At 38.7% G+C, this 115,343-nt stretch carries 104 protein-coding genes, 2 tRNA genes and 1 other annotated feature; of the genes, 50 read left to right on the forward strand and 56 right to left on the reverse strand.

The window, feature by feature from the left end; genetic code table 11:
• On the forward strand, positions 1-1,362 hold a 1,362-nt coding region (locus H6F62_RS04145; RefSeq protein WP_347238696.1), incomplete at its 5' end, for a type ISP restriction/modification enzyme.
• On the opposite strand, the gene gshB is transcribed toward H6F62_RS04145, so the two are convergent.
• From gshB to pgeF, 8 genes are all read right to left on the reverse strand, one after another.
• Positions 1,344-2,321, reverse strand: coding sequence for a glutathione synthase (gshB, locus tag H6F62_RS04150; protein WP_190371413.1), 978 nt, complete (start codon positions 2,319-2,321; stop codon positions 1,344-1,346). The two genes, H6F62_RS04145 and gshB, sit on opposite strands and share 19 nt — an antisense overlap.
• Before the next feature lie 149 nt (positions 2,322-2,470).
• The gene (gene grxC / locus H6F62_RS04155) at positions 2,471-2,731 is read right to left on the reverse strand and encodes a glutaredoxin 3 (RefSeq protein WP_190371414.1); all 261 of its coding nucleotides are present in this window, start codon (positions 2,729-2,731) and stop codon (positions 2,471-2,473) included.
• Between the two features lie 113 nt (positions 2,732-2,844).
• On the reverse strand, positions 2,845-4,467 hold the full coding sequence (guaA, locus tag H6F62_RS04160; RefSeq protein ID WP_137908099.1) for a glutamine-hydrolyzing GMP synthase: 1,623 nt from the start codon (positions 4,465-4,467) through the stop codon (positions 2,845-2,847).
• Positions 4,468-4,765: 298 nt separating this feature from the next.
• Positions 4,766-5,881 carry a cobalt-precorrin-5B (C(1))-methyltransferase CbiD gene (gene cbiD, locus H6F62_RS04165; RefSeq protein WP_190371415.1) on the reverse strand — a complete coding sequence of 372 codons (1,116 nt, stop codon included), beginning with the start codon at positions 5,879-5,881 and terminating at the stop codon, positions 4,766-4,768.
• A gap of 35 nt (positions 5,882-5,916) precedes the next feature.
• Entirely contained in the window at positions 5,917-6,216 is a 300-nt protein-coding gene (locus H6F62_RS04170) for a hypothetical protein (protein WP_137908098.1), read from the reverse strand.
• A 45-nt stretch (positions 6,217-6,261) separates the two neighbouring features.
• Complete coding sequence (locus H6F62_RS04175) at positions 6,262-6,852, reverse strand: DUF3177 family protein (RefSeq protein ID WP_190371416.1); 591 nt, start codon at positions 6,850-6,852, stop codon at positions 6,262-6,264.
• Positions 6,853-7,037: 185 nt separating this feature from the next.
• The gene (locus H6F62_RS04180) at positions 7,038-7,277 is read right to left on the reverse strand and encodes a Calvin cycle protein CP12 (protein WP_137908092.1); all 240 of its coding nucleotides are present in this window, start codon (positions 7,275-7,277) and stop codon (positions 7,038-7,040) included.
• Between the two features lie 90 nt (positions 7,278-7,367).
• A complete protein-coding gene (gene pgeF, locus H6F62_RS04185; RefSeq protein WP_137908091.1) occupies positions 7,368-8,168 on the reverse strand; it encodes a peptidoglycan editing factor PgeF in 801 nt (266 codons plus the stop codon).
• 123 nt (positions 8,169-8,291) lie between these two features.
• On the opposite strand from pgeF, the gene H6F62_RS04190 reads away from it, so the two are divergent.
• The gene (locus tag H6F62_RS04190; protein WP_137908097.1) at positions 8,292-9,098 is read left to right on the forward strand and encodes a biotin--[acetyl-CoA-carboxylase] ligase; all 807 of its coding nucleotides are present in this window, start codon (positions 8,292-8,294) and stop codon (positions 9,096-9,098) included.
• Between the two features lie 86 nt (positions 9,099-9,184).
• Positions 9,185-10,717, forward strand: a complete 1,533-nt coding sequence (locus H6F62_RS04195; protein ID WP_137908090.1) for a M23 family metallopeptidase — start codon at positions 9,185-9,187, stop codon at positions 10,715-10,717.
• A gap of 28 nt (positions 10,718-10,745) precedes the next feature.
• Here the strand turns inward: H6F62_RS04195 and H6F62_RS04200 are convergent, their stop codons facing one another.
• Positions 10,746-11,405: a riboflavin synthase gene (locus H6F62_RS04200; RefSeq protein WP_190371417.1), complete on the reverse strand. Its 660-nt coding sequence runs from the start codon at positions 11,403-11,405 to the stop codon at positions 10,746-10,748.
• A gap of 348 nt (positions 11,406-11,753) precedes the next feature.
• Between H6F62_RS04200 and H6F62_RS04205 the strand changes: the two genes are divergently transcribed.
• Together H6F62_RS04205 and H6F62_RS04210 are read left to right on the forward strand one after the other, a co-directional pair.
• Positions 11,754-12,251 (forward strand): bifunctional nuclease family protein, encoded by a 498-nt coding sequence (locus tag H6F62_RS04205; RefSeq protein ID WP_028082839.1) that lies wholly within the window; start codon positions 11,754-11,756, stop codon positions 12,249-12,251.
• Positions 12,252-12,389: 138 nt separating this feature from the next.
• Entirely contained in the window at positions 12,390-13,520 is a 1,131-nt protein-coding gene (locus tag H6F62_RS04210) for an aldo/keto reductase (RefSeq protein ID WP_137908088.1), read from the forward strand.
• Between the two features lie 78 nt (positions 13,521-13,598).
• Here the strand turns inward: H6F62_RS04210 and H6F62_RS04215 are convergent, their stop codons facing one another.
• A complete protein-coding gene (locus H6F62_RS04215) occupies positions 13,599-15,491 on the reverse strand; it encodes a cation:proton antiporter (protein WP_137908087.1) in 1,893 nt (630 codons plus the stop codon).
• A gap of 396 nt (positions 15,492-15,887) precedes the next feature.
• Between H6F62_RS04215 and H6F62_RS04220 the strand changes: the two genes are divergently transcribed.
• A tRNA-Glu gene (locus tag H6F62_RS04220) sits at positions 15,888-15,960 on the forward strand.
• A gap of 86 nt (positions 15,961-16,046) precedes the next feature.
• Here the strand turns inward: H6F62_RS04220 and H6F62_RS04225 are convergent.
• The 5 genes from H6F62_RS04225 to H6F62_RS04245 all read right to left on the reverse strand — a co-directional run bounded on the left by H6F62_RS04225 (position 16,047) and on the right by H6F62_RS04245 (position 22,700).
• Complete coding sequence (locus H6F62_RS04225; RefSeq protein WP_137908086.1) at positions 16,047-16,598, reverse strand: SRPBCC family protein; 552 nt, start codon at positions 16,596-16,598, stop codon at positions 16,047-16,049.
• Positions 16,599-16,756: 158 nt separating this feature from the next.
• Positions 16,757-17,092, reverse strand: a complete 336-nt coding sequence (locus H6F62_RS04230; protein ID WP_190371418.1) for a hypothetical protein — start codon at positions 17,090-17,092, stop codon at positions 16,757-16,759.
• A 246-nt stretch (positions 17,093-17,338) separates the two neighbouring features.
• Positions 17,339-18,190 (reverse strand): polysaccharide deacetylase family protein, encoded by an 852-nt coding sequence (locus tag H6F62_RS04235; protein ID WP_137908084.1) that lies wholly within the window; start codon positions 18,188-18,190, stop codon positions 17,339-17,341.
• A 262-nt stretch (positions 18,191-18,452) separates the two neighbouring features.
• Positions 18,453-19,658, reverse strand: a complete 1,206-nt coding sequence (locus H6F62_RS04240) for a hybrid sensor histidine kinase/response regulator (protein ID WP_137908083.1) — start codon at positions 19,656-19,658, stop codon at positions 18,453-18,455.
• A 207-nt stretch (positions 19,659-19,865) separates the two neighbouring features.
• A complete protein-coding gene (locus tag H6F62_RS04245) occupies positions 19,866-22,700 on the reverse strand; it encodes an ATP-binding protein (RefSeq protein ID WP_190371419.1) in 2,835 nt (944 codons plus the stop codon).
• A gap of 306 nt (positions 22,701-23,006) precedes the next feature.
• On the opposite strand from H6F62_RS04245, the gene H6F62_RS04250 reads away from it, so the two are divergent.
• Positions 23,007-23,726, forward strand: coding sequence for a response regulator (locus H6F62_RS04250; protein WP_137908081.1), 720 nt, complete (start codon positions 23,007-23,009; stop codon positions 23,724-23,726).
• 104 nt (positions 23,727-23,830) lie between these two features.
• Here the strand turns inward: H6F62_RS04250 and H6F62_RS04255 are convergent, their stop codons facing one another.
• On the reverse strand, positions 23,831-24,217 hold the full coding sequence (locus H6F62_RS04255) for a hypothetical protein (RefSeq protein WP_137908080.1): 387 nt from the start codon (positions 24,215-24,217) through the stop codon (positions 23,831-23,833).
• Positions 24,218-24,313: 96 nt separating this feature from the next.
• On the opposite strand from H6F62_RS04255, the gene hslO reads away from it, so the two are divergent.
• Positions 24,314-25,219 (forward strand): Hsp33 family molecular chaperone HslO, encoded by a 906-nt coding sequence (gene hslO, locus H6F62_RS04260; RefSeq protein ID WP_137908079.1) that lies wholly within the window; start codon positions 24,314-24,316, stop codon positions 25,217-25,219.
• Between the two features lie 136 nt (positions 25,220-25,355).
• Entirely contained in the window at positions 25,356-27,428 is a 2,073-nt protein-coding gene (locus tag H6F62_RS04265) for a chromosome segregation ATPase (protein WP_190371420.1), read from the forward strand.
• A 333-nt stretch (positions 27,429-27,761) separates the two neighbouring features.
• Here H6F62_RS04265 and crtD read toward each other — a convergent pair whose 3' ends face one another.
• Complete coding sequence (crtD, locus tag H6F62_RS04270) at positions 27,762-29,276, reverse strand: C-3',4' desaturase CrtD (protein WP_137908077.1); 1,515 nt, start codon at positions 29,274-29,276, stop codon at positions 27,762-27,764.
• A 207-nt stretch (positions 29,277-29,483) separates the two neighbouring features.
• Here crtD and H6F62_RS04275 point away from each other — a divergent pair, with 207 nt between their 5' ends.
• The 5 genes from H6F62_RS04275 to H6F62_RS04295 all read left to right on the forward strand — a co-directional run bounded on the left by H6F62_RS04275 (position 29,484) and on the right by H6F62_RS04295 (position 34,924).
• Complete coding sequence (locus H6F62_RS04275; RefSeq protein WP_137908076.1) at positions 29,484-30,197, forward strand: hypothetical protein; 714 nt, start codon at positions 29,484-29,486, stop codon at positions 30,195-30,197.
• Between the two features lie 203 nt (positions 30,198-30,400).
• Entirely contained in the window at positions 30,401-31,738 is a 1,338-nt protein-coding gene (locus H6F62_RS04280; RefSeq protein ID WP_137908075.1) for an AAA family ATPase, read from the forward strand.
• Positions 31,738-32,589, forward strand: coding sequence for a retron system putative HNH endonuclease (locus tag H6F62_RS04285; protein WP_190371421.1), 852 nt, complete (start codon positions 31,738-31,740; stop codon positions 32,587-32,589). Before H6F62_RS04280 ends, H6F62_RS04285 begins: the two co-directional genes overlap by 1 nt.
• A gap of 146 nt (positions 32,590-32,735) precedes the next feature.
• Positions 32,736-34,013, forward strand: coding sequence for a pitrilysin family protein (locus H6F62_RS04290; RefSeq protein ID WP_190371422.1), 1,278 nt, complete (start codon positions 32,736-32,738; stop codon positions 34,011-34,013).
• A 35-nt stretch (positions 34,014-34,048) separates the two neighbouring features.
• On the forward strand, positions 34,049-34,924 hold the full coding sequence (locus H6F62_RS04295) for a fructosamine kinase family protein (protein WP_190371423.1): 876 nt from the start codon (positions 34,049-34,051) through the stop codon (positions 34,922-34,924).
• Positions 34,925-34,993: 69 nt separating this feature from the next.
• On the opposite strand, the gene H6F62_RS04300 is transcribed toward H6F62_RS04295, so the two are convergent.
• The 7 genes from H6F62_RS04300 to rpsT all read right to left on the reverse strand — a co-directional run bounded on the left by H6F62_RS04300 (position 34,994) and on the right by rpsT (position 49,538).
• On the reverse strand, positions 34,994-35,872 hold the full coding sequence (locus tag H6F62_RS04300) for a DUF975 domain-containing protein (protein ID WP_190371424.1): 879 nt from the start codon (positions 35,870-35,872) through the stop codon (positions 34,994-34,996).
• Positions 35,873-36,906: 1,034 nt separating this feature from the next.
• Positions 36,907-37,452: a GIY-YIG nuclease family protein gene (locus tag H6F62_RS04305; RefSeq protein WP_190371425.1), complete on the reverse strand. Its 546-nt coding sequence runs from the start codon at positions 37,450-37,452 to the stop codon at positions 36,907-36,909.
• 156 nt (positions 37,453-37,608) lie between these two features.
• The gene (locus H6F62_RS04310; RefSeq protein ID WP_190371426.1) at positions 37,609-41,709 is read right to left on the reverse strand and encodes a DNA-directed RNA polymerase subunit beta''; all 4,101 of its coding nucleotides are present in this window, start codon (positions 41,707-41,709) and stop codon (positions 37,609-37,611) included.
• A gap of 149 nt (positions 41,710-41,858) precedes the next feature.
• Positions 41,859-43,751, reverse strand: coding sequence for a DNA-directed RNA polymerase subunit gamma (locus H6F62_RS04315; RefSeq protein WP_190371427.1), 1,893 nt, complete (start codon positions 43,749-43,751; stop codon positions 41,859-41,861).
• A gap of 365 nt (positions 43,752-44,116) precedes the next feature.
• Complete coding sequence (rpoB, locus tag H6F62_RS04320) at positions 44,117-47,491, reverse strand: DNA-directed RNA polymerase subunit beta (protein WP_137908067.1); 3,375 nt, start codon at positions 47,489-47,491, stop codon at positions 44,117-44,119.
• 799 nt (positions 47,492-48,290) lie between these two features.
• Complete coding sequence (locus H6F62_RS04325; RefSeq protein ID WP_137908066.1) at positions 48,291-49,076, reverse strand: TatD family hydrolase; 786 nt, start codon at positions 49,074-49,076, stop codon at positions 48,291-48,293.
• Positions 49,077-49,250: 174 nt separating this feature from the next.
• Positions 49,251-49,538, reverse strand: coding sequence for a 30S ribosomal protein S20 (gene rpsT / locus H6F62_RS04330; RefSeq protein ID WP_028090342.1), 288 nt, complete (start codon positions 49,536-49,538; stop codon positions 49,251-49,253).
• A gap of 473 nt (positions 49,539-50,011) precedes the next feature.
• Between rpsT and hisD the strand changes: the two genes are divergently transcribed.
• Entirely contained in the window at positions 50,012-51,310 is a 1,299-nt protein-coding gene (gene hisD / locus H6F62_RS04335; RefSeq protein WP_137908065.1) for a histidinol dehydrogenase, read from the forward strand.
• Positions 51,311-51,442: 132 nt separating this feature from the next.
• Entirely contained in the window at positions 51,443-52,612 is a 1,170-nt protein-coding gene (locus H6F62_RS04340; protein ID WP_137908064.1) for a homocysteine biosynthesis protein, read from the forward strand.
• Positions 52,613-52,702: 90 nt separating this feature from the next.
• Here H6F62_RS04340 and H6F62_RS04345 read toward each other — a convergent pair whose 3' ends face one another.
• Positions 52,703-53,695 (reverse strand): hypothetical protein, encoded by a 993-nt coding sequence (locus H6F62_RS04345; protein ID WP_190371428.1) that lies wholly within the window; start codon positions 53,693-53,695, stop codon positions 52,703-52,705.
• 506 nt (positions 53,696-54,201) lie between these two features.
• Here H6F62_RS04345 and H6F62_RS04350 point away from each other — a divergent pair.
• Positions 54,202-55,077, forward strand: coding sequence for a Tfp pilus assembly protein PilF (locus tag H6F62_RS04350; protein ID WP_190371429.1), 876 nt, complete (start codon positions 54,202-54,204; stop codon positions 55,075-55,077).
• A 34-nt stretch (positions 55,078-55,111) separates the two neighbouring features.
• On the opposite strand, the gene H6F62_RS04355 is transcribed toward H6F62_RS04350, so the two are convergent.
• Complete coding sequence (locus tag H6F62_RS04355; protein ID WP_190371430.1) at positions 55,112-55,729, reverse strand: TMEM165/GDT1 family protein; 618 nt, start codon at positions 55,727-55,729, stop codon at positions 55,112-55,114.
• Positions 55,730-56,188: 459 nt separating this feature from the next.
• On the reverse strand, positions 56,189-56,596 hold the full coding sequence (locus H6F62_RS04360; protein ID WP_190371431.1) for a hypothetical protein: 408 nt from the start codon (positions 56,594-56,596) through the stop codon (positions 56,189-56,191).
• A gap of 527 nt (positions 56,597-57,123) precedes the next feature.
• On the opposite strand from H6F62_RS04360, the gene arsM reads away from it, so the two are divergent.
• Positions 57,124-58,092 (forward strand): arsenosugar biosynthesis arsenite methyltransferase ArsM, encoded by a 969-nt coding sequence (arsM, locus tag H6F62_RS04365; protein ID WP_190371432.1) that lies wholly within the window; start codon positions 57,124-57,126, stop codon positions 58,090-58,092.
• A gap of 105 nt (positions 58,093-58,197) precedes the next feature.
• Here the strand turns inward: arsM and H6F62_RS04370 are convergent, their stop codons facing one another.
• Positions 58,198-59,004 (reverse strand): Rpn family recombination-promoting nuclease/putative transposase, encoded by an 807-nt coding sequence (locus tag H6F62_RS04370; protein ID WP_137908059.1) that lies wholly within the window; start codon positions 59,002-59,004, stop codon positions 58,198-58,200.
• 347 nt (positions 59,005-59,351) lie between these two features.
• Here H6F62_RS04370 and arsS point away from each other — a divergent pair, with 347 nt between their 5' ends.
• The 3 genes from arsS (at position 59,352) to H6F62_RS04385 (ending at position 61,950) form a co-directional block, all read left to right on the forward strand.
• Positions 59,352-60,326, forward strand: a complete 975-nt coding sequence (gene arsS, locus H6F62_RS04375; protein WP_190371433.1) for an arsenosugar biosynthesis radical SAM (seleno)protein ArsS — start codon at positions 59,352-59,354, stop codon at positions 60,324-60,326.
• Positions 60,327-60,560: 234 nt separating this feature from the next.
• Positions 60,561-60,989: an EVE domain-containing protein gene (locus tag H6F62_RS04380; protein WP_190371434.1), complete on the forward strand. Its 429-nt coding sequence runs from the start codon at positions 60,561-60,563 to the stop codon at positions 60,987-60,989.
• A 184-nt stretch (positions 60,990-61,173) separates the two neighbouring features.
• Positions 61,174-61,950 carry a class II aldolase/adducin family protein gene (locus H6F62_RS04385; RefSeq protein WP_137908056.1) on the forward strand — a complete coding sequence of 259 codons (777 nt, stop codon included), beginning with the start codon at positions 61,174-61,176 and terminating at the stop codon, positions 61,948-61,950.
• An 87-nt stretch (positions 61,951-62,037) separates the two neighbouring features.
• On the opposite strand, the gene mnmA is transcribed toward H6F62_RS04385, so the two are convergent.
• Entirely contained in the window at positions 62,038-63,093 is a 1,056-nt protein-coding gene (mnmA, locus tag H6F62_RS04390; RefSeq protein WP_137908055.1) for a tRNA 2-thiouridine(34) synthase MnmA, read from the reverse strand.
• 170 nt (positions 63,094-63,263) lie between these two features.
• On the opposite strand from mnmA, the gene H6F62_RS04395 reads away from it, so the two are divergent.
• Together H6F62_RS04395 and H6F62_RS04400 are read left to right on the forward strand one after the other, a co-directional pair.
• Entirely contained in the window at positions 63,264-63,968 is a 705-nt protein-coding gene (locus H6F62_RS04395; RefSeq protein WP_190371435.1) for a hypothetical protein, read from the forward strand.
• Between the two features lie 96 nt (positions 63,969-64,064).
• Positions 64,065-65,606, forward strand: a complete 1,542-nt coding sequence (locus H6F62_RS04400) for an NAD(P)H-hydrate dehydratase (protein ID WP_190371436.1) — start codon at positions 64,065-64,067, stop codon at positions 65,604-65,606.
• A 97-nt stretch (positions 65,607-65,703) separates the two neighbouring features.
• Here H6F62_RS04400 and rplL read toward each other — a convergent pair whose 3' ends face one another.
• The 8 genes from rplL to rplS form a co-directional block, all read right to left on the reverse strand.
• Positions 65,704-66,090, reverse strand: coding sequence for a 50S ribosomal protein L7/L12 (rplL, locus tag H6F62_RS04405; RefSeq protein ID WP_137908052.1), 387 nt, complete (start codon positions 66,088-66,090; stop codon positions 65,704-65,706).
• Between the two features lie 110 nt (positions 66,091-66,200).
• The gene (rplJ, locus tag H6F62_RS04410) at positions 66,201-66,746 is read right to left on the reverse strand and encodes a 50S ribosomal protein L10 (protein WP_168359977.1); all 546 of its coding nucleotides are present in this window, start codon (positions 66,744-66,746) and stop codon (positions 66,201-66,203) included.
• 101 nt (positions 66,747-66,847) lie between these two features.
• Positions 66,848-67,015 (reverse strand) — a sequence feature (ribosomal protein L10 leader region).
• Positions 67,016-67,103: 88 nt separating this feature from the next.
• Positions 67,104-67,820, reverse strand: a complete 717-nt coding sequence (gene rplA / locus H6F62_RS04415) for a 50S ribosomal protein L1 (RefSeq protein WP_137908051.1) — start codon at positions 67,818-67,820, stop codon at positions 67,104-67,106.
• Positions 67,821-67,949: 129 nt separating this feature from the next.
• The gene (gene rplK, locus H6F62_RS04420) at positions 67,950-68,375 is read right to left on the reverse strand and encodes a 50S ribosomal protein L11 (RefSeq protein WP_137908050.1); all 426 of its coding nucleotides are present in this window, start codon (positions 68,373-68,375) and stop codon (positions 67,950-67,952) included.
• A gap of 6 nt (positions 68,376-68,381) precedes the next feature.
• Positions 68,382-69,014, reverse strand: a complete 633-nt coding sequence (gene nusG / locus H6F62_RS04425) for a transcription termination/antitermination protein NusG (protein WP_028084802.1) — start codon at positions 69,012-69,014, stop codon at positions 68,382-68,384.
• Positions 69,014-69,235, reverse strand: coding sequence for a preprotein translocase subunit SecE (secE, locus tag H6F62_RS04430; RefSeq protein ID WP_137908049.1), 222 nt, complete (start codon positions 69,233-69,235; stop codon positions 69,014-69,016). Before secE ends, nusG begins: the two co-directional genes overlap by 1 nt.
• A gap of 183 nt (positions 69,236-69,418) precedes the next feature.
• Positions 69,419-69,491 (reverse strand) — tRNA-Trp (locus H6F62_RS04435).
• 161 nt (positions 69,492-69,652) lie between these two features.
• Positions 69,653-70,015, reverse strand: a complete 363-nt coding sequence (rplS, locus tag H6F62_RS04440) for a 50S ribosomal protein L19 (protein ID WP_028084803.1) — start codon at positions 70,013-70,015, stop codon at positions 69,653-69,655.
• 407 nt (positions 70,016-70,422) lie between these two features.
• Here rplS and hflX point away from each other — a divergent pair, with 407 nt between their 5' ends.
• Positions 70,423-72,159: a GTPase HflX gene (gene hflX / locus H6F62_RS04445; RefSeq protein ID WP_190371461.1), complete on the forward strand. Its 1,737-nt coding sequence runs from the start codon at positions 70,423-70,425 to the stop codon at positions 72,157-72,159.
• A gap of 380 nt (positions 72,160-72,539) precedes the next feature.
• Positions 72,540-73,109 carry a Uma2 family endonuclease gene (locus H6F62_RS04450; RefSeq protein WP_190371437.1) on the forward strand — a complete coding sequence of 190 codons (570 nt, stop codon included), beginning with the start codon at positions 72,540-72,542 and terminating at the stop codon, positions 73,107-73,109.
• 65 nt (positions 73,110-73,174) lie between these two features.
• On the opposite strand, the gene H6F62_RS04455 is transcribed toward H6F62_RS04450, so the two are convergent.
• Complete coding sequence (locus H6F62_RS04455) at positions 73,175-74,866, reverse strand: SUMF1/EgtB/PvdO family nonheme iron enzyme (protein ID WP_190371438.1); 1,692 nt, start codon at positions 74,864-74,866, stop codon at positions 73,175-73,177.
• 74 nt (positions 74,867-74,940) lie between these two features.
• The gene (locus H6F62_RS04460; RefSeq protein ID WP_137908046.1) at positions 74,941-75,486 is read right to left on the reverse strand and encodes a DUF2854 domain-containing protein; all 546 of its coding nucleotides are present in this window, start codon (positions 75,484-75,486) and stop codon (positions 74,941-74,943) included.
• A 138-nt stretch (positions 75,487-75,624) separates the two neighbouring features.
• On the opposite strand from H6F62_RS04460, the gene H6F62_RS04465 reads away from it, so the two are divergent.
• Complete coding sequence (locus H6F62_RS04465; RefSeq protein ID WP_190371439.1) at positions 75,625-75,798, forward strand: hypothetical protein; 174 nt, start codon at positions 75,625-75,627, stop codon at positions 75,796-75,798.
• Between the two features lie 151 nt (positions 75,799-75,949).
• Here H6F62_RS04465 and H6F62_RS04470 read toward each other — a convergent pair whose 3' ends face one another.
• Positions 75,950-76,384 carry a response regulator transcription factor gene (locus tag H6F62_RS04470; RefSeq protein WP_137908045.1) on the reverse strand — a complete coding sequence of 145 codons (435 nt, stop codon included), beginning with the start codon at positions 76,382-76,384 and terminating at the stop codon, positions 75,950-75,952.
• Positions 76,385-77,124: 740 nt separating this feature from the next.
• On the reverse strand, positions 77,125-79,290 hold the full coding sequence (gene ppk1, locus H6F62_RS04475) for a polyphosphate kinase 1 (RefSeq protein ID WP_190371440.1): 2,166 nt from the start codon (positions 79,288-79,290) through the stop codon (positions 77,125-77,127).
• A gap of 211 nt (positions 79,291-79,501) precedes the next feature.
• On the opposite strand from ppk1, the gene H6F62_RS04480 reads away from it, so the two are divergent.
• Together H6F62_RS04480 and H6F62_RS04485 are read left to right on the forward strand one after the other, a co-directional pair.
• A complete protein-coding gene (locus H6F62_RS04480) occupies positions 79,502-80,965 on the forward strand; it encodes a HAMP domain-containing sensor histidine kinase (protein ID WP_228036500.1) in 1,464 nt (487 codons plus the stop codon).
• Positions 80,966-81,067: 102 nt separating this feature from the next.
• Positions 81,068-81,934: a tetratricopeptide repeat protein gene (locus H6F62_RS04485; protein WP_137908150.1), complete on the forward strand. Its 867-nt coding sequence runs from the start codon at positions 81,068-81,070 to the stop codon at positions 81,932-81,934.
• Positions 81,935-81,992: 58 nt separating this feature from the next.
• Here the strand turns inward: H6F62_RS04485 and H6F62_RS04490 are convergent, their stop codons facing one another.
• Entirely contained in the window at positions 81,993-82,391 is a 399-nt protein-coding gene (locus tag H6F62_RS04490; protein ID WP_028082090.1) for a response regulator, read from the reverse strand.
• Between the two features lie 227 nt (positions 82,392-82,618).
• On the opposite strand from H6F62_RS04490, the gene gyrA reads away from it, so the two are divergent.
• From gyrA to H6F62_RS04505, 3 genes are all read left to right on the forward strand, one after another.
• Complete coding sequence (gyrA, locus tag H6F62_RS04495) at positions 82,619-85,132, forward strand: DNA gyrase subunit A (protein ID WP_137908101.1); 2,514 nt, start codon at positions 82,619-82,621, stop codon at positions 85,130-85,132.
• An 87-nt stretch (positions 85,133-85,219) separates the two neighbouring features.
• A complete protein-coding gene (locus tag H6F62_RS04500; RefSeq protein WP_137908102.1) occupies positions 85,220-86,167 on the forward strand; it encodes a cation diffusion facilitator family transporter in 948 nt (315 codons plus the stop codon).
• A gap of 103 nt (positions 86,168-86,270) precedes the next feature.
• Positions 86,271-86,453, forward strand: coding sequence for a chlorophyll a/b-binding protein (locus H6F62_RS04505; RefSeq protein ID WP_137908103.1), 183 nt, complete (start codon positions 86,271-86,273; stop codon positions 86,451-86,453).
• 218 nt (positions 86,454-86,671) lie between these two features.
• Here the strand turns inward: H6F62_RS04505 and H6F62_RS04510 are convergent, their stop codons facing one another.
• A complete protein-coding gene (locus H6F62_RS04510; RefSeq protein WP_190371441.1) occupies positions 86,672-87,112 on the reverse strand; it encodes a hypothetical protein in 441 nt (146 codons plus the stop codon).
• Between the two features lie 101 nt (positions 87,113-87,213).
• Between H6F62_RS04510 and petN the strand changes: the two genes are divergently transcribed.
• Both petN and H6F62_RS04520 read left to right on the forward strand, forming a co-directional pair.
• On the forward strand, positions 87,214-87,300 hold the full coding sequence (gene petN / locus H6F62_RS04515) for a cytochrome b6-f complex subunit PetN (protein WP_013189847.1): 87 nt from the start codon (positions 87,214-87,216) through the stop codon (positions 87,298-87,300).
• Positions 87,301-87,307: 7 nt separating this feature from the next.
• On the forward strand, positions 87,308-87,469 hold the full coding sequence (locus H6F62_RS04520; protein ID WP_190371442.1) for a hypothetical protein: 162 nt from the start codon (positions 87,308-87,310) through the stop codon (positions 87,467-87,469).
• Positions 87,470-87,751: 282 nt separating this feature from the next.
• Here the strand turns inward: H6F62_RS04520 and H6F62_RS04525 are convergent, their stop codons facing one another.
• The 3 genes from H6F62_RS04525 to H6F62_RS04535 all read right to left on the reverse strand — a co-directional run bounded on the left by H6F62_RS04525 (position 87,752) and on the right by H6F62_RS04535 (position 89,414).
• On the reverse strand, positions 87,752-87,994 hold the full coding sequence (locus tag H6F62_RS04525) for a DUF4327 family protein (protein ID WP_028091717.1): 243 nt from the start codon (positions 87,992-87,994) through the stop codon (positions 87,752-87,754).
• Positions 87,995-88,683: 689 nt separating this feature from the next.
• Positions 88,684-89,082, reverse strand: coding sequence for a 30S ribosome-binding factor RbfA (rbfA, locus tag H6F62_RS04530; RefSeq protein WP_137908105.1), 399 nt, complete (start codon positions 89,080-89,082; stop codon positions 88,684-88,686).
• Positions 89,083-89,207: 125 nt separating this feature from the next.
• Positions 89,208-89,414, reverse strand: a complete 207-nt coding sequence (locus H6F62_RS04535; protein WP_137908106.1) for a DUF751 family protein — start codon at positions 89,412-89,414, stop codon at positions 89,208-89,210.
• A 163-nt stretch (positions 89,415-89,577) separates the two neighbouring features.
• Between H6F62_RS04535 and H6F62_RS04540 the strand changes: the two genes are divergently transcribed.
• Complete coding sequence (locus tag H6F62_RS04540; protein WP_137908107.1) at positions 89,578-90,405, forward strand: DNA adenine methylase; 828 nt, start codon at positions 89,578-89,580, stop codon at positions 90,403-90,405.
• Here H6F62_RS04540 and H6F62_RS04545 read toward each other — a convergent pair.
• The 3 genes from H6F62_RS04545 to H6F62_RS04555 all read right to left on the reverse strand — a co-directional run bounded on the left by H6F62_RS04545 (position 90,402) and on the right by H6F62_RS04555 (position 93,580).
• On the reverse strand, positions 90,402-90,887 hold the full coding sequence (locus H6F62_RS04545) for a PD-(D/E)XK nuclease superfamily protein (RefSeq protein WP_137908151.1): 486 nt from the start codon (positions 90,885-90,887) through the stop codon (positions 90,402-90,404). The genes H6F62_RS04540 and H6F62_RS04545 overlap by 4 nt on opposite strands.
• Positions 90,888-91,292: 405 nt before the next feature.
• Positions 91,293-92,513 (reverse strand): HetZ-related protein, encoded by a 1,221-nt coding sequence (locus tag H6F62_RS04550; RefSeq protein ID WP_137908108.1) that lies wholly within the window; start codon positions 92,511-92,513, stop codon positions 91,293-91,295.
• A gap of 404 nt (positions 92,514-92,917) precedes the next feature.
• On the reverse strand, positions 92,918-93,580 hold the full coding sequence (locus H6F62_RS04555; RefSeq protein WP_137908152.1) for an L-threonylcarbamoyladenylate synthase: 663 nt from the start codon (positions 93,578-93,580) through the stop codon (positions 92,918-92,920).
• Positions 93,581-93,669: 89 nt separating this feature from the next.
• Between H6F62_RS04555 and larC the strand changes: the two genes are divergently transcribed.
• Complete coding sequence (gene larC, locus H6F62_RS04560; RefSeq protein ID WP_137908109.1) at positions 93,670-94,950, forward strand: nickel pincer cofactor biosynthesis protein LarC; 1,281 nt, start codon at positions 93,670-93,672, stop codon at positions 94,948-94,950.
• A 133-nt stretch (positions 94,951-95,083) separates the two neighbouring features.
• Positions 95,084-96,022: a YbhN family protein gene (locus H6F62_RS04565; RefSeq protein WP_137908110.1), complete on the forward strand. Its 939-nt coding sequence runs from the start codon at positions 95,084-95,086 to the stop codon at positions 96,020-96,022.
• Between the two features lie 80 nt (positions 96,023-96,102).
• Here H6F62_RS04565 and H6F62_RS04570 read toward each other — a convergent pair whose 3' ends face one another.
• From H6F62_RS04570 to H6F62_RS04580, 3 genes are all read right to left on the reverse strand, one after another.
• Complete coding sequence (locus H6F62_RS04570; RefSeq protein WP_137908111.1) at positions 96,103-97,443, reverse strand: TldD/PmbA family protein; 1,341 nt, start codon at positions 97,441-97,443, stop codon at positions 96,103-96,105.
• A gap of 83 nt (positions 97,444-97,526) precedes the next feature.
• Positions 97,527-97,886: a four helix bundle protein gene (locus H6F62_RS04575; RefSeq protein WP_137908112.1), complete on the reverse strand. Its 360-nt coding sequence runs from the start codon at positions 97,884-97,886 to the stop codon at positions 97,527-97,529.
• 35 nt (positions 97,887-97,921) lie between these two features.
• Positions 97,922-99,394, reverse strand: coding sequence for a TldD/PmbA family protein (locus tag H6F62_RS04580; RefSeq protein ID WP_137908113.1), 1,473 nt, complete (start codon positions 99,392-99,394; stop codon positions 97,922-97,924).
• Positions 99,395-99,693: 299 nt separating this feature from the next.
• Between H6F62_RS04580 and H6F62_RS04585 the strand changes: the two genes are divergently transcribed.
• Together H6F62_RS04585 and H6F62_RS04590 are read left to right on the forward strand one after the other, a co-directional pair.
• The gene (locus tag H6F62_RS04585; RefSeq protein WP_137908114.1) at positions 99,694-100,878 is read left to right on the forward strand and encodes an AAA family ATPase; all 1,185 of its coding nucleotides are present in this window, start codon (positions 99,694-99,696) and stop codon (positions 100,876-100,878) included.
• The gene (locus H6F62_RS04590) at positions 100,868-101,620 is read left to right on the forward strand and encodes a hypothetical protein (RefSeq protein WP_347238697.1); all 753 of its coding nucleotides are present in this window, start codon (positions 100,868-100,870) and stop codon (positions 101,618-101,620) included. The genes H6F62_RS04585 and H6F62_RS04590 overlap by 11 nt, the downstream gene beginning before the upstream one ends.
• Positions 101,621-101,801: 181 nt before the next feature.
• Here the strand turns inward: H6F62_RS04590 and H6F62_RS04595 are convergent, their stop codons facing one another.
• The gene (locus tag H6F62_RS04595; protein ID WP_190371443.1) at positions 101,802-102,014 is read right to left on the reverse strand and encodes a hypothetical protein; all 213 of its coding nucleotides are present in this window, start codon (positions 102,012-102,014) and stop codon (positions 101,802-101,804) included.
• Positions 102,015-102,278: 264 nt separating this feature from the next.
• Between H6F62_RS04595 and H6F62_RS04600 the strand changes: the two genes are divergently transcribed.
• From H6F62_RS04600 to H6F62_RS04615, 4 genes are all read left to right on the forward strand, one after another.
• Positions 102,279-104,438 carry a Tex family protein gene (locus H6F62_RS04600; RefSeq protein WP_190371444.1) on the forward strand — a complete coding sequence of 720 codons (2,160 nt, stop codon included), beginning with the start codon at positions 102,279-102,281 and terminating at the stop codon, positions 104,436-104,438.
• A gap of 44 nt (positions 104,439-104,482) precedes the next feature.
• A complete protein-coding gene (locus tag H6F62_RS04605) occupies positions 104,483-104,812 on the forward strand; it encodes a 2Fe-2S iron-sulfur cluster-binding protein (RefSeq protein WP_028091706.1) in 330 nt (109 codons plus the stop codon).
• 156 nt (positions 104,813-104,968) lie between these two features.
• A complete protein-coding gene (locus H6F62_RS04610) occupies positions 104,969-105,337 on the forward strand; it encodes a phage holin family protein (RefSeq protein WP_137908118.1) in 369 nt (122 codons plus the stop codon).
• A gap of 31 nt (positions 105,338-105,368) precedes the next feature.
• Positions 105,369-105,560: a YqaE/Pmp3 family membrane protein gene (locus H6F62_RS04615; protein ID WP_028091704.1), complete on the forward strand. Its 192-nt coding sequence runs from the start codon at positions 105,369-105,371 to the stop codon at positions 105,558-105,560.
• 286 nt (positions 105,561-105,846) lie between these two features.
• Here H6F62_RS04615 and H6F62_RS04620 read toward each other — a convergent pair whose 3' ends face one another.
• Positions 105,847-106,623 carry a histidine kinase gene (locus tag H6F62_RS04620; protein ID WP_137908119.1) on the reverse strand — a complete coding sequence of 259 codons (777 nt, stop codon included), beginning with the start codon at positions 106,621-106,623 and terminating at the stop codon, positions 105,847-105,849.
• Between the two features lie 295 nt (positions 106,624-106,918).
• Between H6F62_RS04620 and H6F62_RS04625 the strand changes: the two genes are divergently transcribed.
• The 4 genes from H6F62_RS04625 to H6F62_RS04640 all read left to right on the forward strand — a co-directional run bounded on the left by H6F62_RS04625 (position 106,919) and on the right by H6F62_RS04640 (position 109,595).
• Complete coding sequence (locus H6F62_RS04625) at positions 106,919-107,143, forward strand: hypothetical protein (protein WP_190371445.1); 225 nt, start codon at positions 106,919-106,921, stop codon at positions 107,141-107,143.
• Between the two features lie 17 nt (positions 107,144-107,160).
• Positions 107,161-107,487: a cytochrome c6 PetJ gene (gene petJ / locus H6F62_RS04630; RefSeq protein WP_190371446.1), complete on the forward strand. Its 327-nt coding sequence runs from the start codon at positions 107,161-107,163 to the stop codon at positions 107,485-107,487.
• A 13-nt stretch (positions 107,488-107,500) separates the two neighbouring features.
• Entirely contained in the window at positions 107,501-108,520 is a 1,020-nt protein-coding gene (locus H6F62_RS04635; RefSeq protein ID WP_190371447.1) for an aldo/keto reductase, read from the forward strand.
• A gap of 214 nt (positions 108,521-108,734) precedes the next feature.
• Positions 108,735-109,595 carry a hypothetical protein gene (locus H6F62_RS04640; RefSeq protein WP_190371448.1) on the forward strand — a complete coding sequence of 287 codons (861 nt, stop codon included), beginning with the start codon at positions 108,735-108,737 and terminating at the stop codon, positions 109,593-109,595.
• On the opposite strand, the gene H6F62_RS04645 is transcribed toward H6F62_RS04640, so the two are convergent.
• Complete coding sequence (locus H6F62_RS04645) at positions 109,570-110,883, reverse strand: site-specific DNA-methyltransferase (protein WP_137908123.1); 1,314 nt, start codon at positions 110,881-110,883, stop codon at positions 109,570-109,572. The two genes, H6F62_RS04640 and H6F62_RS04645, sit on opposite strands and share 26 nt — an antisense overlap.
• A 399-nt stretch (positions 110,884-111,282) precedes the next feature.
• Here H6F62_RS04645 and H6F62_RS04655 point away from each other — a divergent pair, with 399 nt between their 5' ends.
• Genes H6F62_RS04655 through H6F62_RS04665 form a run of 3 tightly spaced genes read left to right on the forward strand, consistent with a single transcriptional unit; the run spans position 111,283 to position 112,628 of the window.
• Positions 111,283-111,876, forward strand: a complete 594-nt coding sequence (locus tag H6F62_RS04655) for a Uma2 family endonuclease (protein ID WP_190371449.1) — start codon at positions 111,283-111,285, stop codon at positions 111,874-111,876.
• Positions 111,877-111,894: 18 nt separating this feature from the next.
• Entirely contained in the window at positions 111,895-112,341 is a 447-nt protein-coding gene (locus H6F62_RS04660) for a VOC family protein (protein ID WP_137908125.1), read from the forward strand.
• Positions 112,342-112,349: 8 nt separating this feature from the next.
• Positions 112,350-112,628, forward strand: a complete 279-nt coding sequence (locus tag H6F62_RS04665) for a hypothetical protein (RefSeq protein ID WP_028084785.1) — start codon at positions 112,350-112,352, stop codon at positions 112,626-112,628.
• A gap of 190 nt (positions 112,629-112,818) precedes the next feature.
• On the opposite strand, the gene H6F62_RS04670 is transcribed toward H6F62_RS04665, so the two are convergent.
• A complete protein-coding gene (locus H6F62_RS04670; RefSeq protein ID WP_137908126.1) occupies positions 112,819-113,313 on the reverse strand; it encodes a hypothetical protein in 495 nt (164 codons plus the stop codon).
• A gap of 164 nt (positions 113,314-113,477) precedes the next feature.
• Between H6F62_RS04670 and H6F62_RS04675 the strand changes: the two genes are divergently transcribed.
• Complete coding sequence (locus H6F62_RS04675; RefSeq protein WP_190371450.1) at positions 113,478-115,316, forward strand: serine/threonine protein kinase; 1,839 nt, start codon at positions 113,478-113,480, stop codon at positions 115,314-115,316.
• Positions 115,317-115,343 lie beyond the last annotated feature (27 nt).

The raw sequence follows: 115,343 nt of genomic DNA on the forward strand, positions 1-115,343 counted from the left end.
ATTGATCAAAATGTGTTTGATATTCAACAGGGTGTAGCGATTTTAATTGCTGTGCGGGAAAAAGATCAACCTGATTATGGTTCTACTGCTTATAAATCCAGAGATGGTGTTAAAGAAATGGCCAAGGTGTTATATTATGATCTTTGGGGAAAGCGTGAGGATAAATATAATTTTTTAGAATCTGCAAGTTTAGATAATATTGATTGGATAGAAGTAAAACCTACTGAACCTAATTACTTTTTTGCACCGAAAAATCTTGATTATGAAGATGAATATAAAAGAGAGTTAAGTATTACGGATATATTTCCTATTTATGCTGCTGGTGTGAAAACTAGAAGGGATAATGTATGTGTTGACTACGATAGAGAAACTCTAATAAATCGTTTTCGTGATATTTCTATAAATACTAATTTAGAAGAATTAAAACAGAAATACAATATCAAAGATACAGAATATTGGAGTTTAGAAAAAGCTAAGTTAGATATTAAACAAGATGAAATTGAATCAAAACTACTAGTATATGCTTATAGACCATTTGATAATCGTTGGGTTTATTATAATCCTAAGATTATTGAAAGGGGAGATAGTCGTAAAGAATTAATGGGACATTTGCTAAAGGGTAATAATATTGCGTTACTCTCCTGTCGTCAGCAAGTTGAACCTGGTTTTTATCATATATTTTGTTCAGAAATTCTCACAGAACATTGTACTGTATCGTTAAAAAGTAGAGAAGCAACTTATGTTTTTCCTCTTTATATCTACCCAAATACAGAAAATAAACAAACAAATCTTTTTGTAGAAAAAACTCCTAACCTATCCCCAAAATTCTTAGAAGCTATTAAAGAAAAACTTGGTAAAATACCCCCACCAGAACAAATTTTTTACTATGCTTATGCTATTTTTCACAGTCCTACATACCGCACTAGATACGCTGAATTTCTAAAGATAGATTTTCCCCGTCTTCCCTTAACTAGTAATCAAAACCTATTTAACTCCTTAGCTATCAAGGGAGAAGAATTAGTTAATTTACATTTAATGAAATCTCATACACTCAATAATTTAATGACAACTTATCAACAAATAGGAGATAATCAAATTACTGAGGTTACTTATCATTCAGAATTGCAAAGAGTATATGTTAATAAACAGAATTACTTTACCAATATTCCTCAACATATCTGGGAATTTAAAATCGGAGGATATCAAGTATTAGATAAATGGTTAAAAGACAGAAAAAACGCCAAAAGAGAATTATCTACTCAGGAAATTAACCATTATCAAAAAATTGTTATCTCTTTAACAGAAACTTTCCGAATCATGGAGGAAATTGATCAAATTATTCCTCATTTTCCCCTCAAATGAATATTCGCTTCTACCCATTGAATTACTTGATAACCAAGATTAGTACCATTAAGTCGATCAATTTCCCTGACTCCGGTAGGACTTGTCACATTAACTTCCGTAAGGTAGCCACCAATGACATCAATACCAACGAAAATTAACCCATCTTGACGGAGTTTTGCGGCTAAATGAGTGCAAATTTCCTCTTCTCTTGGGGTGATATTAGTTTTTGCGACAGTACCACCAGTTGCCATATTATTACGAAAATCACTACCGCTGGCAATACGATTAAGCGCGCCTATGGCTTGACCATTAAGTAAGATAATCCGTTTATCTCCCTCCTTGGCTTGAGGTAAATAATTTTGTACCATGACGGGAATTTGACCATGAACTGTGCTAAGTTCAACAATAGAATTAAAATTGCGATCGCTTGCTTGTAAAAATAAAATTCCTTCTCCAGCTTTATTTCCCAGTGGTTTGAGAATTGTCGCTGCTTTGGCTACCACAAACTCGCGGATAACCTGTTTATCAGCACTAACAATGGTTTCGGGAACACATTCCCGAAACTGAAGGGCGTACATTTTTTCATTCGCACTACGAATACCAGCAGGGTTATTGATGACTAGAGTTTTATTTTGGTCAATATAATCCAAAATATAAGTAGCATAAAGATAAGCGTCATTTATTGGTGGATCAGTCCGCATAAATACGGCATCCATTTCTTCTAAAGGAATAAAAACCCTAGGGCTTAATTTAAACCAATTATCAACCGCTAACCAACGTCCCTCCACCAACTTTACAGGAACAAGCTCTACTTGTTGGGATACAGCCCAAGCTTTGCCATCAATTACACTTAGTAAATTTGCTTGAGTTATCCATATTTCATGTCCCAAAATTTGCCCTGCTTCCATCAGTGCCACACTGGTATCATGACATGGATCAAGTTTATGTATAGGATCAATAATAAAAGCCAGTTTCACCCTTTATACCTCTGTTATCCATGAATTTTCACATTAAAGAATATTCAAGATCCCCGACTTCTCAAATTCATTTATGTATCTCAGAGCAAGAAAAATGAGAGTAGGAACTTGGGGATCTGATACATAATCTTTTAATCTTAATTAGGTAATTAAGATGCTAACATCTCATCTAATTTACCTTGACGTTCTAAAGCGTGTATATCATCACAACCACCTATGTGATGATCATTAATAAAAATTTGGGGTAGAGAACGTCTACCATTAGCTCGCTGTGCCATTTTTGCTCTTGCGTCCTCATCTCCGTCAATACTATATTCAGTAAAATTAACACCTTTATTGTTCAGTAGACTTTTAGCACGGAGACAAAAAGGGCAAGTTGACCAAGTATAAATTTCTACTTTTGCAGTCATAATATTCTCAACAAAACGTCATAATTCTTAATTTTACTGATCAGGATAGGTAAAAGGCAACTAATAGCTGTTAATTACCAATTACCAATTACCAATTACCTATTACCTATTATCTATTCCCACTCAATAGTTCCTGGTGGTTTAGAAGTGATATCATAAACCACACGATTAACCCCTTTCACTTCATTGACAATGCGGTTAGAAATGGCTTCTAGCACGTCATAAGGAATCCGCGCCCAGTCTGCGGTCATCCCATCCTCGCTGGTAACAATCCGTAAAACAATAGGATGGGCATAGGTACGTTTATCACCCATAACTCCAACGCTGCGAATGGGTAAAAGGACAGCAAAAGCTTGCCAAACCTGATTATACAAGCCGCGTTGGTTAATTTCTTGACGGACGATTAAATCAGCATCTCGCAAAATATTTAAGCGTTCAGCAGTGACCTCCCCTAAAATGCGAATTGCTAAACCCGGTCCGGGAAAAGGTTGACGTTGGACAATTTCTTCTGGTAAACCAATAGAACGACCAACTTTACGAACTTCGTCTTTAAATAGTTTCCGCAGCGGTTCTACCAGTTTAAATCTCAAGTCTTTTGGTAAACCACCCACATTGTGATGACTTTTAATTTTCACTGCTACCCGTTCCCCAGTTTTGGGGTCAACATTGGTATCAGCAGATTCAATCACGTCTGGATAGAGTGTTCCTTGAGCCAAGTAGTCGAAGTGTCCAAGATTCTTGGATGTTTCCTCAAAAACGCTGATAAATTCATGTCCAATACGCCGACGTTTTTCCTCTGGGTCTGTGACTCCAGCGATAGCTGAGATAAATCGCTCACGGGCATTGACATATTCTACAGGAATATGGAATTGTTCTTTAAATAACTTTACTAACCTTTCGGGTTCTAATTTCCGCATAAAACCCTGGTCAATAAATACACAGGTTAACTGTTCACCAATGGCTTTATACAAAAGAAAGGCCAAAGTAGAAGAATCTACCCCACCAGACAATGCTAATAATACCCGTTTATCCCCTACCTTGGTGCGAATTTCCTGAATGGCTTCCTCAACAAAAGCCGCTGTTGTCCAAGTAGGTTCACATTCACAGATATGATAAACAAAATTACGAATTAAAGCTAAACCACCCTGAGAATGGACGACTTCGGGGTGAAACTGTACGCCATAAAGTTTTTTGTCGTGATGAGCGATCGCTGCACAAGGTGTATTGTGGGTATGGGCAAGCAGTTCAAAGCCTGGAGGTAGGCTTGTAACTGAATCTCCATGACTCATCCACATAGTTGTACCCTCTTCGACATTAGTTAATAAGTCTGTAGGATCATCTATATATAGAGATGCTTTACCATATTCACCTCGTTCCGCTTTGGTAACTTCCCCACCCAATTGATTAACCATCAATTGCATACCATAGCACACTCCCAGAACTGGTATTCCCAACTTCCAAATTTCTGAGTCACAATGGGGAGCAAAGTCACTATATACAGAACTAGGGCCACCAGAAAGAATAATACCTTTGGGGTTAAGTTGACGTAACTGTTCCGCTGTGGTGCGGTAGGAAAGAACTTCGGAATATACTTGAGTTTCGCGGATACGACGCGCAATTAACTCAGAATATTGAGAACCAAAGTCTAAAATTACAATTATTTGCTGTTTCAGGTTCCCCAAATTTTGTTGTGTTTGAGGTACTTCAACCGTTGGTAGAGTCACCGCTGTATTCATGGTAGCCAAGGTGTGTCGTTAAGGATAGAAAGTCACAGTCTGTGATTTTGATGATTTTTGTGATTAATAGTCATAACTGTTAAATTAATCATCGAAATCAAATTCAAATTTCAAATTTAGTATTAAAAAAAATATTTATTTGAGTTATTTATACCAATTTAAGACCAAGCAGCCAGATTAGACTAGTAGATTTCAATTATCATTAACCGCAAAGACGGATAAGTTAATTGATAAATTTGATAATTCTGGAGTGACTATTTGCCTACTTTAAATTGGTATGATGATAATTCTTATTAATTTAGCACAATTTTTCCAGTAAGATACAACCAGTTTTGCTTTTTACAAAAATTTGGCGATCGCGGTCAAACAGGACGCAACCGCAAGCTATACTAGTTTTACCTTGTTCATTGTGGCTATTGATATATACTTGGCTACGGGTGTCAATTGCTTCAGCAATTGCACTATAGACTAGATTTACCCAATTACTACCAGTATTAATATCAAGGTTTTTCAGGTGTTTTAGTGCTGCTTCGGCTGTAGGACTGTGAAAAATGGTTTGAATATCGGTCGCATTTAAACCGAGCATAGCACAATGGCTGGTTAAAATTTCCCGACGACCATCAGCCAAATGATGATGGGTGTGAAAAATTCCCCCCGCTAGTTTCATCAATTTACCATGATAACCAAATAATAAAATTTCTTTGACACCTAAGACATCAGCAGCTACTAACATTGGTCCCAACCAATTGGCGGTTTTTATCAACTGTGCGGGATTTATACCGATTTTCTGGGCTAAATCTAGCCCATTTTCCCCAATACAAAATACCAAAGTTGTAAATTTACTAGCCCTTTCCTCTAGATTAGCACGAAAAGCCGCTAATTGATCCGGTGTGCTTAAAGGTTGAGAAATACCCGTTGTTCCCAGTAAAGATAGTCCCTCTACTACACCAAAAGCTGAGTTAGAAGTACGGATGGCCAGCGATCGCCCTTCTGGTAAAATAATAGTAACTTTGATTTTTTCCGTCTCTGTTAATAATTTACGTAAATTTTCCTGAAATAACCGTTGAGCGTAAGTATAAATTGCGGCTTTACCATCATCATTGAGTTTTTTCCCAATACCTTCTCCACCCTGAATAATTACTGATTCTCCATCTCCTTCGTACCATTCTACCACGGACCAAATTGGTGTATTTTTAGTTAAATCCAGATTATCACCAGGATCACTGCGAGTCATAGCCAGGGCTTGATTTTCTGATATTCCTGCTACTTGGTCAATGGGTATTTCTCCCATTTTAGCAGGTTCAAGCAAGTCTATGGAGACAGAATTTATATTTTTACGATAACGTAGCCAATGTAAAGCCGCAACAGCAGCAGCACAAGCGAAAACTGGTAAAGTGTATCCAGAACGGGACATAGTGACAATTGAAAATTCAAAAAACCCTGACTAATCTAAACACCAACTTCCGACAATAAAACCTGCATATTTTCCCAGGAAATATCCTTTTCCAGATAACGGGGTGACTCAGGATGATAGGGACTTGCTATTCTATCAATAGTGATAATTTTAGCAGCTTCAGATAACACAGGAACATCAGGATCAAAAGCAGTTGAACGCATTAAAGAACTAGAAAAGCCTTTAAAAACAGCAATTGTATCAGTTTCACCGTCAACTTCCACATTGATAATAAGCACCTCTTGTGGTCTTTTAACTGTGTATTGTTCCAGTCTTTTACTAATAGGACTATTCATAATTTTAACATGAGTGACCTTTGAGCGACTTGCCATGAGACACAATTAATGTGTAGTCGAACGTCCATATTTACTGAGTTTGAACGCGACAAAATAACTTAAATACACTATGTAAAATCCCAAAGTAACTATACCGATAAAACCGAGAAAAGCAGGTGTACTCTTATGGTGGAAATAGTCTTTAAAGACTAATGGTGCTTCCAACCAAACACTACAGTAAGGAGTTTTCAGCGTATTAGCCGAAAAAGCGCAACGTAAAAAAGGTAAAAGGGCTAACGCTCCTAAACTACAATAAACCGTTGTTGCCCAACGCCAAGAGGTAAAAATCAGTTTTAATGCACCTTGGGGATGATACTCAATTTCATCATTGATATCCACCCAAAACCATAGTGCCATAGGGACGAGAATCCGTGCCATTAAAGCAGATATAAAACCAACTCCCAAGCCACCAATCATTAAATAGATAGTAATGGCTAATAGACTAGCTACACGCCAGTAAATCATTAATAAGCGTTGCATGGCTTCAGATTTTTGCACAAATGCCCAAATTAGGAGAATTATGGGAATAATCAGCACAAATAATAATTCTAGCCAATAGTCCATCCAAACATAGGGGCGAAACCATACTTCTGTCATAGAGTCAATAGAAAACTAGAAAAATTTGTAACTGGATATTTGATAGCGTAGCTTGTCTTGAGCCATGAAAGAAAAAAAGTCAGTTTTGGTATTCTGTTCAAAAGTGAAAAACGGGGGGTTTATTCCCCGTCTGGTGCAAAATTCCCGTAAATTGTCACTTAGTGAAAAAAGTACAACTGCTGGTTTTAGTCTTCATAAAGACGGCACTCATCTGCGTCTGGATTAGCATCGCAATACTTTTCTAGAGAGTTTTTAGGCTTGTCTTGGCTCTGGTGAGATGCTGCGGCTTGAAGTTCTTCTACTGCGTCCCAAGCAGCAGCACACGCAGCGGAATTACTACCGGAAATGTCGCATACAGCCCGAGCTTCTTCAACTTCTTCTTGGATTTTTGCTTGGATATCGCTATTGGTTTGGGTATTAGTCATGATTGTGTCCCGTTATGTTTTGTTTATACCAATATAGAACAACTTTGGAAATGGCAAGTTTTCTTTCTATGAATAACCATTCTTACACTTTTAGTGATAATTCGGTTGGGTAATATCATCTAAACTGACAATTCCTGACCATTGCACCTTTTTCTGCTGTTCTCGACGATAGGAAAAGAAATGTTCTGGAGTTTGGAAAGTACAATAGGGTGCGATGGCAATTTGTTCTAAACTAACTCCCAACTGTTCCAACTGTAAAGCATTTACCTGACGCACATCTAAACGCACTTTTCCCGGTTCTGTATCACTGAGTAAAGGTGAATTTGGTAAATCACGCAAAGCAGCAATAATTTTTTCTGGTTCGTTGTGTGGTATAACGCTACTGCCAATTTCTGCGGCTACTTCCACCGCCACTTGATAAACTTCACCCGCAATAGCCGGACCCATTGCCACACGCAAATCTGCTAAATTACTGCCGTGGGCTTGCATTCTATGAATAGCTGCCGGGACAATTTTCGCCGCAGTACCGCGCCAACCAGCGTGTAAAGCCGCTACTTGTCCAGTTTTGACATCTCCAATCAAAACAGGTGTACAGTCAGCAGAGGCCACCCAGACAGCTTGTAAAGGTTGATGACTAATTAAACCATCTGCTAAAGCCAAATCATCATCACTGATGTTAACATAATGATCAACTTCCTGGGGAGTCAAAACAGTATTGCCATGTACCTGTTTTAAGCGATAAACTAAGGCCTCTGGTTGTAGTGCCTCAGTTAGCTCATGAGGTAGACGTGGCCAAAACCGTTGGGTAAAGAAACCATGAGGCCAGGGTTTTAGAAGATTACAAGTTAGGTAGGGTAGACCTTCCCAATTGTGCCAATGCCAAGTGTGCATCTTTAACCAAACCTCAACAGAAAATTAACAACTTTCAATCAATTCAATGTTAACTTGAACAACGGCCAAAACAGATTTGCCAAAAAGCCAAAAAAATCTTCAAGTCAATTATGGGGCAATGCAGTGGAATTTAATCGGCAACTTTTGGTAGATAGCTTAAAAGCAGAATATAAGCATCAAGACTTACCATTCTCCCTACATATTTTTAATACATTATCCTCCACAAATCAAACCCTGTGGCAACTCATTCACCAAGGAGAAAAACCAGGCTGTATAGTTATTGCTACTCAACAAACCGCAGGGAGAGGCCAATGGGGTCGTCAATGGCAGTCTCCTGCTGGCGGTCTATATCTTTCGATGGCAATAGATCCTAAACTAGAAGCTACCAATAGTTATCAACTTACCTTGGCCAGCGCTTGGGGCATTACAGCACAATTACGAAAATGTGGTTTACCAGTGGGCATAAAATGGCCGAATGATTTAGTATTAAATAGTCGCAAATTAGGCGGCATTTTGACGGAAACCAAAGTTAATCAAGGACAAATCACTCAAGCCGTTATTGGTGTTGGTATTAACTGGGAAAATCAGGTTCCGTCCACAGGAATTAATCTGAAATTATGGCAAAATTCCCAGAATTATCAGATGATAGATCACCTAGAAATGCTAACTTCAAAGGTTTTACTAGGAATTAAGTCCGGTATAGAGTGTTTACAAGCAGAAGGAATAAGTATACTCTTATCTAACTATCTTGATGTCCTCACAAATATGGGTGATCAGGTTTATGTCAATAATCTTTTAGGTACAGTAGTTGGTGTAACTCAAGAGGGTAATCTCCGGTTAAAAATGACAACTGATGATCCAAAAGCACCAATAACACCCGAAATTTGCTGCCAACCAGGTACAATTAGTTTGGGTTATCGTCAAGCTTAGGTTTCATCTGGTAGGATAGTACACATCCATCCAACATTTAATGACATCATTTTCTTAGGTTTATTACACACAAAAAAAGAGAACAAATGACGCAGCATCATAAATCTGCCCATAAAAATTTTTACTTAAGTGGGATGAGTAAAGGTTTTGCTTCTAAACTACCGGGACGAGGCCTTTGTCTACTAACTAGCTTTAGTCTTATCGGTAGCGGTTTTGTGGCTGCAAGTGAAAGTTCATCAATATACAACATTGTCCCAACTATTGAGAATTCCCAACCAAAAGCAGCAGCCAAATCAGCTCAGCCAGAAACTATTGTGTCACCAACAGCACAACCAAAAACAGATTTTTCTGAACGCCAAGCTAGGCTAAAAAAAAGGCTAAGTAGTAAAAGTGGATATAGAGCTATACAAGCTATTAGAGATGCAAAATCCAGAGGTGAAAATGCTCAACAGTCGGAAGCTGACTCCCTAGCCAAAACACTCCCGGAAGTCTCCCGAACAACCAAAATCTCTGAGGAGACTACCATAGATACAGGGAGTAACGCAAAGGATTACAACAACAATTATATTGATCCCACTGAGTACAAAAATCCCGACACAGGTAACTATCAATCCCCAAGTTCTGTAGTAGTGACAGAACGTTCTAGAGGTTGTCGAACAATTTTAGGCGCAGGTGCTTGTGCTAAAACTACCCAAAATCGCCCCGTGGCTAAGTTTCAAGGATCATCACCGACTTGGCTGAAAAAAAGTGCAACTGCTAAATTACCGACCGTTTTCCCCGCCAAAAAATCAGCCTGGACACCTATAACTGGAAATAACAATCAGCAAAAGAATATTGCTGAAAATGTTACTAATAGTGACAGTAAAATTAGTCGGACTCGACATAATTGGCGGTCAAGGGCAATTGAAAACAGAACTGATACCCGCAATTATACAAGTCATACAAAAGCAGCCTATCATCGCCGTCGCTTTCTCCCTCATCCTGGGGAATTTAGCACTACAATTGTGAGCGCTAATCCTATCGCTCCCCCGGTGGGTAGTTTACCAGCACCAGTGATGGAGGGCAATGTTGCTCCTCGTGCCAGTATGGTGTCTTATAAGTTCTCCCTGGCATCAGTCTTACCAGAAGTTCCTTATACTAATACCATTGCCTATCGTGGTGGTAGTGGTTCGGGAATGATCTTCCCTCTAGCTATCGCTGCCCCAATTACTTCTTTGTTTGGCTGGCGAGTTCATCCTATCACAGGTGATAGTCGCTTTCACACTGGCACAGACTTGGGGGCACCCACGGGAACACCAATTTTAGCAGCAGCTAAAGGTCAAGTCGAGACTGCTAACTGGGTTAGTGGTTACGGTTTAGCTGTGATCATTAATCATGCTTCGGCTCAACAAACTCTCTACGGTCATATGTCAGAAATCTTTGTTCAACCCGGCCAATGGGTAGAACCAGGAACTGTCCTTGGCTTAGTTGGTAACACGGGTAATTCTACTGGTTCTCACTTGCACTTTGAAGTCCGTCACCTCACCCAAAATGGATGGGTGGCTGTTGACCCAGGTGTACAGTTAGAGGGTGGAATCAGTCAATTGATACAATCTCAGCGGATAGCCCAAGCTCGTTAATTAAGGTAGGGGGAATTGCCAATTCCCTCTACAAATACCCATTTTCTGCTAAAAATGCAGTTGTAATATCCCCTTTTTGATGGTGATTATTTCCAGGAGTGAGGAACTTTTCTACGTATTTACCCAAGATGTCTGCTTCTAAATTTACCCAACTCCCTGGGACTAAATGACTCAGATTGGTTTCGGCATAAGTCAGCGGTATGACTGCGACTGTAAATTGAGATAACTCTGATTTATATTCAGCGACCGTTAGGCTGATACCATTAACAGCAATACTACCTTTAGGAACAATATAACGAGCGATCGCATCGGGAGCAACAAAGGTCATTTCCCAGGAACTAGCAGTTTGTTTAGATGTTATTAACTGACCAATTCCATCTACATGACCCATGACAAAATGACCACCGACTTTACCACCTACTCGCAGCGATGTTTCTAAGTTAACATATCTTTGCTGAGTTTCTTCTTGACCTAATGTTGTGCGCCCGAGGGTTTCTGGTGAAGCGGTGGCAATAAATCCATCTTTTAATATTTCTTCAACCGTCAGACAGACTCCATCTACAGCTATACTATCACCATAAGCCAAGTCCTGAACGATTGTCTGTGGCTGACTAAGATAACTAATCTGCCACAAATCTCCCCCACGGGGTTTTATCGTTCCTAAACCTTGAATTAATCCTGTAAACACAGCTTTTGCGAAAATAATTTTATTTATTGCCTAATTTTGGCGGAAATCAACTCATAATTATCGGAAAAAATTTACAGCCCGTAGGTTTAATTTATTTCCCGATTTTGCTAAATGAATATTAACATATTAACATCACTCCCAGGGCTTACTTGAATTTAAAGGTTAAAGAAGGATAAAATATGAAGGATAAATAAATTAGTTGTTAATATGGTATGAAATAGGTTTATTTATACCTCATTGCTAGGAGACCACAACAACAGTCAACGAACCATTAATTTTTAATTTTCAGAAGAGTGTATTGTCTGCTACATAGTTCCAAGCGATTAAAGAATTTTAGAGGCTGAACCAATGATAGAAATGAAAGTCGCTGGTATAGCATTAGATGCCATCACCCGCAGCCCGATTGTACTCCTGAAAGATGGTTCAGATCGTCGCGCTTTGCCCATTTACATCGGTCAAGAACAAGCGAGAGCAATTATGGGGGCTATGGAAAATCAAAAGCCTCCTAGACCTTTAACCCATGACCTGATGGTAAATATGCTGGAGGCGTGGAATATGACCTTAGATAGAGTCATTATTCATACTCTGCAAAAGGATACCTTTTATGCTGCGTTAATTCTTCAGCAAGGGGATGTCAAAAAAGAAATTGATGCTCGTCCCAGTGATGCGATCGCTATTGCCCTACGTACAAATACCCCTATTTGGGTGATGGAAGAAGTAGTCGCTGATGCTTCTATCCCCGTAGATCGTGATGCTGATGAAGCTGAACAGGAGGCCTTCCGCGAATTTATTTCTAATCTCCGTCCCGAGGACTTAATTAAGCGGTTTGGCAATGGAGAAAGCTAGTACCGCAGGAAAGTATTGAGTAATAATTACTGAGTTGTCAAAGCTGAGAATTGAGAAAACACAAAAAAAATTATTTTATTATTTCTCTATTCTTTCCTCAACTCAGCCATCATTTACTTAACTGGATAAATTGGATTCATGCAATATCGTCGTTTTGGTAAAACTAATTTACATCTTTCTGTTTTTTCTTTGGGAACAATGCGCTATTTAACTGATAGCGAAAATGTCCAGCAAACCATTGAAAAAGCCTTATCTTTAGGAATTAATCATCTAGAAACAGCTAGAGGTTATGGTGAGTGCGAAGCATATCTGGCTAAAGCTATTAAGGCTGGTTTATCAATACCTCGTCATCAACTTTATATTACTACCAAAATTCCGCCTACAGCGGATGCTGATACCATGCGTCAGTATATTGATGAATCTTTAAAACGGTTAAATTTAGATTATTTAGATTGTCTAGGAATTCATGGATTAAATACTTGGCAACATTTAGAATGGGTACAATCAAAAAACGGCTGTATGCTGGCTGTACAAGAGGCTATAAATGATGGCAGAGTTAGACATATTGGTTTTTCTACCCACGGTGGATTAGATCTAATTTTAGCAGCTATAAATACAGATTTTTTTGAATTTGTCAATCTGCATTATTACTATTTTTTCCAACGTAATACCGCCGCAATTCAATTAGCAATAGAGAAAGATATGGGGGTTTTTATTATTTCTCCCGCTGATAAAGGGGGAAAATTATATAGTCCACCCCAAAGATTAAAAGAACTTTGTCATCCATTCACACCCTTAGATTTTAATTATCGTTTTCTGCTAAATGATAAACGCATTACTACCTTGAGTATAGGACCAGCAAAACCGGAAGAGTTAGTAATATCTCCAGAAATTTTTGCTCATAAAAATGAATTAACAAAAGCGGAAATTGATATTTTAGAAAGATTAGAAACTCAGCAAAATAATGTTTTATTAACTGATAAATGTAGTCAATGTTATGCTTGTTTACCTTGTCCCGAAAATATTCATATTCCCGAAGTTTTAAGATTAAGAAATTTAGCCGTAGCCTACAATATGACAGATTATGGACAATATCGTTATGGAATGTTTGAAAAAGCCGGTCATTGGTTTCCAGGAATGAAAGCCAACCGTTGTACAGAATGTGGTGATTGTTTACCCAAATGTCCAGAAAATTTAGATATTCCTACCTTATTAAAAGATACCCATGAAAGATTACAAGGGAAAGCAGGAAGAAGATTATGGGAGTAAAAAAATCAAATGTAGAGATGTTACCAGCAACATCTCTACAAATATTAAAGATAATGGATATTTAAATTACGGAAATCTTTAAACATTAGTATTTTTGCTCCTGATTTCTTCGACTTCTGCTAATGTTTCCACCGTTAAAGGTGTAGATTGACTCGCACCAGAGAGCAGTTTTAAAAGATTAGGACGGGAATCATATAATAGATAGATAATGCGATCGCCAATTTCCCATTCTTGGGTAGCTGACATTACCTGTAAACGTTCTTCCCGTTCTAGCAAAAGAGGTATTAAAATCCCATCCTGAATTTTTTCTTGTATATGTTCTTGTTGAGATGCAAATTCTGCCACATTTAATGTAGTTGCACCTAACTTAACCTGTCCATTACTTAAATATTCATTCCAAGTTTTTATTGGTAAATCAGAAACAAAAGCCTGATCAACTTTACTATTAACCAAAGGAGAACCTTGAGGGTGACGGGGAAAAGCAGCTAAAACACAGGGGGGATTAAATTCCTCAGCTGCCCGTTGTGCTAAAACAAAATTTACCTCACCATTACTTGTAATTGCCAAAAAAGTACCCATTGAACCAATTCCGGCCTCTTCGAGTATTTCCCCGTCCAAAGCACTACTAGCAATTACCCTAAGATTTTGGGCTTCAGCTTGGGCTAAACGTTCTGGATCAGTATCAATCATCACGACACTTTCTCCCCGTTCTTGAAAAAAGCGAGCAATTAATAAACCCAAAGGATTACAGCCGACAATTACCGCCCCAGTTGCGTCTTGAGAAGTAATTCTTAACAATTTAACCAACCAGCCAGCGGTTAAACCTTGACAAAAAACTGTCATAATAATTGTTAAAAACACTAAAGCCTTAATTGAGTCACCACCATTAATGCCGCGTTGGGTGAGTAAAATCGCAAATAAAGAAGCCACAGAAGCGGAAACTATGCCTCTGGGTGCAACCCAACTTAAAAATAGTTTTTGTCGCCAATTTAAGTCACTGTTCCAAGTACAAAGAATGATATTAATGGGACGGACGACAAACATTAACACCAAAACAGTCAATAAACTCCCCCAACCCAAAGCCAAGACACTGGCAATAGATAAATCAGCCGCTAGGAGGATGAATAAAACAGAAACACTGAGAATGGTAAGTTGATTTTTAAAACTTCGCAATAAACGTTCTTCGGGAACTGAAGAGTTAGCAAATACCGCACCAGCCACCACTGTAGTCATAATTCCCGACTCGCTGCGGATGATTTGCGCTAGGGTGAATAATACCCATAACATTGCCAGTACAACCAGATTTTTCAGTTCAAAGGAGATGAAATTGGCCCGTTTGAAGATCCAACTCATTAAGTAGCCACCAATACCACCTATACCCGCACCTACACCGAAACGTAAGAGGAGACCAATAATGGCATTAATCGGGTCTGTATCACCGTTTAAAATCGTATCTAGGACTACATAAGCCAGAATAGCACCCACGGGATCAATGATAATCCCTTCTCCTTCTAACAGCGTTGCTACTTGTCTATCTACATTAATTTGTTGAATTAATGGACCAATGACAGTTGGACCAGTAACAACAACAATAGACGCATAGAGAAAAGCTATATTCCAAGGAAATTCACCCAACCAGTGAGCGGCCAGACTACCCCCCAACAGAGTGATCATTGTTCCCAGTGTCACAAGTAACTGTAAACTAACGGAAACCTTGCCCAACTCTTGCCGATCTAATTTCAGTCCTCCCTCAAACAAAATGATTGCCGTTGCTAGGGAAACAATCACTTCTAATCCTGCCCCTAGTAAGTGCGGTTGCAATAGTCCCAAACCGTCTTTACCCAAAAGAATGCCTAATAGCAGTAGTAAGACAATGCTGGGTAGCTTGAAATATGCAGCCATTACCTGGGCGCTAATGCCCGCAAAAACAGTGATCACCATCTGGATGGTGATTTCAAAAGGTGCTTCCATGTTGTAGATTTTGAGCCATAGATTTCAAATCAAAATCCTGTGTACAGAATCATATAGCAAGGAAACTGGTAAACAAGAGTATCTGGAGACCTTCATAGGCGGCGTTGCCCAAACCAAGCATGAATTTAGGTGTAGAGACGTTCCATGGAACTTCTCTACAAGAGTTTGGATATCATCAAAAATCATTTTCACACATCAAATCAGCAACGCCCATAGGAAAACAGTACCCACCAAAGTTATCTCACTAAGATTTTAGTAGATTTTATCCAACCGTCAGCAGTTTATTTCCCCTGCTCGCGCCTCTAACCCTTTCCCAGACTGCTCAAAAAAATTTTTTCCCAACCTATTGACATCCTCAAAAAAATCCGCTATATTGTTTAAAGTGATGAGAAACAAGCCCCCATCGTCTAGAGGCCTAGGACACCTCCCTTTCACGGAGGTAACAGGGATTCGAATTCCCTTGGGGGTACTAAGGAAGGGATAGAAAAGTTTTTTCTATCCTTTTATTCTTTCTAATTTCTTATTTTTTTGTAGTTCCTATAACCAAATAATTAGTTAGAGTATGGTTTCTAGAGAGCGCTGACGAATTGCTAAGAGGTTGGCTTGCAGGTCTTGACTGAGACGGCGTTCAATAATTGAGATTGGCATAGTCAGTTTAGGCCAAACTTGGATGGTGTAGCAAAGAGTAGTACCTTGTTGTTCACTGAGAAAACAAGGCTCTAAGCACCAAAAACCCGAAAAACCCTTAAAATCTCCTTCTACCATATTGAATTGGATTAATTTAGGAAATGATTCCTCTAAATCCAAAACCACACGGGCACAGAATTTAAAATTAAGTAAACTCGCTCTACCAATTTGTTCCAGTCGAATGCCTCCATTGGGATGTTCAAGAAGAGTGCTTTTGGCTAGATTGGGAATAAAATCAGGTAATGATTCATAGTCCGTGAGAATTTGCCAAACTTTTTCTACTGGTTGGGGAATTTGGATTATCGCGCTAATTTGGCGCTGTCTGTCTGATAATTTATCAACCTGAATAGCTACTTCATTGGTATCTAAGTTTTCTTCAGGAGAAATATTGTTACTGAGTGTAGAAGAATCAGTTACCATTGTTTTTTATTCTATTTACCTATAAATAACCCATAAAGCTGATATTTTGCATCCGAGTTAATACTAAAACCCATAGTGAAATGTTTAAAATCAAGTTGAAAGTGGTATTTTACCCAATTACAAGGGTATAAATGGGTAAAATTAACTAAAATTCCCAACTAGCCAGATAAACTTTCCAAGCTCAGAGGAAGCATATCACCATTTCTGGTTAATCCTAACAACATTGACTGTTGTGGTTCAATTAATTTACCTGTGAGGACACAACGTTGTTCTTGTTCCGCTATAGCACAAATACTGGCACGAATATCAGATTTAGAAAAACGCGGTTTCCACTCACCAGATTTTTGCTGGATATAATTCCACAGGATATCTCGAATTAGAGACTGATATCCTTGATTACCAGCCATATCTTTAAGTTTATCCTTTAGTACCCGTTCTAGACGAATACTAGTAACTTCCATATCAGTTGTTGAAATGCGTGTAATGGTTTGCATGATTTTTTCTCCTTACAGATATATACAGAGTAGTAATACAAGTGTAGTATCTTTAAAAAAATGTTCAATATAGCAAAATAGATTTCATATTTGAGGGGAGAGAACCGTTTTAAACCCTTCAACAACTGTGACAGTGAACTTACTGGGGAAATTGTGGTTAAGTCTTTGTGTTTATTGATAAGCTAACATTTGCAAAAAATATTTAGATAGATATACAAGCAAATCTAGAATAATAGAAGAGGATATTTATGGCTGCATTTTCAAGAGTTCAGGAACTGTGACAAATCGGTATCCTTGCTGTTTAAGCCCGCTAATAATTTCTGGTAAGGCTTTCACTGTTCTCTCCCGATTTCCTCCACCATCGTGCATTAACACAATTGCGCCAGGTTTTGCTCCTTTAAGAACATTTTTCACAAAGGCTTGAGGTTTAGCGCGAGGATCGGTGTCTGCTGAGGTGACAGACCAGAGGACAACGGAGTTTTTTTGATTTTTGGCATAAGCAGCTAATCCGTTGTTTAAATAGCCTCCTGGAGGGCGGAAAAAAGATGTTTTAACGCCTGTTGTCTTGTAAATTAGGTCATTTGTGCGTTCAATTTCACTTTTTGCTGTAGCTGCATCCATATTTCGATACCAATGATGCCAAGTGTGATTACCGATAGCGTGGCCTTCAGCTACAACTCGTTTAGCAATTTCGGGGTTAGCTTGTAAAGCATTTCCTACCCAAAAAAATGTAACTTTGACATTATTTTGTTTGCAGATATCCAGCATTTCTAAGGTTGTTTTTGGCCAAGGACCATCATCAATAGTTAACGCAATTACTTTCTCTTTATTACTGGGTTCGACTTGATAAACTGTCTTCCCCTGATATTTGCTGGGGACGGTAAAATTTAGATTTTCAATTTTAGTTGATAGTTGTGATTTTCCTGGAAATTCATGTTCAGGAATAGCAACTTTTAATGGTTTGTCATTTGTTTTTAACTGGTTGGGACTTTGGACGTTAGTACAAGCAGCTAAAGATAATAATATTGTGGCCATACCAATGATTTTGAGTTTTTGATTGTGGCTGTCTGTGGGGGTATAATTGTTAATTGGGGACATAAATTTTGTTGAGAATTTTGTTGAGAATTTTGTTGAGAATTTTATAAGAATCCTGTGCCTGAGCTAGTTATGATTCTAAATTTATCTTTTCTTGACCATTGTAGATTAAACTAATATAAACTTTAGATGATGATCTGATTAATAGAATCCTGGATGCTTTGCATATCAATCAGTGTAAATAGTATTTATGTGTTCAAATTTACCGATTTCAGTATCACAACAGTGAAAGTATGAGCAACAAAACTGCTAATTGATCAAATTTTCAGCCCTTTAAAAAAGGAAGAATCACTGTAAATACTGTTCCCTTTCCTAATTCACTATAGAAGGTAATTTCCCCCTGGTGCAAATCCACGCATTTTTTGACTATGGACAAACCTAAACCTGTACCAGGAAGTGTCCCGACGTTAGATCCGCGCTGAAAATACTCAAATAAATGAACTTGGTCCGCTTCAGGAATACCAATACCATGATCACTAATTTTAAAGATAAGTTGGTCATCTTTCTTAGACAAACTAAAGTTAACTAAATTGTGATTAGGAGAATACTTAATAGCATTAGTCAGGAGGTTGGTTATAATTTGCCGCAACAGTTTTTTGTCTACTTGAACAATCTGATAATTGCTGAAAATTTCATCACCTAAATCTATATAAAAATCAATTCCATGGGAGGTAAAACTAGCTTCTATTTGCTCCTTGAGATGACGACAGAACTTAATGATATCTAATGGTTCTAGGTTTACTTCTATTTTTTCAGCTTCAGCTTGGTTAATCATGAGGACATCATCAAGGATTTGGATGATATGCCTGATTGTATTTTGGATTGTTTCTAGATGTTCCTGTTTTCTTTTTTCACTGAGGCGATCGCTAAAATTTTGTAAAATACCCGATGATGAAGAAATAATCGCTAAAGGAGTGCGAAACTCGTGGGATGCCATGGTAATGAACCGGGATTTTAATTGATTTACTTCCTTTTCTTTTTCTAGAGCCTGACTTAATTCTGCTGTCCGTTCAGCAACGCGATTTTCTAGCTCACTTTTCAGTTCTATGAGTTGTTGATTCTGGATTTCTAAAGTTTTAGTTAATTCTCGTAACTGCAAATGTCCACGCACACGAGCAAGTAATTCTTGTTTTTGAAATGGCTTAGTTATATAGTCCACGGCACCTAAATTTAACCCTTTAATTTTATCAACAGTATCAGCCAGAGCAGTCATAAAAATTATAGGTATAGACTTGGTCAAGGGATCGGCTTTCAATTGCTGACAAACCTCAAATCCATTAATATCAGGCAACATAATATCCAATAGGATTAAATCAGGAATACTCAAACGGGCTTGTTTCATGACATTTAACCCCTCTGCTTCGATTCGCACTTTGTACCCTTCTTGATTCAAAGCATGATCAAGAATTTCTAAATTGGTGGGATTGTCATCAACTACTAAAATTATGGACTGCTTAGTTAAAGTTTTCAAAATCTTTTCCTTATGATTTATAAATTATGAATGAAAATAGCGATTCTCGTAACGGTTAACTGATTTTTAACTTTGAGTTTCATAGTGCTGAATTGTTTATAAACTTGTTCATGGGTTAGGTATTTCATCTTGAGTTTAAATACGACTAACCCCAGTATACTACGTTATTTTGAGATTAAATCCCAAGACTCTCTTTTCTAGAGTACACTATTTAGGTAAAGATGTTTTTTGTTTACTGATATTTTGCAGAAATTCACGGATCTTAACAATTTTATATCCTCGCAGCATCAAAGTCATTTTATCTATAAAGGGACGGTAAATTTCACCGCTTTGCTCCAGACGGTTTAGCTCATGATTTATTTCCCGAATTTGTCCTTTCATAGCATATTCTAGCAATATGGTTAAATCCGAGGCTGGTGGCACAACCATTTCTGTATCAGTAACTTCCATGGATGTTTTAGTGTCATTTGTCATGGATTCTGCATAAATCCAGTTCAGATGAAGTTGTTGGGCTAATATCCAATAAAGTTCTTCTGTTTTCACTGGTTTAGGTAAAAAACCCTGTCCACCGATAAGCAAGCTTTTTTGACGGTCTGCATCAAATACACTAGCAGAAGAAATAATCACGATTGTGTTTCTCAACTCGGCTAATTCACGTATTTGAGTCAGCATTTCCCACCCGTCCATAATCGGCATTTTTAGGTCAGAAATTATCAGATCAGGAGGATTTTCTATAGCCTTTTGTAAAGCTTCTTCACCATTGTTAGCTTCTATAACTATAAAACCCAAGGGAGCAAGTAAACTAACGATTACAGAGCGATTTTCCCAACGATCATCAACTACTAAAATTTGTCTACGCTGGCCAGAATATCCCACAATTTGGCCTAAATTAGTCATAGTATTAGCTTTAGCCCAGTTATCAGCCAAAGAACACTGGATCTCAAATTCAAATAAAGTGCCAATTCCCAATTCACTTTTAACTTCCAAGTGACTACCCATCATTTCTACAAAACTTTTACTAATTGCTAAACCTAAACCAGTTCCTTCTGTTTTTTGTTTAGATGTTCCCGTCTGTTCAAAAGGCATAAAAATTCTTGTTAATTCCTCGCTGTTCATGCCAATTCCAGTATCTTCAACCTGAAACTTGATTTTCACAGAAGAGGATGTCAATGTTTTTATATCATTATCACTAATAATAGCTCTAAAAATAACTTGTCCTCTATTTGTAAACTTGATGGCATTATTCAAGAGATTTAGCAAAATTTGTCTAACCCGCTTTTCATCTAGAATAACTCCTGATGGCATATTTTCTGCTAATTCGTAAATAAAATCTAGGCTTTTTTCCTCTGCTTTAATTCTGGCAATTTCCGCTACTCCTTGTAATAAAGATGGTAAATAACAAGGTACAGGATCAAGTTCCATTTTCCGGGCTTCAATTTTGGCAATATCAAGGATATCGTTAATCAGGGTGAGTAAGTGAGTACCACATTGATAAATCACAGCAATTCCCCGCTGTTGCTCCTGAGTAAGTTGTGTCCGGCTCAAAATCTGGGCATAGCCTAAAATACCATTTAGGGGTGTACGCAATTCGTGACTCATGTTAGCAAGAAACTCGCTTTTGGCTTGATTTGCTATTTCAGCTTTTTCTTTAGCAATGAATAATTCTGCGGTTCTTTGCTCAACTCGCTCTTCCAAAGTTATTAGAGATGATTGTAACTGAATAGCCATTCTCTTGAAGGAATTGGACAGATTTACCAATTCTTTAATACATTTAACTTCCATTAAAGCAAGATCTGATTCTCTCCAAAATGGTTGACAGTTGGCTAGTTCTAGAGCTTGAGTGGCTCTATTTAACTGTAGAATGGATTTATTTACACATCTAGTGGTGAGAAAACCCATCCCCGTGCTAATCAGTAGAGTTAGACCACACAATACAATGGTCAAATCAATATTGTTCTTAATTTCTTTAAGAAAATCGGTTTCAGGAATCACAACAACTGTTAGCCAATCTAAATTTCTATCAACCGACGCTGGTATAACTTCGACAAAATGCCGTTGCCCATTTTTGGAGACAAAGATCAGGTTTTGTTTTGTTGTTATTCGCTCAATTCCCTGGAAATGTGCTAATAGGTTTTGAGTTGTTTCCCGAGTTAGATCGTTACGACTGTTCAGTGTATTTAATCTGTATTTACTCAAATTATCTGGTTTAGAAAAATTGAAAGAGGTTGATAAACCTAAAAGAAAAGGATCTTCACCAGTGGAACTAGCAACTAATAACCCGCTCCGTTCTAAAATAAAAGCTTGACCTGTCTTACCTATTTTCAATTTTCGCAGGAAATCCTCTAGTTGAGATAGAGGAACAGAGGTACTAACAACTCCCTGAAAAGTATTATTCTGATCAAAGAATGCTAATAAATAGCCAATAATTAAAGTTGGTTCATTGTGGTTATTTCTTGAAACAATAAAGTGCCAAATTCCCTCTCCTGCTGCATTTTTCGCTGTTTGATACCAATGACTTGATCGAGTATCTTCCGAGGGTTCGGTTTGAGAATTAATGATATTTTTAGACTGATTGTAATTCCCTAGATTGTCAGTGAAGTAGGTATTCCATTTATAATTAGTTGACTGATCTCTGAGAATAATCATCCCAGATCCATCTTTTTGTTTAGCTACTGCCAAAAATCTGTTTTTCTCTGTAGCAATGGCAACATCATTTATGTGATCAATTATTTGTAACTGCCGCCAAAAATAGTTTTTTACTGTGGCTAAATCCTGATAATTCATAATACCTAATTTGATCAGAGCCACATTATTTTCGCTAGTTTGTATTAGGTGTTCCAAATAATCATCTAGACTTTGATCAATGTGGTCAGAAATTTCTGTGATCAATTCTTTAGCCATATTCTCTACTACCTTTTCCCCAGTATAGTATGAAAGATAACCAACTAACCCCACAGCCCCGACAATTTGCAAGACAAAGGGAACAATTAAGACTAATCTCAGGGGTATTTCTTTTAATATATTCGCGCTATAGCTTTTCATTATTTAAGTAAATGTGGTCAATACCTGATTTGGGTGCGTCCATGGAACTATACCAGAGTCTATTATACACCAATACTGTTAAGGTAAGGATACAAAGTAAAGATAATTTAATTTTGGCGGCTCTAACTGAACAGTATTGTGGTATGAGGGAAAAAATTTTCGGAGTAGCAAAATTCGTTATTAAATCATTATTTAAAAGTTGAGTATGTACAATTTGCTGTATAATGGCCGGCATTAAGTGAATAAAATCACAAAAAAATTGTCGGAAATATACATAGATAATTCCCTAGAGGTCAACTTTGAGTCATGAGCTTAATTTTAGTAATCGAAGATGAAACTCAAATTCTCTCAAATCTGCAAGAAATTTTAGAATTGGCAGATTTCAACGTTATTACCGCTGTAGACGGAACAACCGGGCTACAATTGGCGAAAAATAAAAATCCTGATTTAATCATCTGTGACATTATGATACCAGGAATCAATGGCTATGAGGTTTTACAAAAACTGCGACAAGAACCCAAGTGTGCTGATATCCCCCTGATTTTTCTCACTGCTAGAGCCAACCGCAGTGATTTACGTCAAGGTATGTGTCTAGGTGCTGATGATTACATTACTAAACCTTTTGAGCCTTTGGAAATATTACAAGCAGTAAAAGCTAGATTGCAAAAACGTTTAATCCCTGGTCAAGCCTATCTAAAAGAAGCTCGGAAGTCAGCAAGACTGCAAAAGGAAATCAAAACCAATCAGCTTGAGTTGCAAAACTCCAACGAACTGGCACAGGTTCGAGAAAGCCTATTAAGAAAAGTTTCTATAGACTTATCCAATCCTGTTTCTAACATTAACATGGCCATTTGTATGCTCAAAGAGGCCAAAACAGAAAAGCAGCGCGAGCGCTACTTGTCAATTTTACAACAAGAATGTAGACGGGAAATCGAGATATTAAATGAGATTGATAGCCTGCGGGAATTATTAAGTGCTGAAAACACAAAATTGCTCCGAGATTATAAATTACTGGAGATTAATTAATATTAACAAGTAATTTGCTGTTCAGAGGATGTTTGAAAAGTCAAAAAGTTTACAGAAAATCCCCATTTTCTTGTAGGGAATAGGGGATATTTTTTTATCTGCGGTTAATTTCTTATCCCTGATAAAAACTGACGCAAGCTAAATAAACTGAGGCTTTGACCTAAATTGAGAGGTAACATAGATACACCTTCTAAGCGTGACTGTACCCAACCTTCACCCCAGTACCATTCGTGAAAGCCATCAATGGCTCCACTGAGTAGTAATCGCAAACAATTGGGTTTTACCACATCTACTCGATGATGAATGGATACAGGTCCTGTCCAAGTAGTAAATTCAAAGCCCGGTGGCAATTCTGTGGGCATTTCCGGGGGGAAATTTTGTCCTAAGAGCCATTTTTTCAATTGTACTGGATGAAGAATACTATCATGAATGGCATCAGCTGATGCTGGAATTTCGATGCGGATTTGGCTTTGTTGAAATGTACCTAGCATGGTAATGGGTAATGGGTAATGGGTAATGGGTTAATCAACGGCTTCTACTGTTTAAGCTAAAATACAAAAGTCACCAAAAGAATTGTAAGGTTTTTCATGGCAGATCAATTAATTCGTGGGACTGCGGCGAATGGGGGGATTAAAGCAGTAGGTGTGATTACCACCCGGTTAACGGAAGAAGCAAGGGTTCGCCATAAATTGTCCTATGTGGCGACAGCAGCACTAGGAAGAACAATGGCGGCTGGTTTGTTAATGGCTTCAAGCATGAAACGACAAGGCTCTAGGGTAAATGTTCGCGTTAAAGGAGATGGTCCTTTAGGTGGTATATTAGCAGATGCAGGTTTAGATGGAACTGTTAGGGGTTATGTCGGTAATCCATCTGCGGAATTGCCTCTCAATCACAAAGGTAAACTGGATGTTGGTTCTGCTGTGGGTGGGGGCTATCTTTATGTAGTCCGAGATGTTGGTTATGGCTATCCTTACTCTAGTACAGTGGAACTGGTTTCCGGGGAAATAGGTGAGGATGTAGCCCATTATCTCCTAAATTCGGAACAAACTCCTTCGGCGTTAGTTTTGGGTGTATTTGTGGGACAACAGGGGGTAACAGCAGCCGGGGGAATACTGCTACAAGTGTTACCTAAGGCGGCTAAAGATGAAGAACTGGTAGCGACTTTAGAATCAAGAGTTTCCGCTTTATCCGGTTTTACACCACTACTACAAGCGGGGAAAACATTGACGGAAATCTTGCATGATTTGTTAGGAGATATGGGATTGAACATATTTCCCGAAAGTCAAATGCTACGCTTTCATTGTGGTTGCTCTTTTGAGCGGGTGCTAGGGGCGCTGAAAATATTGGGAGAGGCTGAACTTGAGGACATGATTGTTAAAGATAATGGTGCGGAGGCAATTTGTGACTTTTGTGGTAATGTTTATCAGGCAACTAGTGATGATTTAACTCAGCTAATTCTAGATTTACAAAAAGAATCTTTAATTTCTGGTTAATGTAATTAGTCATACTCAAACCAAATAATAGTAATGTTATTGATGGGAAAGTGAGGATATTAAGCATAATATTATCTATATTTATTGATCTACCTACTTTCATATCGCTATTCAATTAATTACTGTGGTGTGAGCAATGACAGAACGGGATATTCCAGATAATTGGCCTTTGGACCAAGTAGATGAATCTATTGGGCTTCAGCCCAACTATATACCAAATAATCAAACGGCTGATACTACTGCTGTTGGTTCTCATTTTAAGTCTGTGAAGAATGGAAAAAATCAAGATGGCACTGGCCTATCTATAAATAATGCTTCTAAAGCTAATTTTTATATCAGTGTTATAACTGAGAAAATGCCACCTTGGATGAAGGGATGGATACCTTTAGCGGTAGTGCTAACTTTGATTCCTGGGAGTGTGGGGTTTTTGGCAATATCTATGTTGTTTAAACTGCCTTCTGCTCCTAATTGCCCGCAAATTTTCTGGCCTTTAGCGAGTGCGTCAGTTAGGTTACACTGCGCTCAGTTGGCGGCTTCTAAGCAAACAGTTAATGATTTGCTCCAAGCGATCGCTTTGGTGAAACAGTTACCAGAAAATCACCCTCTACGGGGGGAAATCAATCGGTTTTTAGAAAAATGGTCACGGGATATTTTACAACTAGCTGATGAGACTTTTCAGTCGGGGGATTTGCAGGGGGCGATCGCTACTGCTCGTCAAATTCCAGCGGATTTAGAAGCGAGTAAATTAGTAGAAGAGCAAATTGAAAAATGGCAGTCAATTTGGTCAAAAGCCGAAGGAATCTACCAAGAAGCGGAACAGGAACTGCGCCAAAGACATTGGCAATCGGCTTTTATGCTCACAGCTAGATTACTGCGGGTAAATAATAAATACTGGGCAAATACTAAATATGAGCAATTAAATAATATTATTGTCACGGCGCGGGAAGATGGGGATAAACTTTACAAAGCTGAAAATTTAGCAGAAACCCGGAGTTTAGATAATTTACTCAAAGCGATTAAACTAGCTAAAACGATTAAACCAGAAAGTTATTTATACCAAAAAGCCCAGGAGCTAATCACTGGATTTGCGCGGAAAATACTTAAATTAGCACAAGGGAAGATGAAAGGGCGAGATGCTGATACAGCACTGGAAATTGCTCGAAAAATCCCCCCTATTCCGGCATTACAGGCGGAAGTTGATGATTTTCTGTTTTTGGGTGAGGCGAAAAGAAGCGCTTTTATTGGTACTGTGGCTGGGTTAGAAACGGCGATTTCTCAAGCTCAACAAATAGATGCTTCTAGGGAAAATTATAATGAAGCACAGCAATTAATTGCTAGTTGGCAATTAGAACTTGAAGATGTTTCTCGCTTAGAAAAAGCCCGGAATTTAGCTAGTCAAGGTACGGTTAGTGATTTAACAGCGGCTATTTCTGAGGTACAATTAATTCCTAGTAGTAATCCCCGTGGGAAGGAAGCCCGTCAGGAAATGGGGCGTTGGCGTGGCCAGGTGGAGACGATTGAAGATAGACCATATTTAGAACGGGCTGAACAAATCGCAATTAGTGAAGATGTTAGCTCTTTACAAACTGCGATCGCTGAAGTTAGTCAAATTCGTTCGGGGCGAGCATTATATCCAGAAGCGAGGAAAAAGATTCGGCTATGGACTGCAAAAATTGAGCGTATTCAAGATCAACCATACTTAGATCAGGCTAGGGTATTGGCCGATAATGGTGATTTTAAAACTGCGATTAGTGAAGCTCAAAAAATCGCTGCATCAGGACGGGCTTTGTCGGATGAAGCCCAAACGGCTATAGATACCTGGCAAGACCAAATTCGCTCTCAGGAAAGTTGGCAAAAAGCCAAGCAAGTTGCAGAGATTGGCACACCAGAAGCTTTAGTTCAGGCTATGGAGTTGGCAAATCGGGTATCTAATCGTAACAGTTTGCGTTTAGATGTGAACATTGCCATTGACCAATGGAGTCAACAATTATTACAAATAGCACGTTCTCAAAGTGAAGATGATGTTGCCAAAGCTATTAATACAGCGAAGTTAATTCCTCGCGGTAGTAGTGCTTATACTGATGCTAGGGAACAAATTAGAACTTGGCGGCAATTGCTGATTCCCAAATCACCACTTACTCCATCAGTGGAATCCACGCCAGAAGCAACACCAGCAGAAGAATCTCAGCCTTCAGAAGTTAGTAATTAATTAGTAATTAATTTATAATTTTGCTAATTTTAAGTATGAATTAGTCTGACGCAAAAACGCAAAGACGGAAAGATTAAGAGTGAGAAATTCTTGATTTTTTAATTTCATACTTAAACATACAGCAAGTAGCTTTGAGTGAGGTACACCTTGTGCGGGCAAGACTTGTACTGAGATTGGTCGAAGTATGCCCGCACCACAAGAGTTTTATTATTAATATCTGTACTTCATAATATCGGGAACTGCTGTAGCAAAGTCCTAATTTTGAATCACTAACTATTCTTCTGTAAAATCTCTCCTCCGCGTCTGGGCGACTCTGCGTGAAAAAAAAGAATTTTACCCTTGATTTTGAATTTGTCTAACTACCGTCAAAGCCGAATAACTTACCCCCGCAGTTCCTTCTCCAGGGTGGGTAGAATCACCAACTAACCACAAATTATTAATAGGAGTACGATTAGCAAAACCAAAGGGTCCAAAGGTGGAAATTCTTTGACCAATACCGCCTACAATTCCCTTTTCTCTACCTGTATAATTAGCAAAGGTACGAGGTGTGGCTGCTTCTACATAAATGATGGTTTCTGGTTTTAAATAGAAATATTGGGAAAGTTTGGATATTGCTTCTTGGGTGAATTTTTGTTTTAACTCTTCGTAATTTTCAGTTTCCCACCAGGGAGTAAAATCAACAAAGGAAGAAGCGATAATTGTGGCTTTTCCTAATGGTGCGCGGCCGTCTCCTTCATGACTTACAGATACAAATAGGGAATTATTTTCGCCAATTGGTCCATTAATATCATATAAAAATTGTAAATGCGGTGGACAATTGGCAGGAATTGCACTCTTATCTACACCTATATAAACAACAAAAGCGCCAGAAGCAGGAGGTAGTTTTTCTACTCTTTGTTTATATCCCCAAGGGGCGTTTTCTCCTAATAGTTGAACTAAGTTTTCAACTGTAACGTTAGCAATTATATGATCTGCTGCTTCTGTCCAAATTTCCCCTGTTTTCTGATTTTTAATGATTACAGATTTAGCTTGGTTATTTTCAACTTTGATTTTTTTGACGGTATGTCTCATTAATAATTTACCACCATCTCGTTCTAAAGATTCTACCAAGCGATCGCTCAATACTTGCATACTGCCTTGGAGATGAAATAATCCTTGGGGTAATTGGGATACATTCAAAGCTGTGGCTGCATAAAGTAAGGCGGTTTCTTCCGCGCTAACTTGGGAATATAATTTGAGTTGTAAATCTAAAAATGTCCGCAGTCTTTTGTCATTTCCTAAACCACATAATCGTAAAGCATCTCCCACTGTCATAAAGGTGAAAGGTGCAGTTATAAATGTACTTGGACGCACTGCTTTAATTAATTGTTTTAAATCCCATAAATTACGCGGTGGTAGCACAGGATCACGTCCTTGAAATTCCCAACTAGCATTAAATAAAGTTGTTAATAATTGCCAAAAAGATTCACTTCCCGGAAATTGTTTTTGGCGTTCTTCTTGCCATTTTTCCGCATCACGCCACACATTAATAGGTATAGACTCTCCGGGAAGATATACCGTACAAGCTGGGTCACAAGGTGTAGCTGCGGGTAATTCTATATTTAATTCCGAGAAAATGCGGTGATGAATTCCCCCAGGTTCTAAACCTGCAACTTGGGTCGCACCAACATCAAAAATAAATCCTTGACGTTTGAAGGTGGAAGCGCAACCACCAGGAACTATTGCTTGGTCAAGTACAAGGACGTTATAACCTTTATTGGATAATAATGCACCTGCCGTAAGTCCACCTATACCTGCACCAATGACAATCACACGGGATTGATTTTTTGTATGAGATAAATTTGACATAATTCTTAATATTACTAATTATTAGTTTACAATAAAAAATTTATTTATTGTCAACAAATTAGTTTAAAAGCAATTGATCTATATTTAGCGTGTATATATTAAGACAATGTAAACAAACAGTTTACACTTACAAATATTTGATTTTTGACTTATACTAGTTTTGACAGTGTTTATACTGTTAATAAATTCAGCAATAACCAGGAGTTTATGAGCAATAGTTTACAAATCTCAGAAATAGCGGTTTCTATCGTCGCTAAAAATCTCAATCCCGCAGTTTTAAACCCAGATTTTCTCAAATATACGGGAATTATTCCTGCTGATTGGGAATTAGCAAATCAACCAGTGTACAATAACAATTTAGTACAGTTGGTTTATAAAAACGGTGTGGGAATCATTGTCCAACCGAACCGACTAAATGTCTTAGAGATGATAGGACCGAAAACTCAAGCAGAGATTCAAGTAGCAGCAATTGCGAGTCAATTGATAGAAAAGTTATCTCAAATAGAGTATCAAGCAGTGGGAATTAACCCCAAAGGATTTGTCGGTTTTCCATCAGAAACGGATGCTTATCAATATATCTGTGGTAAGCTTTTATCTCCTGGTTCGTGGCAAGAATTTGGGGGGAGTAAAGTCAATGCTTCCTTGGAGTTAACTTACCCCTTAAAGCGCGGAGTTTTGAATTTAGCTATTAATCAAGTAAATGTTCAATTTGGGGAACAGGTAACACCAGCAATTTTATTTTCTGGTAACTTAAATTATCCCCTATTAGGTAACACCATCACCGAAAAAATCCAAGACTTACAACAAGTAATTGGTAACTGGCAAAATGATGTCAAAACTTTCCAGGAATTGCTAGTGGAGAAATTTTTGCCATTATCTTCTTCTGGACAAGCAATTAGTGGTTCGGTGTTTTTGAATTGAGTTAATTTAGTGTAGAGACTGTAGAGGTATTTCTGCGTTTCTAATTTTGCTATTTTATAGGTTGGGCATTTTGCCTAACCTAATATTGTGTTATTGTTTTTATACAATGGTATTTTTTGATCTAAACTACTCGATATGAGTTAAAATTGAATTATCCCAAAGAGTTGATTAAAACTAATATTTTCTCAGAGAGATATACTATTATGTGGCTAAAGAGTATTAAAATTAAAGATGTCAAAGGATTTCGAGAACAAACTATTTCATTTCACAATAAAAATAATCCCTATAAGTGGATCACATTATTAGGTGAAAATGGAGTAGGAAAAAGTACATTGCTTCAAGCAATTGCCTTACTTTTAGCCGGTTCAGATGGGGCTAAAAAACTTATGTTATCTCCTCAAAATTGGGTAAGGAATAATTCGGAATATGGTCAATTAACAGCGACAATACAAAGAAATAATGATGATGAAGGCATGATGCTAAATAAAGGTAGAAACAAATTCTCTTATGATTATTCTTACTTGATCATAGGTAATAAAAATACCCGAATTGGTGGAGAAAATTATCCAGCAAATACACTAAATCCCAAAAATTCAGAAACTCTGGAATGGTTAAGAACAAATGCCTTTACTTTAGATTCTCAAGGGTGGTTTGCTGCTGGTTATGGTCCTTTTCGTCGTCTTTCTCGTAGTGAAGGCAATCCGGTAAACTTAAGAGAACTCCAAAGGGCAGATCGTGAAAGTAATTTTAGGACACAGTTTGAAGAAAATGATAGTTTGAAAACTTTTCAAGAATGGATGGTTTTTTTAGATTATCGTATTGCTAAAAATCCTGATGATGCTAAATCTAAACAGATGATGGAATTAGGAAAAAAAGCTATTATCGAACTTTTACCTGGAAATATTAAATTTGATCAAGTTACAAATGATGGAATTATTCTTTTTTCCTTAGAAAATCAGTTAATTCCTATTACTCAATTATCAGATGGTTTTCGCAGTATTATCGCTTTAGTTGGGGATTTAATTTGGCGTTTATTTCAAACCTTTTCCCATCTAGAAACCGATCCTCGTCAAGGATCAGGTATTGTCTTAATAGATGAATTAGATATTCATTTACATCCAGTTTGGCAAAGATTGATTGCTAAAAAGCTAAGAACCGTTTTTCCTAACCTACAATTTTTTGTAGCTACTCATAGTCCTTTTGTTGCTGCTGGTGCTGGAGATGATACACTTACTTTAACTGTCAAAATGATTAATGGAGAAGTCCAAATTGAACCAGTTGAGAATATTGCAGCTTATGATGCTGATTATATTTTAAAAAGTCCTGCTTTTGGTTTAGTTTCTACTCATTCTCCAGCTACACAAGAGAAAATAGATCGTTATAATTATCTGACAGCTAATAGAAATCATTTACAAGGGGAAGAAATTGAGGAATATGAAAAATTAAGACAATTTATGAAAGAATTTCGACCGATTGGAGGTAAACCAGAACCGGGTAGTTTAGAGGATAAAATTAATAAGTATTTAGAGGAAAATTTGTAATGATTCCAGTTAAAAGAACAAGCACACCAGATATTCTCAAACAAAATGCTGATAAATGGTTAAAAAAACTTCAAGAAGCTATTATCAATCTTGAAGAAATAGAGAATGATCCGACATCAAGCAAAGAACAAATTCAAGCAGCAAAGAAAAAAGTAAAAAATGCCCAAGATAAATATAATCCAGGCAAAACTGCAAAACATAAGATAAATACTGTAAAGCAGCCACTATATGATATGTTTTCTGGTAAATGTGCTTTTTGTGAACGGAAGGTTGAAATTTCAGCAGGAAGAATTGAGCATTTTAGACCTAAATCTCAATATGTTGATTTAACTTTTGATTGGAATAACCTTCTTTATGCTTGTGAAGTTTGTAATAATGCCGAAAATAAAGGAAATAAATTTCCTCTTGATTGTGATGGTACTCCATTATTGATTGATCCCACTGATGAAGATTGTGATATATACCAATATCTTGAATTTTATTGGGATGAAAAAGCTCACTTAGCTCATGTTAACGGAAAAGATAAAGGTGGAAAGGTTGTCGCAGAAATATTAAGTCTTAATAGAAATGATTTAATACAACATCGAAGTGGAAAGCTTAAACCATTAATAGTATTTTTCTTGAAACTTGCAAAAACTGGCAATCAAGAAGCCATAGAATTGGTGACGCAATCTTGTAAATTTGATCAGGAATATACCGCTTTTGCTCTTTTCTATATTCTTCCTTATCTTGCTCACGCATTACATATTTCCGAAGCAATAGAAATGATTAAAGAAGTTGGTAAACGAAGTCCTAGTTATGCTAAATTTGCTCGTATTGATGATTTATCATCATTGAATAAATATGAATAATTAATATGATTTGCAATCAAATTATAGTGCTTTATATTACCAGAAAAATATTCTACTAAATACTAACAGTTTATAGATGAGAAGGTTTACACCATCAAGAAAGTTGTAATATAGAAGAAGTAACATAGCTGAAACCACTATAAGTAATGACATCAACTCTGGCGAAACTTCCCCGTCTTCATACACCCACCTTGCACCATTTACCTAATGGCTTGACTATTATTGCTGAACAAATGCCAATAGATGCGGTTAATCTTGATTTGTGGGTAAAAACAGGTTCTGCAATGGAAACTGACGCTATTAATGGTATGGCTCACTTTTTAGAACATATAGTCTTTAAAGGTACACAAAAACTCATCAGTGGTGAGTTTGAACGTCGCATTGAAGAGCGCGGCGCTGTCACTAATGCTGCCACTAGCCAAGACTATACCCACTATTATATCACAACCGCACCTAAAGACTTCGCCGAATTAGCACCTCTACAAATAGATATCGTTTGTAATCCTACCATTCCTGATCATGCCTTTGAACGGGAACGATTAGTAGTTTTAGAAGAAATTAGACGCTCTGAAGACAACCCCGGACGACGCATTTATCGCCATATCATGGAAACCGCCTTTGATACCTTACCCTATCGTCGTCCAGTCCTTGGACCTGCTGCAGTTATTTCTCAAGTCAAACCCCAACAAATGCGCGATTTTCATACTCATTGGTATCAACCCCAGTCAATCACAGCCGTAGCCGTGGGTAATCTACCAGTAGAGGAATTAATAGAAATTATCGCCACAGAATTTAATCAAAACCATCAACAAATAACCAATAAACCAACAGAAACACCAGTAATTCCTGAACCCGCATTTACAGAAATTGTGCGTCAAGAAATTATTGACAAAACTCTCCAACAAGCAAGACTAGTCATGATTTGGCGGGTTCCTGGATTAAAAGAATTAAATCAAACCTATGCACTTGATATTATTGCCGGAATTTTAGCACAGGGCAGAACTTCCAGATTAGTCTATGATTTACGAGAAGAACAGCAATTAGTATCTTCAATTTCTGTTAATAATATGAGTAACTTATGGCAAGGAGTATTTTCAATTTCCGCTAAATGCCCTGTAGAAAACTTAGCCGCCGTAGAAAAAGCGATCGCTCAACATCTTCACATATTACAAACAGAATTAGTCAAAGAATCAGAAATCGCCCGTATTCAACAACGTGTAGCCAATCGGTTTATATTTAGCAACGAAACACCAAGCGATCGCGCTGGATTATATGGTTATTATCAATCTTTAATTGGTGACTTAGAACCAGCCTTTAACTATCCCCAACTTATGTACGCACAACAAGCAACTGACTTAATCCAAGCAGCCAAAAACTACCTATCCCCAAACGCCTATGGTATTGTTATTGTCAAACCTATTTAGTCCCATTTAGTCAATTAATAAACAATTAAAAAATCATGACCTGGCCAGAAATTGATCACCACATTAGTCAAATCACCGGAGAAAAATTCGTCAGTAATCAGCACTTACCCATCAGTGGTGGCTGTATCAACCAAAGTTATGCCATTAGCAATAGTAAAATCACCTACTTTGTCAAACTTAACCAACCTTCCCAAAAATCAATGTTTATAGCCGAGTCACTGGGCTTACAACAAATCTATAATACTCAAACCATCCGCGTTCCTAAACCACTTTGTTGGGGAATTACAAAAACCTCTAGTTATATAGTTTTAGAATGGCTAGAAATGACCCATGGTAATCATCAATCTTGGGCAGATATGGGACGTAAATTAGCAGTCATGCACAAATTTAGCACCAATAAAAGTTTTGGTTGGGACATGGATAATACCATTGGTTCAACACCCCAAATCAATAACTTTCATACCTCTTGGTCAGAATTTTATCTTCAAAACCGTTTAAACTATCAACTACAATTAGCAAAAAAACAGGGAGGAATCTTTCCCCACGCAGATAAATTATTAGCACTTATTCCCCAACTACTTGCAAATTATCAAACTCAACCGTCCCTAGTTCACGGAGACTTATGGAGTGGAAATGTAGGCTTTACCATAGAAAATGAACCTGTTATCTTTGATCCCGCAACTTACTTTGCAGATAGAGAAGTTGATATAGCCATGACCGAACTATTTGGAGGTTTTCCATTAGCCTTTTATCAAAGTTATCAAAAAGAGTTTCCCTTAGATCAAGGTTATCAATACAGAAAACCGCTTTATAATCTCTATCATATATTAAATCATTTTAACTTATTTGGTGGTAGTTATTCTTCCCAAGCCAATCAGATGATTGAGAAGATATTGCAAACTCAGCCTTGAGTAAAGTACACCCCAAAATCCTCTACCAACATAACTAACACCACCCTTCCCTATCAGCAGGACTTATAATTAAACATCGTGATTACGTAATTGTAAACCTAACCCTTCATCCCGACTTCTAACACCGTAATAAACCACAGCCTTCACAGTTTGCAGAAAAGGAAGAATGAAAGCAACACCCACAAAACGTATTCCAAGTATTAACAAAAAAGAAATCATAGAAAAAATCTTTGAAAAAATCAGATCATTTTCCCTTAAAAAAGGCATAATAATTAACCCAATAATAGTAATAATAGTAGTAATAATATTAATAACGATTTTCATAATAAATTGGATAGGAATAGTAATTAAAAACCCAATTAAAAAAATTAACACAATCCTGCCCACATTTCCCTTACTTAGTTCCCAACTCCGATTAATCGTTGAACTACCATTAACATCATCTTCAACTGCTAAACAAACATCTACTAAATAAAATCTAATTCCTATCCACAGTATACCCATACAGCTAATTATCACAGATACAATCGCTATTAAACGATAAATAATTCTATTAGTTACAGTTACATCTTGTGATATTAATATCTCTGATATACCTATTAGTAAACCACCAATAAGTTTAAATACAACTCCAACACATAAGCCAATAGCAACCATGAAAATCATATTCACAAAAAAATCCCATAAACGGGAATTAACAAATCGTTCACCTGATGAAACACTTTCAGGTTGGTTAACTAATTCACCAAAAGATAAACGAGAAATCAAAGCTAAAAGCGCGTAAAATTTAACCCAGCCATAAATAGGAACTAGTAACCAAACACAAGCCTTAAGAGCTATGAGAAAATATTTTTTTAAATGACAACGGTACAATCCCATTGCCGTACTGATAACATTAAAGATATTTAAAGGTTCAATAAAGTTAGGAGAATTAAAATTTTTAGACATGACGTTAATTTTTTCCTGAAAATACAGCAGTTACCTGGAAATTATTTTAAGTTAATCTATACCAAATATTGACAAATTTACATAACTTAAACCTTTAGTTATTAACAGTAGTAATTACTCTTGTAGTGCCGGCATACTTCAACCAATCTCAGTACAAGTCTTGCCCCCTAGATACAGCAGTTCCCGCTCTTATGAAATACAGATATTAATCATAAAACTCTTGTAGTGCCGGCATCTTGCCCCCTAGATACAGCAGTTCCCGCTCTTATGAAATACAAAGTTGAATCATAAAACTCTTGTAGTGCGGGCATCTTGCCCGCACAAAGTGTACGGCATCTTGCCCCCTAGATACAGCAGTTCCCGCTCTTATGAAATACAAAGTTGAATCATAAAACTCTTGTGGTGCGGGCATCTTGCCCGCACAAAGTGTACGGCATCTTGCCCGCTAAATACAGCAGTTCCCGCTCTTATGAAATACAAAGTTGAATCATAAAACTCTTGTGGTGCGGGCATCTTGCCCGCACAAAGTGTACGGCATCTTGCCCCCTAGATACAGCAGTTCCCGCTCTTATGAAATACAAAGTTGAATCATAAAACTCTTGTGGTGCGGGCATCTTGCCCGCACAAAGTGTACGGCATCTTGCCCGCTAAATACAGCAGTTCCCGCTCTTATGAAATACAAAGTTGAATCATAAAACTCTTGTGGTGCGGGCATCTTGCCCGCACAAAGTGTACGGCATCTTGCCCCCTAGATACAGCAGTTCCCGCTCTTATGAAATACAAAGTTGAATCATAAAACTCTTGTGGTGCGGGCATCTTGCCCGCACAAAGTGTACCTCACTCAAAGCTACTTGCTGTATATACCTCATAACACCGGGAAGTACTGTATAGACTCGCATTATAGATATTAAAAACATCCTTTAACTTAAGATTAAAACGAATTTGTGTTTTCAGTCCCCAATAAAATTTTAGACTTTAGATTTTAGATTATATAGACTCGCATTATAGACATCAAAAACATCCCTTCACCCCACTCACTTTAAATCCAACAATCCTACTTCCTTTAACTTAGGATTAAAACGAATTTGTGTTTTCACTCCCCGTGCTTTTAGATTTGCCAAAATTTCCTCTTCAACACGCCGCGCTACACTTTTCAAAACCTTACCTTTTCCCACCTCATCAATAGCTATATTCTGGTAATTGTCCTGTTCCTCTGGTGTCATTAATTCCTTGACATCTATAGAACTAGTCCATTTTTGTTTACATAAAGTTTCAGTAATAAAAGTAGCCTTATTTTCAGCAATCCAAGCATTCTCAATATTTTCTAAAATTGTGCGATTAGGACGTTCTATAGTTTGCACCTTCACCCAATAACAGTTCTCAGGTTGACGGACTAAATGCTGCTTTAAACTCAGATAAATATCACGGGAATAGCCAATAAATTCCAGTTTTTTATCTTCATTAAAAATAGCATAAACTCCAATTTTTCCTTGAAAATCTGCTATTAATTCACCATCTTCATCAATATAAGCATAATATTCAAGGCTGGCTAAAGTTGGTATTTTGATTTCCGTTGTCATAAATGAATTTAAAAGTTATTGATCACAATCATAATTTAGCTAATTTTGGTTCTTAAGTAGAGAGAATAGAAAATCTATTTAGTTTATCTACTTCAAATCGAACAACCTGATAAGGTGTGTTAAGAGTCGCTAACACACCCTACAGTTTACTAGATTTTATTCCTCATCGTTTTCCTCAAAATCATCATCAAAATCATCATCATCCGCATCATCATCTTCTATAACCAAATCATTAATTTCATCAGCAATCAAATCATCATCATCATCTAAAATCAAACGTTCCCCACTACCAAAAAAGTTACCACCAAAGCCCCCTTCTCCCATTCCTTGACTATCCAAATTATAGAGTTTAGCCGTACGGTCATCTAAAACCATATCCAAAGAATCATCAACCTCATCTAAAATCCCATCCCCAGATCCACCAAAACCCATATCCATTACATAATCGTCAATCGCTCCCGCTTCCTCAAAAGTGTTATAACCAGTACCCGCAGGAATCAACCGCCCAATAATCACATTTTCCTTCAAACCCCGCAGCCAATCAGACTTACCCTCAATAGCCGCCTCCGTTAATACCCTTGTAGTTTCCTGGAAAGAAGCAGCAGAAATAAAACTATCAGTATTTAGAGATGCCTTAGTAATCCCCAACAACATCGGTGTATATTGTGCCTTTGCACCACCAGTAATCGCCATCGCCTCATTCACCTGTTCCACCTGTCGTAGTTCCACCAACTCACCAGGTAACATGATTGTATCCCCACCGTCATCAATCCGCACCTTATTCGTCATCTGGCGCACAATTACCTCAATGTGTTTATCCGCAATCTCAATCCCTTGAGACTGATACACCATCTGTACCTCATTCACCAAAAACGTTTGTACCTTTTGCAGAGCCAGACTAGCACAGGTATAAACACCGTCCTCCGACCCCAAACTAAAAAACAGTTCTAAAATCTCATGCGGGTTAGAAGGGCCATCCGTTAAAGGTTGACCCGCCACCACCTGCGCCCCATCAGGAACAATCAAATTTTGTCCAGGTCCAAGAGGGTAATCCGTCACCGTCCCATTACTTTCCATAATTTTTATAGAATAAGCCTCACGGGAAATAGACGTTACCTCATCACCATCCCCATAAATCACCTTCACCTCCCCCGGACGACGGGCTAAAATACAAGCTTCCTTAGGTTTACGAGCTTCCAAAAGCTCCTCAATCCGGGGTAAACCCTGGATAATATCCCCAGTCTTCGCCCGTTCAAACACCAACAACACCAAATTATCCCCCCGTTGCACCAAATCCCCATTCTCTACCTGTAATACCGCTCCTGGACTAACTCGGTAAGGACGACCAACGCGAAGAGTAATAGTGTAAGCTGAACCCTCCTTTGTTAATTGTCCATCCTCAGTTGTCTTGCTACTGACCACTTCTACAACTTGTCCAGATTCTATAGCCCTTACCCCGGTCACTATCTCGCCACCCTCAACTACCAAATCTCCAACCTTCACCCTAGGTAACTCATTGGTACTGATAGTAATTAAATCCTCCTCTCGCAACACCAAACAACGCCGCACAGTTTCCGCACTCTGCTGCACACCCCGGACAACTCCCCCCTCCTTACACAAAATCTTAGTCCGAGCTACAACCGCACCCGGAGCAATAGTCTCACCATCCTCAACCTCCAAATTAGTTTGGGTACTGCCTTGAGTAGTATCCGCCGCAATATCTCGACGCATCACCAAAGACTCCAAAATCACCAACTGCAAACGCTGTATTTCCTCATCTTCCCCATCAGGAATTAACTCAATATCCGCCGCCAAAGGAGAAGTACCGTGTTCCGTTTCCGTTGCCTGTTCAATTTCTAACACTATCTGCGTCCGCAGCAACTCCACACCCTCCACAGACTTCACCCGCTCCGAATCCTTATAAGGAATCCGTTGTACCGCCCTCAATTGAATAGAGCGCCCCGTGTGTTGACTAATGGAAGTAGTAGAAGGTACATCTGGAGTCGTTGGTACAGCAAACTCCACCACCGGACGGCTCAACAACGCCGGTCCTTCCGGGCTTTCTACATATTGGATATAACGCAATTCTGTAGCAATCATACCCTGTAATTCTTCCCCCGCTTGTAAGAAAGTATTATCATGAGCGATCGCCGTTTCTGGATCATCCACCATCAACAACTCACCCGGTTTAATCACAACCTCCCGGAGAATATCATTCTTTTGAGTAATCTCAATTACACCACCCGTCTGACAAAAAATATCCTTAACTACTTCCGTACCAGGTTCTACAAACTGACCATCTTCCACCAACAGCAGAGAAATATCCTTATTTACCTCATGGGTTTCCTCAGGTATCCATAGCAGCGTTCCCCCCTGCACCACCTCATAACCCAGCTTCGCCTTACCCTTCTTCTGCACCTCAATACCAGCAAACTTCAAAAAACCGCCCGTAGTAGTCCGGTAACGATCATCAATCAATTCCGCCACCACCTGACCATTCTGAACCTTAGTCCCCGGCGTAGCCCGCAGATTAAACTCCTGGTTATTAGTAGTCGTAATTAAATAGCTATTACGTCCTTGGGAACTTTGAACCGTCACCGCAGCCTGATCCAAAACCACAGAAGCCGTAATAATCTCAATTTCCCTAGTCGCCTTCTCCGGTGCTATTTCCGGTAAACGAACCACACCACCATGAATAGTAGTCAGCTTAGTTTCCGCCAAAACTCCATTAGTAGCAATCGCATCACCATTTTTCACCACCAACTCCGCCCCCGGCGGCAAATTATAAACATCCCCAGACAGAACCCAAATCAACCCACCCCTAGAAGCAGTAGTAGTAGTATTACCTTGACGGTCTACCTTTTGTTCCGCCACCACCTCCGCAAATCTCACCTCACCAGCCAAATCCGTAGCTACATCCTTAACAGCCTTCTCCGTATTGGTTCTCGTCGTTTTACCACCCAGAGCCACCTCCGCCACTAAATGACCCGCCAACACCTGCTGACCATCATGAATATATAGAGTAGAACCTTGAGTAACCGCTATTTCTTGACTTTGGGTATTACCTAGTTTCTTATCCCCCTCAATCATCAAAATTCCATCAGCTTCCACATACAAAGCATCTTCACCATGACGAGTACGATAAGGACGAGTTTTTAACTTCCGGGGAATCTTCACCGTCCCCCCCACCTGAGAACGCACCTGTTGAGCCACCTCACCAGTAAACACCCCACCAGTGTGGAAAGTCCGCATCGTCAACTGAGTACCCGGCTCACCAATACTCTGAGCCGCAATAATCCCCACAGCCTCACCCAGATCCACCATCTTCGCGTGAGCCAGACTCCAACCATAACAATGTTGACAAACAGAACGAGCAGCTTCACAAGTCAAAGGACTGCGGACAATCACCTCCTTCACCCCCGCCTTTTGAATAGCGATCGCCAAATCATCATCAATAGGAGTATTCCGCACCGCAATCACCTCACCACTCACCGGGTCAACCACATCCTCAGCCACCACCCGACCCATCAACCGTGAAGCCAACTTAATTAAAACCTTACTACCCTCCGTCATAGCGCGGATAGATAGCCCTTTAGTAGTTCCACAATCAATTTCCCGGACAATCACATCCTGAGAAACATCCACCAACCGACGAGTCAAATAACCAGAATCCGCCGTCCGCAGCGCCGTATCTACCAGACCCTTCCGCGCCCCATAACTAGAAATAATATACTCCGTAACAGTCAACCCCTCACGGAAATTAGTCTTAATAGGTAAATCAATAATTTCCCCCTGAGGATCCGCCATTAGTCCCCGCATCCCTACTAATTGCCGCACCTGAGAAATATTCCCCCGCGCCCCTGAAAAAGCCATCATATAAACAGAGTTAAGCGGATTAGTCTTCTTAAAATGAGTAACAACTTCATCCTTCAAAGACTCCGACGTACTATTCCAAGTATCAATCACCTTTTGGAAACGTTCCACCTCAGTAATTTCTCCCCGTTGATAACGTTCCTCCGTCGCCAGAATTTCCCTTTCCGCCGCCTCCAACAACTCTTTCTTAGAAGGAGGAATCATCAAATCATCCACACTAATAGACACCCCCGCCTTAGTCGCATAGCGGAAACCCAAATCCTTGAGCTTATCCGCCATCACCGCCGTCCGCGCCGTTCCATAGTGAATAAACGCCCAAGAAATCAAATCTCTCAGTTTACCCTTATTAACCACAAGATTGCGAAAAACCGCTTTAGTCGTCATAGATTTATCCTTTATCTGTTGTTAGTAGGGGCGAACAGCCGTTCGCCCTTACAAAGTTTTAAACACCAACCACCAACCACCAACCAATTCCTGATTTGGCAAAAAGCGGACTTTCAAAATCGAGAGTAAATTAAAAAAACCCGCACCCCTCAAGCATCTATCGCTTCCTGAATCGCCTTGTTATAAATAGCGCGTCCAGGAGTCGTATAAACGTATTGAGAAATTAAATTCCCTTGAGCATCCTCACGAACCCGACGGAACTTATACCTTAAAGTCCTGCCCCTCACCTTACCCAAATCATCCTTATCTTCTATCACCTCTAAAGGTTCAGTATCTGGTTCACCTGAATCAACCTCCCCATCAAAACGCACATAGATATAGGCATGAAGATCCACCTGTTTAGCTTCATAAGCCATAATCACATCATCCAAAGAAGAAAAATATTTTCCCGCCCCCTTAGTAGCCTGGGGATTTTCCGCAGTCAAATAATACGCCCCTAATACCATATCTTGACTAGGCGTAACAATAGGCCTACCCGTAGCAGGAGACAAAATATTATTACAAGCCAACATCAACAACCGCGCCTCCGCTTGACTTTCCAAAGACAGAGGCACATGAACCGCCATTTGGTCCCCATCAAAATCAGCATTAAAAGCCGGACAAACCAAAGGATGTAACTGAATAGCCCTACCTTCTACCAAAATCGGTTCAAAAGCTTGAATCCCCAACCGGTGCAACGTCGGCGCTCGGTTTAACATCACCGGATGTCCCTCAATCACCTCCTGCAACACCTCCCAAATACAGGGGTCATTGCGAGCAATCAACTTTTTCGCCGCCTTAATATTATTCACCATACCCGAACGAATCAAGCGATTAATCACAAACGGCTGAAACAACTCAATCGCCATTTCTCTGGGTAAACCGCATTGGTGGATCTTCAACTTAGGTCCAACCACAATCACAGAACGTCCAGAATAGTCCACCCGTTTACCCAACAGGTTTTGTCTAAACCGACCTTGCTTACCCTCAATAATATCTGACAAAGACTTCAGAGGACGATTATTAGCACCCACCACAGTCCTGCCACGACGACCATTATCAATCAAAGCGTCAACAGCCTCCTGTAACATCCGCTTCTCATTACGGACAATAATCTCAGGTGCTAATATTTCCTGAAGTCTCGACAAACGATTATTACGATTAATCACCCGACGGTACAAATCATTCAAATCACTAGTAGCAAACCTACCCCCATCTAATTGCACCATAGGGCGTAAATCTGGAGGAATCACCGGAATCACCTCTAAAACCATCCACTCCGGCTTAGAACCAGTAGCGATAAAATTATCAATTACCCGCAACCGTTTAATTAACTTCGCCCGCTTTTGTCCCTTCGCGTTAGTAATTTCCTCCCGTAGAGACTCCGCCTCCTGCTCCAAATTAATATCCGCCAAAAGCCGTAATAGTGCCTCCGCACCAATACCCACCTCCACACCTTCCAATTGAGAATCTTCACTATAAATAGCATCCTCAATCTCCAGCCATTGATCCTCACTCAAGAGTTGCTTATAACTCAAAGTATCCGCATTACCCGGACGCAACACACAGTAAGAATTGAAATAAACAATTTGCTCCACATCTCGCAAAGGCATATCCAAGAGAATAGCAATATAACTAGGAATACCCTTGAGATACCAAACATGAGCCACAGGAGCAGCCAACTTAATAAAGCCCATCCTGTGACGACGAACACGGGATTCAGTAACTTCTACACCACAGCGCTCGCAGACTATGCCTCTATGGCGAACACGCTTATACTTACCACAATGACATTCCCAGTCCTTAGCAGGTCCAAAAATACGTTCACAAAACAAACCATCCATTTCCGGCTTCAGAGTCCGGTAGTTAATAGTTTCTGGTTTCGTCACTTCACCAACTATCTGTCCATTGGGTAAGGTTCGTTCACCCCACTTGCGAATCCGCTCTGGTGAAGCGATACCAATTTTCACGTAATCAAATTGATTAGATTGAGGAGGTCTCATAATTTTAGATATTGGATTTGATTTTAGATATTGGATTTGAGATTAAAAGGTAGGGAATAGGTGACAGGTGACAGGTGCTACGCCACGGGGACAGGGAAGAGGTGACAGGTGCTACGCCACGGGGACAGGTGCTACGCCACGGGGACAGGGAAGAGGTTTTGGGCAATTTTACTTTTCTTTACTTATGTCGGTTTTTTCTGTTTATCTACTTAGATCCCAGATTCGTTATTTTGCAAGGAGCGCGTTTTCAAAATCGAGAGTAAATTGAAAAACCCTTTTCCACCCCACACTCCGCACCCCGCACTCCGCACCCCGCACCCCGCACCCCGCACCCCGCACTCCGCACCCCGCACCCCGCACTCCGCTTAATCATCATCCTCCAAGGACTCATAGGAAAGCGACTCATAAACTGGTCTAGAAGGTGTACGTCGCGGTGCCAAATCCGCCATCAAGTCCACCTCTACATCCAAAGAACTACCATCAGCTTGAGTTTCCACTTTATGAACTGCAATATCTAAACCCAAAGACTGCAACTCCCGCATCAACACTTTAAAGGACTCAGGAGTACCTGGACGAGGAATAGCTTTACCTTTGACGATGGCATTTAGAGCTTCATTACGTCCTTGCATATCATCAGATTTCACTGTCAATAACTCTTGCAAGGTATAAGCAGCCCCAAAGGCTTCCAAAGCCCAAACTTCCATTTCTCCAAATCTTTGTCCACCTTGCTGGGCTTTACCACCTAAAGGTTGTTGGGTAACCAGAGAATAGGGTCCGGTAGAGCGAGCGTGAATCTTGTCATCAACCAAATGCACAAGTTTAAGCATATACGCTACCCCGACTGTAACGGCACGGTCAAAGGGTTCGCCGGTGCGACCATCATAAACCATGATTTTGCCGCAATTTTCCGGGTTATACACCCAATCCCTACCTGTTTCTTCCCTAGCCTCCTGGAGCTTGCCATGCACTAAACGCCGAGAGGTCTCTTCTCCATACATCTCATCGAAAGGAGTGACTTTAAACCGCACGCCTAGATTATGCCCAGCCCAACCTAAAAGGCACTCAAACACCTGACCCACGTTCATCCGGCTAGGTACACCCAAGGGATTGAGAACAATATCTACAGGGGAACCATCTGCTAAAAAAGGCATATCTTCCGCTGGCAGAATTCGGGAAATAATACCTTTATTACCGTGTCTTCCAGCCATCTTGTCCCCAACTTGGATTTTGCGCTTTTGAGCGACATAAACCCGTACTACCATGTTCGCCCCTGGTGGCAATTCATCACCTTGTTCTCGGGTAAACAGCCGCACGTCAACTACCCGACCTTTCTCGCCATTAGGTACACGCAGTGAATTATCACGGACATCACGAGCTTTTTCACCGAAGATAGCCCGCAGCAGCTTCTCTTCTGGTGGTTGGTCTGATTCTCCTTTAGGAGTCACTTTACCGACCAAAATATCACCAGCATCTACCCAAGCCCCAATGCGGATAATACCCTGCTCATCCAATTGTCTCAGGGCATCTTCACCGACGTTAGGAATTTCCCTAGTAATTTCCTCTGGTCCGAGTTTAGTTTGTCTAGCTTCAATTTCATACTTCTCAATGTGGATAGAAGTATAGATATCTTCTTGTACCAAACGCTCAGAAATGAGAATCGCGTCTTCATAGTTGTAGCCCTCCCAAGGCATATAAGCTACAACAATATTTTGTCCTAAGGCCAGTTCTCCCCCTTCTGTAGAAGAACCATCGGCCAATACCTGACCAGCCACTACTTTCTCCCCAATTCTCACCAAGGGCTTTTGGTTTAAACAAGTATCTTGGTTAGAACGTTGGTATTTAGACAGATTGTATCTAATCTCTTGAACCTTATCTGTACTGAAATCCTCATCATCCGTCACCCGTTTTTCTGCCAATGAGGACTGACCACTAATCACTGACCATTCACTACTGACCCGGACACGAATTTCCGTGGCATCTACATACACCACTTCCCCGTCTGTACGGGAAACTATCACCATCCCAGAATCTCTCGCTGCTTGTGCCTCCAGACCGGTTCCTACCAAGGGGCGTTCTGGCTTCAACAGCGGTACAGCCTGGCGCTGCATATTAGAACCCATCAATGCCCGGTTAGCATCATCATGTTCCAAAAAAGGAATCATGCTAGTAGCAACTGAGACAATCTGCACAGGAGAAACCGCTACATAATCTACTTGTTCAGGTTCTGTGGTTGTCCAGTCTTGGCGATAGCGAACAGGTACTTGAGGTCCTTTAATATAACCATTTTCATCTAGAGGAATATCCCCTGTTGCTGTCCGCAAATCATCTTCTTCATCTGCTGTCATATAGACAGGAGGAAGGTCAAAAAGAACTTTACCGTTTTCCACGGGTCTAAAGGGTGTTTCTAAAAAACCATAGAGATTGACGCGGGCATGGGTAGCCAACGAACCAATTAGTCCGGCATTTGGTCCTTCTGGTGTTTCAATGGGACAAATCCGTCCGTAGTGGCTAGGGTGGATGTCTCTGACTGCAAACCCGGCTCTTTCTCTAGTTAAACCCCCAGGTCCCAAGGCACTGAGGCGGCGTTTATGGGTTAATTCTGCTAGGGGGTTGGTTTGGTCCATGAACTGACTTAGTTGGCTGGAACCAAAGAACTCTTTAATGGCTGCTACTAAGGGTTTGGGGTTAACCAGGGATGCGGGGGTGAGAACTTCAGCATCGGATACTGTCATCCGTTCTCGAATAATTCTTTCTAAACGATTTAAACCGACTCTGACTTGGTTTTGCAGTAATTCACCCACGCTTCTGACTCGGCGATTTCCCAGGTGGTCAATATCATCTATACTACCAATATCAAATTCTAGGTTAATTAGGTAGTCAATGGCGGCTAAAATGTCCCCAGGGGTGAGGACTCGCATGGTATCAGGGGCGGAAAGGCGGAGTTTTTTATTAAGTTTATAACGACCAACCTTCCCCAGATCATAGCGTTTAGGATCAAAGAAGCGGGAGTCTAAAAGTTGTTGTCCACCTAAAACTGTGGGCGGTTCACCGGGGCGAAGTTTCCGATATAATTCCATTAGAGCTTCTTCTTCGGAAAATTGCCCTTCTTTTTCTATGGTTTTTTGGAAGTATTCTGGATGGCGCAGGGCATCAAATATTTCATTATCTGATAGTCCTAGTGCTTTCAGAAGTACCTGGGCTGATAATTTCCGGGTTTTGTCTATCCGTACCCAAACTAGGTCGTTACGATCTGTTTCAAATTTGAGCCACGCGCCCCGGTTAGGTATTAAGCTGGCAGAATAAGTCCGTCGTCCGTTTTTATCTATTTCTGATTTATAGTAAACTCCAGGCGATCGCACAATTTGATTGACTATTACCCGCTCTGCTCCGTTGATAATAAACGTGCCTCTGTCTGTCATCAAGGGCAAATCGCCAATAAATACTTCTTGTTCTTTGATGTCTCCTGTTTCTTTGTTCAATAGACGGGTAGGAACATACATCTGCACTGCATAAGTGCTATCTCTACGCTTAGATTCTTCGACGCTGTATTTAGGCTCTTTGAGTTTGTAATTATTTCCTAAAAAGTGGAGTTCTAGTTTGCCAGTGTAGTCTGTAATTGGACTAAAGGAGTTCAGTTCTTCTATTAGTCCTTCTTCTAGAAACCAGCGAAAACTAGAACGCTGGATTTCAATTAAGTCGGGTAATAGAAAGGCGGATTCCATATATTTGTCGTTAGTCATGCCTTTACCTTTGTCAACCTGGTTAAACTTGCTAATAGCTTGGGTGGTGTAGCCTGGACTTAGGCTTTGTGCTAAAATGTAAATCGGGAATGATGAAGTCTATAAATTGCGGGCAAAAGCCTGTTGTTGGGCTTTTGCCTGGGTCATTTTTTCTACTTCACACTTCATGCCTTGTACTGCATTCCTGACTGTGATCTGCTATATAAAACCTAGACAAAACTAGACTTTACTTTCTACTTCAATTATCCCTCAGTAGACTTACACACTTTAGCCCAAAGCGATAGATTAATTGCTCCCAAAATTGATGATTTTGGCGAGGGTGGGATTTTGGGGCGTGGTGCTGGCCATAGCATTATGGATTTAATATTGCTATGATTGTCTGGATAAGACAATTACTTTTAAGGATTTTCTATAGGTTTGATATACCGATAGCGGCATAACCGTGACTGAATTGTTGTTTGCCAAATTTTCAGCCACTATGCTTGTTACCACGGAGTGATGGTGATTGAGAGCATCCGTTTGTGGAGATTTAAGTGGATGGACGGACAACTTGGGATTTTAGATTTGGTTGTGAAATGAGCATGATTGTTGAGATTCATTCAGGGGCTTAAAACCAGGAATTCTCGGCGGAGTACAGTCAAGACGATCACATTTACTGGATCTTTAAGAATTATTATCCTTTCTCTATCATTATGGCTTAACCTAAATGTTTTGGAGTGAATAATTCTAGCACATTTCTATCTTCCAGATGTATCATGATGAGTTAAATCAATATTCATCTTAGGGGGGTGATTGTCATCTATAGTGCTAGACCGAATAATTTACAAGCGTTTTCGGTGGTTTTCTGGGCAATTTCCTCGATTGTTTCTCCTCGTAGTTTGGCTAATGCTGCCGCTACATAATAAACATGAGCAGGTTCATTGCGTTTTTCACCGCGTTTAGGTACGGGTGATAAAAACGGGCAGTCTGTTTCTATGAGCAATTTATCGCTACTTACAATGGCCGCGCTCTCTTGAATAGTTAGAGCATTTTTAAATGTCACTGTTCCACTAAAGCTAATATAGAAACCTAGATCTAAAAACCATTGAGTTTCTTCTGGTGTCCCTCCCCAGCAGTGCATGACACCCCGTAACTTTTCCCCATACAAATCCCGCCATTTTTGCAATATATCCCTCACGACTGGTGCAGCATCACGACAATGGATGATCACCGGTAAATTCAGTTCACAGGCGATGGCCAATTGTGATGTAAATACCTCTTGCTGATGGTGATAGTTATCTGCTTTGTAGAAATCTAACCCCATTTCCCCAATGGCTACCACTTGGGAATGAGAACTGGCCAAAGACTTGATTAGGGTAGCCGTTTGGTGATCCCATTTATCAGCATCTAGAGGATGTAGCCCTACAGCAAAGCTAAGTTCAGGGAACTGCGCTGCTATTTGGCTAATGCTGGCAAATTCTTGCGGGTGAACACAGGAGTGGATCAATCGGACTACTCCTGCTGCTTGCCACCTGGCGCGTACTGCTGCTAAATCTGGCTGAAAAATGTCAAAGTTAATGTGTACGTGGGTATCTATGAGTTGCATGGCTTGTTAGTTGTCAATGTTCAGTGGTCAGGGCTAAACCGACCAGGACTTTGGCAAAATAGAACGTGGGGTAATTCGTGAATTACCCCTGAGAATGGGGTTTCCTGTTATATTTTGGCAATTGTCCTACAAACCGGGGCCACCACGGGGGGATTGCCCCTACCGAATTTTTGACTAAGCCGTGAGGGTTTTGTGTTTGTGAGCCAGTCTTGACTTTTTCCTGGACCCATTGTTGGGATGAAGCACGCCCTTCTTCACAGCTTTATCAATTTTGCTGTAAGCTTCGGACATTTTTACTTCTACTTCCTGCTTGAGTTCTGTTGTCGGATTAGCAGCATAAGCTTCTACAGAACTAAAGTATTTCTTCATCAGCGTCTTTACGGCTGATTTATATGCTTTATTACGCAGTCGGTTGCGTTCTGCGATTTGGGCGCGTTTAAGAGCAGACTTTGTATTCGCCACAGTAATTCCAAAAAAGACTATTAATTATGTACACACACTACTAGGTTTAATTAATATAGCATCATTTTCGCCAATGTTATAATTTCCAGAAAAAAATTTTTTATTTGGACCAGAAGGGCTTGAAATTGAGAAGTGGGGAAATAGGGTAAAATGGATAATTGAGAAAAAAAGGGGTGTAATTGCGGGAATTAATTGTGGGAGATGGTGAAATTTCCTGAGTTGGTTGAGTTTTATAAAGTAGTATCAAAAAAAATCCAGGTTAAGCTAGAGAAGAGAATCAGATCCAGGTTGATAACCTAAGTCAAGCCGGGCGGATTCAAAAGTCAAGAATCAAAGGTCAAAAAGCTTACATGATGAGCTTTTTAGCTATTTTTGAATAACTTGCTATTGATGTCATGCTGTAGCGGCGAGTAAAAAGCCTAAACCTGGTTCTGGTTTGAGAAGATTGTAAAATTTTGCATTGTCATTACTCCATGCTGCGAATTATTACTGAGCAAGCTGACGTTAGAGCAGAACTGCAAAGGATCTGTGGACGCACCCAGGATGAACAGGTAATTCACAAAGAAGCAACAGTACGCGAAGTGTTGCAAGCGGTGAAGCGCCAAGGGGACAAGGCTGTACTACACTATACAGCGGAATTTGATCAGCAAACCCTAAAACCAGAAGAACTAAAGGTAACAGGCTCAGAATTAGATGCAGCATATCAACAGGTATCTAAGGATTTGCTGCGCTCTATTCGCCTAGCTTGCGAAAAAATAGAGACTTTTCACCGTCAGCGAGTTCCCAAAAGCTGGGTACAATTTGGCGATGATGAGGTAGTATTAGGTAAGCGCTACACGCCCGTAGACCGTGCAGGTTTATATATACCAGGAGGTCGGGCTTGTTATCCCAGTACAGTGTTAATGAATGCCATTCCGGCGAAAGTAGCGGGTGTGCCACGGGTGGTAATGGTGACACCTGTGAGAGGAGGTAAAATGGTTAATCCTGCGGTTTTGGTAGCGGCTCAAGAAGCGGGAGTTCAGGAAATTTACCGAATTGGTGGTGCTCAAGCTATTGGGGCTTTGGCTTATGGGACAGAAACTATTCCCAAAGTAAATGTAATTACAGGACCGGGTAATATTTATGTCACTTTGGCGAAAAAATTAGTTTACGGAACTGTGGGTATTGATTCTTTAGCAGGTCCTAGCGAAGTGCTAATAATTGCTGATGAAACGGCTAATCCTGTGTATGTAGCTGCGGACTTGTTAGCGCAAGCAGAACATGATCCTATGGCCGCTGCGATTTTGCTGACAACAGATGCTATTGTGGCTAAAAAAGTGCAAATCGAGGTAGAAAGACAATTGGTAGATCACCCGCGCCGGCTAGATACGGAAAAAGCGATCGCCCATTATGGTTTAATTGTGGTGGTGGAATCCCTGTCTGCCGCAGCGGAACTTTCTAACGAGTTTGCACCGGAACATTTAGAATTAGAAGTTGCTGATCCTTGGGCTTTAATTAACCATATTCGCCATGCGGGGGCAATTTTTATGGGTAGTTCTACACCTGAAGCAGTGGGAGACTATTTGGCAGGTCCAAACCATACCCTACCTACTTCTGGTGCCGCCCGTTATGCTTCGGCTTTAGGGGTAGAAACATTTTTAAAACACTCAAGTATTATCCAATACTCACAAACTGCACTAGAAAAAGTGGCATTGGCTATTGACATATTAGCAACTACAGAGGGTTTACCTTCCCATGCTGATTCTGTTAAATTCAGGGTAGATGAGAGGTGATAGGTGGTACAACACGGGTATACTGTTAGATTGTAGATTGGGTAAAACGGAGTGTTCACGTAGCGTGCCGAAGGTGTAACCCAACACGGAAATGTTGGGTTTTTTTAAACCCAACCTACAACTGAATTAAAAATGCGAACAATTGCGGATATTAATGAGAAAATCAGCCAAAAACGGGCGATAGTCTGGACTGCTGAAGAATTGAAAGCACGAGTTGGAGAAGTTGGTGTTAATAAAGCTGCTAAGGAAGTAGATGTAATTACCACTGGTACATTTGAACCAATGGAGTCAAGTGGTGCAATTATTAACTTAGGACATACTGATCCACCGATAAAAATTCGGCGTTGCTGGTTAGATGGAGTACCAGCATACTCTGGTTTTGGGGCTGTGGATTTATACTTAGGTGCTAGTTGTCCAGTTGACACCATAGATGGGGAAGAAGTGCGAGAACGTGGAGGGGGTCATGTGATTGAGGATTTAATTGCGGGTAAATCTATCCAAGTACGTGCTATTGGACAAGTTACCGATTGTTATCCCAGGGCTACGTTTGAAACCACTATCACCCGTGACACCATCAATCAGTTTTACTTATTTAATCCGCGTAATCTTTATCAAAATTTTATTGTTGGTGTGAATGGTGGCGATCGCCCACTGTATACGTATTTAGGACCGTTACAGCCACGTTTAGGGAATGCAGTTTATTCTAACCCTGGTTCGCTGTCACCGTTGCTGAATGACCCCGATTTACAAATCGTTGGTATTGGGACAAAGATTTTTTTAGCTGGGGGTATTGGTTATGTAGCTTGGGAGGGGACACAACATTTCCCTTTGCAAAAGCGGTTAGAAAATCGGACACCGATTGGGCCTTCAGCCACTTTAGCGTTAATTGGCGATGCCAAACAGATGGATGCCCGATGGATACGAGGTTGTTACTTTAAAAGCTATGGACCGTCCATGATGATGGGTGTAGGCGTGCCGTTACCAGTTTTAAATGTGGGAGTGATAGAACGGTGTGCTGTCCAAGACAGAGACTTAGTAGCACCAATTGTAGATTTTTCCATTCCTCGTCGTGTCCGTCCTACCTTCGGTTTAGTGAGTTACGCCCAACTTAAGTCTGGACGTATCACTATTGAAGGGAGAACGGTACGAGTAGCATCTTTAGCGAGCTTATTTCTTTCCCGAAAAGTAGCCCAAGAGTTGAAACAATGGATCAAAGAGGGGATATTTACCCTAACTGAACCAGTAGCCCCGATACCAATGGAGCGTTCTTTTTTACCTCAAGATCGTTGGACTGAGTTTTAGAAGTAGTGAGAAAGAAGAAAGACAAAGAGGGAAATTCCGTGTTTCTGTACTCACTAATCATCATTTGACAACAGACAACTGACCAATTACCTATTCCCCGGTCGGCTTAGGCCTCTTAATAGGCATAGGAGTGGGGGTTTTGGGTATAGGTTTAGTAATAACCGTGGGATCACCTGCTGTCTTTCTAATGGGACGTGGGGCTTCACCATTGCGTCGAGGGGGGAATGGTCTTCTAGTACCGCTGTTAGCAACACCACGGGGCGCGGCTTTGAATGGCGGTCTACGTTTTTTGGGTAAATCAGCGATCGCTTCGGCATTAATTACTACTAAAGCATCTGATTCCCGTTTCACATTGAAGTCCCAGAACTTACCGACGGCTTTGGTCGTTAATATGCCCTTGAGTTTCAACTTAAAATATTTAGCTTTATCAGTAGTTTTCCGGGGAGATTGCTTGATTTTCACAACCAAACTCTTTTCATCAAAAGACTGGTAAACTACCTCACCGCGCACAGAAAAACCGCCATCAGGAACAGCTGATGAGGGTTTGAGATCATCACAAACTACTGTCGAGTTGTGTAACTTTTGAGTAATCGCATCTGGGCTATGTTCATCTAGTGCATTTTTCGCCAGATTTTCTGGTTCCCAAACGCCAACAATTTGCAGGTGTAATGCGTCATTTTCTTGTCTGGTGCGGGGATAAACTACCCATAGATGTTCTTTTTCTAGGTCTAAGTGATTTTTGACTAGACTCATAATCCGACCTAATAGGACGGCATTAAGTTCAACCCCATCGCTAGTCAGTAGTGTTCCTTGGGTAAACTGTTCACTACTGGCATGATAGCACCCGCGAACTAGGCCAATAGCTCGGTACTGGGTTGGTTCGCTCGGAGGTGGAATTGGTTGTTCTCGATTAACTAAATGCCCGTTAGCATCGGATTTACTCAGGTCAATGACAGAATTTTCCAGTTGAGAGGGTTGGTTTGCTAATGTATGAGCATTAACAGGGGGTGAAATCTCTTTTCTGCCTTGTTTAGAGGCTGTGGAATTTGAGGATTGAGAAGATGGCATCAGGTCGGAATTCATAAAAACTCCTTGCGGCACAAGACGTATCCCTTGGTAGGATTTGACAAAGACAGGTAGAAAAGAGCAAGTGTGGCTGATCAAAGTATATTTCCTTTTAATCTAGCCTTTCGCTTGATGCTTTATATGAACAGAAGTACGCAAAATATCACATTTATACACTAAATGTGTAATTTAGCCTCTTCACAACCATTGAGGCTAAGGCCACGCTAGGTTATCGGCAGCATAGCATAGCTATAATTCTGACGGATCTTCCTAAAGTCATCACTTACTTTAGCAGGATAGATATTTATTTGTTATAAAATTCACAGACAAATCACCGTATTCCGCAAAGTTTTGGAAATTTTTAACTTTGCAATTTGTAATTAATTTGTAATTAATTTGTAATTAATGTCATTGTCGGAATTTAGATCAAGAATAAATCCAAAATTTAAAATCTGCTGATAGTGTAGCATGACTTTGGTTCTATATACTTACATTTTGTTAACATTTAGGAGTAGAATAATATTGTGTCTGAATCGCGTAATCGCTGGATGGTTCGAGTAGTCTTGGCTTTCGCTGTTGTTGCTTTTGTGGGGGTTTCTGTTATGCCCATAATTACAACATTTAACAAACCCCAATCATTACCATCGAATCAAGCCAATACTGAGAATCAAGGATCTTCATTTCAGCAAAAGTCAAAATTAGAAGATCAAGTCCGGGGCTATGAATTGGTTTTACAGAAAGAGCCAGAAAATCAAACTGCACTCAAGGGACTTTTGCAAGCCCGGTTACAGTTGTTGAGTCAAAAAGGACAAGGGGAAGTTAAACCGGCTGATATTCAAGTTGTGATTGAACCTTTGGAAAAACTTGCTAAACTTAATCCCCAAAAGTCAGAGTACGGGGTTTTACTGGCTCAAGCTAAACAACAAATTGGCGATAAGGAAGGAGCAACCCAAACTTATCGTACTATTTTAAGTGCAAAACCGGCAGATTTGAAGGCTTTGCAGGGTATGGTCAGTTTGCAATTAAGTGAAAAGCGTCCAGAAGTAGCTATTAGCTTATTAGAAGCAGGTTTAACTGCTGCAAAGAAGGCTAATGCTATTGAGCCAGGTAGTGGGGATGTAGTTGCTATTCAAGTCCTTTTAGGTAATGTCTACGCTTTTCAGAAGCAGGATCTTCAGGCTATTTCTGTGTATGATCAAGCAATTAATCAAGAGCCTCAAGATTTTCGTCCCGTTTTAGCGAAAGCAATGCTGTTTAAGCAACAAGGGAAGCTTGCTGAAGCAAAACCTTTATTTGATAAAGCTACAGCCTTAGCTCCGGCTCAGTATAAGGACGAAATCAATAAGGTAGCAGCAATTTCTGAGCCTAATTCTACATCATCTCCTACGGCTAGTCCATAGGGGAGAGGCCTGACTCAGCTACTCTTGCTACGGATTATTTTCCTTCTATAGCGGCGACTATGCCAAAGATGATAAATAGAAAACCGCCTAAGAAGGTAATTTGCCTTTCGGAAATTCTACCTGCTATTAATTTACCACCGATAACGGCGATCGCTGCACAAATTGCGTGTCCTAATATTGCGCCGGCTGTAACACCAATGGGGTTATTACTGGCTGCGAGGACTATGGTGGCTATTTGTGTGCGATCGCCCCATTCTGCTATAAATGTTAGTACGAAGGATTTTAGTAAAATTGACCAGACACTTTTTTGCTGGGGATTATCTAAATCTGCCTTTTCTACCGCCTCTTGTGCCTCCCCTACGACTTCTTCAGTCGCAGATACAGCCATTTTATTGGCATCATAGATTAATTTCAAACCAAAGGCGATAAACAAAACTATTTCGGCATAATGAATGATTTGTTTTGGCAAAAAGGACACTACTTGTCCAAATGCAACTGATAAGATAGTCATAGCCGCTAAAGCAGCTATCACACCAGAGAACACCAAGCGCCGTGGGTGGTGCATGGACAGAATTACAGCGATAAAAAAGGTTTTATCACCTAGTTCAGAAATGGTAATTAGTAATAAACCGGCGGTAAAGGCTGTTAACACTCTCTCAAACTCCTGAAGGATTTTTTACCCGTGTGGAGTATCAATGAGAGCCATAAAACCTCACTGAACTCCACACTTTTCAATGTGTCGTCAGTGAAGGTCTCGCTTTCAAATACTTTGTTTATTCGCTATCTAAACCAGGCTCATCACCAGTATGTTGATTTAGATATACTGAACAGATAACTTTGATTTACTGTCAGCAGCTACTCCCCTTCTATTAGTTCTACATAATACTCTTGCTGAGATTAAAAGTCAAGCATGAATGGAAATTCAAAATTCCTAGTTTCAATTTTTAATTGCACAGGACTTACGCACCAGTAAATAAAAAATGAACCACGTTCGCGTAGCATCCCGTAGTGATAGACACGAAGGACACCAAAAAAGAAGATTTTAAGACAAAAAAGACAAAAAAGAAGATTTTAAGAGAAATTTTGCGTAAGTCCTGGCTTTTATATAGCATTACATTGCTTTAGTTGCTGCGTTAATTAATTGATCAACAGTATTTCCACCACCCAATGCACCTCCTATTGCTGGCATTGCTGGGCAATAAGCAGCTAGTGCAGCCGCAGGTGGGAAAACTAAAGTAGCTATTCCATCAATTGAGTAACATAATATAACACCACCAATTGTAACTCCAGCAGTCTCCACGACTCCCTTCCATAATCCATTAATGAAGGTATTGGCTAAATCTAAGCTTGCACCATCACTAACACTGTTGAGAGATTCATCAATTGAAACTAAATCACCATTACCGCCAGAATTATTAACATAGTAGTTGGTATCAGTAGATTCTGCATAGGCTGGGTTGACAACCACAGTAACAGCAATAGCAAAGGCGATGATAGATGCAATCAAGCTACGAAACATTTTAGTCTTGTCTTAAAACGATAAGTCTATATTACTAAAGATAGTTAGATTTTTCAAGGTTGAAGGTGACACTATTAAAATAGACCTTTTAAGTAAACACCGTTTAAGTGTCAATACTCATCAATCCACAGCTAAAATTTTATAATAACTTAGCACTTACAGAAGTGTCACACCAAAAATCTGTTGTAGGGTGCTTTACTACTGCATAAATCCTGCAAATAAACAGACTGTTGATATCTGACGCACCATACCAATGTGCTAGTTGCGTAAGTTCTGTAATTTTAATATCATCGGTTCTTACGTTGTTTTTATGCAGAATTAATCATAAGATGTCGTTTAATCGCCTTAAAAACTTGAGTTTAAGTAGGTGAACGGAAAAAAACCGACATAAGTAACGAAAAGTAAAGTTGCCCAAAACCTCTTCCCAGTTAAGAGTTCCCAGTTAAGAGTTCCCTGTTCCCTGTTTCCTTGTCATAACGACAATTTTTAACGCCAACCTACTTATTATTAATTTCTAATTTGAGATTATGACCTATTTAGAAACCGCAGCCCAATTTTACAGCCAAGTTGCTCAAACACCGGAAGTGGGGCTATGCTGTGTCCAAAGTACACCTTTACAATTACCAGGGCTGAAAATTCCTCTGGCTATGCAGGAAATGAACTATGGTTGTGGAACTACAGTTCATCACAACGAACTTAATAATCAACCTACAGTTTTATATGTTGGTGTTGGTGGTGGTTTAGAAGCGTTACAATTTGCCTATTTCTCTCCCCGTCCCGGTGCGATTATTGCTGTTGAACCTGTGGAGGCTATGCGAGAAGCTGCAATGCGTAACTTAGAAATTGCTGCAACGGAAAACCCCTGGTTTGATACTAGCTTTGTTGAAATTCGTCCGGGAGACGCTTTTAATTTACCTGTGGCTGATGCTTCGGTGGATATAGTAGCGCAAAATTGCCTTTTCAATATCTTTGAACCAACGGATTTGACTCGCGCTTTAAAGGAAGCATATCGGGTATTAAAATCCGGCGGTCGCTTACAAATGAGTGATCCAATTGCTACCAGTCCAATTCCTGATCATTTACAACAAAATGAACATTTACGCGCTTTGTGTTTATCCGGCGCTCTTACATATCCAGAATATACTCAACTAATAATTAATGCTGGTTTTGGACAAGTGGAAATTCGCGCACGTCGTCCTTATCGTTTATTAGATAAACATAGTTATCAGCTACAGGAAAATATACTTTTAGAAAGTCTTGATTCCGTGGCTTTTAAAGTGGAAATCCCCTCAGACGGGGCTTGTATTTTTACTGGTAAAACAGCAATTTATGCGGGTAAGGAAGAATTTTTTGATGATAATGCTGGACATATTTTACAAAGAGGTATTCCTGTGGCTGTTTGTGATAAAACGGCGGAAAAGTTAGCTGTTATCAATGCTGAAGAAATCATTATTACTGATTCTACATGGTATTATGATGGTGGAGGATGTTGTTAATTTTATACAGTATTTTACTCGGTTATGAAGTACAGTTTTCTATCCTCAAACCCGTAAGGGCGGGGTTTCCCCGTCCTCAATAGTATTTTATTAGAGCCAGAACTACTATGATTCTTGAATTTCCTTTTGTAAAGCCTGAATTTGTTCAAGAGATAATTCTGTAAATTCAGCAATTTGTTGTAAATTCATACCTGTTCGTAACAATTTCAAAGCAAACTTTCTGGTTGCTTCAGCTTCACCTTCTTGTTTACCTTCAGCTTTACCTTCTTCTAAAGCTTCTTGATAAACTTTGGTTTGTTTCAACTCACTTAAACCTAACATGGCTTCAATCTCCTTTCTGCTTTTTTTGGGTAATTTGTAGACGATAATTGTCTCAATCAGATTAATTAAATCCCGTTTAATTTTGGTATCAGTTAGTTGTTGGTTTGCTTGGGCAATTAAACGTCTTGCTAATGCTGGTGCAGATTCCTCTGTTTCTATTACTAGTTTAACAACTCCCACCCCTAAAGAACTCTCTCCCAACTCGTCTAAATAAATGCGTGTAACTCGCTGAAGCAGTAAGATTTCCCCAAATTGTACATTCTGTTCTCTTTCTATATTACGACTAGGATAGATGATGACAGCTTGCCAAGGATGAGGAGTTTTGTATTGTCGCAGGTAGAGAAAAAGCTCTGCAAAGAGACGATAATATAAATCATCATCGGGTTGAAATTGAACCTCAACAATGTAAAATGGCTTTTTGGCATCTTTGGTGGTTGGTAAAAATAAACCGTCTAAACGAAAAGCCAGTTGTTTAACTTCACGAGAGGTAAATTCATACGTACCTGCTTCTGTGGGAGACTGGTTAATTAATTCAAAAAAGATGCTAGGAAATGCTTGAAATAAGCTATAGAAAATTGTATCGGTTTTCACGGTAATTGAGTAATTCTTATATCTAATCTAGCTGAGGTTTCGCGCAAAGAGGCAAAGGAGCAAAGACGCAAAGAAAGGAAATTCTCGTTCCCACACAAAGCATCCTCGTTCCTCGTTCCCAGTCTCTGACTGGGAATGTCATCTTTGAGGTTCTAGGTTCTACCTCCAGGTATAATAGAGGCAGAGCCTCTTAACTATATTCCCACGCAGAGCATGGGAACGAGAGAACGAGAGACAGCATGAGAAATAGGAGAAACTAGAGAGAAAATGGGGTAAAATCCTCATATTTATCATCTTTGCTTTTATTTCTCAACTAATTATGGTTTAATTTAGCTAGAGATGCTTCTATGATTACACCTTTTTCTCAGCAGATAAATTCACCTTTAACAAAGCAGCAAATTAATGTTTTACAAGTTAATTTGGGAAAACTTTGTAATTTAGCTTGTAACCATTGCCATGTAGAAGCTAGTCCGAAAAGAACTGAGGAATTAACACCGGAAGTTTGTCAACAGTTAATTACTTTAATTGGTAGGTTTCCGCAAATTAAAACGGTGGATTTAACTGGTGGCGCTCCAGAAATGAATTATGGTTTTAAGTCTTTGGTAGAAGCTGCTAAAAATGCAGGTAAACAGGTCATTGTCAGATCAAATTTGACAATTTATTTTGTGGAAGGATTTGAGGATTTACCAGATTTTTTTGCTGAGAATCAAGTCAGAATTGTCGCTTCTCTTCCCTGTTATTTAGCCGATAATGTGGATAAAATGCGGGGAAATGGTGTTTTTGATCAATCAATTAAGGCTTTACAATGGTTGAATAAAATCGGTTATGGTCAAAATCCCAATTTAGTGTTAGATTTGGTGTATAATTCTCCATTACCAAGTAGTGATGATTTTTCTCTCACTCCTGAACAGGAAAAGTTAGAAGGAGACTATAAAACATTTTTGTCTGAAAAATTTGATATTCGATTTAATCATCTTTTCACTATTACTAATATACCTGTGGGGAGAACAAAGTTTCATTTAGAAAGAAAACAGCTTTATTCTCGCTATTTGCATTTTTTGGAATCTCACTTTAATGCAAATACAATTGATGGTTTAATGTGTCGTGAACAACTTTCAATTGATTATTTAGGGAATATTTATGATTGTGATTTTAATCAAATGATGAATTTACCTGCTAAAACTAGTAATGGTGAAAATTTGACTGTGAGTAAATTGTTAGAAATTGGTAGTTTGGATATATTTAATGAAGTCCAAACTGCTGAATATTGCTATGGTTGTACTGCGGGTTGTGGTTCTAGTTGTGGTGGTGCTATAGTATAAATTGACAAATATTAAAAATATATATGTCAGGAAATAATTACTTTGTAAAGAAATTTGTGGTAATTGAACTTCTAATTTTAATATCTAGTATGATCAAGGGAGTTAAGTCTCCTCACACCACATTTTTATTCAAGCCGTGAATTTATTTTTTCACGGTTTTTATTTTTTATGGCTAAGTAAGATCAAAAATCTCAAAAATGGTATAATCTGACCTGGTAATTATCAGAAAAGTATATGGCCTATTGGTTATTTCAAGGAAATCCCAAGTATTATCGAGTTTTAGAAGCTATCAGGGAGTTAGAAGCAATTCCTTGGTTGGTAACTCGTTATGCTAACAATATCGCTCCTGGTGATGGTGTTATTATTTGGTTATCTGGTAGTCAAGGGGGAATTTATGCGACAGCAGAAGTGATAGAACCCGCTCAATTCTTGACGGAAATACCAGATAAGAAATATTGGGTAGACTCTACAAGAGCTTTGGGAAAACAACAAGCGATAATTAGATTTACAAATAAATTTGTAGAATCTCCTTTACAGAAAAATCAGTTACAAGAAGATTCTGTACTTAAAAATTTATTGGTGCTTCGCGCTCCCAATTCTACTAATTTTAAGGTAAGTTCAGAAGAGTGGGAACAGGTACAGAAATTAATTCAGGAAAAGTAGGAAATATTAAAAATAATTTTGTTCCTCAAAGTGTTATGAAAGAGTTTTTGTCTGGCTGATATTCTATAATGATGGAAAGTTTAACTCCTCGCACCATACTTAGAACCGTAAAATATAGTATTTTGCGGTTTTTATTTTCTGATTTGGGTAATTTGATAAAATCACCTATAAATTCAATTCCTATATGACCGAAACACCCATACAAAAACCCAATAGTCCCACAATTCCCACATTTACCTCCATTACCGAGGAAAGATTGCACCGTCAACAGCGACTAGTGGCTGCATTGCGGCTATTTTCTCGATTTGGATTTGATGAAGGTGTTGCTGGACACATTACAGCCCGTGACCCGGAAAAACCTGAACATTTTTGGGTAAATCCCTTTGGAATGTACTTTGGTTTAATTCGAGTTAGTGACCTCATATTAGTTAATCAGCAAGGTGATGTAATTTACGGTAATCGTCCGGTAAATCGCGCAGCTTTTGCTATTCATTCTCAAGTTCATGCAGCCCGTCCTGAGGTGGTAGCAGCAGCTCACGCCCATTCTATCTATGGTAAAAGCTGGTCTAGTCTCGGCCGTCTGCTTGACCCGCTAACTCAAGATGCTTGTTCTTTTTACGAAGATCATAGTATATTTACTGATTATACGGGAGTTGTTCTCAACCTGGAAGAAGGCAAGCGCATTGCTGAAACTTTGGGAAAAAATAAAGCCGTCATTCTCAAAAATCACGGTTTATTGACAGTAGGTAAAACTATTGATGAGGCTGCTTGGTGGTTTATCACAATGGACCGCTCTTGTCAAGCGCAATTATTGGCAGAAGCAGCCGGAACACCCAGCCCAATTAAACCAGAGTATGCCAAGATAGCTTATAGTCAAGTGGGTTCTGCTGAGATGGGTTGGTTTAGTTTTCAACCCTTGTATGAGATGATTGTACGGCAAGAACCAGATTTACTGGAATAATATAGCGATTATAGGAGCTAGGAAAAGTTATTAGTAGTATGGGATACAATCTAGGGTGCAAGACCTGCGCCCTTACGGGTTTTTGATTTAACTAAACTGTTCGATAATTCCCCCACCTAATACCTTGTCTTTGTCGTACCAAACCGCAGCTTGTCCGGGTGTAATGCTAAACTGTGGTTCATCAAATACTAAGCGCACGCGGGAATCTGCTAAAGGAATTACTGTCACAGCTACGGGTTGAGAACGATAACGAATTTGTACTTCTGCTCGTACAGGTGTGACTGGTTCAGCAATAGAAACCCAATTTACTCTATTTATTGTACATTCTGACTGAGTTCCTTTGGTGCGATCGCCTACAACTACCCTGTTATTAACAGCATCTAAGGAAATCACATACAAGGGTTCGGCCGCAGCAATACCTAAGCCTTTTCGCTGGCCAATGGTATAATGATGAATACCATCATGTTGTCCCAAAATTTTGCCAGTAGTATCAACAATATCACCGGATTTGGGAGCTAAATATTTATCTAAAAATGCCCGCATAGAACCGTTACTTTCTACCAAGCATAAATCTTGACTTTCCGGTTTATCGGCGGTTTTTAAGTTGTATTCTGTAGCAATTCTCCGGGTATCGGTTTTATTCAATTCACCTAGGGGAAAAATTACAGCCCCTAATAAATCTTGGGATAAATCATAGAGAAAATAAGATTGATCTTTATTGCGGTCAACGGCTCGTAACAATTGGTAACGATTAGTAGCGTCATCGTAACGAATTTTGGCATAATGACCTGTAGCGATGCGATCGCATTTTAATTTTTCCCGTGCATATTCCACCATCGGACCAAATTTGACCGTTTTGTTACATTGAGAACAAGGTAATGGCGTAATTCCCGCACTATAACCTGTCACCAAAAAATCAACAATTGACCTTTGAAAGACATCCCGAATATCAACAATTTCATGGGGAATACCCAATTGTTGGCAAATATCAGCCGCGTCGATCATTCCTTCAGAGCAACATTGCCCCTTGCCTTTCATTAGCCAAAGGGTTAAACCAATTACATCATAGCCCTGATTATGTAGCATAGCGGCGGCTACGGAACTATCAACGCCACCAGAAAGACCAACGACAACTTTTTTCATAATTCACACTTTTCAAAGTGCTTGCGGCTTATTTTCGTAAGAAAGGGGTTTTTTATTTGCTCACAAAGTGCGAGGTTTTCCGATTGTAGCATATAGGAGAAATTTTCCTGTTAAGGTAGTCCATATATGGAATATTGCATAGAAAATTTCTGTAAAAGCTAGTAACAAATATGTCTAACTTAAGAGTCAGTTACTTTACTCCTTTATTCATGTTATCTTTACTTGCGGGTGGGTATTGGGCGTTAATATCCGATTATACTCCAGTTCAGGCTCAAATCCCCAAGAATAGTCAATTTTTAGCACAGGGGACGCAGCAAGTACAACCTGGGGAATTGAACCAGTATAACCAAAATTTTGAACGATATTTTGTTTATGTTGATAGCAGCGATTTTCAAGTATTGCAACGAGTTCAGCAAGTTGAAGGCAATGCTTATATCCGCAATTATAATGGACGTAATGTTATTCAATGTGGTGTTTTTCATCAACAATCTAATGCTGAAATCAGGGTGAGAGAATTGGAATTAAATGGTGTTTTTGGTGCTAGAATTGTTAATTCTGCAAATCTAGAAATAAAACCCAATAATTCTGGTCAACAAACAGCCTATGATAACAACCAAAACAATCCAAATAACTATCAACAAGAAGCAAGAAAATACTACTATATAGTGATTCCTAGTCACCCTAATAATTTACGTTCTTTTGGTACAGAAATTCGACAGAAAATAAGTGCAAATATTAATGTATTTATGAGAACTCAACCACGGGGAGCGCATATAGCTATAGGACCTTTTAGCGACAAATATGAAGCAAAAATATGGAATAGCTATTTTCAAAATTCAGGTTACGGTAATGCTAGAGTTTATTATGGAAAATAGGGTAATGGGTAATTGGTAATGGGTAATTGGTAATGGGTAATTGGTAATGGGTAATGGGTAATGGGTAATTGGTAATTGGTAATTGGTAATTGACAAATGACAAAAGAACAAGTAGTTACCGCAGCGCAAATGCGGGATATTGAAACCAGAATATTTACTGCGGGAATGCCTGTAGCTGCTTTAATGGAAAAGGTAGGGGGATTAATTTTCCAACGCTTACAAACTATTATTTCTCCAGATAAATGTGTGGGCATTTTAGCCGGTCCAGGTCATAATGGAGGTGATGCTTTAGTAGTAGCGCGTGAATTGTATTTTCACGGTTATAAAGTTTGGATTTATCAACCTTTTTCTAAATTGAAAGAATTAACTTCACAACATTTTCAATATATTCAAAGTTTGGAAATTCCCTGTTATCAAGAAATTAACGAATTACCAAATTGTGATTTTTTAATTGATGGTTTATTTGGTTTTGGTTTAGAAAGAGAAATTACCGACTTTATAGCTGCTGCAATTAATTATTTTAATCAAAGAAATCAGCCTATTATTAGTATTGATATACCTTCCGGTTTACACACAGACACAGGGGAGGTTTTAGGAACAGCTATTCAGGCAAGTTATACATTTTGTTTGGGTTTATGGAAACAGGGTTTATTACAAGAACAAGCATTACCTTATGTTGGTAAAACTGAATTAATTGATTTTCATATTCCCTTAACAGATATTCATGCGGTTTTAGATAATGTCCCCCAAATCAAACGCATTACTAAAACAACAGCATTATCTACCCTACCCTTACCCCGTCCCCTCATTACCCACAAATATAAACAAGGACATTTATTATTAATTTGTGGTTCTCGACGTTACGCAGGTGGAGCAATTTTAACAGGTTTGGGTGCGCGAGCTTCTGGTGTGGGAATGTTGTCAATTGCTGTGCCAGAATCTTTAAAAATGTCGTTAGTTTCCCATTTACCAGAAGCGTTAATTATCGGTTGTCCTGAAACAGAAAAAGGAGCAATTGCTAATTTACCATTAGTAGGGTGTGTTAGCGATAGCGTAACGCACCTTATAGACTTAAATTCATTTACTACAATTGCTTGCGGACCGGGTTTAACTACAGATAATATTTCTATTCTTCCCGAAATAATTGAATGTGAATGTCCTTTAATTCTCGATGCTGATGCTTTAAATATTCTCGCACAATTAGGAACTATTCCCCTATTAAAATCACGAAAATCAGGCACTGTAATTACACCCCACACGGGAGAATTTAAGCGTTTATTTCCCCATATTGATTACACAAATAGAGTCAAAGCAGTACAAACAGCAGCCCAAGAAAGTGGGGCTGTAGTCCTGCTCAAAGGGGCAAGAACGGCTATATCTCATCCTCAAGGTGGTGTTTGGATAAATCCCGAAAGCACCCCGGCCTTAGCCCGTGGAGGCAGCGGTGATGTATTAACTGGCCTGTTAGGTGGACTATTAGCGCAAATTCCTCCCCCAGAACTTACCATGGAGGATGTAGTCGCAAGTGCGACTTGGTGGCATTCTCAAGCAGGAATTTTAGCAGCACAAGCAAGAACAGAATTAGGAGTTGATGCTTTTACACTGACACAATATTTATTATCAGTCTTGAAGGGATAAAAAAAGGCAAAAGGCAAAAGGTAAAGGGTAATAATTAGTTTTTACCAATTACCAATTACTAATTACCAATTACCAATTACCAATTACCAGATAACAACTACTTAATTACTACCTTACCACCAGCTTCTTCAATCCGCTTCTTGATATCCTCAGCAGCGTCCTTAGCTACACCTTCCTTAACAGCTTTAGGAGCAGCTTCTACCAATTCTTTAGCTTCTTTCAGACCTAAACCTGTGATTTCACGGACAATCTTCAAGACAGCAATCTTCTTATCAGCAGGTACGGAATCCAAAATTGCATCAAACTCGGTCTTTTCTACTACTTCTTCAGCAGGAGCAGCAGCACCAGGGGCCATCATCATCATACCACCAGTAGCAGCAGCGCTCACACCAAAGGCTTCTTCGATTTGCTTGACTAATTCAGAAGCTTCTAATAAGGTGAGGGCTTTCAATTGTTCTAAAATTTGTTCGGTTGCAGCAGACATGGATGTAACTCCTAAATAATTTTTGATTTGTTTTGATTTGTCAGTTGTCATTTGTTAGTGGATAAGCACCACCACGATTAATTAGTGCGTTCTGTATTTGCTAATACACACTAAGACTCACTTTCGGAACTATCACCATTTTCTTTTTCAGCGATAGCTTGCAAAGCGCGAGCCAAGGAACTGGGAACTTCGTTGATACCAACAGCCAGCTTGGTAGCCACAGCGTTGATAGCACCAGCGATTTGACCCATGAGTTGTTCTTTAGATGGTAAGTCTCCTAGAGCCTTAACATCAGCTTCACTCAGGACACGACCTTCCATGACACCACCGCGAATTTCTGTTTTCTTGGTGGCTTTTTGGAATGCTTGATAAGCTTTAATCGCGGATAAATCTTCTTTAACTAGAAGAAATGCAGAAGAGCCTTTCAGCAGTTCCGACATTGGCTCCCACTGTTTCTGATCCTTAATGGCAATGCCCATAAAGGTGTTTTTTGTCACCTTACATATAGCACCACTAGGACGGAGTTGCTGACGCAAATTGGTGATTTCGGCAACTGTTAGCCCCTGGTAATCAATTACCAGTGCTAAAGTTGACTTACTCAAGGTTTCCTTGAGATCAGCTACTATCTCTTTTTTGTTTTCTAACGTTCTTCCCATACTTATCTCACCTCCAATGTCAGTTGTCAGTGGTCAGTTGTTAGTTTTTACTCTATTTCCTGTCACCTGTCACTTATCAGCCATGACCTTTTTGCTGACCCGCCGAAAACAGTTAACCCCAGCTATCTTAGCCAGGGTTTCAAAGTGGTATTTTTAATACTGTCGTTGTCACAGTTTTACTGTTTAAACTTTAGGTAGTTAAAATTACAACCTCGGCAGGATATTAAGCTATTAGCACCTGCTGTCTCCGGCTTTATCTATTTAATTTTGGTTATTAGGATTAGTTATTGGTCATTAGTCATTGCTGATTATACTCATCTATCACCAATTACCCATTACCCATTACCAATTACCAAATTATGCAGCTTCGGTGAGTTTTAATTCCCGTAAGGCGCTGATATCAATGGCAATTGATGGCCCCATAGTCGAGGACACATACAATGACCGCCAATAACGACCTTTAGCACCTGAAGGACGGTTACGGTCAATGGACTCTTGTAATGCCTTCAGGTTGATTAATAAATCTTCAGGTGAAAAACCAGCCTTACCAAACATAACATGAACAATCCCAGTCCGATCAGCCCGATATTCTAATTTACCAGCTTTAAATTCGGCGATCGCACTACCGATATCAAAGGTTACTGTACCACCTTTGGGTGACGGCATCAAACCACGCGGACCTAGCAATTTACCAAGCTTTGCTACCTGTGGCATTACATCTGGTGTCGCAATCAGCTTATCAAAGTCCATGAAGCCCTTCTGAATCTGCTCAATCAGTTCTTCTGAACCAGCTATATCGGCACCAGCATTAGTCGCCTCTGTGACTTTTTCCCCTCTAGCGATCACTGCTACCCGGATTATTTGCCCCGTACCTTTAGGTAGTGCTACTGTTGTCCGCAATTGTTGGTCTGTGTACTTAGGATCAATTCCTAAACGGATATGAGCCTCAGCAGCTTCGGCGAATTTAGCGGTTGCTGTTTCTTTTAACAGAGCCAATGCTTCTAAGGGTGTATAATCCTTATCTTCTACTTTTTCTAGTAACGCCCGCAAGCGGCGTGATACTTTTTTTGCCATTTTTTTCTCCTGGGGTAATCTCGAAGTTATGCTTCTCCCCCGATATGATTTTAGATTTGGGATTTTCGATTTGGCTATTAGTTATTCACTCAAAAGCACAAACTCAAGATTTATCACTTAATCACTTAATTAATCTGTGATAGTTACGCCCATGTTTTTCGCAGTTCCTGCCACGATTTTCATGGCTGCGTCAATATCGTTAGCGTTGAGGTCGGGAAGTTTGGTTTGAGCAATTTCCCGTAATTGATTTCTACTAATGCTACCAACTTTCTTTTTGTTGGGTTGATCTGAGCCTCTTTCAATTTTCGCCGCTTTCCGAATCAATACTGATGCGGGTGGTGTTTTGAGTACAAATGTAAAACTTCTGTCTTCATAAACAGAAATTTCTACTGGTATCACCATTCCCGCTTGGTCTGCTGTTTTGGCGTTGTACTCTTTGCAGAACATCATGATATTAACACCATGTTGACCCAGTGCAGGACCAACGGGCGGTGCTGGGTTGGCTTTCCCAGCATTCAGGGCCAACTTAATGACCGCTACTAATTTCTTCGCCATTTGTATTTAGCTCTGTTTTTTAACCTGATTAAATTCTAGTTCTACTGGTGTATCTCGTCCAAAGATTGAGAGTAGAGCTTTTAGTTTACTCCGTTCTGGGGAAACTTCAATTACCTCGCCTTCAAAATCCTTAAATGGACCAGAAAGCACCACTATCTTATCACCTGTAGCCATATCAATTTTGACTACTGGTTCTTGTTCCGTGGCTTGTTTGAATATGCGTTCAACTTCCGCAGGATTTAAGGGAACTGGCTTCACGTGGCCACGACCTCTACCGCTACCACGCTTCTGCTCCGCGCCCACAAAGTTAATGACGTGGGTGGTATTCCTTACCACTTGCCATGTATCATCACTCATTACCATCCGTACTAACACATATCCAGGAAAAACCTTTTCTTCTGAGGGCTGACGTTTACCATCTTTACGGATTTTCACCGTTGGTGTGTGGGGAATTTCCACTTGGATGATTTTATCAGCTACATCAAAAGTTTGGATACGTTGCTCTAAGTTTGTCTTGACTCGTTTCTCACAACCGGAAGCTACTTGCACCGCATACCAGCGTAACTCTTTAGACGCTGTTCCCAGTGCTTCCTCCGACTGCAATTCTAAATTACGTGGTTCGTCTGTTGCAGAAGTCATCAGAACACCTGTTTTGCTGCCCAACTGAACAATCCATCGACCAAGTATATCAAGGAGGCGGAGAGTGTAACCATTAATAGTACAGCTACTGATTCACTCACCAACTGTTTCCGACTGGGCCAAACTACTTTTTCAAGTTCTTCCTTTGTTCCTTGGAAAAAATTGTTTAAGCTAAACCCATTTTCGGTTGCTGGTATTTCTGCTTCGTTTTTTTTGGCCACAGTCGTTATACCCTCGTTTCTTGAATAGCTTCACCTTGTCATTTTTTCAAGGTTTACAGTTTCGACCTCAACTGACTGGCAATAGTAAAGCTATATTTTCAAAAAATTATACCCGAAATAATTGACGTTTTCTGCTGTTTTGGCAGTGACGTTATTGCTTCGGGCAATATTTTTCTTTTTGAGCGCGCCCTGGAGGACTTGAACCCCCGACATCAGGTTTTGGAGACCTGCGTTCTACCAACTGAACTAAGAGCGCACAAGCTTTTCTCTTTCCGGTCATTGTGATCAACTTTTTTTAGTTTAGCACAATTCGACTTTAATTGTCATCTAAATTGTTACTTATTTTTTTATTTTTGGCAAGTTAGCGGCGAATGCCGCTCACAGCTTGGGTTTTGTCTGTTAATTCCCTCTATGGAATTAGAGGGCGCGGTCGAATCTTTGTTTAATGCGGGTTGCTTTACCGACTAGGGCGCGTAAATAGTAAAGTTTAGCACGTCTAACTTTACCACGACGTAATACTTTAATGCTCTCAATGCGGGGAGAATGGAGTAAAAATACCCGTTCTACACCCACACCTTGGAAAACTTTGCGAACTGTAATGGTTTCGTTAATACCACCATTCCGCATGGCTATAACTACGCCTTCGTAGGGTTGGACGCGGTATTTAGTACCTTCTTTGATTTTGACTCCGACTTTTACTGTGTCACCGACATAGATATCAGGTAAATCAGATTTCAATTGTTCCGCTTCAATTGAGCGAATAATCTCTTGGGCGTTCATTACTTTTCTGTTTTCTGAAAAAACTCACAATCATTAATTATAAATCTATAATCGCCCCATAGTCCAGCTATTTATTAAAGGAGTCACCGAGTTAGGAGTTAGAAGGAAAGAAGGAAAGAAGGAAGAATAAAATTAACTAATGACAACTAACAACTAACAACTGTCTACTATCACCTGTCTACTGTCTACTATCACCTATTTACTGTCCAATAACAACTAACAACTGTCCACTAACAACTAACAACTGTCAACTGTCAACTGTCAACTGTCAACTGTCAACTGTCAACTGTCAACTGTCACCTGTCAACTGTCACCTGTCAACTGTCACCTGTCAACTGACCAATTTCTGTTGTAAAATAGACAGTATCAGGATTCAGGGGGAACCAGGTAACTGGTCTTAAACGCCTATAGAGACTATTTTTGGTAATATTCAAGGTTTAAAGTCCAGCCAGCTAAAACAACTCCAGCGGCTGTACCATCAGCGGATATCAGGGGATTGTATTACTACATCTGAGTTTGCACAACGTCTTGCAGCAGTTAGTACGGAAATTAATCAGCCTGTTTGTACTTATATCAACCGTCGTGGACAAGTAATTCGGGTTGGTGTGGGTACTCCGCGTCAAACTCAAATCCCACCCATGGAAATACCTCGCTACGGTGCAGAACGTCTGAGCGGAATTCGCTGTTTATCTACTAATCTCAAGTCAGAACCACCAAATGAGTCAGCATTAACGGCTATGGCTTTACAAAGATTGGATGCTTTAGTAGTTTTAAATATTACTGGGGGCGGATTTACTAAGCGTGGTGGTGGTGCAACTGGATACGTAAAAGAAGCTTATTTAGCTCACCTTGTGGCTAATAATAGACAGTTAGTGACTACTAAATCCTCTGACATGAGCATGGTTGACGCTAGTATATATTCCCACATATCACCGCCTCTAAGTTTAGATGCTTTGGCTGACCAGGATTTTCTCGAATTGGTGGAAAGTCTAGAAGCGGAATTTAGTCGGGAATATGTAGCTCAGGCAGTAGACACTGATCATGATCGGGTGGTAATTGTAGGAGTATTAACGGATAATACTAGCCCGCAACAATTCGAGGACATTATAGCAGAATTGGCACGGTTGGTAGATACGGCGGGGGGTGATGTATTACAGACTTTACAACAAAAGCGATCGCGTATTCATCCCCAAACAGTTATCGGTGAAGGTAAAGTCCAAGAAGTTGCTCTCACGGTGCAAACTCTAGGTGCTAATTTGGTAGTATTTGACCGTGATCTTTCACCTTCCCAAGTCCGCAATTTAGAGTCCCAAATTGGGGTCAGAGTAGTTGACCGTACGGAATTAATTTTAGATATTTTTGCCCAACGCGCTCAATCTGGTGCAGGTAAATTACAGGTAGAATTAGCGCAGTTAGAGTATATGATGCCACGACTCGCTGGCAGGGGTCAAGCCATGTCCAGATTGGGAGGTGGTATTGGAACTAGAGGACCTGGTGAAACTAAGCTAGAAACGGAACGTCGGGCTATTCAAAAACGCATTTCTCGACTACAACAGGAAGTTAATCAATTACAGGCACATCGTTGTAGATTACGTCAACGGCGACAACACCGAGAAGTTCCCTCTGTGGCTTTAGTTGGTTATACCAATGCTGGTAAATCTACTTTACTTAATGCTCTCACTAATTCGGAAGTATATACGGCTGACCAATTATTTGCTACCCTTGACCCGACCACACGGCGGTTAATGCTTCCCCACGCGGAAACCGGCGCACCCCAGGAAACTTTAATGACGGATACTGTAGGGTTTATTCATGAATTACCCGCGTCTTTAATGGATGCCTTTCGCGCTACTTTGGAGGAAGTAACAGAAGCGGATGCTTTACTGCATTTAGTAGATTTATCTCATCCTGCTTGGTTAAGTCATATTCGCTCAGTTCGGGACATACTCGCGCAAATGCCCATTACACCGGGACCTGCTTTAGTCGCTTTTAATAAAATTGATCAGGTGAGTAGTGAAACCCTGGCTTTAGCGCGGGAAGAGTTTCCCTTAGCGGTTTTCATTTCTGCCAGTCAGCGTTTAGGTCTGGAGACATTGCGTCAACGATTATCCCTGCTTATTCAGTACGCTGTTGATGGTGGTTGATGATTTTCATATCCCTGGCTTCTTTGAGAAGTCGGGGATCTAAGCTTAATGAATAATCAAACTATCTTTATTGACATACTCACCGACCTGAAGGTGCGATGATTCTTGACACTTCACCAGAACACGCCACAAGTGGTCTTATCGTCCCTCCATGTCCGTTTAAAGTCTCCCAATGCCATAAGGCGACTATAACCAAATTTTAACATAAAGCCGTCCTAAAAGCGATGCACTGAGCTTGCCGAAGTGGACGGGGCTTGTATCCCAGATTTTTGGTCAGTGCTAAAAAATCATAATTTATTATTGATAATAATGTCAATGATTCAACAATAATCCAGTTTTGCTAGAATCATGATGACTTCAATGTAATTGGTTACAAGATAATGATTACTACTGTTGAGCGTCGTTATAGTTTAGATGAATATCGCGCCATTGAAGAAAAAGCTGAAGAACGCAGTGAATATCGTCATGGAGAAATTGTGCCAATGTCAGGAGGATCAATCAATCATAGCCGTATAGGTGGCAATATTTTTGCATTTCTCAAGTTTATTTTGCGTGATAGTAAATGTGAGCCAATTAATAGTGATTTGAGGTTATGGATTCCTGAATATCAACGCGGAGTATATCCAGATGTAATGGTTTTTGCAGATCAACCGCAACTAAATGACAACCGCAATGATGAAGTTTTAAATCCCATTTTAATTGTAGAAGTATTATCACCTTCAACCGCAGATTATGACCGACAAAGCAAGTTTCGGATGTATCGTTCAATTAGCAGTTTTTGTGAATATTTATTAGTTGAACAAGATGAAATTTTTATAGAAAAATATAGTAAACAGTCTCAAGGTTGGTTATTGAGTGATTTTAATGATTTAGAAAAATCCATTTCTTTGGAGTCTGTTGGGGTTGATTTACCGATATCGGAAATTTATCGCGGTGTTGTTTTTAGGTAATCTGAATCAGGATTGACCAATAATAACCAGAAGGGCAGAGAGTAAAAGAATAAGAGTATAAAGGGCTACAAAGTCCTGAACGAAGACACGACCCGAAAACCGCAGCGACTGTCACGAAGGTCGCGCGAAAGCCTAACGCGAATCGCAGCCCGACAGCGCCAAGCATAGGAGTTCCAAGAACCGCCACGAAGCGTTTTTTTACTACTACCGCTTTGACTATTCCAAGCACTACCATCTGTAGGCGCGTTTATATAATTTTCATGCCAGTCATCTTCACACCACTCCCACACATTCCCGTGCATATCGTACAAGCCAAAAGCGTTCGGGGGAAAAGTTCCCACATCTGTAGTTTGTTCTCGATATTTACCTTTAGGTGCGGACTTGTAGGGATAATTACCATTGTAGTTTACTAAATCCGTGGTGATGTTGTCACCAAAGGAAAATGGCGTTTTTGTCCCCGCTCTACAAGCATATTCCCATTCTGCTTCACTGGGCAATCTGTAGTTTTTTCCTGTCCTTTGGCTTAACTTTTGACAGAATGTAACCGCATCATCCCAACTGACAGTTTCAACTGGGCGGTTATTGCCTTTGAAGCCAGACGGATTATCCCCTATAATAGCTTGATATTGTGCCTGTGTCAAGGGGTATTTGCCCATAAAAAAGCTGGGAACTGTAACTTGATGTTGGGGACTTTCATTATCACCCCTTTCTGCTTCATTTGCCGGTGAACCCATCCAGAAAGTTCCTCCCGGTATGGCGATCATTTCTAATTTAATACCTTTTCCTAAATCTTCGGTAAATGATGATTGGGGATTGATATTTACGTTAATATTTGCTGGTGGTTTGGGTGGGTTTGTGGGTGTAGGAATAACTATTGTTTTTTTATTTGCTAATGCGGCTAAAACTTCTGCTGCTGAGTCATAACGACGAGTAGGAATATCTTGCAACATGGTTTCTAATACCGTTGTTAATTCCTGACTTAAAGAAACATACTTTTGCCATTGCCATTGCATTTTTCTGGTATCAAATAATTTATCTGCACCATCAGCTTCTTGAAAATGTCCCGTCAATAATCTGACACAGGTAACAGCTAAACTATAGAGATCACTACTATGATAAACCATACCCCGAAACTGTTCCGGGGGTGCGTATCCAGGAGTACCTGTAACAGTCCCCACTCTAGTTAAAATAGTTCCACTTGTTTCTTTGGAAACGCCAAAATCAATTAGAAATAATTGACCGGTTTTACTTCTAATAATATTTTCGGGTTTTATATCTCGATGAATAACTTGATTGTCATGGATAAATTGCAAAACTGGCAATAATTCTGTGAGGATAATTCTGATTTGTGGTTCTTTTAATTTACCTTGATTTTGAAACTCTTCTAATAGGTTTTGACCATCAATAAAGTCTTGGACTAAATAAAGTCTACCATCTTGGGGAAAGAAGGCTTCTAAATCTGGGATTTGCGGATGTTTTCCTAATTCTTGGAGTCTTTTGGCTTCTTGTTGAAATAATTCGGTGGCTTTTGCTAAAGCCGCACTTCCAGCTTGTTGGGGTAAGAATTGTTTGATAACGCAGGGAGTATTTAATCTTTTTTCATCTACTGCTTGAAATGTTCTGCCAAAACCACCTTCTCCGAGAAATTTAATGGGACGATAACGATCATCTAAAAGGATTTTACTCCCACAGTTTTCACAAAAGTTAGTACCCTGGGGATTTTGATGAAGACAGGTAGGATTAAGACATTGACTCATGGTAGCTGCTGGGTATGTCTAGGGATGATTATACTATACCAGGAAACAAGATAAGCGGGGAAACCCCGCTGCTACTATTTCTGCTTCATCAAAGAGAGTTCAATATAATCTTCTCTGGGCTGTGTCATGCTAATCTCTACATTAGGTCCGAAATATTTGGTCATTTTTTCTTGCTTTTGTTGCCAAGCATCAAAGCTAATTAATGGCGAATCAAATTCTAAAATTAGGGTATAAGCCCCATTGATTTCGGTTTCTCGTAAACCTGTCACTATTGGTCTGGAATCGTCCGTGGGACTTAAACCTAGATAAGCTAGAGCTTCGTCTAAATGGGCTTTTTGTCCATAGCAGTAGCGTGTGATGTCTTTACGGATTTTAGTTTGTGTGACAGTTGCTTGTTGTTTTCTGAGTGCTAAAATTGATGGTGTGGTGGCTTGGCTGAAGGGTATGGGTTTGAGTTCATTAGCTTTGAGAGCTAAACCTCCCAATAGCAGCGGAAAACCATAGAAAAACCCCACTAAATTGAGGGTAGCGTTATCTGCAAAATAGGCAACAAAACCTGTAATAGTGAGTATACTACCGATTGTTAAACCAAGTGTTCCCAAAGAAATTCCGCCGAGCATAATTTGAGATTAGTATAATTTATTTTCATTCTTAGTTCTATTATCATCGCTGATTAGGGGCAAATTGACACAGAAATTAATATTCTTGTTTTTTGCGTTAACTTTAGATTTGAAGTGTTTAAAGACTGGAAGCAAAAAATGGATATTCAGACAATTAAAGACCGAATTAGCGCGGTTCAAGCTAAACGTGAACGGTTGCTGAGTTTACTCGAACAACCTAATTTAGGAACGTTAAGGGTTGATGTTAATCAAGCATTGGAAGAACTAGATGATCTACTGGATGAATTTAAACGCACTGTTCCTAATGCGTGAAATAATTAAGCAGATTTAATTAATAATAAAGATTAGCGTCGGGTGTTTGTTATGAACAATATACCCGACGCAATTTAATTTTGATAAGAATTTTGACAAGAATTTTGACAGTGACAGAATTGATAATTTATAATTTCTAATTGATACTAGACTAGACGGGGTTAAATTTTTCTGCTGAATAGGAAAAATACTTAACTCGCTGTCCTAACTGTTTAACTAAGGTAATGAGTTCTTTTGTACGAATATCTTTTTTGCAAATTTTATCAAATTTATGCTGAGTTTGGTTTTGCTGAAAAGATGTTTCATCTATAGATGAATAAGCTAAAATCTGAGTATTTGGAGATATATCTTTAATGTAATGAGACGCTACCCAACCATCCATAATTGGCATTTGTAAATCGAGGATAACGACATGAGGTTGATATAATTTTACCATTTCTATAGCTTCTTGACCATTAGCGGCTAAACCAACAACATGAATATTTTCTTGAATAGAAAAAACTAATTGTAAGCTTAAACGAGTCAGTTCATGATCATCAACTACGAGAATATCCAAGTTAGAACACTCAGGGGACAACATTAACATTCCAGAGAAAGAATAAATGTAAATTAATACTAATTTGAGAAATGATTGTCGCAGCTAAAAAGTTGTCAATTTTGTGCTGATTTAGTAATTTATTGACAATTTAAAATCGCAAATAGTATGAACTTTTATAGTTTATGATTATTAGTAAAATAATTCACTCTATCTTATGGATGAATTTTAGTGATTAAAAAAATATTTTTATGCAGAAAAAAGATTTAGTCATGTCTTTTTCGCATCATGATTTTATGAAAAATTAAATTATTTGCTATTATGGAGAGTTGGCAAAGTCTAAATTGATATCTAGTATCACTAATACTAGTTTGGTGGTTAGAAACCGCACCTAAACAGAAAAAACCCACTTGCGTGGGTTTGGAAACCTTGATTTTTTCTGAGTTCCAAAGGGGATTTTGGTTTGATAATAGCGTTACCCTTGGGTATGACAGGGAATTACCATCAGGGTGAGGTACGATTTTGACGGGCAAGATGCCCGTACCACAAGATTTTTATTATTAATATAGGACTCCTATTTGATTTTTGATAGCTTGCGTGGCGTAGCCATACAAGAATTAGTAGGTATCAATTCTGTCTTTCTTCCAGTTAAGAGTTCCCTGTTCCCAGTTAAGAGTTCCCTGTTCCCTGACCACACAAGTAAATTCACAGAATCAAACCGGATTCCTATATCTGTACTTCATAATCTCGGAAAATGCTGTATCTTTGCAGATAGCTTTTTGAGATATTCTCTAATTAATACCAGTAGAACGTAATGCCATGGACATAATAGTTTTTTGGGAATTGGCTTCTGGACAGTTATCGCCGGGACATCTTTGGATATAATTACCATCAGGTTGTAGTTCCCAAGCATGGCGATTATCTGCTAACATAATTCCTAATATTTCTTGTAGATCTTTGGCAATATCTTGGTCTTTTATTGGTGTAATTACTTCGACGCGGCGATCTAAATTACGACACATCCAATCAGCACTACCGATATATATTTCTTCTTGACTATTATTGTGAAAGTAATATATGCGAGAGTGTTCTAAAAAGCGGCCAATAATGCTGATTACACGAATGTTTTCGCTGAGATTTGGTATTCCGGGACGTAAACAACAAATACCGCGAATAATCAGGTCAATTTGTACGCCAATACGAGAGGCTTCGTATAATGTAGAAATGATTTGTGGATCAACTAGAGCATTCATTTTCGCAACAATTCTGCCGGAAAATCCATTTTGGACATTGGCAATTTCCCGCCGAATTAATCCGAGAAAGCGATCGCGCATATTCACAGGTGCTACCATAATTTCTCGATAGGATTTTTGGCGAGAATAACCTGTTAAGAAATTAAATACATCTGTTAAATCTGCACCCAATTCTTCCCGACAACTAAATAAGCCTAAATCTGTATAGAGTCGTGCTGTTTTCTGATTATAATTGCCAGTACCAATATGTACATAGCGACGCATTTTATCTTTTTCCCGTCGCACTACTAGAACTATTTTGCTATGGGTTTTTAAGCCTACTAAACCATAAACAACATGAACACCCACTCTTTCTAAACGTCTGGCCCAATAAATGTTATTCTCTTCATCAAACCGTGCTTTTAATTCTACTAATACGGAAACTTGTTTGCCATTTTCCGCCGCAGTAATTAAAGCATTGACTATAGGTGAATCACCAGAAGTCCGATAAAGGGTCATTTTGATGGCTAAAACATGGGGATCTTGGGCGGCACTAGTAATAAAGCGTACCACTGTACCGGAGAAGGATTGATAAGGATGATGCACTAGTAAATCTTTTTCTCGAATTACGGAGAAAAAGTCTTTTCCTTCTTCTGGTTCGTTGATATCAGTATCAATACTGGGTTCTCTAAGTCTTTGTAACCGGAAGGGAACAACAGATTGACGCGGGGGATCTTTGAGTTCTGGTAGGGGTAATGCGAGAAAATACATTAGATCTCGCAGTGCTAAAAGACCATCAACTTCGTAAACATCGCTTTCAGTTAATCCTAAATCCTGGAGGAGACGAGAACGAACTGATACAGGGGTTTGGGAACGAATTTCTAACCTGACAGTATTTCCACCCATGCGGCGTTTGCGGAGTTCTTGTTCAATAGCTAGGAGGAGATCATCTGCTTCGTCTTCTTCCAATTCCAAGTCAGCATCCCGGGTAATACGGAAAGGGTGATATTCTTGAATAATCATTCCTGGAAAGAGGGATTCTAAATTATGGGCGATCGCTTGTTCTAAAGGAACTCCTGTCCAGTGAATAGTGTTATAATCTTCCTGGGTTGCTAATTCTGGCGGTATGGGCAAAAATCTGGGTAAGACTTTGGGAACTTTCACTCTAGCAAAAAACTCCTCCTCTGTTTCAGGATTTTTGACCACCACTGCTAAATTTAAACTGAGATTAGAAATGTGGGGAAAGGGATGACTAGGATCAACAGCTAGAGGAGTAAGAACGGGAAAAACCTGTTCCTGAAAATAATTATTTAAGTGATTTCGCTGTTTTTGATTCAATTCTATGTAATCTAAAATGTAAATTCCCCGTTGGGTTAAAAGTGGTCGGAGAACTTTCTCAAATTCCACGTTGTGTCTTTTCAGTTGGGGTTTGAGATGTGAACGAATATCATCTAGTTGTTTTTGTGGTGTCTGTCCATCAGGTGTTAATAAATTAACAGTAGCTTCTACCTGTTGCTTTAAACCTGCTACTCGCACCATGAAGAACTCATCTAAGTTAGAACTAAAAATGGCCAGAAATTTCAGCCTTTCTAATAGGGGAGTTCTAGGATCACAAGCTTCATGTAACACCCGGTTATTAAATTCTAGCCAACTTAACTCCCGGTTAATGTAGTATTGTGGATCACTTAGATTAATAAAGGTATGATTTTTTTTTGATTTCGCCATGATCATTTAGATAAAGTAGATATTGTTTATGAAGTATGAATATAAATATCTTAATTGCTACTGCATAGATTTTTACAGTTCCTGATATAAAAACTTGAGCAAGTTCTTAATATGGTATTTTTATGTATAAAAATACATTATGAATGCAAGTATTCACAGAAAATAATAACATCCTGAGTGTAACTTGTATGGTATCAAGAAAATCCCGTTCATGACTCAAATAGAATTGCTACATATTAATTTTATGTCCATTTACTTATTTCAAGCAACTCGTCGTCGGTTAGCGATTTGGTACACGGCTATAACTGCGATTTTATTATTATTATTTGCTAGTGGTGTATATTTATATGTTCACAGTACATTAATTGAAAGAGTTGATGATACATTATATCATGTGGTGGAAGTTGTCGAGCGTTCTTTAGTCATTGAACAGATAAACCTGCAACCTCATCAATTGCGAGTAAATGTAAAATCTAGTTTTCCTAATAATGCTGAAAATGCCGAAGATGATCGCATTGATTTAGAGTGGTTTAGTCCTACTGGTGAATTATTGTGGTCAACTTTTTCGGAAATATTAAATATTCCTATTCATCCTAATCATACAGGTGAAACTGTGCGAGTAGCAAGCAAGGGAGGATGGGCAGAATCTGCACAATTATTAAGACAAGTTACCAAAAGAATAGAAAGAGGAAGACAGGTTTTAGGATATTTACGAGTAAGTCATCCTTGGTTTGAGGTGACAAAACCTAGCCGACAATTAATTTTTGATTTGGCTTTAGGAATTAGTTTAATGCTATTGTCAGTAGCAGCTAGTGGTTGGTTTTTGTCGGGTAAAGCCATGAAACCTGTGGGAGAATCTTACCAGCGTTTAAAACAATTTACTGCTGATGCTTCCCATGAATTAAGAAGTCCTATTGCTTTAATTCAAACTAATGTCCAGGTGGCTTTGGCTGATTTAGATTTAGTCAAAGAAGAAAATAATACTGTTCAATATCGTCAACAATTAAAAATCATGGAAAGACTGACTCAACGCATGGGGAAGTTAGTTAATGATTTGCTATTTTTAGCTAGACAAGATAGTGGAATTAACACAGATGTATTTTCCCTTTGTCCTCTTGATGCTTTATTAATGGAAGTGGTGGAAGAACAACAACTTGTAGCGAGGGAAAAACAAATTAATTTGGTTTTGAATTTAGTCGCTTCTCCGGGGACGGAAGTTAATGCTGAATTACAAGAAAGTTGGTTTACTCTCATCGGAAATTGGGAGCAATTAGTCAGATTATTTACAAATTTGATTGGTAATGCTTTGCATTATACTCCTGTACAGGGAGTAATAAAAGTGGAGCTAGAAAGAATTGAAGGCATAAATCGAGTTAGAGGAATGCGTTGCACCAATTCTCATTTACAAATTAAAGTTAGTGATACGGGAATTGGTATTCCTACGGAGGCACTACCAAAATTATTTGACCGCTTTTACCGAGTTGATCCAGCCCGGACACATATAAGCGAAAAAAGCTGCTCAACTACAAATACTGGTTCAGGATTAGGATTAGCGATCGCTCAAGCCATTATCGCTCATCATCAAGGACAAATTCAAGTAGTCAGCACACTGGGTGTAGGTACTACTTTCATTGTGATTTTACCCCTAAAACCGCCAATTTCGGAATTAAATTGACAACTGACCAATAGGCCTATCCATCTGATTTTGTTAAGCTATGTGATAGTGTAGCGTGAGATTAGCCTAAAGATGCCAATATTCGGACTAGGAGGTGGTAGTGTGCCAAAACACATTCGGTTAGTTTCTCTTTTAGTTGCTTGTAGTTTATGGAGTATTCCCTCTTCTGCTCATGCTCAAGCGTTTATACCCCATACAGTGCAAATTGATCACGCACAGTTGGAAAAGCAGGGTTTGAACTTTGCACGGGAGGCGGCTCAATTAGCTCAGTTTCAGCAAATTGAACCAGCCTTAATCAGAGCCGAATTGGCGGTGAAACTGGCTCCGCAGAATGATAAAGTCTGGTGGTTACTAGGGAGTTTGTATCTACAAACTAAAGAATTTGATCAAGCTATTACCACCCTGAATAAAGCCCAAACACTCAACCCCAAAAATGCTGAAGTGCTGTTTGCTTTGGGTTCAGCCAAGTTTCAAAAAAAAGATTACCAAGGATCAATCACTGATTATCAAGCAGGTTTGAAATTAAAACCCAATTATTCGGGAGGGTTATTTGATTTGGGCAATGCTTATTATATGCTCAATAAATTACCCGAAGCGATCGCTCAATTCAATTTGGCTGTCAAACAAGATCAAAAGTTTTGGCCAGCAATTAATAATATCGGCTTAATCAAACATCAACAAGGGGATATTTCGGGAGCAATTCAGCAATGGCAAACAGCAGTTAAGATTGATAAAAAAGCCGCAGAACCTTTATTAGCTTTAGCAATAGCTACCTACAATAAAGGGGAAATCCAGCAAGGGGTAAAAATGGGAGTATCTGCACTCCGCATTGATTCCCGTTATGCTGATTTAGATTTTCTCAAAGAGAATCTTTGGGGTGAACGGTTACTTTTAGAAGCCAAAAAATTCTTAGAATTACCGGAGGTTAAATCAGCATTACAGGAGCTCAGACAAGCGCCAACGCCCTAATCAAACAAAAGTCCAGGGAGTAGGGGGTAAGGAGTAGATAAAATTACTCATGACCTAATTATGCTTGTGGTAAGAGTCCTAAAATTTGGTCAACAAACTGTTGATGATCAACTACAGGCTTAGAAATGTAACCATCAGCACCGCTTTGTTTCAAAAAATTTTCTCGATCTCCTTCCATTGCGTGTGCTGTCACTAAAATCACTGGTAATTTAGCCGTTTGTGGGTCAGATTTCAACATTTGGGTAATTTTGATCCCATCAACGGACTTACTTTGATATACACTACGGGACAGAGAGACATCCATTAAAATTAAGTCAGCCGCTCCTGACAGGGCAATTTTGAGAATCTCTTCCACATTTTCTGTATGTTTTACACTCAAACCGCCGCGTTTAGTCAGAATTTTAGAAAAAACGCGAGCATTAATTAAATCATCGTCGACAATTAGAACTGTTTTCATGAAACTTTATACTCATAGAGTTAACACCTGGGCAATGTCTATTGTATTTTTAATAATCTATAAGCTACAAAGATCCCATCAAGGATAATACTACTGCTTTTTATCTTCATGACTATTAAGATTGTGTGAGTATTTCTATTTAATCCGTGATGGTAAATTGCGGGGTATGTTATCTTTTAGCGACTGTTGTGTAGTGAAAATTCAGGGAAAATTCAGGGAAAAACTTCATGGCAAAACAGTTAAACCTTCTCTCTAAAGGACAGGTAATCACCACCGCCCTGCACACCGAAATGCAACGGTCATACTTAGAATATGCCATGAGTGTGATTGTGGGGCGAGCTTTACCAGATGTCCGTGACGGCTTAAAACCAGTACATAGACGTATTTTATATGCTATGCACGAACTGGGTTTAACGCCAGATAGGCCTTATCGAAAATGCGCCCGTGTGGTGGGAGATGTTCTAGGTAAGTACCATCCTCATGGTGATCAATCTGTCTATGATGCTTTAGTGCGCTTAGTACAAGACTTTTCCAGCCGTTATCCCTTACTGGGAGGACATGGTAATTTTGGCAGTGTTGATAATGACCCGCCAGCAGCCATGCGTTATACGGAAACCCGCCTCGCTCCTGTGGGACAGGAGGGAATGTTAACGGAAATTGCTGAGGAAACTGTGGATTTTACGGGTAATTTTGACAATTCCCAACAAGAACCAACGGTACTACCGGCTCAATTACCATTTTTATTACTTAATGGTTGTGCGGGAATTGCTGTAGGAATGGCTACAAATGTCCCTCCCCATAATTTGGGGGAAATTGTTGATGGTTTAATTGCTTTAATTGACAATCCTGATTTAAGTGATGAAAAATTATTTCAATTAATTCCCGGTCCTGACTTTCCCACAGGTGGGGAAATTGTTGATCATGGGGGAATTAAAGAAGCCTATACCACTGGTAAGGGCGGTATTGTCCTGCGGGGTATAGTAACAGTGGAGGAAATTCCTGCCACTAGGGGGGGTAAACGTCGCACAGCCTTAATAGTTACAGAACTGCCTTTTCAAGTTAATAAGGCTGGTTGGATTGAAAAAATCGCCGATTTAGTCAATCAAGGTCGTTTACAGGGAATTTCTGACATTAGAGATGAAAGTGATCGGGAGGGTATGCGCGTAGTTATTGAACTTAAACGCGATACAAATTCACAAGAACTGCTTCAAAATCTGTATCAGCAAACGGCTTTACAAACGACTTTTGGCGCGATTCTATTGGCTTTAGTTGATGGACAACCCCGCCAATTAAGCTTACGACAACTATTGCAGGAATTTCTCAAGTTTCGAGAACATACTCTCAACCGTCGCTACAGTTATGAATTGGGAAAAGCAGAAAATCGGGTTAATATCCTCTCAGGATTACTCAAAGCTTTATCAAATTTGGATGATGTCATCACTATATTACGGCAAGCTGCGGACGGAAGTACAGCCAAAATGACACTTTGTAGCCGCCTAGATTTGAGCGATTTACAAGCGGATGCAATTCTGTCCATGCCATTACGTCGTCTCACCAGTTTAGAGCAACAAAACTTACAAGAGGAATTTGACCAACTTAACCGCGAGATTAGCGTATTGCGGAAATTACTGGAAGATAGACAGGAATTACTCAAAGCTTTAAAAAAGGATTTGCGATCGCTCAAACGTAAATACAATGATCCGCGACGCACCAAAATAGTTAACACTAAAGAAAACCCTGTTTCAGGAGAGAAAGGTAAAACAGGAGTAGGGAGTCAGGAGAAGAAAGAAATCAAAACAGAGGTGGCAAAACTGGCCACTGAAGAAACGATTTTAGAAGTCACTCAACGGGGTTATGTGCGCCGTATTTCTCCTAGTAGCAAAAAATCAAGAGGGGAAAATGGGTTGTTAGACCATGATTTCATTATTCAAACCGAATTAACTAATACCCACAAAGACTTATTAATCCTTACCAGCAGTGGTAAAGTTTACCCCATTACTGTGGGAGATATTCCCGTCACTACAGGACGTGCAGCCAGGGGAACGCCATTAATTACCATGCTTACCAATACTGCCCAGGGTAACACAGAAGGTGTCATTAGCCGTTTCTTGCTCCCAGAAAAACCCGAAACCCAGGAAATGGTGTTGTTGACCAAAGAAGGACGTATTAAACGCCTATCTTTATCAGAATTTGTGAATCTTTCCCGGCGAGGCATTACAATTTTAAAGCTGAAGGATAATGATGAATTAGCTTTTACTCAATTCATTACTAGCGGACAACATATAATTTTGGCGAGTTCTAGCGGTCGTTTGTTGAGGTTTCCCGTTAATGATGAACAACTACCGATTATGGGTCGCGCTGCTATGGGATTACAAGCATTCCGCCTTTTAAAAAATCAGCAAATGGTTGGTTGTGTCAATCTTAATCAAGATCACAAATTATTACTAGTAACTCAAGAAGGATTTGCCACTGCAATATCCTCGACTGCTAATCAGTTGAGGGTTGCAAATCGGGGAGATTTAGGTATCCAAGTTTTAAAATTTCATAACAAAACAGACAATTTAGCGGCAATGGTACAAGTAAAACCAGGGAGAGAAGTCGCACTCATGACCAATAAAGACCGGGTAATTCGGGTATCTGTGGATATAATTCCTAGCTTCAGCAAAGATACTAAAGGTGAAAGTATTTGTCAACTCAATCGAGATGAGAAAATTATTGCTGTGGTGGAAGTAGATGTTTAATGAAGATTTATTTCACGCAGAGGCGCAGAAGGCGCGGAGAGTGAGAGTTGGGAATTTTTCAGTTTTTTTGTTGTTTATTTATCAGTTATGACACAGGACAACCACCACGAACACCATCATCACCATGGACATGGACACCATCATCACAGTCACGCTCCGGCAACATTTACTCGTGCTTTTGCTATTGGTACTGTACTTAATTTAGGTTTTGTCCTCTGTGAAATAACTTATGGTTATTTAGCACACTCTCTGGCTTTGTTTGCTGATGCTGGTCACAACCTGGGTGATGTATTGGGACTCCTCCTAGCGTGGGGTGCAAGTTCCCTGTCCCGTCGTCCTCCCAGCCACCGCTATACCTATGGTTTACGTGCTTCTTCAATTTTGGCCGCTTTAACAAATGCTGTGGTCTTACTTTTGTCTATGGGTGCTATTGGCTGGGAAGCTATCCGCCGCTTTAATGATTCTACTTCTGTATCAGGTGAAACTATTATTGGTGTTGCCATGGTGGGAATTATCATCAATACTTTGACGGCAATGATGTTTATGTCAGGACGCAAAAGTGACTTGAATATTCGGGGAGCATTCTTACACATGGCTGCGGATGCGTTGCTATCCTTGGGAGTGGTGGTAGCGGGGATTGCTATTTTATTCACCCATTGGGTGTGGCTTGACCCATTGGTAAGTTTAATTGTTGTCGTCGTTGTCGTGATTGGTACGTGGCAATTACTTAGGGACTCTATAAATTTGGCACTTGATGGAGTACCAGCAGGAATTGAGTTGCGGGCTGTGAAAAATTACTTAATGGAACGTCCTGGAGTATCAAAAATTCACGATCTTCATATCTGGGCTATGAGTACGACGGAAACGGCACTCACGGTTCATTTAGTCATGCCAGAAGGCTATCCTGGTGATGCTTTTTTATGGGAAGTTTGTCGGAAACTTGAACACCATTTTGGGATCAAACACGCTACTATTCAGGTAGAAACGGGGGATTCTGCTTATCCCTGCGCTTTAGAACCCGACCACGTTGTCTGAAGAATTTTAATACAATAATACAATGTTGCATTTTTGAATAAATTTGTTATATTTATTTACATAAAGCAATATAGCTTAGTAAATCCTAATTGGAGTGCTAACCATGACTAATGCAACAAAAACAGCTACTACACCTGTAGCTACTGACCGCAATGCTTGGCGTTGGGGTTTCACACCGGAAGCAGAAATCTGGAATGGCCGTTTAGCAATGATTGGTTTTTTAGCAGCAGCTTTAATTGAACTATTTTCCGGTCAAGGCTTTCTCCACTTCTGGGATATTCTGTAATTTTTCGATAACATATAAGACTCCTATTTGAGTTTTGAACAAAATTTGCTAAACTTGATATATCCCCGACTTCTCAAAGAAGTTGGGGATATTATTTTTACAGCAGTTTCCGATATTATGAAGTACAGATATTAATGATAAAACTTTTGTGGTGCGGGCAAGATGCCCGCACAAAGTGTACCTCACTCAAAGCTACTTGCTGTATGTTATTTATAAATTCATGAAAACGGTTTAAGCCATTTTCGTAAAATAGCAGTATCTAAAGCAAAAGCCGCCAGGGCAAACCACAATATACTTTCTGCTACTAAGATTAAAAAAGGCAAAAGCGGATTATTTATATTCCAGCCAACTTCGATTTGAGTTAATCCCCGCACTAAACCAAAAGCCAAAATTCCCCCAGTTTTCAGGTGAGGATTTGTATCTACGCGGATAATATAACGGTAGGTGACACCAAATAGAAACCCAGAAAACCCTGCTATTACACCACTTAATAACACCTGTAAACTTACCATATTAATGGTATGATAACCAACCAAGGAAAAATACTTATACAGCCATAAAACATTAATCAAGCTAGTGCTAAGGAAAGCTAAACCTAAAGATATACTACCAATTACTCCCGCTTTTAGGGATTCTAACCGTTCTGCCATTAGTTCCATGATATTGCCAAACCTGCTATGAATATAGTTAATGAATCAACCGCGTTTTCCCAGTATGATAAATATTAGAGACGTTTTGTAATTATTTGAAAAGTAGAACTATGATTTTGACACTGGGTTGGGTATCACTGTTAGTTGTGTTTACTTGGTCGATTTCTATGGTAGTTTGGGGACGCAACGGACTATAGAGGAATCGTGGAAAGTCCATTTTTGGGTATTTTAGCCTTATTTGGCGTAGTGCTGCTGGTAGGAGTCACTGGTGGTGTTGTTTACCTAACATTAGCAGATTGGCGCGACCGTCGTCGTCTCGAAGACGAAACCCGCGCAGCCCGACGTAGCACTAGCAAGCGCAAATAATCATATCGCAGCATATATATTGCTATATTCTGCGTTAAACAGTGTTTATGTGGGGATAACAGCTATTCCTATCCCTACATAAACTATATTTATTGCTACCATAAAATGTTCACGGAATTTATTTCCTCTTCCTTTCCGCGCCTTTGCGCTTTGGCGTGAGAAAACCCTTCCAGAAATACCCAGTAGTAAATAAATTAAAATCAAAAAATATACTTGCCTGTAGCCAGAAACTACAAACAAGTACAGTTAAAAATAACAGCAGTTTATTAAATAAAGACTAGATTAATCGTTATCCCATTCTTCGCGGCCGATTAAATCACCGATACGATCACGGAGTAAAAAATCACATTTTTCTAATTCACATTCAACGCAAACCCACTCCCTAGCAGGTATAAATTGGCAAAGTGTATATATTGGTTGCTGACGGCCAACCATTCCCCTTTCTACCAGTCGACGGGCTTCGTCCTGGATAACATTCAGAGAATAGTAATTGTAATTGATAGAAGGCACCGTATTTACAGTCATGGTTTTTTACTCACAAAATTACATTTAGAAAGCGTTCCCATTATTCGCTAGGAACTAGGAACAAAGATGGCAATAATTAAACCTGTATCCAGGGTTTTGTAGTTTGCTATACGGAACTATTATCATTTTGACGCTATACACTTCTAAATTATCTAAAGAAATGTTAAATTTGTCAAGAAAATATGACATTTATGGTATTTGGATTTCATATTCCCAAGATAAAAGAAACTAATTTTACTATTCAAACCTAAATATTTCCATTTTCAACAACTTCTACATTAATCTATGAAAAAACTATTAAAACTATACTGGACTTGTTCTAACGTTAACTGTACTAGTTTAGGTGTATTTATGGGATTTGACATCTATCCCAGGATACAGGATCTACAACACCTTTAATTATTTAAAAATAGGGAAGATGATCTGATCCCAAAAAGCTAACATAAGCTAACAATATCACTATCCAGTCCCCAGGCTACCACCGTCAACCTGACCGCTTCTTTTTCTAAATTAATCGCAGCATGATCTTAATTACTCCAGAACAACCCAGGACTTACGCAAAATATCTCTCCCTAAACCCCCATTTCTCCGTGACCTCTGTGCCTGGAGTGGTTCGTTATTCCGTGACTCATGCGTAAGTCCTACAACCAATAATATCAAGATTTCTCTATATTCCGGTCAGTTTTGAATCATTCAACCATTTCTTCTGCCACCTCATCTATACTTGACAATGTCCGTTGCTGCTGAAGTTGGTTTAATAAACTCAGCACCTTAGTGCCTCTTTCTATAGACCTATCTTCAACAAATAGCACTTCTGGAGTGCGCCGTAATCTAATTCTCGCCCCAAGTTCACTGCGGACGTAACCTGTAGCAGATTTTAAACCTGCCATTGTTTCCGCTTTAGCTTCCTCGGTCCCATAAATACTGACAAAGATTGTGGCGTGTTGCAGATCTCCAGAAACATCCACATCCGTGACACTCACCATTCCCGTACCCACACGGTCGTCTTTAATCCCGTTGAGTAGCATTTGGCTAACTTCCCGTTTAATTAATTCAGCAACGCGGGAAACGCGGCGATTTGTAGCCATATAAATTCCGCCTTCTCACAAAGTTTTGATAACATGATTCTAAATGTAAGTTAGAGTGGACTGTGCTTGATGTGATTAAATCAAGAGTAAAAGTCCAATAGACTAAAACTTTTTCTTTCCCTAGTCTAGATTGTATTTAACCCCAACATAGCCCGGAGAGTAAGGGTTACGAAAAAAAGACCACCAGCAAAAAAGCCTAAAATAGCAATCAGTGTCACAGGACGTTTCAACAGAGGAAACAGCGGCTCAAAAGTGTTGAGAAAAATACCTAAGACGATACTAACCAAGTAACGAGGGTAGCGGAAGACGTTATCCCAAAATCCATCAAACATTTGAATTTAAACCGCCTTGTGATATAATGCAAGTTTGTTTTTGTGTTCTTTACCTACTCTGATTATAATATATAACCAATATAACCATCATATAGCAGGGAGCGGGAAGGAACAGGGAATAGATAACTTAGATTAATTTGGTTTTTATTTTAACAGTAAGTAGATGGTAAGTCAAATTCCTCAACAAATTTACCCACGGCCATTTTTAAAGTGGGCTGGGGGTAAAACTAGATTAATTTCGCAATATAAAGACTATTTTCCTAAACATTACGAAACTTACTATGAACCATTTTTAGGTGGTGGAGCAGTTTTTTTCTATTTGCAACCATTTCAAGCGGTTTTAACTGATATTAATGCAGATTTAATTCTTACTTATCGGTGCGTTAGAGATAATTTGGGAGAGTTAATAACTCTGTTGCAATATCATCAAATCAAGCATAATTCAGATTATTATTATGATGCAAGAAATCATCATGGTGGGACAGATTTAGAAAAGGCGGCTCGGTTTATTTATCTGAATAAAACTTGTTTTAATGGACTTTATCGGGTTAATTCTCAGGGTAAATTTAATGTTCCTGTGGGGAAATACAAAAATCCTGGTATTTGTCAGGAAGAAGTTTTAAAATTAGCGTCGTTTGCACTCAAGAATGTAGAAATTAAACAAGGGAATTTTGATGAGGTTTTAAATTATCCAATTGGTAGTAATGACTTTGTTTATTTTGATCCCCCCTATTATCCTCTAAATAGAACTAGCAATTTTACAGCTTATAGTAATTTTTGTTTTGATGAGAATCAACAAATAAAACTGAGGGATATTTTTAGTAAATTAGCTAATAAAGGTGTAAAAGTTATGCTATCTAATTCTGATTGTCCATTTGTTCGTGAGCTTTATGCTGGGTTTAATATTCATACTATATTAGCAGCAAGGTCAATTAATTCTCATGGTCAAAAACGAGGAAAAATAAATGAATTATTAGTAACTTCTTATTAGAGATTATTATTGTTAGCCCAGGCAATAAATGAACTCAAATCATAAACACCTAGGAGATTTTTATTCGTATTAACTTGTGTTTTTAACCAGTTAATTGCTCCTGACTTCATGCCACCGCCATCAATTAATACAAGGGCTGGTACAGGATAGCAATTTTGAATATTCAAATTGAGATAGGGTAGTTTTTCATCAACTGAACCACTGCTATTCTGCCATTTACATTCAATAATTAGCCCATCGGAGATTGAGGTAGAATTAATAATATAAAAGTCTACAGTTATTTCGCTACCATAAATTCCTTTTCCAATATGAACTTGCTTTGCATATCTTTTGAGTAATTGATTCGAGTTTAAAAGACATTCAAGGCGTTTTTTTTCTGGTAAATCAGAACCTACCTGGGCATATTTATGACCTAACAAAGTCCCTTCTACAGTTGTCTCTAAGACACTGCCGGCCTTAGCTGCTTTTCTACCCTGAGTCATAGTCATGCTTAACCCCCCTACTAAAAGTCATACCTATTATAGCATTCCATAAAAGCAGTAGTAAGGCGTGATTAACTCATAAGAATTTTTAATTTTTCTAAACTACGATAAAAATAATATGATACCTTTGTACTGAAAAACAACTATATTAATTTCTAGCTAAACAGGACTTACGCAAAATATCTCTCCCTAAACCCCCATTTATCCGTGACCTCTGTGCCTGGAGTGGTTCGTTATTCCGTGACTCGTGCGTAAGTCCTACTAAAATCTAAAGTTGCTAGTTTGTTACTTGTGGTAATAAAATTGTAGGTTGGGTAGAACAAAGTGAAACCCAACATTGTGACATTTAACATTTACATGATTTTGTTGGGTTTCCTTGCGTCAACCCAACTTACCGAATTAAATTTAATTGCTCTTAGGTTCAGCATGACCATTACGAATAGACCATGCTAGTTCTAACATTTGAGTCCAGCGTTTTTGGAGTTGTTTAGGAGTACATTGAACAGCTTTAGAGATAAGTAAATCACTTTGACAAGCAGTTTTCAACTCAAAAATTTGCTGTTGTTGTGGTGTGAGTTGATGCCAAAAAGTATCCCATTGCTGAGAAGATAGACCTAACTTGTGTTCCAAACCAGCGCCCAACCATTGATGAACTAATTGCCATTGGTGCTGTTTAGCGAACTTCTCAACGTGATACTTAAATCTTTGTTGTAAATAATCGCGTTGACGACTAGTTAAACCGAGAATTTGGTCAATTTCCGGTGCAGAGAGATCCTGAAGTTTAAGAGTCAGATAATCCATACAATCAGATTGTCCTTGAGACTCCAGATATTTCATTAATTCCGTAATTACTCGATTGCGTTCCGACTCCTCAGAAGGGTCAAAACCAGGTTTAGCAATCATTTGTGAGCGAATTTGCTGCACAGCCACATTACGCTGATAAGATTCCGCTTCTTCCGTTTTCGCAGAATCTACAGCCATTTCAATATCTACAGTAGTTTCTTGAGGTTGACGACGGGCAAAACCTTGAGCGCGTAAAACAATTAACTGTTGATTAGCTCCACCTGGTAAATTAATCCGGCGTTTGGCATACTGTTCTGTAAAAGCCATATACTCGGCCACTTGTAACTGAGTCCGGGGGGTGTAATCTTCAGGTAATTCGGTTTCCCGACGAAAAGCTTTAATAGCTTCGATATAAAAAGCCTGTAAAAAATCTTCAATGAGATTGTAACGAGCGTCAAAGCCTAAATCTGAGCCGGCAACAGCAACGTGACGATAAACAATAGCCCCCAAACTACTATGTAATTCCACCCGTCCTTGTCTAGAACCGAGTTGGTAGTAACGCAGGCACTTTTGTAAACGATGTCTTCCTAAAGTAATTTGCCAAGACTGAATTTGTCCTGAATTTTGGATGCGGGAGCTTTTATCACATATCCGTTCTACTTCCTTGGCTATGCGCCCGACGACATCTTGCACACCAATCGATGTAGCTTTAACTTGAGATTGCATTTCCTGGGATAAAAGTTGCACCAATGTATCGCTGTTGACAACAGACAATTCTTCCAGAGAAATATAGGTATTAAAAGCAGATGTAGAATTAGACAGATTGGCGATATTAGCTTTCATGACTTTTCTGTAAAATTGGTATTGCACCTTAACTCAAATGCAGATACAGTATTTAAGAGCAGTCACGGCAGTGAGAACCTTTGAGTATTCTTTCTGTGAAGATTCACCACCTGGACGGCTGAAATTTAGATACTGTAGGAAATTTCCCAAGTTAAGGGCTTGTTAATTGTGTCGCTTTGTTTTTAGCAACTAAATCAAAGATGGCATAATAGATATTCACTTTGAGGACAAATCGCCAAAAGGTTAGTCATGGTAAAATTGGCCTATAGCCTGCGTGGCGTAGCCATAATTTGATCAATTAGGATTACAGCACCCGTAAGGATGACAATTTCCTTGGAGTCAGGTGATCATAAATTAGCGCAACCGAGTCCAAAACAAAGGGTTGTACTTGTTAAACTTTATCCTTAAACCCAAGTGGCTACGGCTTCCCAACCTAAACCTCTGCGAATAATAACTGGTTCTTCATCGGTCAAGTCTAAAATGGTAGACACTTGATATGTCGGCTCTTGAGCCGTATCAATGATGATATCTACCAGTTTATCTAAATGGTCATATAAATCTACCCGTGACAGTATTGGTTGTACTCCGTCTCCATTTATTTCCTCATCTTCGTCATTCACGCTTTGGCTTTGAGCCGAAGTCGAAATAATCGGGTTTCCTAAGGCCGCCAGTAATGCCAAGCAAACGTTATGATTTGGCACTCTAATTCCTGTGGTTTTGCGTTTGGGATTTTGCACTAGTCGCGGTACTAATTTGGTAGCAGGGAGCAAAAATGTGTAGGGACCTGGTATTAACCGCTTCATAATCCGGTAGGCTGTATCACTTACGAAGGCATAAGTAGCCACATTGGAAAGTGAGGGACATAAAAATGTCAGGGGTTTATCATTTGCTAACTGTTTAATTTGCCGCACTCTTTCCACCGCCGACTTGGCATTCAAATCACAACCAATTGCATAAACTGTATCAGTAGGGTAGAGCATAATAGCGCCACCTAATAGCGCCAACTTTATTTCCTCTATTCGGCGACTTTGAGGATTATCAGGATGAATGGTGAATATTTTGGCCATAATAGGGTTGGTAATGGGTAATGGGTAATGGGTAAAAGTTTTCCTTCTTTCTTCTGACAACGGATAACGCACAACGGACTAATAAATTTATGAATAAAATTGCTTATTTTCAATGTCCAACAGGGGTTGCTGGCGATATGTGCTTAGGAACGTTAGTCAGTTTAGGTGTGCCTGTGGGGTATTTAGTAGAAAAACTCAATAGTTTGGGAATTGAGCAAGAATACCGACTGTGGGCAGAATTTGTCCACCGGCAAACTCAAGAGGCGACTAAAGTTCATGTTGATTTATTAGATCATCACCATCATCATAAACATAAACATGATCATCACCATGGCCGTCATTTACCAGAAATAGAGAAGATGATTCTCAATGGCAAGTTACCAAAGCGGGTGGAAGCTTGGAGTTTAGCTGTTTTCCGACGTTTGGCAATAGCTGAGGGGGCTGTTCACGGCATTGCACCGGAAAAAGTTCATTTTCATGAAGTAGGTGCTGTAGATGCGATTGTGGATATTGTTGGTACTTGCTTAGGATTGGATTGGTTGGGTATTGACAGCAATCAGCAGGGCTTTCCCTTGCTATACTGTTCGGCTTTCCCTACGGGGGGTGGAACTGTTCATGCGTCCCATGGACGAATGGCAGTACCAGTGCCAGCGGTGTTAAAATTGTGGGAAATGCGGGGTTGTCCAGTTTATAGCAATGGTATTGATAGAGAACTGGTAACACCGACGGGGGCAGCGATTACTACTACTTTAGTGCAGGACTTTGGTTCACCGCCACCAATGACTATCAAACAGGTAGGATTAGGGGCAGGTTCTCTAGATTTACCCGTTCCTAATATACTACGGCTTTGGTTTGGTGAAAGTGAATCTTTACAGACTGATAATTCTGATTTTGTGGAACATTCCCCAAATTTGGAAACCATTACTGTATTAAAAACTCAAATAGATGACTTAAATCCCCAAGTATTCGGTTATTTATTTGAGGCTTTATTTGCTGCTGGGGCGCTGGATGTTTTTACCCAACCGATAGGAATGAAAAAATCTCGTCCCGGAATTTTGTTAACTGTGATTTGTCATCCAGATAAATTAGATAATTGTGAAGCGGTGTTATTTCGAGAAACCAGCACTTTAGGGATTCGTCGCACTACTGAACAACGATCAATTTTACATAGAGAAATGCAAAAAGTGGAAACTATTTATGGGACAATATCAGTAAAAGTGGCCTGGAGAGAAAAAGCGACAGAAAAGGTAATTACAAATGTCCAGCCTGAATATGAAGATTGTGCAGTTTTAGCAGGAAAAAATAATATTCCTTGGCGAGAAATTTATCGTTTGGCATTAGAAAGTTGGTATTTAAAATATCAAAATTAACAAGGTATAAATGATTAAATAGAAAATGGGTAGGCTAGAAGCCTACCCCAAAAGAGTAATATATTATTACGGGTATTGTGCCTAGTTTTAAAAATAGGTAATTCTCGATATTTACAATTTTCACAAATAAAAAATGAAAAAAATTTTCCGGTGGTTGATTTTAGGGGGAACGCTGTTTTTTTTATTAAAAGCCTTCAAAGATAATTGGTTGGGAGTTAGTGCTATTCGGATTAATATCACCGGCTGGTTAATATTAGGTACTGCTACGGGTGTAACTTTATTGGCACATATTTGGGCGGGTTGGGTTTGGACTTGGGTGCTAAAGGAGTTAAATCAATCTGTATCTTCCATGGAGTTTATTCAAGTTTATTTAAAAACGAATATTGCTAAATATTTACCTGGGAATGTCTGGCATTATTATGGACGAATTATGTCAGCAAAAAACGCTAATATTACTACTAATATTGCTACTTTGAGTGTTTTATTAGAACCACTCTTAATGTTAGCAGCCGCTTTAATTATTATTGTTTTATTTGCTAGTCAAATTGTTGTAAATATAAATAATTGGAAAATTAATTTAGTTATGCTGCAATTATTGGGTTTAATAATTGTTTTGGGTATACTTCATCCTCGATTTTTAAATCCAGTCATTCAACTTTTAGACAGGTGGAAAAATAAAAAATCTCACCTAGAAAACCAGTTAATAGATAGTTTTAGAATCAACCGCTACCCTGTGAAACCCTTATTAGGAGAAATAGTTTTTTTAGGGTTGCGTGGGGCTGGATTCATTTTAACTATGTTAGCGATAAATTCCTTAACTTGGCAGCAAATACCCTTATTATTCGGCACTTTTAGTTGTGCTTGGGTAATGGGATTAGTTATGCCGGGAGCGCCCGGTGGTTTAGGCGTTTTTGAAACCATAGCCATATTACTATTACAATATCATTTTCCGGCGGCTTTAGTAATTAGTGCGATCGCTCTTTATCGGCTCATTAGCATCTTAGCAGAAACCACCGGAGCAGCCATAGCTTGGTTACATCAAAGAATTAACCATAAAAAAATTCCTTCTTAACCTTCTTCCTCCGTGTCCTCTGTGCTTCTGTGGTTCGATAAAATATCTTTAAACCGCAGACGCACAGAGTGAAAAAGATATTAATCTCCAGTAATAGAAAGTTCACTCACCCAAACTCTGGGAGCAACTCCTCCTGGTGTTAATTCCACCTCTTTCTCCACATAAACAATAGATTTGAGAAGTTCCAAAAAATCACCAGCTACCGTTGCGGACTCAATACTAATTTTCTCACCTTTATTAACTAACCAACCATCAAAAGGTAAAGAAAAAGAACCTTGTAAAGCCTTAACACCCGCATGAAGAGCTTGTAAATCATCAATTAAAATCACATTTTCCGCAGTTTCTAAACTCAATTCTTGCTCAGGATTTTCTGCTGCAAAAACGTGATAAAAATTAGGACTGACACTGACTTTCGCGCCAATACTAGCATTACCCGTAGGTTGAGCATTTAACCGTTTAGCAGTTCCCGCACTATGCAAAAAGCTAGTTAAAATGCCCTTTTCTATTAACTTAATTTGTCGAGTAGGAGTACCTTCACCATCAAAACTTTCTGCACCAATATTAGCGGGGTGTAAAGCATCATCATAAACTGACAGTAAAGGTGAAGCAATTGCTTTACCGATATCATCAACTTTTGATAAACTTTGATTATCCAGAATACTTTGAGCGTTAAATAAATTAGAAAAAGCGCCCAACAAACTTAAAAAAGCTTCAGGAGAAAAAACTACTTGATACTTACCAGTTTTGATTTTTTCATAATGCAAATGACTGATAGTTTTCTGGGCGGTTTCTTTGATACAACCGGCAATATCTAAATCAGCTACACTTTCCTTAACTCGATAAGCCCCGGCACTGCGAGGTTTTTTACCTTCTTCTTCAGTTTTGCTGTACAAATAAATAGAAGCTAAAGAATGAGATTCAGTTCTTAACGCACCTTCACTATTGAGATAAAATCTGTCAATATCTCTTTGTGCTAAACCATTATAAGGCACACTGGTAATAGCAGGATGAGTTGCCATTAATTCTTTTTCTGCTACTAATAGCTTTTCTATTAATTCAGAAACAGGTGCTTGCAGGGCTTTTTCTTGATGTTTATCAGGAATGGGAATAGTTGCTTCTGGACTAAAATCAGGAATATTTTCTTTCACACCAAAAAAACTGGCTTCATAAGCTGTTTTTAGAGCTAATTCTAATCCCTTATCATCTACATCTGTGGTGCTGGTAACACCCATGGTATTTTCTTCATTCCAGACCCGAACTGTCACCCCAGAACGATTAGAAGCTTTAACTTGTTTGGGTTCACCTTGGTCAACTTGAACGCTGGTATCATCCACAGTTGAGCCGTAAATATCGAATTTTTTAATGCCGAGTTTGGCGGCATTTTCTTGGGCGTAGGTGGCGATTTGTTGAATGTTAGACATGGTGAATGAATTTTGGATTTTAGATTTTAGATTTTGGATTCCATAAAGAACTGTTTTAGAAATTAGATTTTGGAGTTTGGATGTTATGATTTGGGTTTTTGTAGGAGAGTTTTTATTGAAGCAACTGTCATAGCCAGAATTTCGCTAGTTTCTTGCATTAAATTGTTAAGTTTTTCTCCGGTTATTAATCTTGATTCAATCAGGAGTTCTAACCAGTAAAGAGTTTCATCAACTTCTTCTTCTACAATACTAAGTTTAGCAATTAAGTCAGCCGTAGACTTAGCACGACAAGCTGATCTATAATTAGCACCTACAGAAGTAGCAGAGCGCAAAACTTGTTTACCAATAACATCAGCAGTTTTAGTTGTCGGTAATGATTCAACTAGACGAATGACTCTTAATGCAAGTTGTTTTGTTCTGGTCTTAAACTGTTGCTCATTCACAATCCAAAATCCAAAATCTAAAATCTAAAATTTAGTTATCTGCCACCAACAGTAATAGAATCAACCTTAATATGGGGTTGTCCAACTGTGGTGTAAATGCTACCGCTAACTGAACCACAAAAGCCGGGAGCTAGTTCTAAATCTTGGGAACATAGGGAAATTTTGTTCATAATTTCCTTAGCTTCACCGATGAGGGTAGCACCTTTTAATGGTTTAGTGATTTTACCATTTTCTATTAGGTAAGCTTCATCAACGCTAAAGTTAAATTGACCAGTAGGTCCGACACTACCGCCTCCCATTTTCTTACAATAAATGCCTTTATCAACGGAGGCAAATAGGTCTTCTGTTGTGTGTTCACCACAATCAATGTATGTATTTCGCATCCGACTAGCGGCAGCAAAGGTGTAATTTTGACGGCGGCCACTACCTGTTCTGGGGTGTCCAGTCCGCACTGAACCGGTTCTATCCGCTAAGAAGTTTTTGAGAATGCCTTTTTCAATTAATAATGTTCTTTGAGCGGGCATTCCTTCATCGTCCATGTCAATAGTCCCAAAGGCATTTTCTGCCCGTCCTTCGTCCCAAGCGGTCAGGCTTTCATGGGCAATTTTTTCACCTTTTTTATCGGCAAATGGTGTGGTTTTGTGTTCAATTTGGGTGGTTTCTAAAAGGTGTCCACAGGCTTCATGGAAAATTACACCGCCAAAATGATTGGCCATGATAATGGGGTAAGTTCCTGATTCTACGTAATCTGCGTACAGCATTTTACCAGCAGATTCGGCGATTTGTTCGGAGGCTTGTTGATAATCCCAGGTTCTCAGGAAGTTAGCGTCACTGGTATTACCCGCCCGTTCAGCAATAGAGGAACGGTTAGCACCGTCAGCACAAAGCAGATTAAAGCCCACGGACTGGGTAAGGCGGATATCACGAGCAAATGTACCATCACTGCCAGCAACTAATACTTCTTGCCAGTCACGGAAGTAGGAAGCGCGGCGAGATTGGACGTGGGTAGCTTTTTTGTTCAGTTGGGCTGTACCATCAAGGAGGACTTCTCCCATTTCCCGGATAGAACTACATAAGGGTAGCCAACCGTCTTTACCGCGTTTGCTGGCGTAGTCTCTGAGTAATTCTAGGTTGATTTCGGGAATGAAACCACTAGGACCTGGTAATTGTAGTCCCAAAATAGAAAGTGCTTTTTCTAAAGCTGCTTTTAAACCCGCAAATGTGAGGTTATTGGTGCTAACGTAGCAGTCAGCTTTACCGCGAAATACGCGCACTCCTGCACCAGTAGCTAAACTGGGGGAAATGCTAGTAATGGTGTCATCTTCCGCTAGACAACTAATGTAGTTGCGGCGTTCTAGGAAGTATTCTACAAAATCTGCCCCAGCGGCGCGTCCTAGTCCTAAAAGGGTTGCCAGGGGGGCTTCCCAAGTGTCATCGAAGCGTTCTGTGGTGGAGGAATATTGTAAACTGGGGAGTTGATTCGAGAGAAGTAGGGTGTTTGTAAGCATGAAGTGCCTCGTCTGCTGGCGTTATCTATAGATGTAACTGAAATAATCCTGGTGTGTTCAGTCTAACAAATCTATGAAAGCCATTGTTGGCATTTAGGCTGTAGGGTTTTCCGCCATATTGTCTTTTAAGATGGGGTGAGTGGACATTCTAATTAAGATAATGATGTAATCTAATTCTGATTTTATGTTAATGTTGGGTTGAAGTATTGCTGTGAAACATAGTTAATTCTCACTTTTTGTGACTTTTTATTTAAAATAATTGCGTAGTTACTAAATTGACTAATATACTGGAGATATTTATGACCCTTAAACTAATATCCGCAAAAATTAAAAATTTTAAAAGCTTAGGAGATGTGGATTTAAATTTCAGGGATCTAACAATTTTGGTAGGGGCTAATGCTAGTGGTAAATCCAATTCTTTAGAAGCATTACGCTTTCTCAGTAAACTTTTAAAAGACCAAGAACTTCCTTCTCTAAAATATATGGATAGCATCTTAAGGGTGGGGGAAAAACAAACATTTTATCAAATTCTTATAGAAGATGATGAAGATAATAAAGCTAAAATAGAATATAGTTTGGTACTTAGTATCAGTGAAAATAATACTTTAATTAATAGGGAGTATCTTTTAGTTAATGAAATTGAAGTAATTAATATTATTGATGGTAGAGGAAAAGTGAATGATGAAAATGGCGAAAATTCTCAACCATACGAATTTTCTGAAGGTGATGGACTCACATTAGCAGATGTAGGTAAATATGGTCATAAACCGATTACAAAAAAGTTGGCAAGCTATATAAAAGATTGGAAATTTTATGATGTAGATCCTGATAGCGTCAGGATACATTCTAGAATTACTAAATTCAATATGATTTATAAATCTTTACAACATGATGAAAGAATACCTAGCCTTGATACTGACGCTAGTGAAGTTGAAGAGGTTTTACAATACTGGGCTAGACATGATAAAAATAAGTTTGATAAAGTGAGTCAAGAACTGTATGACTGTCTGAAAATTAAGTTACGGTTAGATGATGTTGCAGAACCACTTATTAAAGTTATTGAAGAGGATGGTAAAAAAATAGCTTTATCTAATATGTCAGATGGGACTCTGAGATTGATAGCTTATTTTATCATGCTTTATCAATCTGATGTTCCAACTCTCATTGGTATTGAAGAACCTGAGAGAAATTTTCATCCTGGTATTTTACAAGATATTGCTGATATGATCAAAAAGTTATCCAAGAGAACACAGGTGATTTTTACAACCCATAGTTCTCAATTATTAGATTGTTTTTCTACTGAAGAAATATCATCTGACATTTCGGTAATTCTTTTAAATCAGAAAGGAGAAATTGGAACACAAGCTTGTTTATTGGATAAATTAGCAGAAAACCGAGATGATCTTTCCGATTGGATGAATGATTTTGGAATAGGTAGCGCGATTTATCATAGTCACTTAATTGAAGGAGTTTGTGCCAGTTAATATGCCTAGTATTCGTCTTTGGGTGCCGGAATCTGATTATGATAGTAAAGCAGTCGGTTGTATTGCTAACAAAATAGTCGCGCTTTATGGTGGTGATATAACAATCCAACTTGCCGATAAACAAGGTTTTAATAGGGCTACAAATCCAAAAATTCAAGATGGTTTAAAGAAGGCAGTTGATGCTTACTTAAAAAATGATGTTTTAGTCATCTTTCTGTTCGATTCCGATGGAACACAATCGCAAAATCAAAGACGTAGAGAAAAAAATTCTCTGGTTAATCGAATTGAAGAAGTTGTTAACTTATTTGAAGGAAGAGTAAAATTTTTTCCGATGGTTCAAGAACTTGAAGCTTGGTTATTAGTTGATTATTTGGGTATATGCTGCTTTTTTACCAAAAATGCTGATCATCGAAATAATAGAAAATGGATAGACTTTGCTAATAGTAAACAACGTGGGCAAACAGATTTAATAGCAGAAGCTGAATCAGGTGGAAGGGGTGCAAAAGAATTTTTAGTAAAGGCATCACGAGAAATATTAATTAAGCATAATCCTAATCTCCAGGATAAACCTAGAAATTTGAAAGAAAGTCAATATGAAGAAAGTCAATCATCTAAAATAGCAGAATATATTAAAATTGATTACGAAACTCTGGGAAGAAATAAATCATTGTTAGATTTTGCCAACTGTTTACAACATTTAAAGGAGAATAAACAAGGATTTATAGATGATATTAATTATTAGTATTTCAATAAAATACAAAGGTTTTTAGCTCTAACTGAACTATCTAGTTTCCAACTGACTATATTTTATCCAACTATCAACACCCTCATTCCCCTTAATTATTATCTTTGACAGAGGGTGGATAATTGCCGACTTGATTTTATTTTAGATTTAACTTGCTAAAGTTCCTGAAAAAATTGGCTTAAAACCAATTTTTCTTCAGTAATTTGTTACTAACAATGACCACAAACATCAACAGACCAAACTGAACTTGCCAAGGCGCTAATACTAAACTCACAATGAAAATGATAGCTGTGAAAACACCAGCAATATTGGTAATTTCATCATCCTTTCTTTGGAAAAGATAGCCAGTAATTACACCCATAGATAATGTCATTAAGAAAAATAAAGGCATTTGCACTCACCTCTAAACTACGAACTACTGTTTAATACCAGTAGATTTGCGCCATTTTCAGCAACGTTATTTATGTTATACTTAACTAAGGAAAAATGGCAATACATTCAATATTAAGCCATAGTGCAGCTATTGGCAAATAGTCTCATGATGTGGGATATAAAACTAATAACGTGACTGACAACCCGATTCTGAGTTAGGTGATATAATAATACCTATTGACGCTAATATAAATTTCTCGAACTTCTTTAATTGAAATCACAGATGTTGAATATTTCTCAACTCCTTGCAAGTGAACTAAAACTTAAACCCCAGCAGGTACAAAATGCACTGGAACTTTTAGCCGAAGGGGCAACAATTCCCTTTATTGCGCGTTATCGTAAAGAACGAACAGATGAAATGGATGAAATGCAATTACGGGATTTACAAGATAGATATAATTACTTAACGGAATTGGAAGAAAGAAAAAAAGTAATTGTCAATGCGATCGCTCAACAAGATAAACTTACTCCAGAACTCAACACAAAAATAGCATCTTGTTTACAAAAAACTGAACTGGAAGATTTATATTTACCCTATCGTCCTAAACGTCGTACCCGCGCTACCATTGCTAGAGAAAAAGGTTTAGAACCCCTGGCAATATTCATTAAATCGGTGAATGTGAAAAATGCGATTTCTGTATCCTTGGAAGCAGAAGCAGCAAAATATATTTCCGAAACTTTAGGAGTAAAAAATGCAGATGAAGCTTTAAAAGGTGCATCGGATATTTTAGCGGAAGAAGTAGCAGATAAAGCCGAATTACGGGCATATATCCGGGATTTTTTCCTAGAAAATGGGGTATTTATTTCTCATATCAAAGATGAACATCCCGAAGGGACGACAAAATTTGAAATGTACCGAAATTATCAAATTAAAGTCAAAAATATTGCTCCTCATAATATGTTAGCTTTATGTCGAGGAGAAGAGGAAAAAATTCTCAGTTTTGAAATTGCTTTTGATGAAGATTTTGTTCTGGGTTATTTAGAATTTCAGGAAGTTAAAACTAAAGTTCGCAACCTGCGCGACTTTTATCAAGGAATGTTAAAAGATAGTTTTAATCGCTTAATGAAAACCTCATTAATTAGCGAAGTTATCAAAGATAAAAAAACCTATGCTGACATAGAATCAATCAAAACCTTTGAGACAAATTTGCGAGAATTGCTGTTATCAGCACCAGCAGGGATGAAACCAACAATGGCTATAGATCCTGGTTTTAGAACCGGGTGTAAAGTAGCTATTTTAGATGAAACTGGGCAATTTTTAGAATATCAAGCCGTGTTTCCCCACCAAGCAGCAGAACAACGCCAAAAAGCGGCACAAACTATCAAAAAATTACTGGAAAAATACCAAATTCAATTAATAGCTATTGGTAACGGTACAGCTTCACGGGAAACAGAGGAATTTATCGCCGAAATATTACCAAATATAGCCCATAAACCAGTTAAAGTTATGGTAAATGAATCTGGTGCATCTATATATTCTGCTAGTGAAGTAGCAAGGGAAGAATTTCCTGATTTAGATATTACCGTGCGGGGTGCAATTAGTATTGGTCGCAGATTACAAGATCCTTTAGCCGAACTAGTTAAAATAGATCCTAAATCAATTGGTGTCGGACAATATCAACATGACGTTGATCAAAAATTACTGAAAAAGAAATTAGATGAAACTGTAGAAAGTTGCGTTAACTATGTGGGTGTAGATTTGAATACTGCCTCCAAAGAACTGCTAACATTTGTTTCAGGAATCACCCCAACTATAGCCAATAATATTATCACCTATCGCAACGAAAATGGAGCATTTACAAATCGTCGTCAACTTTTAAAAGTAGCAAAATTAGGACCAAAAGCTTTTGAACAAGCCGCAGGTTTTTTAAAAATTCGTGATAGCGAAAACCCCTTAGATAATACCGCAGTTCATCCAGAAAGTTACCCTTTAGTAAAATCTATAGCTGCTGATTTAGGAATATCTTTAAATCAAGTTACACAAATTGCGGAAAACCTGAAAAAAGCCAACCTCAAAAAATACGTAACCGATACTATCGGAGAACCAACCCTGCGCGATATTCTCAGGGAATTGGAAAAACCAGGAAGAGATCCTCGTGCTGAATTTAAATATGCTACCTTTAAAGCTGGAGTTAAGGAAATTAGAGATCTAACAGTAGGAATGGAACTAGAAGGAATTATTACCAATGTTGCTAATTTCGGTGCTTTCGTTGATATTGGAGTACATCAAGATGGTTTAGTGCATATTTCCCAACTTGCTGATAAATTTGTAGATGATCCCAAAAAAATTGTTAAAGTTGGACAAGTCGTTAAAGTACAAGTTTTAGAAATCAACGAAAAACTCAAACGCATAAGTTTATCAATGAAAGGAATCAAACAATAAGTTAATTCTCTCTGGGACTATGACTGAAAAAATCTTAAATTAGTATGGCCATTTATCAAATTCAACTCATCAACCCTAACCTAAAATTGAATCGCACCATTCAAGTACCAGATGATCAATATATAATTGACATAGCGGAAGAAGTTGGTATTCGTTTACCATCAGGTTGTAAACAAGGAGAATGTTCCGCTTGTATTGCTAAACTTATTAGTGGAGAAATTGATCAAAGTGAGCAAAAATTTCTGCGTCTCCAGGAAATTCAAGCTGGTTATGTTGTTACCTGTGTCAGTTATCCCTTATCTGATTGTGTATTAGAAACTCATCAAGAACAGGTTTTATATAAATCTTCTCTTTACTATAGTAATCAAACTTAACGGGATTTAGATCCCTGACTTCTTTAAGAAATCGGGGATCTTTTCTTTTAGTCTAACCTAAGATAGATCAAGATTCTACCTAAGTAAAGATGTCAAATATTAATCTATATTTAAAAATAGTAAATAGCACTGATATTGCTGTTACTGAGGTAAAAAATGTTGGGATATTTTTTCATCGCACTTGCTACAGCTTTAAGTTTGTTGATTGTTGATTTAGTTGTTCCTGGAGTAGATATTGCTAACTTTCCCGCAGCTTTAATTGCTGCTGTTGTCATTGGTTTAATCAATAGTGGAATTAAACCAATGATTAATATCTTATCTTTACCCTTGACATATCTCACATTAGGTGGTTTTTCCCTAATTGTCAACGGAATTTGCTTTTGGTTAGCATCAGTTTTAGTTCCAGGTTTTCAAGTTCAAGGATTTATTGCTTTTATTATCGGTCCTGTAATTCTGTCTTTAGCTAATACATTTCTTAGCAAATACTTCGCAGAAAAAGGTTTTCAGTTACAAGATAGTCAATAGGTAAACCCAATTTGAAAAATAGGAAATATCCATGAACTTATTGCGTATACTTCTCGGTTTATTTTTACCTCCTTTGGGGGTTTTCCTTACAGTTGGATTTGGTCCAACTTTGTTAATTAATATTTTGCTTACCCTCCTGGGTTGGCTTCCTGGTAGCATTCATGCGGTTTGGGTAATTGTCAAGCATGAAGAAAACATTAATAGAGAGGAAGGTACTTATTAATTTTGTAGGGTGCGTTATCAACGCACCTTTATCTTTATATTTTTATATTAAATATATGAAATTAATGAGAATCAGAATGGTGCGTTACAAAGACAGCTAACACACCCTACAGGTTAAGATATTTTCTTAATTTTTCTTAATTTTAATTTAATTGGAAGTCTCTAATAGAATAGGTTAATAGGTTATAAATAAAAATAATATAAATAAAAATAATGAGTAAATTAAAAATTATCAAAATTAATTTACTCATTTATGTAGAAATTTTGAGAAAACAAAATTGCGGATATTAAGCCCGAATATCTTTATCTTTAAATAAATCAGCCGTTGCTAATAGTAACTCCCGCAAAGTTTGTTTTAATTGACGTTCTTGTTTAGCTATTGCTGAACCTGCTTCTGCTAATTTCTGTTCTAACAGGGAGTATTTTTCCTTTACTTGTAAAGTAATAGATTCAGCTTGTGGATGGGATTTATCATACCATTGTTTTGCTTCATTCAAATAATCTTGTACTTCTTGATTACTTCCGCTATAACGCGCAAATAAATTTGCTCTGACAATTGCTAATTGTGCTTGTAATTGTGCATAACGTTTTCTTAATAATCCCACTTCTTCACTATCTTTAATAGAATTAATTGCTGAATTAATAGCAATTTTGGTATCAACAGATTTATCTTGACTTGTTTCTACTATCTTTGTAAAAATTCCTTCAATTTCAGTTTGTAGTTTTTCTTCCTCTTGATCTAATTTTGCTTGTAACTGCTTTATTTCTGCTTGAGTTTGAACGATATTTGAGTGTTTTTTCAGATTTATCGCTTCCATAGCACCTTCAATTGAAGCTACTACCCCCTCCTTAACTTCACTGCTTTTCTCCTGTAAATTATCAACGACAGTAGAAACAGCATCATTAACTAAATTACTCAGTTCATGAGAACCTTCTTGAAATTCAGAACTGACTTGAGAAACAGCAGATTTGACAATTTCTCGAATGCGTTCAGACTTTAATTGTCCTGTTTCTTTAGCTTGACGTAAATCTAATTGAATTTGTTCTTTAATGTTCTTATTCATGGCCATATTTAATGAAGATATCAGGCAATACTTATATTCAGTATGGTAAAATATTTTTGTTATTAACACTCCCTAAAGATAGAAAATCATATCTATCTCAAGGTAGTATATTCGGCGACTAAAAGTCGCTACTACACAAGCAAAGTCCGTCTACCCGGACTCAGGAATGAGAAATTTCTAACCCACCTGGGTGGGTTTTGTCTGTATAGCCGCGAATTTCATTCGCCAGGGTTATTAGTTAAATGTTGCCAATTTATGAAATAATTAATATTGATCAATAAATAAATTTTAAATTATGTGGCAGGTAAATATCACTTGTGATGATCAAGCTTGGAAAGTTTCTGGTGTTGAATTTAAGAAAATAGCAGAAAATTACAAAGGTGAATTAATGGGTTCTAAAAAAATGCCCGACGGAAAACGCATTATGTCTTATAAAATTGAAGATATCAGCGAAGCCGAAGCTTTTGCAGAAGAATGTACAAAATTTGTCGGTTTTACAGGAGATTTTGCATCTTTATGAAAAAAATGGTAACAAAAATGGTAACATTGATATTATTCACTTTTTGCTTGTGGATAATTAATTCTACTTCACCAGTTAACGCCTTAAATACTTCTCAAGGTGCAAAAATTTTTGATTTCCATTGTGCTGGTTGTCATATTCATGGAGAAAACATCATTAGACGCGGTAAAAGTTTAAAAAAGAATGCACTCAAAAGATATAAAATGGATTCTTTGGAAGCAATTACAGCTATTGTCACCAATGGTAAAAATAATATGTCAGCTTACAAAGAAAGATTGACAACAGCGGAAATTCAACAAGTTGCAAATTATGTTTTGGAACAAGCAGAAAAAAACTGGAAATAACAATATAAACAATATGATTTTACCTCAAGAAAGCTATTTACAATTTACCCCGAATTTGAAAATTTGCCGAATTTTAAATGGAATGTGGCAAGTTTCGGGAGGACATGGACGCATTAACCCCAAAACTGCGATTGAGTCTATGTTTCAATATGTTGATGCTGGTTTTACAACTTGGGATTTAGCAGACCATTATGGACCAGCAGAGGACTTTATTGGTGAGTTTCGTCGTCAATTAATCGCAACTCGTGGAGAGGAAGCTGTTAATCATATTCAGGCTTTTACAAAATGGGTTCCTCGTCCTGGGAAAATGACGAAAAAATTGGTTGAGGAAAATATTGATATCTCTTTGAGAAGAATGAACGTTAAATCATTGGATTTAATGCAGTTTCACTGGTGGGAATATCGAGATCCTAATTATTTAGATGCTCTCAAATATATGGTAGAATTGCAAACAGAAGGTAAAATCAAACATTTAGCTTTAACTAATTTTGATACAGAACATTTGCAAATTATTACCGCAGCAGGAATCAAAATTGTTTCTAATCAAGTGCAGTTTTCTCTCGTAGACAGAAGACCACAGGTAAATATGGTTAATTTTTGTCAAGAACATGATATTAAATTGTTTACCTATGGTACTGTTTGTGGTGGTTTGTTATCAGAAAAATATTTGCAAAAACCAGAACCTAAAGGCTCAGAAATAAATACCACCAGCTTGAGAAAATACAAACAAATGATTGATAATTGGGGTGGTTGGGGACTATTTCAAGAGTTACTAAATACCTTAAAAACCATTGCTGATAAACATCAAGTGAGTATTGCTAATGTGGCTGTAAATTACATTTTAAATCAGCCAGCAGTGGGGGGTGTAATTGTCGGCGCTAGATTGGGAATTGCAGAACATTTGTCAGATAATGCTAGGGTATTTAGTTTCAATTTAGATGCAGAAGATATCGGGAAAATAGATGCAGTTTCTCAACATTCGCGGGATTTATATCAACTAATTGGTGATTGTGGAGATGAATATAGACGATAATTGAATAATAACATCCCCGACTTCTTTGATATTATTGTCAATATATTATAGATTTATATTAGAAGTTGGGGATCTAAACACTAATATCGCATACCTCACCGCAAAAATCGGACAGTTTCCCCCCAATATCACTTTTTTGAGAAAGACCTGGACAAGAATACCACTATTGTTTATATTAAAAACCTGTACTGATCATAAAAATAAGGAAATAATTTTGACTACATTTGCTAGTTATAAAGCAACAGCATCTAAGTGGATTACTATATTTGATTCCCCTTTTTATCCAGATTACTTAGATGATGCTAAAATGCTTTATGAAGAAGTACAAGTACGCTTTATAGAACTTGTTGATAAAGCACAAACTTCTACAGAATTACTGGAGATGATTGCTAAAGAACATAATCCTTTACGAAATCAATTACTGAGAATCTTTCGTAGATACGTCTCTCCAGATACATCAGTTGAAATGACTAAAAAGAAAGGTAACATTCCTAATATTATCATAAACTTTAGTGATAAATTTCGTCCGATAGAGGAAGTTAAACGAAATTTGCAAAGCCGTCCTATACCTGATGAAATTCTCATGGCACTTCTTTTTGAATATAAGACAAAAGGAAAAAAAGGGTATGATTTAACAGAAAGTTTTTTCTTATGGTTTAATAAGGTATTTAGCCAAAATTATTCTATCCAAGGACCGGTTCGCGCAGGGAAAGACGTAATGTTGCATAAGGTTTTGAATAAGTTTCCATATCAAATTCCTGCGGATATGTTAATCTCCCGCTTAGATGGAACTCCATTAGTAGTTGGATTTGCTCGTTATGACTCCGACAGGGGAGGTTCTCAGGAAGATGATAGAACAGGTGGCAATCGAGATAAAATAACAGAAATTTTGGGTTATGCTAAGACATACAATTTACCATTAAAAGTATTGATGCTGAATGATGGTCCTGGATTACTTCTAGGTTCTATGTGGAATGATTACGCTAATTTAGAAAAATATGGACAAAGTAGAGTGATGGTTTGTACTTTGAAAATGTTAGACGAGAGACTTACACAAGGCTGGTTAGATAGTTAAGTTTACTATGCCAATTTTTGATGATTTGATCAGAAATTAACTCTAAACTTTCTGATTCTTCAATATACAAGTCTAAGCCTGTTTTTAAAATTCTACTAACGTCAATTAAGTTTATTTGTTTATATTTACAACCATCATTTTTGCCATTAACAAAATCACCCATTACTTCACTACCATTAACTAAACGTTGAATTATAGTATCAATAGATAATGGAGAATTATCAATACTTATCCATTTTCTACCTAATTCTTCAGCTACAGTTAGAGTAGTTCCACTTCCCGCAAAGGCATCTAAAACAATATCTCCTAGATTTGATGAAGCCATAATTATTCGTTTGATCATCTCTGAATTTTTCTCCGTTGGATAACCAGTGATTTTAATATTTTGATTGTGAGCGTCTTTAAAATCAAGCCAAATGTCTTGAATTGAAATCCCCTGACTATTATCTAAATATACTTTTCGTCTAGGATTACCTGTTGAAGACCAATATATTTCCCCTCTTGCATCCATTTCATCTAATGTTTCTGGTGTATATTGCCAATGTTTACCGGGAGGTGGTAAAATACCCCTCCAAGGTTGACCACTTGCTCCTTTTCTTACCCCTGGAGCATGAATAGGAACTTTTTTATATAGTCTTCCTGTTCCTTCTTCCACATATTGATATTCTTTTTTAATCGAGTCTTCTGTCCAAGCTTCAAAAGGTTGATTCCATACATAATTATCTGTTTTTGTATAAAAAAGAATAAAATCAGCAACATTACCATATTGTTTGCGTGTATAGTTTTTAGGATTACATTTTTTTCTCGTAATCCAATTACGAAAATTTTTAACTCCAAAAATTTCATCCATGATAATTTTTACAGGAAAAGCCATTTTTTCATCTAAATGTAGATAAATAGAACCTGCTTCTGATAGAATTTCTCTGATTAAGATTAGACGTTGACGCAAAAATTCTAAATATTCTGCACCTTCCATGAGATCATGATAAGCATGATTGCTATTACGAGACTCAAAACTGCTACCTGTGGAGTATGGAGGATCAATGTATACTAAGTTAATTTTTCCGGCAACATTCTCATTATTTAATAATGTGCGAAGAACGTTTAAATTATCGCCATATATTAATTGATTTCTAGGATATCCTTCAACGCTAATTATATGATTTAAGTTAGCTGGCTGAATTTTCAATATATCTTCTACAGGCATTTTTCCTTCATATTCAATTCGGAAAGATGTCGTATTTTGTTTGTGATTACGTCCATTTTTACTAGGTATTCCCGTTGCCATATTGTTTAAAATTTTGACTTTTTTATAATTATACTATTAAGATACTTTGTAATCAACATAGCTTTTTGTGTCTCGCAATCTTTCGTAGAGATCCCACTCGCGGAGCGTGCCGAAGGCATAGGGTAGTTGCTAAGGAGCAAAGACGCAAAGGGACATGAGCTTAAGCGTTGCGCGACCTAGTAATCGCAAACTTTCCCCAAACATCACTCTAACTATCAAAAATGACTAACAAAACTATTCCCAATGGCTACCTCCGTAAAGTCTATCACATCGCTTTTAACGTCCAAAATATGGCAGCATCTCGCCATTTTTACCATTGGGGTCAATTTTAGCGATCGCCTAGCCTAAATTTTTCTGAATTTTATCTGATAATAAAACTAGTCTCCTCAAGCAAAACCTATGGAAACCCTCACTTTAAACATACCTCCCGCAGTAAATTTAACAGATGAGCAGTTTTATCAACTTTGCATTGCTAACGAACCCTGTCAGTTAGAACTTACCCAAACCGGAGAATTAATTATTATGCCTCCCACAGGTGGAGAAAGTGGAATTAGGAACTCAGATATTAATATAGAATTAGGTTTATGGAATCGTCAAACTAAATTAGGTAAAGTATTTGACTCCTCCACCGAATTTAAACTACCCAGTGGTGCATATCGCTGTCCTGATGCAGCTTGGGTAAAACTAGCACGTTGGGATGCTTTAAGTCAAGAGGAAAAAAAACGGTTTCCCCCCCTTTGTCCTGATTTTGTGGTGGAATTGCGATCAGAAACGGATAGTTTAGAAAAATTACGTACTAAAATGCGAGAATATGAAAATAATGGCGCGCTTTTAGGTTGGTTAATTGATCCACAAACACCCTTGGTAGAAATTTATCGTTACGGAAAGGATGTAGAAGTTTTAAATTTTGATGTTGACAACCCACCAAGACTTTCTGGTGAAGATATTTTACCAGGCTTTATTCTCGATTTGCAGATAATTTTAAATCCATAGATTCTAAATTTCGGGATCATGATTTCTCAAAAAACTATTCCCAATGGCTACCTCCGTAAAGTCCATCATATCGCTTTTAACGTCCAAAATATGGCAGCGTCTCGCCATTTTTATGGTCATATTTTAGGCTTACACGAACTCACAGGAGACGAAATACCAGAAACATTAATAGAACTTGTCAATGCTGGTAAAGTCGCTAATTTCATCACTCCTGACGGCACAATTATAGACCTATTTGCAGAACCAGAATTATTACCACCAGATCCAGATCCCAGCAAGTCTTTTACCAGAGCATATCATCTAGCCTTTGATATTGCTCCAGAATTATTTGATCAAGCCGTTGCCGTGATCAGAGATCATAATTTAGTCATTGCTTATGGTCCGGTTTCCCGTCCCACAGGTAGAGGGCTGTATTTTTATGACCCCGATGGGTTTATGATTGAAATTCGTTGTGATCCTCATTAAATGCGAACATGGAAAAAGTTTTAAAAGTTCTTAACGACGTAATTACTAACCCACCAATTCCCCACGAACCCCATAAACAATCTTTAAAAAATTGGGCTATGTATTGTTTACGGGATAGAGGTTTTATAGTTATTTTTGCCCAAAATGCTGATTTTGCTGTCCAGTTTAAAAACGGAGAAAAGTTCTATTTTAAAGTTACCAATAATGCCGATAATTTAGATAATAGTATTAACTGGATTGTTTGGGATAGCACCACCAAAACAACCAGCTTAATTCCTCAGTCCTAGTTATTAAGTATTACAGCCAGCTATATAAGTATTTCATTTTACTATAATTTCTATATCTCTGAGGAAGAGAGGGTAAAACGAAGAACTTTTGTGACTGTAATGGGGTTTTCAAAGCCTCTCCCCCCGTGGGGGAGATGTTTACCAGAGCGGTTTTTCTGTAAACTAAGGATTTTCAAAGAACTTCTTAAATTTAGTCTGGGTTGGCTGGTAAACTAGCGAATAGCTGTTTAACTAACTGCTGAGTTTTATTTTCTAAATTTTGCCAGTCTACATCACCATATTCGTCAATTAAGTTGGGATCAATATCAACTGCCCCCTGCTCTGGACTATAATTGAGAAAACATATTTGATAACACAAATCCCATAAATCTATATTTACCCGTTCCTGTTGATTTTGCAAAAGTAAATGATATCCTGGATAAGGCATTGGCAAACTAGCAAGAGTTTCTTTAATTTCCTCTACTTGTGTTGGTGTTGCGGTTTCCATTTCCCGCACCAACTCAGTTACTAAAGACTTTGTTTCATCACTCGTGTTAGCAGGCCAGGTCAATACATCTTGGTAAGTCCCTTGCCAATTGGATGTATCAAGCTGCTTACGAATATTATCAATTACGCGAATAAAAGCAGGTTGCATCAAGATTTCAGCTTGCTGCCATGAGGTATAATTAGTGATTTTAGGTGGCATTCCTAGTCAAGGGGATACTGATAGTAAAATTAACGATTTTGTTTGATGAAAGAATTGTACTTTTAATTTAAATCTTTTCTCAAGATACCTGATCTCAGGGGAGGAAATTGGGAGATATTGACTACTATGGGTAAAATTAGGTTATAAAGCTGGGGAGGGAGATTATGATAGGTAAATTGCTAGATCATCGCTACCAAGTCATTCGCATTTTGGCCACGGGAGGATTTGGTCAAACCTATATTGCCCAGGATACCAGACGGCCAGGCAATCCCATCTGCGTGGTTAAGCACTTGAAACCAGCCAATTCTGACTCTAAAATCTTTACTACTGCTAAACGGCTATTTCACAGCGAAGCAGAAACTTTAGAAAAATTGAGTAATCATGACCAAATCCCCAGACTTTTAGCTTATTTTGACGAAAATCAAGAATTTTTTCTAGTCCAAGAATTTATTGACGGCCACACTCTCCAGGAAGAACTTATCCCCGGACAGCCTTGGAGTGAAGCCCAAGTCATACAAATGTTGTTGGAAATTTTGCAGATTTTAGAGTTTGTTCACCAAGAAGGTGTAATTCACCGCGACATTAAGCCTGATAATATCATTCGCCGCGCCGCTGATTATAAATTAGTTTTAGTGGACTTTGGTGCAGTTAAACAATTACGTTCACCCCTGGTGACAGTAAATGGACAAAAAACTGCTACTGTAGCTATTGGTACTCCTGGATATATGCCTACGGAACAAGGTCAAGGTAAACCCCGCCCTAATAGTGACCTTTACGCTTTGGGAATTATCGCTATTCAAGCATTAACGGGAGTTCCTGCTAGTCAATTACAAGATGACCCAGATACCGGGGAAATTAACTGGCAGCATTTAATACCCGTTAATTCTAATTTGGTGGCGATTTTAACGAAGATGGTGCGTTACCACTTCAAAGAACGCTATCAAACAGCAACGGAAGCTTTACAAGCTTGTCAAGAATTGGTGAATATCATCCCTGAATTTTCCCAACCCTCCCTAGCTCCTAAGATTATTTATCAATCTCCTCAAGTTATATCTTCAAGATTGACACAAAAAACAATGGCGGTTTCTCCCGCTAATCATATTCCTTCTCCATCTCTTCCTCAACAATCTCTTCCCCAAGATACCAATAAACCCGATCCTTTACCTTTATTAATTGGTATATTACTAGCGGGTGGTGTCGCGGCTTTATTTACAAATATATATCCCAATTTTAAAAATTTAACTATTAATTGGACAGGAGAAAATAGCAAATTAATCAGTAAATGTTTAGCTGTAGTTACGGCTGATTCTAATATCCGTTCTGAACCCAGCGCTATCAATTCTGATAATATTTTGAAAACTTTGGGTGTGGCCAGTCAGTTTGAAGTGACCGGTAAACAGACAAAGCGGGGTTGGGTAGAACTTAAACTTTCTTCTGGCAGGTTGGCCTGGGCCCATTCTGATGTCATTTCTAATCGTGAAAAGTGGATTTCTTGCCGTCGTGACCAAGGTTTGGCTATACAAACTGTAGATGATATTCCTTTAATTACATCTCGGCCAATTCCTTTAGTTCCCGCAAAATCTGTGGTGGTAAATCCCACAGCAAAGCCTTCCTTACCCGCTACTGCGGATCAGGTGAAAACGGTAGATAAGGCCAGGGAAAAGTTTGAATCAGGAGATTTACAAGGAGCAATTTCTCTGCTCAAGTCAACATCGGGAAATGCTGTTTCTGGTATTAAACAAACCGTTGATACTGTTAATCAATGGCAAAGTGATTGGGCAAAAGCAGAAGCTTTAGCTAATGATATTAATAAGGCAATTGATAATGGTCAATGGCATCAGGTTTTAGCTTATCGAGACCACCCGGAAAAGCTGCCTAATATTAAATATTGGCGCGATAAAATAGAACCAATGTTTAAACAAGCTGCTGAAAATGTCGCTAAACAGGCACTACCTAAAGAACATAAACCCACTCCCTCAGAAACACCAAAGAATGGGATTTAAAATCCTGTCTCTACAACTCCTCTAGAG

The organism is Anabaena sp. FACHB-1391, from assembly GCF_014696755.1.
In the GTDB taxonomy this organism is placed as follows: domain Bacteria; phylum Cyanobacteriota; class Cyanobacteriia; order Cyanobacteriales; family Nostocaceae; genus Dolichospermum; species Dolichospermum planctonicum.

What these genes read in the sequence shown, in the direction of transcription:
- grxC (WP_190371414.1), bottom strand. Translation starts at nt 2,731, where the DNA reads ATGACTGCAAAAGTAGAAATTTATACTTGGTCAACTTGCCCTTTTTGT.
- guaA (WP_137908099.1), bottom strand. Translation starts at nt 4,467, where the DNA reads ATGAATACAGCGGTGACTCTACCAACGGTTGAAGTACCTCAAACACAA.
- cbiD (WP_190371415.1), bottom strand. Translation starts at nt 5,881, where the DNA reads ATGTCCCGTTCTGGATACACTTTACCAGTTTTCGCTTGTGCTGCTGCT.
- H6F62_RS04170 (WP_137908098.1), bottom strand. Translation starts at nt 6,216, where the DNA reads ATGAATAGTCCTATTAGTAAAAGACTGGAACAATACACAGTTAAAAGA.
- H6F62_RS04175 (WP_190371416.1), bottom strand. Translation starts at nt 6,852, where the DNA reads ATGACAGAAGTATGGTTTCGCCCCTATGTTTGGATGGACTATTGGCTA.
- H6F62_RS04180 (WP_137908092.1), bottom strand. Translation starts at nt 7,277, where the DNA reads ATGACTAATACCCAAACCAATAGCGATATCCAAGCAAAAATCCAAGAA.
- pgeF (WP_137908091.1), bottom strand. Translation starts at nt 8,168, where the DNA reads ATGCACACTTGGCATTGGCACAATTGGGAAGGTCTACCCTACCTAACT.
- H6F62_RS04195 (WP_137908090.1), top strand. Translation starts at nt 9,185, where the DNA reads ATGACGCAGCATCATAAATCTGCCCATAAAAATTTTTACTTAAGTGGG.
- H6F62_RS04205 (WP_028082839.1), top strand. Translation starts at nt 11,754, where the DNA reads ATGATAGAAATGAAAGTCGCTGGTATAGCATTAGATGCCATCACCCGC.
- H6F62_RS04210 (WP_137908088.1), top strand. Translation starts at nt 12,390, where the DNA reads ATGCAATATCGTCGTTTTGGTAAAACTAATTTACATCTTTCTGTTTTT.
- H6F62_RS04215 (WP_137908087.1), bottom strand. Translation starts at nt 15,491, where the DNA reads ATGGAAGCACCTTTTGAAATCACCATCCAGATGGTGATCACTGTTTTT.
- H6F62_RS04225 (WP_137908086.1), bottom strand. Translation starts at nt 16,598, where the DNA reads ATGGTAACTGATTCTTCTACACTCAGTAACAATATTTCTCCTGAAGAA.
- H6F62_RS04230 (WP_190371418.1), bottom strand. Translation starts at nt 17,092, where the DNA reads ATGCAAACCATTACACGCATTTCAACAACTGATATGGAAGTTACTAGT.
- H6F62_RS04235 (WP_137908084.1), bottom strand. Translation starts at nt 18,190, where the DNA reads ATGTCCCCAATTAACAATTATACCCCCACAGACAGCCACAATCAAAAA.
- H6F62_RS04245 (WP_190371419.1), bottom strand. Translation starts at nt 22,700, where the DNA reads ATGAAAAGCTATAGCGCGAATATATTAAAAGAAATACCCCTGAGATTA.
- H6F62_RS04250 (WP_137908081.1), top strand. Translation starts at nt 23,007, where the DNA reads ATGAGCTTAATTTTAGTAATCGAAGATGAAACTCAAATTCTCTCAAAT.
- H6F62_RS04255 (WP_137908080.1), bottom strand. Translation starts at nt 24,217, where the DNA reads ATGCTAGGTACATTTCAACAAAGCCAAATCCGCATCGAAATTCCAGCA.
- hslO (WP_137908079.1), top strand. Translation starts at nt 24,314, where the DNA reads ATGGCAGATCAATTAATTCGTGGGACTGCGGCGAATGGGGGGATTAAA.
- H6F62_RS04265 (WP_190371420.1), top strand. Translation starts at nt 25,356, where the DNA reads ATGACAGAACGGGATATTCCAGATAATTGGCCTTTGGACCAAGTAGAT.
- crtD (WP_137908077.1), bottom strand. Translation starts at nt 29,276, where the DNA reads ATGTCAAATTTATCTCATACAAAAAATCAATCCCGTGTGATTGTCATT.
- H6F62_RS04275 (WP_137908076.1), top strand. Translation starts at nt 29,484, where the DNA reads ATGAGCAATAGTTTACAAATCTCAGAAATAGCGGTTTCTATCGTCGCT.
- H6F62_RS04280 (WP_137908075.1), top strand. Translation starts at nt 30,401, where the DNA reads ATGTGGCTAAAGAGTATTAAAATTAAAGATGTCAAAGGATTTCGAGAA.
- H6F62_RS04285 (WP_190371421.1), top strand. Translation starts at nt 31,738, where the DNA reads ATGATTCCAGTTAAAAGAACAAGCACACCAGATATTCTCAAACAAAAT.
- H6F62_RS04290 (WP_190371422.1), top strand. Translation starts at nt 32,736, where the DNA reads ATGACATCAACTCTGGCGAAACTTCCCCGTCTTCATACACCCACCTTG.
- H6F62_RS04295 (WP_190371423.1), top strand. Translation starts at nt 34,049, where the DNA reads ATGACCTGGCCAGAAATTGATCACCACATTAGTCAAATCACCGGAGAA.
- H6F62_RS04300 (WP_190371424.1), bottom strand. Translation starts at nt 35,872, where the DNA reads ATGTCTAAAAATTTTAATTCTCCTAACTTTATTGAACCTTTAAATATC.
- H6F62_RS04305 (WP_190371425.1), bottom strand. Translation starts at nt 37,452, where the DNA reads ATGACAACGGAAATCAAAATACCAACTTTAGCCAGCCTTGAATATTAT.
- H6F62_RS04310 (WP_190371426.1), bottom strand. Translation starts at nt 41,709, where the DNA reads ATGACGACTAAAGCGGTTTTTCGCAATCTTGTGGTTAATAAGGGTAAA.
- H6F62_RS04315 (WP_190371427.1), bottom strand. Translation starts at nt 43,751, where the DNA reads ATGAGACCTCCTCAATCTAATCAATTTGATTACGTGAAAATTGGTATC.
- rpoB (WP_137908067.1), bottom strand. Translation starts at nt 47,491, where the DNA reads ATGACTAACGACAAATATATGGAATCCGCCTTTCTATTACCCGACTTA.
- H6F62_RS04325 (WP_137908066.1), bottom strand. Translation starts at nt 49,076, where the DNA reads ATGCAACTCATAGATACCCACGTACACATTAACTTTGACATTTTTCAG.
- hisD (WP_137908065.1), top strand. Translation starts at nt 50,012, where the DNA reads ATGCTGCGAATTATTACTGAGCAAGCTGACGTTAGAGCAGAACTGCAA.
- H6F62_RS04340 (WP_137908064.1), top strand. Translation starts at nt 51,443, where the DNA reads ATGCGAACAATTGCGGATATTAATGAGAAAATCAGCCAAAAACGGGCG.
- H6F62_RS04345 (WP_190371428.1), bottom strand. Translation starts at nt 53,695, where the DNA reads ATGAATTCCGACCTGATGCCATCTTCTCAATCCTCAAATTCCACAGCC.
- H6F62_RS04360 (WP_190371431.1), bottom strand. Translation starts at nt 56,596, where the DNA reads ATGTTTCGTAGCTTGATTGCATCTATCATCGCCTTTGCTATTGCTGTT.
- arsM (WP_190371432.1), top strand. Translation starts at nt 57,124, where the DNA reads ATGACCTATTTAGAAACCGCAGCCCAATTTTACAGCCAAGTTGCTCAA.
- arsS (WP_190371433.1), top strand. Translation starts at nt 59,352, where the DNA reads ATGATTACACCTTTTTCTCAGCAGATAAATTCACCTTTAACAAAGCAG.
- H6F62_RS04380 (WP_190371434.1), top strand. Translation starts at nt 60,561, where the DNA reads ATGGCCTATTGGTTATTTCAAGGAAATCCCAAGTATTATCGAGTTTTA.
- H6F62_RS04385 (WP_137908056.1), top strand. Translation starts at nt 61,174, where the DNA reads ATGACCGAAACACCCATACAAAAACCCAATAGTCCCACAATTCCCACA.
- mnmA (WP_137908055.1), bottom strand. Translation starts at nt 63,093, where the DNA reads ATGAAAAAAGTTGTCGTTGGTCTTTCTGGTGGCGTTGATAGTTCCGTA.
- H6F62_RS04395 (WP_190371435.1), top strand. Translation starts at nt 63,264, where the DNA reads ATGTCTAACTTAAGAGTCAGTTACTTTACTCCTTTATTCATGTTATCT.
- H6F62_RS04400 (WP_190371436.1), top strand. Translation starts at nt 64,065, where the DNA reads ATGACAAAAGAACAAGTAGTTACCGCAGCGCAAATGCGGGATATTGAA.
- rplL (WP_137908052.1), bottom strand. Translation starts at nt 66,090, where the DNA reads ATGTCTGCTGCAACCGAACAAATTTTAGAACAATTGAAAGCCCTCACC.
- rplJ (WP_168359977.1), bottom strand. Translation starts at nt 66,746, where the DNA reads ATGGGAAGAACGTTAGAAAACAAAAAAGAGATAGTAGCTGATCTCAAG.
- rplA (WP_137908051.1), bottom strand. Translation starts at nt 67,820, where the DNA reads ATGGCAAAAAAAGTATCACGCCGCTTGCGGGCGTTACTAGAAAAAGTA.
- rplK (WP_137908050.1), bottom strand. Translation starts at nt 68,375, where the DNA reads ATGGCGAAGAAATTAGTAGCGGTCATTAAGTTGGCCCTGAATGCTGGG.
- nusG (WP_028084802.1), bottom strand. Translation starts at nt 69,014, where the DNA reads ATGACTTCTGCAACAGACGAACCACGTAATTTAGAATTGCAGTCGGAG.
- rplS (WP_028084803.1), bottom strand. Translation starts at nt 70,015, where the DNA reads ATGAACGCCCAAGAGATTATTCGCTCAATTGAAGCGGAACAATTGAAA.
- H6F62_RS04450 (WP_190371437.1), top strand. Translation starts at nt 72,540, where the DNA reads ATGATTACTACTGTTGAGCGTCGTTATAGTTTAGATGAATATCGCGCC.
- H6F62_RS04455 (WP_190371438.1), bottom strand. Translation starts at nt 74,866, where the DNA reads ATGAGTCAATGTCTTAATCCTACCTGTCTTCATCAAAATCCCCAGGGT.
- H6F62_RS04460 (WP_137908046.1), bottom strand. Translation starts at nt 75,486, where the DNA reads ATGCTCGGCGGAATTTCTTTGGGAACACTTGGTTTAACAATCGGTAGT.
- H6F62_RS04465 (WP_190371439.1), top strand. Translation starts at nt 75,625, where the DNA reads ATGGATATTCAGACAATTAAAGACCGAATTAGCGCGGTTCAAGCTAAA.
- H6F62_RS04470 (WP_137908045.1), bottom strand. Translation starts at nt 76,384, where the DNA reads ATGTTAATGTTGTCCCCTGAGTGTTCTAACTTGGATATTCTCGTAGTT.
- ppk1 (WP_190371440.1), bottom strand. Translation starts at nt 79,290, where the DNA reads ATGGCGAAATCAAAAAAAAATCATACCTTTATTAATCTAAGTGATCCA.
- H6F62_RS04480 (WP_228036500.1), top strand. Translation starts at nt 79,502, where the DNA reads ATGACTCAAATAGAATTGCTACATATTAATTTTATGTCCATTTACTTA.
- H6F62_RS04490 (WP_028082090.1), bottom strand. Translation starts at nt 82,391, where the DNA reads ATGAAAACAGTTCTAATTGTCGACGATGATTTAATTAATGCTCGCGTT.
- gyrA (WP_137908101.1), top strand. Translation starts at nt 82,619, where the DNA reads ATGGCAAAACAGTTAAACCTTCTCTCTAAAGGACAGGTAATCACCACC.
- H6F62_RS04500 (WP_137908102.1), top strand. Translation starts at nt 85,220, where the DNA reads ATGACACAGGACAACCACCACGAACACCATCATCACCATGGACATGGA.
- H6F62_RS04505 (WP_137908103.1), top strand. Translation starts at nt 86,271, where the DNA reads ATGACTAATGCAACAAAAACAGCTACTACACCTGTAGCTACTGACCGC.
- H6F62_RS04510 (WP_190371441.1), bottom strand. Translation starts at nt 87,112, where the DNA reads ATGGAACTAATGGCAGAACGGTTAGAATCCCTAAAAGCGGGAGTAATT.
- petN (WP_013189847.1), top strand. Translation starts at nt 87,214, where the DNA reads ATGATTTTGACACTGGGTTGGGTATCACTGTTAGTTGTGTTTACTTGG.
- H6F62_RS04525 (WP_028091717.1), bottom strand. Translation starts at nt 87,994, where the DNA reads ATGACTGTAAATACGGTGCCTTCTATCAATTACAATTACTATTCTCTG.
- rbfA (WP_137908105.1), bottom strand. Translation starts at nt 89,082, where the DNA reads ATGGCTACAAATCGCCGCGTTTCCCGCGTTGCTGAATTAATTAAACGG.
- H6F62_RS04535 (WP_137908106.1), bottom strand. Translation starts at nt 89,414, where the DNA reads ATGTTTGATGGATTTTGGGATAACGTCTTCCGCTACCCTCGTTACTTG.
- H6F62_RS04540 (WP_137908107.1), top strand. Translation starts at nt 89,578, where the DNA reads ATGGTAAGTCAAATTCCTCAACAAATTTACCCACGGCCATTTTTAAAG.
- H6F62_RS04545 (WP_137908151.1), bottom strand. Translation starts at nt 90,887, where the DNA reads ATGACTCAGGGTAGAAAAGCAGCTAAGGCCGGCAGTGTCTTAGAGACA.
- H6F62_RS04550 (WP_137908108.1), bottom strand. Translation starts at nt 92,513, where the DNA reads ATGAAAGCTAATATCGCCAATCTGTCTAATTCTACATCTGCTTTTAAT.
- H6F62_RS04555 (WP_137908152.1), bottom strand. Translation starts at nt 93,580, where the DNA reads ATGGCCAAAATATTCACCATTCATCCTGATAATCCTCAAAGTCGCCGA.
- larC (WP_137908109.1), top strand. Translation starts at nt 93,670, where the DNA reads ATGAATAAAATTGCTTATTTTCAATGTCCAACAGGGGTTGCTGGCGAT.
- H6F62_RS04565 (WP_137908110.1), top strand. Translation starts at nt 95,084, where the DNA reads ATGAAAAAAATTTTCCGGTGGTTGATTTTAGGGGGAACGCTGTTTTTT.
- H6F62_RS04570 (WP_137908111.1), bottom strand. Translation starts at nt 97,443, where the DNA reads ATGTCTAACATTCAACAAATCGCCACCTACGCCCAAGAAAATGCCGCC.
- H6F62_RS04580 (WP_137908113.1), bottom strand. Translation starts at nt 99,394, where the DNA reads ATGCTTACAAACACCCTACTTCTCTCGAATCAACTCCCCAGTTTACAA.
- H6F62_RS04585 (WP_137908114.1), top strand. Translation starts at nt 99,694, where the DNA reads ATGACCCTTAAACTAATATCCGCAAAAATTAAAAATTTTAAAAGCTTA.
- H6F62_RS04595 (WP_190371443.1), bottom strand. Translation starts at nt 102,014, where the DNA reads ATGCCTTTATTTTTCTTAATGACATTATCTATGGGTGTAATTACTGGC.
- H6F62_RS04600 (WP_190371444.1), top strand. Translation starts at nt 102,279, where the DNA reads ATGTTGAATATTTCTCAACTCCTTGCAAGTGAACTAAAACTTAAACCC.
- H6F62_RS04605 (WP_028091706.1), top strand. Translation starts at nt 104,483, where the DNA reads ATGGCCATTTATCAAATTCAACTCATCAACCCTAACCTAAAATTGAAT.
- H6F62_RS04610 (WP_137908118.1), top strand. Translation starts at nt 104,969, where the DNA reads ATGTTGGGATATTTTTTCATCGCACTTGCTACAGCTTTAAGTTTGTTG.
- H6F62_RS04615 (WP_028091704.1), top strand. Translation starts at nt 105,369, where the DNA reads ATGAACTTATTGCGTATACTTCTCGGTTTATTTTTACCTCCTTTGGGG.
- H6F62_RS04620 (WP_137908119.1), bottom strand. Translation starts at nt 106,623, where the DNA reads ATGAATAAGAACATTAAAGAACAAATTCAATTAGATTTACGTCAAGCT.
- H6F62_RS04625 (WP_190371445.1), top strand. Translation starts at nt 106,919, where the DNA reads ATGTGGCAGGTAAATATCACTTGTGATGATCAAGCTTGGAAAGTTTCT.
- petJ (WP_190371446.1), top strand. Translation starts at nt 107,161, where the DNA reads ATGGTAACATTGATATTATTCACTTTTTGCTTGTGGATAATTAATTCT.
- H6F62_RS04635 (WP_190371447.1), top strand. Translation starts at nt 107,501, where the DNA reads ATGATTTTACCTCAAGAAAGCTATTTACAATTTACCCCGAATTTGAAA.
- H6F62_RS04645 (WP_137908123.1), bottom strand. Translation starts at nt 110,883, where the DNA reads ATGGCAACGGGAATACCTAGTAAAAATGGACGTAATCACAAACAAAAT.
- H6F62_RS04655 (WP_190371449.1), top strand. Translation starts at nt 111,283, where the DNA reads ATGGAAACCCTCACTTTAAACATACCTCCCGCAGTAAATTTAACAGAT.
- H6F62_RS04660 (WP_137908125.1), top strand. Translation starts at nt 111,895, where the DNA reads ATGATTTCTCAAAAAACTATTCCCAATGGCTACCTCCGTAAAGTCCAT.
- H6F62_RS04665 (WP_028084785.1), top strand. Translation starts at nt 112,350, where the DNA reads ATGGAAAAAGTTTTAAAAGTTCTTAACGACGTAATTACTAACCCACCA.
- H6F62_RS04670 (WP_137908126.1), bottom strand. Translation starts at nt 113,313, where the DNA reads ATGCCACCTAAAATCACTAATTATACCTCATGGCAGCAAGCTGAAATC.
- H6F62_RS04675 (WP_190371450.1), top strand. Translation starts at nt 113,478, where the DNA reads ATGATAGGTAAATTGCTAGATCATCGCTACCAAGTCATTCGCATTTTG.